General features: G+C 69.2%; 102 protein-coding genes, 1 tRNA gene and 1 pseudogene (2 of these 104 cut by a window edge). 45 read left to right on the top strand and 59 right to left on the bottom strand.

From position 1 onward, the window contains the following. The 6 genes from ASC55_RS17490 to ASC55_RS09515 all read right to left on the bottom strand — a co-directional run. Positions 1–322, bottom strand: partial view of a GNAT family N-acetyltransferase gene (locus ASC55_RS17490; RefSeq protein WP_017829584.1) — the 5' portion only. Its footprint begins 182 nt before the window's first position; the window shows 322 of its 504 coding nt (coding positions 1–322); it begins with the start codon at positions 320–322; its stop codon lies beyond the left edge, outside the window. Then, positions 319–1,509 (bottom strand): anhydro-N-acetylmuramic acid kinase, encoded by a 1,191-nt coding sequence (locus tag ASC55_RS17495; RefSeq protein WP_055874749.1) that lies wholly within the window; start codon positions 1,507–1,509, stop codon positions 319–321. The genes ASC55_RS17490 and ASC55_RS17495 overlap by 4 nt, the downstream gene beginning before the upstream one ends. Beyond that, positions 1,509–2,414 carry an N-acetylmuramic acid 6-phosphate etherase gene (murQ, locus tag ASC55_RS09500; protein ID WP_017829586.1) on the bottom strand — a complete coding sequence of 302 codons (906 nt, stop codon included), beginning with the start codon at positions 2,412–2,414 and terminating at the stop codon, positions 1,509–1,511. The genes ASC55_RS17495 and murQ overlap by 1 nt, the downstream gene beginning before the upstream one ends. Further along, a complete protein-coding gene (locus ASC55_RS09505) occupies positions 2,411–3,298 on the bottom strand; it encodes an ABC transporter permease (protein WP_017829587.1) in 888 nt (295 codons plus the stop codon). The genes murQ and ASC55_RS09505 overlap by 4 nt, the downstream gene beginning before the upstream one ends. Then, positions 3,295–4,266, bottom strand: a complete 972-nt coding sequence (locus ASC55_RS09510; protein WP_017829588.1) for an ABC transporter permease — start codon at positions 4,264–4,266, stop codon at positions 3,295–3,297. The genes ASC55_RS09505 and ASC55_RS09510 overlap by 4 nt, the downstream gene beginning before the upstream one ends. 66 nt (positions 4,267–4,332) lie before the next feature. Further along, entirely contained in the window at positions 4,333–5,880 is a 1,548-nt protein-coding gene (locus ASC55_RS09515; RefSeq protein WP_055874753.1) for an ABC transporter substrate-binding protein, read from the bottom strand. A gap of 165 nt (positions 5,881–6,045) precedes the next feature. Here ASC55_RS09515 and ASC55_RS09520 point away from each other — a divergent pair, with 165 nt between their 5' ends. The 3 genes from ASC55_RS09520 (at position 6,046) to ASC55_RS09530 (ending at position 8,407) form a co-directional block, all read left to right on the top strand. Continuing rightward, a complete protein-coding gene (locus ASC55_RS09520) occupies positions 6,046–6,948 on the top strand; it encodes a MurR/RpiR family transcriptional regulator (RefSeq protein ID WP_017829590.1) in 903 nt (300 codons plus the stop codon). Further along, entirely contained in the window at positions 6,945–8,093 is a 1,149-nt protein-coding gene (locus ASC55_RS09525) for an MFS transporter (RefSeq protein ID WP_055874756.1), read from the top strand. The genes ASC55_RS09520 and ASC55_RS09525 overlap by 4 nt, the downstream gene beginning before the upstream one ends. Before the next feature lie 119 nt (positions 8,094–8,212). Then, positions 8,213–8,407, top strand: coding sequence for a hypothetical protein (locus tag ASC55_RS09530; RefSeq protein WP_055874759.1), 195 nt, complete (start codon positions 8,213–8,215; stop codon positions 8,405–8,407). 762 nt (positions 8,408–9,169) lie between these two features. Here ASC55_RS09530 and ASC55_RS09545 read toward each other — a convergent pair. Continuing rightward, complete coding sequence (locus ASC55_RS09545; protein ID WP_055874767.1) at positions 9,170–10,072, bottom strand: ROK family protein; 903 nt, start codon at positions 10,070–10,072, stop codon at positions 9,170–9,172. Next, complete coding sequence (gene pyrE / locus ASC55_RS09550) at positions 10,069–10,629, bottom strand: orotate phosphoribosyltransferase (protein WP_017829594.1); 561 nt, start codon at positions 10,627–10,629, stop codon at positions 10,069–10,071. The genes ASC55_RS09545 and pyrE overlap by 4 nt, the downstream gene beginning before the upstream one ends. A gap of 185 nt (positions 10,630–10,814) precedes the next feature. On the opposite strand from pyrE, the gene ASC55_RS09555 reads away from it, so the two are divergent. Together ASC55_RS09555 and ASC55_RS09560 are read left to right on the top strand one after the other, a co-directional pair. After that, complete coding sequence (locus tag ASC55_RS09555) at positions 10,815–11,660, top strand: exodeoxyribonuclease III (RefSeq protein ID WP_055874769.1); 846 nt, start codon at positions 10,815–10,817, stop codon at positions 11,658–11,660. Between the two features lie 11 nt (positions 11,661–11,671). Continuing rightward, the gene (locus tag ASC55_RS09560) at positions 11,672–12,481 is read left to right on the top strand and encodes a Cof-type HAD-IIB family hydrolase (protein ID WP_055866249.1); all 810 of its coding nucleotides are present in this window, start codon (positions 11,672–11,674) and stop codon (positions 12,479–12,481) included. Between the two features lie 3 nt (positions 12,482–12,484). Here ASC55_RS09560 and ASC55_RS09565 read toward each other — a convergent pair whose 3' ends face one another. Beyond that, positions 12,485–14,524: an MSCRAMM family protein gene (locus ASC55_RS09565; protein ID WP_055874771.1), complete on the bottom strand. Its 2,040-nt coding sequence runs from the start codon at positions 14,522–14,524 to the stop codon at positions 12,485–12,487. A gap of 245 nt (positions 14,525–14,769) precedes the next feature. On the opposite strand from ASC55_RS09565, the gene ASC55_RS09570 reads away from it, so the two are divergent. The 5 genes from ASC55_RS09570 (at position 14,770) to ASC55_RS09590 (ending at position 20,006) form a co-directional block, all read left to right on the top strand. Further along, positions 14,770–16,035, top strand: a complete 1,266-nt coding sequence (locus tag ASC55_RS09570) for a sensor histidine kinase (protein WP_055874774.1) — start codon at positions 14,770–14,772, stop codon at positions 16,033–16,035. Then, complete coding sequence (locus ASC55_RS09575; protein WP_055874777.1) at positions 16,032–16,712, top strand: response regulator; 681 nt, start codon at positions 16,032–16,034, stop codon at positions 16,710–16,712. Before ASC55_RS09570 ends, ASC55_RS09575 begins: the two co-directional genes overlap by 4 nt. A gap of 54 nt (positions 16,713–16,766) precedes the next feature. Next, positions 16,767–17,939 (top strand): benzoate/H(+) symporter BenE family transporter, encoded by a 1,173-nt coding sequence (locus tag ASC55_RS09580; protein WP_055874780.1) that lies wholly within the window; start codon positions 16,767–16,769, stop codon positions 17,937–17,939. Between the two features lie 97 nt (positions 17,940–18,036). Then, positions 18,037–18,921, top strand: a complete 885-nt coding sequence (locus ASC55_RS09585) for an ABC transporter ATP-binding protein (protein ID WP_055874783.1) — start codon at positions 18,037–18,039, stop codon at positions 18,919–18,921. Then, positions 18,918–20,006, top strand: coding sequence for an ABC transporter permease (locus tag ASC55_RS09590; RefSeq protein ID WP_055874786.1), 1,089 nt, complete (start codon positions 18,918–18,920; stop codon positions 20,004–20,006). The genes ASC55_RS09585 and ASC55_RS09590 overlap by 4 nt, the downstream gene beginning before the upstream one ends. 103 nt (positions 20,007–20,109) lie before the next feature. Here ASC55_RS09590 and ASC55_RS09595 read toward each other — a convergent pair whose 3' ends face one another. Beyond that, positions 20,110–23,580 carry a proline dehydrogenase family protein gene (locus ASC55_RS09595; RefSeq protein ID WP_055874789.1) on the bottom strand — a complete coding sequence of 1,157 codons (3,471 nt, stop codon included), beginning with the start codon at positions 23,578–23,580 and terminating at the stop codon, positions 20,110–20,112. Between the two features lie 135 nt (positions 23,581–23,715). Between ASC55_RS09595 and ASC55_RS09600 the strand changes: the two genes are divergently transcribed. Further along, positions 23,716–24,624 carry a LysR substrate-binding domain-containing protein gene (locus ASC55_RS09600; RefSeq protein WP_055874792.1) on the top strand — a complete coding sequence of 303 codons (909 nt, stop codon included), beginning with the start codon at positions 23,716–23,718 and terminating at the stop codon, positions 24,622–24,624. 104 nt (positions 24,625–24,728) lie between these two features. After that, entirely contained in the window at positions 24,729–25,316 is a 588-nt protein-coding gene (locus ASC55_RS09605; protein ID WP_055866266.1) for a nitroreductase family protein, read from the top strand. Between the two features lie 88 nt (positions 25,317–25,404). On the opposite strand, the gene ASC55_RS09610 is transcribed toward ASC55_RS09605, so the two are convergent. Continuing rightward, the gene (locus ASC55_RS09610; protein WP_017829611.1) at positions 25,405–27,612 is read right to left on the bottom strand and encodes an ATP-dependent Clp protease ATP-binding subunit; all 2,208 of its coding nucleotides are present in this window, start codon (positions 27,610–27,612) and stop codon (positions 25,405–25,407) included. Continuing rightward, positions 27,590–28,903 (bottom strand): bifunctional phosphopantothenoylcysteine decarboxylase/phosphopantothenate--cysteine ligase CoaBC, encoded by a 1,314-nt coding sequence (gene coaBC / locus ASC55_RS09615; protein WP_235563211.1) that lies wholly within the window; start codon positions 28,901–28,903, stop codon positions 27,590–27,592. The genes ASC55_RS09610 and coaBC overlap by 23 nt, the downstream gene beginning before the upstream one ends. A gap of 68 nt (positions 28,904–28,971) precedes the next feature. Between coaBC and ASC55_RS09620 the strand changes: the two genes are divergently transcribed. Then, positions 28,972–29,673: an NRDE family protein gene (locus ASC55_RS09620; RefSeq protein ID WP_055874797.1), complete on the top strand. Its 702-nt coding sequence runs from the start codon at positions 28,972–28,974 to the stop codon at positions 29,671–29,673. Between the two features lie 37 nt (positions 29,674–29,710). Here ASC55_RS09620 and ASC55_RS09625 read toward each other — a convergent pair whose 3' ends face one another. Then, on the bottom strand, positions 29,711–30,685 hold the full coding sequence (locus ASC55_RS09625) for a GlxA family transcriptional regulator (RefSeq protein WP_055876080.1): 975 nt from the start codon (positions 30,683–30,685) through the stop codon (positions 29,711–29,713). A gap of 86 nt (positions 30,686–30,771) precedes the next feature. On the opposite strand from ASC55_RS09625, the gene ASC55_RS17625 reads away from it, so the two are divergent. The 3 genes from ASC55_RS17625 to ASC55_RS09635 are packed head-to-tail and all read left to right on the top strand — an operon-like array spanning position 30,772 to position 32,240. Then, positions 30,772–30,933, top strand: a complete 162-nt coding sequence (locus tag ASC55_RS17625) for a hypothetical protein (protein WP_017829615.1) — start codon at positions 30,772–30,774, stop codon at positions 30,931–30,933. A gap of 55 nt (positions 30,934–30,988) precedes the next feature. Next, entirely contained in the window at positions 30,989–31,621 is a 633-nt protein-coding gene (locus ASC55_RS09630; protein WP_055874799.1) for a LysE family translocator, read from the top strand. A 58-nt stretch (positions 31,622–31,679) separates the two neighbouring features. Then, positions 31,680–32,240, top strand: a complete 561-nt coding sequence (locus tag ASC55_RS09635) for a hypothetical protein (RefSeq protein ID WP_055874802.1) — start codon at positions 31,680–31,682, stop codon at positions 32,238–32,240. A gap of 29 nt (positions 32,241–32,269) precedes the next feature. On the opposite strand, the gene ASC55_RS09640 is transcribed toward ASC55_RS09635, so the two are convergent. Further along, complete coding sequence (locus ASC55_RS09640; protein ID WP_055874806.1) at positions 32,270–33,493, bottom strand: glycosyltransferase; 1,224 nt, start codon at positions 33,491–33,493, stop codon at positions 32,270–32,272. Positions 33,494–33,499: 6 nt separating this feature from the next. After that, entirely contained in the window at positions 33,500–34,732 is a 1,233-nt protein-coding gene (locus ASC55_RS09645) for a glycosyltransferase (protein WP_055874809.1), read from the bottom strand. Between the two features lie 125 nt (positions 34,733–34,857). Between ASC55_RS09645 and ASC55_RS09650 the strand changes: the two genes are divergently transcribed. Next, a complete protein-coding gene (locus ASC55_RS09650) occupies positions 34,858–35,445 on the top strand; it encodes a hypothetical protein (protein ID WP_055866278.1) in 588 nt (195 codons plus the stop codon). A gap of 47 nt (positions 35,446–35,492) precedes the next feature. Then, the gene (locus ASC55_RS09655) at positions 35,493–36,836 is read left to right on the top strand and encodes a DUF2252 domain-containing protein (protein WP_055874812.1); all 1,344 of its coding nucleotides are present in this window, start codon (positions 35,493–35,495) and stop codon (positions 36,834–36,836) included. A gap of 24 nt (positions 36,837–36,860) precedes the next feature. On the opposite strand, the gene ASC55_RS09660 is transcribed toward ASC55_RS09655, so the two are convergent. From ASC55_RS09660 to ASC55_RS09680, 5 genes are all read right to left on the bottom strand, one after another. Further along, positions 36,861–39,869, bottom strand: a complete 3,009-nt coding sequence (locus tag ASC55_RS09660) for an alpha-mannosidase (protein ID WP_055874816.1) — start codon at positions 39,867–39,869, stop codon at positions 36,861–36,863. A gap of 81 nt (positions 39,870–39,950) precedes the next feature. Next, the gene (locus ASC55_RS09665) at positions 39,951–41,417 is read right to left on the bottom strand and encodes a family 20 glycosylhydrolase (RefSeq protein ID WP_055874819.1); all 1,467 of its coding nucleotides are present in this window, start codon (positions 41,415–41,417) and stop codon (positions 39,951–39,953) included. Next, positions 41,414–42,331 (bottom strand): carbohydrate ABC transporter permease, encoded by a 918-nt coding sequence (locus ASC55_RS09670; RefSeq protein ID WP_055874823.1) that lies wholly within the window; start codon positions 42,329–42,331, stop codon positions 41,414–41,416. The genes ASC55_RS09665 and ASC55_RS09670 overlap by 4 nt, the downstream gene beginning before the upstream one ends. After that, entirely contained in the window at positions 42,328–43,281 is a 954-nt protein-coding gene (locus tag ASC55_RS09675) for a carbohydrate ABC transporter permease (protein WP_055866286.1), read from the bottom strand. The genes ASC55_RS09670 and ASC55_RS09675 overlap by 4 nt, the downstream gene beginning before the upstream one ends. A gap of 35 nt (positions 43,282–43,316) precedes the next feature. Continuing rightward, the gene (locus ASC55_RS09680) at positions 43,317–44,606 is read right to left on the bottom strand and encodes an ABC transporter substrate-binding protein (protein ID WP_055874825.1); all 1,290 of its coding nucleotides are present in this window, start codon (positions 44,604–44,606) and stop codon (positions 43,317–43,319) included. Positions 44,607–44,769: 163 nt separating this feature from the next. Here ASC55_RS09680 and ASC55_RS09685 point away from each other — a divergent pair, with 163 nt between their 5' ends. Beyond that, positions 44,770–46,056: a glycoside hydrolase 5 family protein gene (locus tag ASC55_RS09685; RefSeq protein WP_055874827.1), complete on the top strand. Its 1,287-nt coding sequence runs from the start codon at positions 44,770–44,772 to the stop codon at positions 46,054–46,056. Between the two features lie 10 nt (positions 46,057–46,066). On the opposite strand, the gene ASC55_RS09690 is transcribed toward ASC55_RS09685, so the two are convergent. Beyond that, positions 46,067–47,089 (bottom strand): LacI family DNA-binding transcriptional regulator, encoded by a 1,023-nt coding sequence (locus tag ASC55_RS09690; RefSeq protein WP_055874829.1) that lies wholly within the window; start codon positions 47,087–47,089, stop codon positions 46,067–46,069. Positions 47,090–47,212: 123 nt separating this feature from the next. Between ASC55_RS09690 and ASC55_RS09695 the strand changes: the two genes are divergently transcribed. Continuing rightward, positions 47,213–48,211 (top strand): EndoS/ChiA family endoglycosidase, encoded by a 999-nt coding sequence (locus tag ASC55_RS09695; protein ID WP_157559426.1) that lies wholly within the window; start codon positions 47,213–47,215, stop codon positions 48,209–48,211. A 31-nt stretch (positions 48,212–48,242) separates the two neighbouring features. Here the strand turns inward: ASC55_RS09695 and ASC55_RS09700 are convergent, their stop codons facing one another. After that, on the bottom strand, positions 48,243–49,877 hold the full coding sequence (locus ASC55_RS09700; protein WP_055874836.1) for a fucose isomerase: 1,635 nt from the start codon (positions 49,875–49,877) through the stop codon (positions 48,243–48,245). Further along, a complete protein-coding gene (locus ASC55_RS09705; RefSeq protein ID WP_055874839.1) occupies positions 49,874–51,406 on the bottom strand; it encodes an FGGY-family carbohydrate kinase in 1,533 nt (510 codons plus the stop codon). The genes ASC55_RS09700 and ASC55_RS09705 overlap by 4 nt, the downstream gene beginning before the upstream one ends. Positions 51,407–51,601: 195 nt before the next feature. Here ASC55_RS09705 and ASC55_RS09710 point away from each other — a divergent pair, with 195 nt between their 5' ends. Continuing rightward, entirely contained in the window at positions 51,602–51,892 is a 291-nt protein-coding gene (locus tag ASC55_RS09710; RefSeq protein ID WP_017829636.1) for a hypothetical protein, read from the top strand. A gap of 17 nt (positions 51,893–51,909) precedes the next feature. Here ASC55_RS09710 and ASC55_RS09715 read toward each other — a convergent pair whose 3' ends face one another. From ASC55_RS09715 to ASC55_RS09775, 13 genes are all read right to left on the bottom strand, one after another. Next, positions 51,910–52,896, bottom strand: coding sequence for a LacI family DNA-binding transcriptional regulator (locus tag ASC55_RS09715; RefSeq protein WP_017829637.1), 987 nt, complete (start codon positions 52,894–52,896; stop codon positions 51,910–51,912). 180 nt (positions 52,897–53,076) lie between these two features. Further along, complete coding sequence (locus tag ASC55_RS09720; RefSeq protein ID WP_055866303.1) at positions 53,077–53,517, bottom strand: DoxX family protein; 441 nt, start codon at positions 53,515–53,517, stop codon at positions 53,077–53,079. 105 nt (positions 53,518–53,622) lie between these two features. Then, the gene (locus tag ASC55_RS09725; protein WP_055874842.1) at positions 53,623–54,492 is read right to left on the bottom strand and encodes a dihydrodipicolinate synthase family protein; all 870 of its coding nucleotides are present in this window, start codon (positions 54,490–54,492) and stop codon (positions 53,623–53,625) included. Further along, positions 54,489–56,144, bottom strand: a complete 1,656-nt coding sequence (locus ASC55_RS09730; RefSeq protein WP_055874845.1) for a tripartite tricarboxylate transporter permease — start codon at positions 56,142–56,144, stop codon at positions 54,489–54,491. The genes ASC55_RS09725 and ASC55_RS09730 overlap by 4 nt, the downstream gene beginning before the upstream one ends. Continuing rightward, positions 56,141–56,698 (bottom strand): tripartite tricarboxylate transporter TctB family protein, encoded by a 558-nt coding sequence (locus tag ASC55_RS09735; protein ID WP_055874848.1) that lies wholly within the window; start codon positions 56,696–56,698, stop codon positions 56,141–56,143. The genes ASC55_RS09730 and ASC55_RS09735 overlap by 4 nt, the downstream gene beginning before the upstream one ends. 64 nt (positions 56,699–56,762) lie before the next feature. Beyond that, on the bottom strand, positions 56,763–57,731 hold the full coding sequence (locus tag ASC55_RS09740) for a tripartite tricarboxylate transporter substrate binding protein (protein ID WP_055866310.1): 969 nt from the start codon (positions 57,729–57,731) through the stop codon (positions 56,763–56,765). A 120-nt stretch (positions 57,732–57,851) separates the two neighbouring features. After that, a complete protein-coding gene (locus ASC55_RS09745) occupies positions 57,852–58,514 on the bottom strand; it encodes a GntR family transcriptional regulator (protein WP_055866313.1) in 663 nt (220 codons plus the stop codon). Positions 58,515–58,566: 52 nt separating this feature from the next. Then, a complete protein-coding gene (locus ASC55_RS09750; protein WP_164743761.1) occupies positions 58,567–58,980 on the bottom strand; it encodes a heat shock protein transcriptional repressor HspR in 414 nt (137 codons plus the stop codon). 40 nt (positions 58,981–59,020) lie between these two features. Continuing rightward, positions 59,021–60,004 carry a DnaJ C-terminal domain-containing protein gene (locus ASC55_RS09755; protein ID WP_017829652.1) on the bottom strand — a complete coding sequence of 328 codons (984 nt, stop codon included), beginning with the start codon at positions 60,002–60,004 and terminating at the stop codon, positions 59,021–59,023. 7 nt (positions 60,005–60,011) lie between these two features. Beyond that, positions 60,012–60,665: a nucleotide exchange factor GrpE gene (locus ASC55_RS09760; RefSeq protein WP_055866319.1), complete on the bottom strand. Its 654-nt coding sequence runs from the start codon at positions 60,663–60,665 to the stop codon at positions 60,012–60,014. Between the two features lie 2 nt (positions 60,666–60,667). Beyond that, positions 60,668–62,533: a molecular chaperone DnaK gene (dnaK, locus tag ASC55_RS09765; protein ID WP_055866321.1), complete on the bottom strand. Its 1,866-nt coding sequence runs from the start codon at positions 62,531–62,533 to the stop codon at positions 60,668–60,670. A gap of 174 nt (positions 62,534–62,707) precedes the next feature. Further along, the gene (locus ASC55_RS09770) at positions 62,708–63,991 is read right to left on the bottom strand and encodes an HNH endonuclease signature motif containing protein (RefSeq protein ID WP_055874854.1); all 1,284 of its coding nucleotides are present in this window, start codon (positions 63,989–63,991) and stop codon (positions 62,708–62,710) included. A 111-nt stretch (positions 63,992–64,102) separates the two neighbouring features. After that, positions 64,103–64,852, bottom strand: a complete 750-nt coding sequence (locus ASC55_RS09775; RefSeq protein WP_055874857.1) for a phosphotransferase — start codon at positions 64,850–64,852, stop codon at positions 64,103–64,105. An 82-nt stretch (positions 64,853–64,934) separates the two neighbouring features. Between ASC55_RS09775 and ASC55_RS09780 the strand changes: the two genes are divergently transcribed. Continuing rightward, a complete protein-coding gene (locus ASC55_RS09780) occupies positions 64,935–65,735 on the top strand; it encodes a MerR family transcriptional regulator (RefSeq protein ID WP_055874860.1) in 801 nt (266 codons plus the stop codon). A 20-nt stretch (positions 65,736–65,755) separates the two neighbouring features. Here the strand turns inward: ASC55_RS09780 and ASC55_RS09785 are convergent, their stop codons facing one another. Beyond that, entirely contained in the window at positions 65,756–66,166 is a 411-nt protein-coding gene (locus ASC55_RS09785) for a hypothetical protein (protein ID WP_055874863.1), read from the bottom strand. 180 nt (positions 66,167–66,346) lie between these two features. Between ASC55_RS09785 and ASC55_RS09790 the strand changes: the two genes are divergently transcribed. Both ASC55_RS09790 and ASC55_RS09795 read left to right on the top strand, forming a co-directional pair. Then, positions 66,347–67,327, top strand: a complete 981-nt coding sequence (locus tag ASC55_RS09790; RefSeq protein WP_055874866.1) for an NAD(P)/FAD-dependent oxidoreductase — start codon at positions 66,347–66,349, stop codon at positions 67,325–67,327. A 63-nt stretch (positions 67,328–67,390) separates the two neighbouring features. Further along, on the top strand, positions 67,391–68,053 hold the full coding sequence (locus ASC55_RS09795) for a hypothetical protein (RefSeq protein ID WP_055874869.1): 663 nt from the start codon (positions 67,391–67,393) through the stop codon (positions 68,051–68,053). Positions 68,054–68,084: 31 nt separating this feature from the next. Here ASC55_RS09795 and ASC55_RS09800 read toward each other — a convergent pair whose 3' ends face one another. Next, complete coding sequence (locus ASC55_RS09800; protein WP_017829660.1) at positions 68,085–68,546, bottom strand: DUF3817 domain-containing protein; 462 nt, start codon at positions 68,544–68,546, stop codon at positions 68,085–68,087. A 153-nt stretch (positions 68,547–68,699) separates the two neighbouring features. Between ASC55_RS09800 and ASC55_RS09805 the strand changes: the two genes are divergently transcribed. After that, positions 68,700–69,617: a helix-turn-helix domain-containing protein gene (locus tag ASC55_RS09805; RefSeq protein WP_055874872.1), complete on the top strand. Its 918-nt coding sequence runs from the start codon at positions 68,700–68,702 to the stop codon at positions 69,615–69,617. A 27-nt stretch (positions 69,618–69,644) separates the two neighbouring features. On the opposite strand, the gene ASC55_RS09810 is transcribed toward ASC55_RS09805, so the two are convergent. Next, a complete protein-coding gene (locus ASC55_RS09810) occupies positions 69,645–70,841 on the bottom strand; it encodes an MFS transporter (RefSeq protein ID WP_055874876.1) in 1,197 nt (398 codons plus the stop codon). Positions 70,842–70,955: 114 nt separating this feature from the next. On the opposite strand from ASC55_RS09810, the gene ASC55_RS09815 reads away from it, so the two are divergent. After that, positions 70,956–72,077 (top strand): hypothetical protein, encoded by a 1,122-nt coding sequence (locus tag ASC55_RS09815; RefSeq protein WP_157559427.1) that lies wholly within the window; start codon positions 70,956–70,958, stop codon positions 72,075–72,077. 188 nt (positions 72,078–72,265) lie between these two features. Beyond that, entirely contained in the window at positions 72,266–73,168 is a 903-nt protein-coding gene (locus tag ASC55_RS09820; RefSeq protein ID WP_055874880.1) for a serine protein kinase RIO, read from the top strand. On the opposite strand, the gene speB is transcribed toward ASC55_RS09820, so the two are convergent. The 4 genes from speB to ASC55_RS09840 are packed head-to-tail and all read right to left on the bottom strand — an operon-like array spanning position 73,162 to position 78,780. After that, positions 73,162–74,118: an agmatinase gene (gene speB, locus ASC55_RS09825; RefSeq protein WP_017829665.1), complete on the bottom strand. Its 957-nt coding sequence runs from the start codon at positions 74,116–74,118 to the stop codon at positions 73,162–73,164. The two genes, ASC55_RS09820 and speB, sit on opposite strands and share 7 nt — an antisense overlap. A 48-nt stretch (positions 74,119–74,166) precedes the next feature. Then, complete coding sequence (locus ASC55_RS09830) at positions 74,167–75,768, bottom strand: thiamine pyrophosphate-binding protein (protein WP_055876083.1); 1,602 nt, start codon at positions 75,766–75,768, stop codon at positions 74,167–74,169. Positions 75,769–75,778: 10 nt separating this feature from the next. Then, a complete protein-coding gene (locus ASC55_RS09835) occupies positions 75,779–77,446 on the bottom strand; it encodes an amidohydrolase (protein ID WP_055874882.1) in 1,668 nt (555 codons plus the stop codon). Next, positions 77,443–78,780: an MFS transporter gene (locus ASC55_RS09840; RefSeq protein ID WP_055874885.1), complete on the bottom strand. Its 1,338-nt coding sequence runs from the start codon at positions 78,778–78,780 to the stop codon at positions 77,443–77,445. Before ASC55_RS09840 ends, ASC55_RS09835 begins: the two co-directional genes overlap by 4 nt. A gap of 222 nt (positions 78,781–79,002) precedes the next feature. On the opposite strand from ASC55_RS09840, the gene ASC55_RS09845 reads away from it, so the two are divergent. Further along, positions 79,003–79,899 carry an Lrp/AsnC family transcriptional regulator gene (locus ASC55_RS09845; RefSeq protein WP_017829669.1) on the top strand — a complete coding sequence of 299 codons (897 nt, stop codon included), beginning with the start codon at positions 79,003–79,005 and terminating at the stop codon, positions 79,897–79,899. 3 nt (positions 79,900–79,902) lie between these two features. Here the strand turns inward: ASC55_RS09845 and ASC55_RS09850 are convergent, their stop codons facing one another. The 4 genes from ASC55_RS09850 to ASC55_RS09865 are packed head-to-tail and all read right to left on the bottom strand — an operon-like array spanning position 79,903 to position 84,130. Continuing rightward, a complete protein-coding gene (locus tag ASC55_RS09850) occupies positions 79,903–80,886 on the bottom strand; it encodes a serine hydrolase domain-containing protein (protein WP_055874888.1) in 984 nt (327 codons plus the stop codon). Between the two features lie 13 nt (positions 80,887–80,899). Beyond that, a complete protein-coding gene (locus ASC55_RS09855; RefSeq protein ID WP_017829671.1) occupies positions 80,900–81,817 on the bottom strand; it encodes a carbohydrate ABC transporter permease in 918 nt (305 codons plus the stop codon). Then, positions 81,817–82,791 (bottom strand): carbohydrate ABC transporter permease, encoded by a 975-nt coding sequence (locus ASC55_RS09860; RefSeq protein WP_055866355.1) that lies wholly within the window; start codon positions 82,789–82,791, stop codon positions 81,817–81,819. The genes ASC55_RS09855 and ASC55_RS09860 overlap by 1 nt, the downstream gene beginning before the upstream one ends. A gap of 55 nt (positions 82,792–82,846) precedes the next feature. After that, positions 82,847–84,130, bottom strand: a complete 1,284-nt coding sequence (locus tag ASC55_RS09865) for an ABC transporter substrate-binding protein (protein ID WP_055866357.1) — start codon at positions 84,128–84,130, stop codon at positions 82,847–82,849. 236 nt (positions 84,131–84,366) lie between these two features. On the opposite strand from ASC55_RS09865, the gene ASC55_RS09870 reads away from it, so the two are divergent. The 3 genes from ASC55_RS09870 to ASC55_RS09880 all read left to right on the top strand — a co-directional run bounded on the left by ASC55_RS09870 (position 84,367) and on the right by ASC55_RS09880 (position 87,899). After that, positions 84,367–85,233 carry a MurR/RpiR family transcriptional regulator gene (locus ASC55_RS09870; RefSeq protein WP_051056561.1) on the top strand — a complete coding sequence of 289 codons (867 nt, stop codon included), beginning with the start codon at positions 84,367–84,369 and terminating at the stop codon, positions 85,231–85,233. Between the two features lie 2 nt (positions 85,234–85,235). Beyond that, positions 85,236–86,411: an exo-beta-N-acetylmuramidase NamZ family protein gene (locus ASC55_RS09875; RefSeq protein ID WP_055874889.1), complete on the top strand. Its 1,176-nt coding sequence runs from the start codon at positions 85,236–85,238 to the stop codon at positions 86,409–86,411. Between the two features lie 81 nt (positions 86,412–86,492). Beyond that, entirely contained in the window at positions 86,493–87,899 is a 1,407-nt protein-coding gene (locus ASC55_RS09880; RefSeq protein ID WP_055874892.1) for an MFS transporter, read from the top strand. A 12-nt stretch (positions 87,900–87,911) separates the two neighbouring features. On the opposite strand, the gene ASC55_RS17715 is transcribed toward ASC55_RS09880, so the two are convergent. Beyond that, entirely contained in the window at positions 87,912–88,562 is a 651-nt protein-coding gene (locus ASC55_RS17715; protein WP_235563214.1) for a MarR family winged helix-turn-helix transcriptional regulator, read from the bottom strand. Between the two features lie 119 nt (positions 88,563–88,681). Between ASC55_RS17715 and ASC55_RS09890 the strand changes: the two genes are divergently transcribed. Both ASC55_RS09890 and ASC55_RS09895 read left to right on the top strand, forming a co-directional pair. Beyond that, positions 88,682–89,452, top strand: coding sequence for a hypothetical protein (locus ASC55_RS09890; RefSeq protein WP_055874896.1), 771 nt, complete (start codon positions 88,682–88,684; stop codon positions 89,450–89,452). A gap of 127 nt (positions 89,453–89,579) precedes the next feature. Next, positions 89,580–90,611, top strand: coding sequence for an FUSC family protein (locus ASC55_RS09895; RefSeq protein ID WP_055874899.1), 1,032 nt, complete (start codon positions 89,580–89,582; stop codon positions 90,609–90,611). Positions 90,612–90,629: 18 nt separating this feature from the next. Here the strand turns inward: ASC55_RS09895 and ASC55_RS09900 are convergent, their stop codons facing one another. Continuing rightward, entirely contained in the window at positions 90,630–91,139 is a 510-nt protein-coding gene (locus tag ASC55_RS09900) for a hypothetical protein (protein WP_055874900.1), read from the bottom strand. Position 91,140: 1 nt separating this feature from the next. Continuing rightward, complete coding sequence (gene dcd, locus ASC55_RS09905) at positions 91,141–91,746, bottom strand: dCTP deaminase (RefSeq protein WP_055874903.1); 606 nt, start codon at positions 91,744–91,746, stop codon at positions 91,141–91,143. Positions 91,747–91,852: 106 nt separating this feature from the next. Between dcd and ASC55_RS09910 the strand changes: the two genes are divergently transcribed. Together ASC55_RS09910 and ASC55_RS09915 are read left to right on the top strand one after the other, a co-directional pair. Further along, a complete protein-coding gene (locus tag ASC55_RS09910; protein WP_082524289.1) occupies positions 91,853–96,298 on the top strand; it encodes a glycoside hydrolase in 4,446 nt (1,481 codons plus the stop codon). Positions 96,299–96,423: 125 nt separating this feature from the next. Continuing rightward, positions 96,424–96,497: transfer RNA gene (locus ASC55_RS09915), tRNA-Gly, on the top strand. Between the two features lie 263 nt (positions 96,498–96,760). On the opposite strand, the gene ASC55_RS09920 is transcribed toward ASC55_RS09915, so the two are convergent. From ASC55_RS09920 to ASC55_RS17315, 4 genes are all read right to left on the bottom strand, one after another. Further along, entirely contained in the window at positions 96,761–97,213 is a 453-nt protein-coding gene (locus ASC55_RS09920) for a DUF6855 family protein (RefSeq protein WP_082524290.1), read from the bottom strand. A gap of 96 nt (positions 97,214–97,309) precedes the next feature. Beyond that, positions 97,310–97,666, bottom strand: a complete 357-nt coding sequence (locus tag ASC55_RS09925; RefSeq protein ID WP_157559428.1) for a hypothetical protein — start codon at positions 97,664–97,666, stop codon at positions 97,310–97,312. 44 nt (positions 97,667–97,710) lie between these two features. After that, positions 97,711–98,880, bottom strand: a complete 1,170-nt coding sequence (locus ASC55_RS09930) for a polymer-forming cytoskeletal protein (RefSeq protein WP_055874913.1) — start codon at positions 98,878–98,880, stop codon at positions 97,711–97,713. Between the two features lie 213 nt (positions 98,881–99,093). Further along, a complete protein-coding gene (locus tag ASC55_RS17315; RefSeq protein WP_082524291.1) occupies positions 99,094–99,549 on the bottom strand; it encodes an OsmC family protein in 456 nt (151 codons plus the stop codon). A gap of 136 nt (positions 99,550–99,685) precedes the next feature. Between ASC55_RS17315 and ASC55_RS09940 the strand changes: the two genes are divergently transcribed. The 3 genes from ASC55_RS09940 to ASC55_RS09950 all read left to right on the top strand — a co-directional run bounded on the left by ASC55_RS09940 (position 99,686) and on the right by ASC55_RS09950 (position 102,876). Further along, positions 99,686–99,889: a hypothetical protein gene (locus ASC55_RS09940; RefSeq protein ID WP_055874920.1), complete on the top strand. Its 204-nt coding sequence runs from the start codon at positions 99,686–99,688 to the stop codon at positions 99,887–99,889. A gap of 219 nt (positions 99,890–100,108) precedes the next feature. Beyond that, positions 100,109–101,935, top strand: coding sequence for an AMP-dependent synthetase/ligase (locus ASC55_RS09945; protein WP_055874923.1), 1,827 nt, complete (start codon positions 100,109–100,111; stop codon positions 101,933–101,935). A 17-nt stretch (positions 101,936–101,952) separates the two neighbouring features. Beyond that, complete coding sequence (locus ASC55_RS09950) at positions 101,953–102,876, top strand: DUF1295 domain-containing protein (protein ID WP_055874926.1); 924 nt, start codon at positions 101,953–101,955, stop codon at positions 102,874–102,876. Positions 102,877–102,880: 4 nt separating this feature from the next. On the opposite strand, the pseudogene ASC55_RS09955 reads toward ASC55_RS09950, so the two are convergent. After that, positions 102,881–103,615: pseudogene (locus tag ASC55_RS09955) on the bottom strand (2-oxo acid dehydrogenase subunit E2); the annotation flags it as partial. A 170-nt stretch (positions 103,616–103,785) separates the two neighbouring features. On the opposite strand from ASC55_RS09955, the gene ASC55_RS09960 reads away from it, so the two are divergent. From ASC55_RS09960 to ASC55_RS09990, 7 genes are all read left to right on the top strand, one after another. Continuing rightward, complete coding sequence (locus tag ASC55_RS09960) at positions 103,786–105,216, top strand: MFS transporter (RefSeq protein ID WP_055874930.1); 1,431 nt, start codon at positions 103,786–103,788, stop codon at positions 105,214–105,216. 40 nt (positions 105,217–105,256) lie between these two features. Continuing rightward, positions 105,257–105,757, top strand: a complete 501-nt coding sequence (locus ASC55_RS09965) for a universal stress protein (protein WP_055874933.1) — start codon at positions 105,257–105,259, stop codon at positions 105,755–105,757. Between the two features lie 162 nt (positions 105,758–105,919). Next, entirely contained in the window at positions 105,920–106,132 is a 213-nt protein-coding gene (locus ASC55_RS09970; RefSeq protein WP_055866402.1) for a heavy-metal-associated domain-containing protein, read from the top strand. After that, positions 106,129–107,094 carry a hypothetical protein gene (locus ASC55_RS09975; RefSeq protein ID WP_055874936.1) on the top strand — a complete coding sequence of 322 codons (966 nt, stop codon included), beginning with the start codon at positions 106,129–106,131 and terminating at the stop codon, positions 107,092–107,094. Before ASC55_RS09970 ends, ASC55_RS09975 begins: the two co-directional genes overlap by 4 nt. A gap of 69 nt (positions 107,095–107,163) precedes the next feature. Continuing rightward, positions 107,164–109,431 (top strand): heavy metal translocating P-type ATPase, encoded by a 2,268-nt coding sequence (locus tag ASC55_RS09980; RefSeq protein ID WP_055874939.1) that lies wholly within the window; start codon positions 107,164–107,166, stop codon positions 109,429–109,431. Positions 109,432–109,484: 53 nt separating this feature from the next. Beyond that, a complete protein-coding gene (locus ASC55_RS09985; RefSeq protein WP_055874941.1) occupies positions 109,485–109,760 on the top strand; it encodes a YHS domain-containing protein in 276 nt (91 codons plus the stop codon). A gap of 222 nt (positions 109,761–109,982) precedes the next feature. Further along, positions 109,983–111,539, top strand: coding sequence for a serine hydrolase domain-containing protein (locus tag ASC55_RS09990; protein ID WP_055874943.1), 1,557 nt, complete (start codon positions 109,983–109,985; stop codon positions 111,537–111,539). Between the two features lie 16 nt (positions 111,540–111,555). Here ASC55_RS09990 and ASC55_RS09995 read toward each other — a convergent pair whose 3' ends face one another. The 4 genes in view from ASC55_RS09995 to ASC55_RS10010 are tightly spaced (at most 38 nt apart) and all read right to left on the bottom strand, a layout consistent with a single transcriptional unit that may run on beyond the window. Beyond that, positions 111,556–111,759: a hypothetical protein gene (locus ASC55_RS09995; RefSeq protein WP_017829698.1), complete on the bottom strand. Its 204-nt coding sequence runs from the start codon at positions 111,757–111,759 to the stop codon at positions 111,556–111,558. Positions 111,760–111,797: 38 nt separating this feature from the next. After that, positions 111,798–112,412, bottom strand: a complete 615-nt coding sequence (locus ASC55_RS10000) for a hypothetical protein (protein WP_055866412.1) — start codon at positions 112,410–112,412, stop codon at positions 111,798–111,800. Continuing rightward, positions 112,409–112,993, bottom strand: coding sequence for a DUF6286 domain-containing protein (locus ASC55_RS10005; RefSeq protein ID WP_017829700.1), 585 nt, complete (start codon positions 112,991–112,993; stop codon positions 112,409–112,411). The genes ASC55_RS10000 and ASC55_RS10005 overlap by 4 nt, the downstream gene beginning before the upstream one ends. Further along, a protein-coding gene (locus ASC55_RS10010; protein WP_017829701.1) for a hypothetical protein crosses the window boundary here: on the bottom strand, positions 112,990–113,125 show its final stretch. Its footprint extends 260 nt past the window's final position; only the last 136 of its 396 coding nucleotides appear in the window; the start codon falls outside the window, past its right edge; its stop codon occupies positions 112,990–112,992. The genes ASC55_RS10005 and ASC55_RS10010 overlap by 4 nt, the downstream gene beginning before the upstream one ends.

A 113,125-nucleotide genomic window follows, 5' to 3' on the forward strand; every position in this document is an offset into this window, starting at 1 on the left:
GCAGCGCGCCGCCGATTCCCCCGCCGTGGGCACGGGGCGAGACGTACAGGGAGTGCACGGCACCGTCGATCCGGCCCTCGCCGCCTGCGGTCGCGGCGTACCGGGTGAGTCCGACGATCCCGCCGTCGCGCTCCGCGACGAGCACGACGCCCACCGGATCGGCGAGCACCCGCTGCCACAGCGCCTCGGCGCGCTCGTCGGTCATGGCATCGATCGCCCCATCGGGCAGCACGCCGCGGTAGCTCTCCCGCCAGCAGGCGAGGAACACCTCGATCACCCCGGACAGGTCGTCCGGGGTGGCGGGGCGCACCTGGAGGCTCACGATGCTGCGGCCTCCGTGAGCACGAGGGAGTCGATGGCAGCGACCGGCTCCGGCATCTGCAGAGGACCGACCCCCGGGGTGATGGTGCCCAGGATGCGCGGCTCGCGCGCACCTGTTCCCCCCGGGACGATCGCGGGAACACCGTGCATCGTGGACCAGCCGATCAGCGCGAGGAGGATCGCCTCCTTGCTGTCGGCGGCCGCGCCCAGCTCGTCGGCCAGCACGACCTCGGTCGCAGGGAGCGCGGCGCGCAGTCCGTCGAGGATCAGCGGGTTGCGGCAGCCGCCGCCCGACACGGCGAGGAAACCGATACCTGCAGCCTCCACATCACGCGCGACCGTGCGGACCGTCAGCTCGGTCAGGGTGCGCACGACATCCGCGACGGCGATCTCGCGACCCTGCGCGGCGAGGTGCTCCTGCACGTAGCCGAGGTGGAAGTGCTCCTTGCCCGTGCTCTTGGGCGGCGTGAGGGCGTAGTACGAGTCCTCCAGCAGCGCGGCCAGCAGCGCCTCGTCGACCTGACCGGTGCGGGCGATCGCGGCGTCGTCGTCATAGCCGAGCGGGTTGAGGCCGTGCTCCACGATGACCGCATCCACCAGCGCGTTCGCGGGGCCGATGTCGTAGGCGACCAGGCCGTCCTGCCGCACCACCGTCATGTTCGAGATGCCGCCCAGGTTCAGGGCCGCCGACACCCCGGCGCGCGAGCGCAGCAGCAGCTCGTCGAGGAACGACACCAGCGGGGCACCGTGCCCGCCGACCGTGATGTCGCGGATGCGGATGTCGGAGACCACGGGGGCACCGACCTTCTCCGCGATCCAGGCGGGCTGCCCGATCTGCAGGGTGCCCAGCGCGTGCGCTCCGTCGACCCAGTGGTACACGGTCTGCCCGTGCGAGCAGACCGCGTCGACGCCGCCCACCTCTGCGGCGATGTCGGCGGCGACCTCGGCGAACGCCTGTCCGATGAGGGTGTCGAGCTCGCACACCTCGGCGAGGGTGGTCTGCGCCGGTGGCAGCGCAGCGATCAGCCGCGCCCGCAGCTCAGGCGCGTAGGGCACGCTCGTGGCGGCGAGCACCGTGCCGTGCAGATCCACCCCGTGCGCGGTGAAGCCGCCATTGGTCGTGAAGTCGACGACGGCGGCATCGATCCCGTCATGCGAGGTGCCGGAGATCAGTCCGAGGACGCGCATCAGTTCTCCTCCAGTGCGGTGCGCAGCCGACCGTCGGCGGCGCCCAGTCGAGCGGTCGCCGCGGCGAGATCCTCACCGCGGCGGATCATGATCGACGCGAGCTTCACGTCGTAGGCGGCGGCCTCCAGCGCAGCCACCGCCGCGTCGCGGTCGACCTCGGCGATGGTCTGCACCATCCGGATCGCCCGTTCGCGCAGCTTGTGGTTGGTGGCCTTCACATCCACCATCAGGTTGCCGTAGGCCTTGCCGTTTCGCACCATCGAGATGGTCGAGAACATGTTGAGCACGAGCTTCTGCGCCGTGCCCGATTTGAGGCGGGTCGAACCGGAGAGCACCTCGGGGCCGACCTCGACCTCGATCCCGTGTTCCGCCGCCGCGCTGAGAGCTGTACCGACGTTGCACGAGAGGCCGATGCTGAGCGCTCCGAGCTCGCGCGCGCGGCGGACGGCGGCGATCACATACGGCGTGCGTCCGCTCGAGGCGATGCCGATCACGGTGTCGAGCGGGCCGATGCCCGCCGCGTCGATGGCCGCAGCGCCCGCTTCCGCGTCGTCCTCCGCGCCCTCGACGGGGTTCACGATCGCGCCGGGACCGCCCGCCATGATCGCGAATACCAGCTCCGGCGGAGTGCTGAACGTGGGAGGGCACTCCGAGGCGTCGAGCACGCCGATGCGGCCGGGGGTTCCCGCGCCGACGTAGACCAGGCGTCCGCCCTGCGCCATGCGGGCGGCCGTGGCCTCGATCGCCGGAACGATCTCCCCGAGTGCGCGCTGCACGGCGGCCGGCACCGTGGCATCCGCCTCGTTCATGGTCTGCGCGAGCTCCGCCACGCTCATCAGGTCGAGTTCGGCGTAGCGGGGATCGCTGGCCTCCGTCGCCAGTGCGCCGAGGTCCTCCATGGTCATCGCTTTCCTCTGTTCCGGGGGTCGAGGCTGTCGCGCAGGCCATCGCCGAGCAGGTTCAATCCCACGACGAGGAGCACCACGATCACACCGGGCGCGATCATGGTCCACGGGGCGATCGTCACGAGCGTGCGCGCCTCGAAGATCATCGAGCCGAGCGAGGGCGCGGGCGGAGGTGTGCCGAGGCCGAGGAAGCTCAGCGAGGCCTCGGTGAGCACGGCCCAGGACAGCGAGAGCGTCACCTGCACGATGATGATCGACGTGATGTTCGGCAGCACGTGCCGGAACATGGTCGCCATGCGGCTCTGACCCGTGCTCTTGGCGGCCTTGACGTACTCGACCTCGCGCAGCGACAGCACCGGCCCTCGGGTGACGCGGATGAAGATCGGCACGTAGACGATCGCGATGGCCACGGCGATGGTGAACCAGTTGCGCTCGAACACCGAGGCGAGCGACAGCGCGAGCAGCAGCGGAGGGAAGGCGAACAGCACGTTGGTGACCGCGGTGATCGCGCCGTCGGAGAAGCCGCGGTAGAAGCCGGCGATGAGCCCGCACACGGTACCGACCACGGTGGCGAAGGCCACGGCGACGACCGAGATCAGCGCCGAGTTGGCGACGCCGGCGGCGACGCGGGAGAACACGTCGCGACCGAACTGGTCGGTGCCGAACCAGTGCACGGCCGACGGCGGCTGCAGGCGGGAGGGCGGATCCTGCGCGAGCGGGTCGAACGGCAGCAGCCCGAACGCCGAGACGAGGCTCAGCACGGCGAGCAGTGCGACGATGATGAGTCCCGTGAGCCCGCTGCGGCTCCGCAGCAGGAGACGCACGCGCTCCATGGTGCGCCCGCCGCCGGGGGCGAGGGCCGGGGTCTGAGAGATGTCGGTCATGCGGCACGCACCCGAGGATCGATGACCCGGTACAGCAGGTCGGTGAGCAGGTTGACGATGACGAAGGCGAGCGCGATCACGAGCACGGTGCTCTGCACGAGCGCGTACTCCTTCTGCTGTATGCCCAGCAGCACCTGACGCCCGATGCCGGGGAGCGAGAAGATCTGCTCCACCACCACGGCACCGCCGAGGAGGTAGCCGAACTGCAGCCCGGTCATCGTGACGATGGGCACGAGCGCGTTGCCGAGCACGTGGCGCACCTGCAGGCGACGCGGGGGGACGCCCTTCGCCCTGGCGGTGCGGATGAAGTCGTTGGAGCGGATCTCGAGCACGGCCGTGCGGGTGGTGCGCATGATCGGCGCGGCGATGCCGAAGCCGAGCACGATCGAGGGCAGCAGCATCTGCTGGAGGTTCAGCAGCGGGTTCTCGAACAGCGTGGCGTAGGCCTGGCCGTTGGGGTTGAAGCCGAACGACGAGGCGAGGATCGCCAGCAGCGCCGTGCCGAGCAGGAACGCGGGGATCGAGAGACCGGCGAGGCCGACCACCTGTCCGACGCCGTCGCGGAACGAGTCGGGCTTCGAGGCGGAGAGCATTCCGAGCGGGATGCCGATGGCCAGCGCGATCACGATCGAGAAGATCGCGAGCTCGAACGTCACGGGGAGGGCGGCGGCGGTGAGATCGAGCACGCTCGTCTGCGCCCGCGACGAGAAGCCGAGGTTGCCGGTGAAGATGTTGCCCAACCACGAGAAGAACTGCACGAAGAGCGGCTGGTCGAGACCGTAGTACGACTCGAGGGCGGCGCGCTGCGACGGCGTGAGGGCGGCGGCCTCGGTGCCGAGGCCGGAACTGATCTGGTCGCCGGGGATGGCGCGCAGCATCAGGAAGACGAAGATGGCGACGCCGAGGAGCGTGCCGAGGGCTGCGAGGATGCGTCGCAGCACGCTGTTGCGGAGGATCTGTCTGAACATGCGCGTGTGTGGGTGCCTGTCGTCGGGGAGGGAGGGGACGCGGGGTGGCCGCGCCCCCTCGATCCGCTACTTGATGGAGGTGGTCCGCAGGTACTGCAGCGAGCCGTTCACCATCGGGACGAAGCCGTCGACGTTCGACGCGGTCGCCGTGTAGGTGTAGCTCGTGAACAGCCAGATCCACGCGGCGTTGTCCTCGAGGTTCTCGGAGACCTGCGCGTAGATGTCCTTGCGCTTCTCCGGGTCGGCCGTCTGGCGGCCCTCGGCGAACAGCGCGTCGAGCTCGGGCGAGGAGTAGCCGGCGACCTTGTTCAGGTTGCCCGTGCTGGTGAAGTACCGGCCGTACATGCCGTCGGGGTCGGGGCGACCGCCGTTGAGGGCGACAGCGGCGTCGAAGTCGGCCGCGATCCAGCGATCGACGTAGGCACCGGACTCGAGCACCTCGAGGTCGAGCGTGATGTTCGCGTCGGCCAGCTGCGCCTTCAGGTTCTGCGCCTCGTTGACCGAGGTCGCGTACTCGCCCTGGGAGACGATCGTCTTGATGGTGACGCCGTCCTCCTTGCCCGCCTTCTTCAGGTACTCGGCCGCCTTGTCCAGGTCGCGCTCAGGGCACGGGCGTGCGTCGGGGTCGGACTTGTACGCGGGAGACGTGATGGGACCGGTGACCTCGCCCTCGCCGAGGGCTGCGGTGTCGAGCACCTCCTGGCGGTCGATCGCGCACTGGATCGCGAGGCGCACGTTGACGTCGGTGAGGTCGCCGCGCGTGGCGTTCAGCTGCAGCGCGTGGTAGCTCAGCTGCGGGGTCGTGGCGACCTCGACATTCGCACCCTCGGCGGTCTGCGCGACCAGCGGGTCATCGAACACGGCCAGCTGCACGTTGCCGGACTGCATCGCCGAGACGATCGAGGACTCGTCGGGGATCACGCGGAACTCGACGGTGTCGAGCAGCGCGGTGTCTCCCCAGTAGTCCTCGTTCTTGGCGAGCGTGATCGACTGGCTCGCCTTGCGGTCGTCGAGGATGAAGGGACCGGTGCCGTTCGGGGTGGTGTTCAGCCCCTCTTCGGTGTCGTCCGAGGACAGCATCGCCATGTTGATCACGGCGAGGTTCGCCGGAAGCGCGGCGTCGGGAGCGCTGAGGGTGAGGGTGACGGTGTTCTCGTCGGTGGCCTCGACCGCGGTGACGGAGGCGAGAGAGCTGCGCGACACGGCGGCGGTGGCCTCGGCCGCGATCGCATCGAGCGAGTGCTTCACGTCTTCGGATCCGAACGTGCTGCCGTCGGCGAACGTGACGCCTTCCCGCAGGTGGAAGGTCAGGGTGAGGCCGTCTTCCGAGACGTCCCAGGACTCGGCGAGGCCGGGGACCACGTTGAGGTCCTCGTCGAACTCGGTCAGGGTGCCGTACAGGTTCTGCAGCACGTTGACGGCCTGGAACTGGGTCGCCTTCCAGGGGAAGAGCGTGTCTGGGTCGCTGGTGACGCCGATGACGAGGTCGCCGCCTGCAGCACCCGCTGACGGCTGAGGGTCGGATGCGGGTGCGGAACAACCTGTGATCACGAGCGCCAAAGCGACACCCGTGGCAGTGAGAGCGCCGAATGACGCCCGCCGTGCTGTGCTCATTGCTGATTCCTCCTGGCTGGGACGCGTCGCCGTGGCGTCGGGTCAGGCGCTGTTGCCTGCCGCCCCGCGAACATCGTCGGTCTTGGTTGGTACTAAAAGTACACGACAGACACTACTGATGTAACAGAAGTTCCTCTACTGTTATGAACAGCGATCGGAGACCCCATGCCCCATGAAGCCGCCCGCGACGACGCCGGCGCACACCCCGTGCTCGTCCGCATGCGTGCGATCCGCCCCGAGCTGCGTCCGAGCGAGCAGCGCATCGCCGACCTGTTCCTCGCCGATCCCGCGGGGACCGCTGGCCTGTCCGTCGCCGAACTCGCCCAGCGCTGCGACACCTCGACCACCTCGGTCGTGCGATTCTGCAAGCGCCTGGGCTACGAGCACGTGCGGGAGCTCCGCAACCACGTGCTGCGCGACGTCGAGCGCGAGACGTTCGACACGGCCGCGCTTCCCGCCGTCTCCGGCGACATCGACCGCAACGACACCCTGGCCGACATCGTCGCGAAGGTCTCGCTCGCCGAGACCCTCTCCCTCGCCGACACCGCCAAGGTGCTCGACACCGAGTCGCTGCGGGCCTCCGTCGACGCCATCACCTCATCGACCAGGGTCGACATCTTCGGTGTGGGCGCGAGCTCCATCGTCGGCCTCGACCTGCAACGCAAGCTCACCCGCATCGGGCGCACCGCTCTGGACTGGTCGGACCCGCATGCCGCGTGGACGTCGGCGGCGACCCTCGGGCCCGGCAACGTCGCGATCGCGGTGTCGCACACCGGCGCCACCACCGACACGATCGAGTTCCTGCTGCTCGCCCGTCAGGCCGGAGCCACCACCATCGCGATCACGAACCACGCGGGCGCTCCCCTGGCCGATCAAGCCGACATCGTGCTGACGACCGCCGCCCGCGAGACCGGCTTTCGCTCGGGCGCACTGGGCAGCCGGATCGCTCAGCTCATGGTGGTCGACTGCATCTTCATCGGCGTCGCCCAGTCGAACTACGACCGTTCGATGGAGGCGCTGCGCGACACCTTCGCCGCCGTGCACCGCGTGCGGACGGCGGGGGCGTGACCGACGACACCCGACGCGCGCGAGCGGGGCTGTTCACCGCATTCGCGGGCCTCGGGGTCACGGCTGCCTTCGTTCCCGCGATCCTCCCCTCCGCCGAGCGTGCGATGACCGCCGACCTCAGCGCCGCCGTGCCCGCACTCTTCGCCGGGCTCCTGGTCGGGGTCCTGGCGTCGGGCCCGCTGCTGACGCGATGGCCGCCGCGCACCGCGCTGATGCTCGGCAGCGCACTCCAGGCCGCCGCCGTCGTCGTGGTGGCACTGTCCGGCACTCCCGCGGTCTTCATCGTCGCGGCCGCGATCGCCGGGGTCGGGTTCGGACTGGTCGAGGCCTCCGGATCCGTGGCCGCGAAGTCCCTGGCCACCGGCAGCGCGACGGGACTGCTCAGCGCCCTGCTCGGCACGGTCGCCGTCTGCGCGGCCGTCACCCCGCTGCTCGTCGCCGTGGGGTCGCCTGCACGTGCGCTGCTCGGCATCCTGGCGATCGTGCCGCTTCTCACGGTCGCGATCCTCTCCGGAGCGGCAGCCCCTTCCTCCCGCGCCGAGGTTCCCGCGCAGCGCGACGTGCGCGGGCTGCTCGTCCTCCTGCCGTTCGCCGTGGCACTGCCGCTGTACGTGGGCGTCGAGACCGTGCTGTCCGGTTGGTCGGCGGTGATCCCGGAGCGGATCCTCGCGGTCGATCCCGGCCTCGCCGCACTGGGAACCTCGGCGTTCTGGACCCTCATGGCGATCGGCCGCTTCGGCGCAGCGGGTCTGCGGCGACTGTCCGTATCGCCGATCGTGATCCTCGCCGGCGCCACGAGCGTCGCCGCCCTCCTGATGGCCGCCGCGGGGATGCTGGTGGACTCCGCTCCCGTGGGCGCGCTCGTCGCACTGGCCGCCGTGGTCGTGCTCCTCGCTCCCAGCTACGGCCTCATCCTGGGACTCGCCCTCGACCGCCTCGATCCCGCTCGCAGCGCCGCGGTGACCGGCGCGCTCGTCGCCTGCGGTGCGGTCGGCGGCACGTTCGTGCCGACCCTGATCCTGCTGATCGGCCGAGACCCAGCATCGAGCACGACCTTCCTAGTGTCCGCTGCTCTGTGCGCGCTCGTGCCGGCGCTGGTGCTGGTCGCCGCGCGGTCGCCGCAGCGGGCCTCGACGGCGAACTGACACCTCGTCCACACCTCGCACCGCCGACGACCTCTTCACAGATGCTGGAATACCGGCGCGCACACCGGTGAGGGCGGCGTAACGTCGTCGACACACCCATCCGAGCAAGGAGAGTACGCGTGTCCACGGAGGTCCTCGCGATCATCATCAGCGCCGTCGGCGTCGTGGTGACGCTCGGCACGAGCATGTTCGTCGGCGCCGCCTGGATGGTCCGCCGCATCGACGCGGTCGCCGCCGACGTCACCGACCTCAAGATCTCCGTCGCACGACTCGAAGGGCCACCACGGCACCTGCTCACGACGGGACGGGGATGAGACCGTGACCACCGAGACCCTCACCATCGTCATCAGCGCGATCGGCATCGTGCTCACCCTCGGCACCAGCCTCTTCGCCGCCGGCGCCTGGATGATCCGCCGCATCGATGACCGCATCGACGCCGTCGACGAGAAACTCAGCACCCGCATCGANACCCTCGGCACCAGCCTCTTCGCCGCCGGCGCCTGGATGATCCGCCGCATCGATGACCGCATCGACGCCGTCGACGAGAAACTCAGCACCCGCATCGACGCCGTCGCCGCCGACGTAACCGACCTCAAGATCTCCGTGGCGCGGCTCGAAGGGCCACCACGGCACCTGCTCACGACGGGACGGGGATGAGACCGTGACCACCGAAACCCTCACCATCGTCGTCAGCGCGATCGGCATCGTGCTCACCCTCGGCACCAGCCTCTTCGCCGCCGGCGCCTGGATGATCCGCCGCATCGATGACCGCATCGACGCCGTCGACGAGAAACTCAGCACCCGCATCGACNATGAGACCGTGACCACCGAGACCCTCACCATCGTCGTCAGCGCGATCGGCATCGTGCTCACCCTCGGCACCAGCCTCTTCGCCGCCGGCGCCTGGATGATCCGCCGCATCGATGACCGCATCGACGCCGTCGACGAGAAACTCAGCACCCGCATCGATGCTGTCGCCGCCGACGTCACCGACCTGAAGATCTCCGTGGCGCGGCTCGAAGGACCACCCCGGCACCTGCTCACCGCGCGCCGCTGAGCAGCGCGCGTGGAAGCGCCTACCGGAGCACGAGGGCGGCGGCACCGATGAGCGGCCCCTCGTCGCCCAGCCCCGATCGCACGACCCGGGTTCGGCGCGAGTACTCATGCGCGGCGCTCGCGGTGAGAGCCTGCTGCACGAGGTCGATGTAGTCCGCCGACACCCGTGAGAATCCGCCGCCGATGGCCACCACGTCGAGGTCGACGAGGGTGGCGGCATCTGCGAGAGCCTCGCCCACCTCGCGGGCCGAACGCTCGATCGCCGCCCGTGCGACCGGGTCGCCTGCGGCCGAATCACGAGCCAGATCCTCGCCGGTCGCTCCTGTCCAGCCCTGCTGCTGCGCCCAGGCGGCGCTCGCGGGCCCCGAGGCGATCTCCTCGAGGGTCAGGCCACCGTGACGACGCACCTGACCGAGATGGCCGGCGTTGCCGGTGGCACCGGGGATGTAGGCGCCGTTGGCGACGAACCCGCCGCCGACACCGGTGGAGACGACGATCGACAGCGAGGCGCCGGCGCCCTGCGTGGCACCGAGCCACGACTCGGCGAGCGCGAGTGCACCGCCGTCGTGACCGAGCACCGTGGGCACGTCGCGTCCGAGGACGGTGGATGCCGCAGCACGCACGGCCTCTTCGAGGCCGAAGCCGCGGGCGAGGGGCATGTTCACCGGCATGATCGCGCCGGCTGTGCGGTCGATGGGTCCGGCGCTGCCGACTCCCGCTCCGACGAGCTCGGCGTCTGCGGGAAGAGCCGCGAGGGCGTGCTCGACGATGGCGACGACCGAGGCGGTGAGCGACGCGAGCGTGGCTTCGCGACCGGTCGCCTGCCGGCTCCTGCTGCCCTCGACGAGCAGACCGTCCTCCGCGACGAGCGCGGCCTCCATCTTCGTGCCGCCCACATCGACGGCGAGCGCGTAGCGCGTCACTGGGGGTCGAGCCCGAGGTCGTCGAGGTCGAAGGCCGCGCGCCATTCCAGGCCCTCGGCTTCGATCGCGGCCTGTGCGCCGGTCTTGCGGTCGACGATCACGGCGACCGCGACGATCTCGGCGCCTTCCTTGCGCAGGGCTTCGACGGCCTTGAGCGCGGACTGGCCGGTGGTCGAGGTGTCTTCGAGCACCACGACGCGCTTGCCCTTGACATCTGCGCCTTCGATCTGACGGCCACGCCCGTGGTCCTTGGGCTCCTTGCGCACGACGAAGGCGTCGAGCGGGGTGTCGGTGGCGACCGACGCATGCAGCACCGCGTTCGCGATCGGGTCCGCACCGAGGGTGAGGCCGCCGACCGCCACGACATCGAGGTCGCCGATCAGGTCGAGCATGATGCGACCGATCGCGGGAGCGGCACGGTGGTCCAGGGTGAGCTTTCGCATGTCGACGTAGTACGTCGCCTGCTTGCCGCTGGAGAGGGTGAAGTCGCCGTGGAACACCGCCTCCGCTTTGATGAGGTCGAGAAGTGTCTGGCGGTCTGCGTCGAGTGCGGTCACGGCATCCAGTGTAGGAGGCAAGCCGGCGTCGACGGGATCCGAGACTTCGGATGCATGAGGCCCGACCGGATGCATGAGAACCGGGGCCGCACCGCTCATGCGCCCGTCCAGCACTCATGCAGATGTCGGCGAGGGACGTCCGTTCGGCGGTGATCCGTGTAGGAGGTGGGCCCTAGGCTTGAGGCATGCGCTTGGCCACCTGGAACGTCAACTCCATCCGCACCCGCGTCACCCGCACCGTCGAGTTCGCCGTCCGAGAGGACATCGACGTGCTGGCGATGCAGGAGATCAAGTGCAAGCCCGAGCAGTTCCCCTACGCTCCGTTCGAAGAGGCCGGCTACCACGTCGAGGTGCACGGGCTGAATCAGTGGAACGGCGTCGCGATCGCGAGCCGGCTGCCGGTCACCGATGTGCGCACGTCGTTCGACGGGATGCCGGGCTTCGCGAAGGGGCATGAGGGGCCGGATGCGCCGCTCGAGGCCCGCGCGCTCGGCGTGATGGTCGAGGGGGTGCGGGTGTGGAGCCTGTACGTGCCGAACGGCCGTGCACTCGATGACCCGCACTACCTCTACAAGCTGCACTGGCTGGAGCAGCTGAAGAAGTCCACGGCCGCCGAGCTGTCGGTGAACCCCGACCTTCCGCTCGCTCTGGTGGGCGACTTCAACATCATCCCGTTCGATGTCGACAACGGCGACCCCGACATCGTGATCGGTCGGTCGACCCACGTCTCCCCGCAGGAGCGGGACGCGTTCTTCGCGTTCCAAGACGCCGGCGTCACCGACGTCGTGCGCCCGCTCATCCCCGAGGGCTTCACCTACTGGGACTACCAGCGTCTGAAGTTCCCCCGCAACGAGGGTGTCCGCATCGACTTCGTGCTGGGTTCGCGCACTCTCGCAGAAGCGGTGAAGGGCGCGTCCATCCACCGCGACGAGCGCAAGGGCGAGCAGCCCAGCGACCACGTCCCGGTGGTCGTCGATCTCGATTTCGGTGGCGCCGATGACGACGACGACCTCCCGATGATCTTCTCCTGAGTGCCGGTCTCATGAGCGTGCGGCTGATCGCCACCGATCTCGACGGCACCCTTCTCGACTCGACGCCCGCCGTCACCGCACGCACCCGTGCGGCCCTCGACGCGGCACGGGAGCGCGGAATCCACGTCGTTCCGGTCACGGCGCGTCAGCCGATCGGCCTGCGTGCCATCGCGGCGGATGCGGGCTTCGACGGCTGGGCTCTGTGCAGCAACGGCGCCTACGCCGTGCGCCTCGACGACGGGCGGATGCTGTTCGCCGAAGAGCTTCCGCCCGAGACGATCCGCTCCCTGGCCGAGGCCCTCCGCGCGAGCATCCCCGACCTGCTGTTCGCGAGCGTGCGCGACGCCGGCGAGACGTTCGTGGCCCAGCACGGCTATGCCGCGATCGCCGCTCTCGCCGACCACAAGCGCGACCCCGCCACCATGGGCGGCGTTCCGTTGGATCAGGTGCTCGCCGCTCCCAGCCTGAAGTTCGTGATCCGGCACCCCGAGCTCGCCCCGGCCGCCCTGTTCGACACGGTGCGCTCGCTCGGGCTCACCGGCTTCGAGGTCACGCTCTCGGGTGCGCCGTTCGTCGAGGTCATGGCCGAAGGCGTCACCAAGGCCACGGGTCTCGCCCGCCTCTGCGAGCACCTCGGCATCGACCGCGCCGACGTCGTGGCCTTCGGTGACGCGCTCAACGACGTCGAGATGCTCCGCTGGGCAGGGCACGGGGTCGCCATGGCCGACGCCGAGCCGCTCGTGCACGACGCGGCCGACGAGACGACCGCGTCGAACGACGAAGACGGTGTGGCGCAGGTGATCGAGCGGCTGCTCGGCTGAGGATCAGCTTTCGACGCGACGACGACGCACGAGCATCCCGCCCATCACCGACAGGATGACGCCGATCGCGACGACGGCCACCGGGGCGTCGAGACCGGTGCTGGCAAGCCCCGCGCCCGGCGCCGCTGCGCTGCCGCCCGCCTGCCCGCCGGTGCCCGTACCCGTGCCCGCAGCTGCGGTGACGGTGAGCGCCGTACGAGCGATCACTGTGGTCCCCGACAGCGCCACCAGGGTGTGCGCGCCCGCCGGCGCGGCCGCCGGGATGCGGAGGGTGCCCTGGAGCGCTCCGTCCGCGTCAGCCGTCAGCGTGCCGAGCGCGATCGGGTCGGAGTGCAGCTCGAACGCGATCGTCGCTCCCGGCGCGAAACCGGTGCCCGAGATCGTGATGTCCTTGCCGGCGCGGATCGAGCCCGCGGCGAGCGCGAGGGTGGGCTTCGGCTGAGGCTCGGGATTCGTGACCGCGACGAGGGTGAAGTCGATCCCCGTGACGGGGACACCCACGGTCGCCACGACGGGCGTCGCCAGCGCCGAGGTGGCGACACCGTCATAGAACTGAGGCTGCGCGATCGTGGTGCCGTCGTCGTGGAACAGAGCAGATGCCTTGAGGATGAACGATCCTTCGGGGAGCGCCAGGGAGTAGGCACCGGTCTGAGGGTCGGCGAAGGTCGTGCCGACGATCTGGTTTCCGGACCAGGCCTCGACGATGACCTCGCGCTCGACGGCGGTGTCGAGGGCGACGGTGCCGGTCACGATGGCAGCTGCGTCGAGCTGCGCATCGATTCCCCCGACGTTCACTCCCGACGACACGGTGACGGGCGTCGCGGATGCCTTCGTAAAGGCGTCCGCCCAGTACTCCGCCCGCAGGTCGGAGTCGAAAGGCTCGAAGAGCACGCGGTACTCGCCAGGGGCGACGGCGACCTGATAGGTGCCGTCGTTCGAGACGCCGGAGAAGTACGCGTGGCGGTCGTCGTCCACGCTGGTGATGGTGACCCTGCCGAGTGCGCGGGTCCCGTCGCTGCTCTTGGTCACCGATCCGCTGATGTATCCCACCGTCTCGAGCGCCGCGTCGATTCCGGTGGTCGTCTGCGACTCGGTGACGACGACGATCTTCGCAGCGTCGAAGCTGTACGCGTTCTCCCAGTACTCCGCAGAAAGCCCGGGGCCCGGCTCAGCGAACTGCACACGATAGGAACCCGCGGCGAGTCCGTCGACGTGGTATCCGCCCGTGAGATCGGTGCGGGCGAAGGCGGCGATCTCGCCGTTCATGTCGAGAGCGTTGACCGTGACGTTCGCGAGCGCCTCGCCGTTGTCGGTGCGCGTGACGACGCCGGCGATCGATCCTCCCGCCGCGAGGGAGGCATCGATCCCGGAGGTCGTCGTGTGCTCGGCGATCACGATCGGCTCGGCTTGCGAGTATTCGGAGGCGTTCCTCCAGTATCCGCGCTTCAGGTCGGTCCCCTCCGCGTGGAATCCGATGACATAGGAGCCGCCGGGAAGACTGCCGAGCGTGTATCGCCCGGCCCCGTCGGTGAGGGTCGAGGTCCAGTACCCGTCCGTGCCGTCCGCGGTCACACGGGCCCCGCTGACGGGCGTGCCGTCATCGGCACGCGTGACAGTGCCGCTGATCGATGAGGTCGGAGTGGGTGCGAGCGCGGCATCGACACCAGGATGCGCGGAGCCGTCGACGACGGCGACGCGCTGCGCGCCCAGAGAGTCCCTGGCGTCGTCCCAGTACTCGGTGGCGTAGTCGCCCGCCGGATCGAAGAATCGCACGAGGTAGCTGCCGTCGGCCAGGCCGCTGAACGTGTAGGTGCCGCTCGCGTTGGTGACGACGGTGTGCCATCCGGTATCGCTATCGCGCTGCGCCCGCACCTCGATGCCGGCCAGGGTTGTTCCGCCTACGGTCGATGTCACCGTCCCGGAGATCGAACCGGTGACGACCGGGTCGTCTTCCGCGGCGGCCGGCGTCACGCCGCCCAGAGCGAGCGCGAGTGCCGCCGCTGCGCCGAGTACCGCCCGAATCAATGCGCGTCGTCGCGCCATGTTCCCACCCTCCGAAGAAGGACGATCTCGCGAAGGATGTCGCGGTCGACCTCGAGCCCGAGCCGATCGCCCGGTAACGCTCACATCGAATCTAGAGGCTCGGTGCAGAGGAAAGGAATAGTCGATACACAGGAGTTACTCGTGCTCGGGTGAGGAAACACCCCGTCCTCAGCACTCGATCCCTCCATCCCCGATCCCCCGCACGGGGGATGCGACGCCGACACACCCCGCCCTACGGTGGAGGGATGCCTGCTGTCCCGTTCCTCCGCACGCCGACCGAGCGCGAACGGCGCGGCGACATCGTCCTCGCCGTGGTCATGTTCGTGGGAGCCGTGCTGAGCGCCGGGCTCTCCTCGATCGCCCAGGTGTACGGCGACGAACAGGCTCCGTTGTGGACCGCACTCGTGTACGCGGTCGTCGTGACCGCTCCGCTCGCGGTCCGCCGCCGCTGGCCCGGCACGGTCGCCATCATCGTGGTCGTCGCGTACTTCATCGCGGTGACGATCCGCGTCCCCGAGATCTACGTCGGCAACATCGCGATGTTCATCGCGATCTACACGGCGGGGGCGTGGATGAACGATCGTCGCCGCGCGGTCATCGTCCGCATCGGGATCATCGTGAGCATGTTCGTGTGGCTGCTGATCACGATGTACCGCGACGCGATCCTCGAAGCCGACAAGGCGGACGTCATCGCCGGAGCCATGTCTCCCTACGTGGCCTTCATGCTCATCCAGTTGCTGCTGAACGTGCTCTACTTCGGCGGGGCCTACTACTTCGGCGAGCGGTCATGGGCTGCGGCGACGCAGCTCGCGGTGCTCGAGCAGCGCACGGCCGAGCTCGAGCGCGAACGCGAGGTCACCGCGGCGCAGGCGGTCGCCCTCGACCGGGTGCGCATCGCCAGGGAGCTGCACGACGTGGTCGCCCACCACGTGTCGGTCATGGGCGTGCAGGCGGGAGCCGCGCGCCTGGTGCTCGACCGGGACCCGGCAGAGTCCGCGCGCATCCTCACCGGGATCGAGGGGTCGGCGCGTGACGCCATCCACGAGCTGCGCCAGCTACTGGAGACCCTGCGGACCCCCGGAGGAGAGACGACGGATGCCGCCTCGACCCTGGCCCTCGACGACATCCCCGAACTCGTCGACGCCTCGACCGAGGCGGGGCTACCGACGGCGTACACGGTGATCGGCGACCCGACGCCCGTGCCTTCGCTCGTCGCCGTGAATCTGTATCGCATCGCCCAGGAGTCGCTCACGAACGCCCGCCGCCATGCCGGGCCCGATGCGACCGCCGACGTCCGCGTGCGCTACGACGATGACGGCGTCGAGGTCGAGATCGTCAACACCGGGCGCCCTGTCGCCCAGGTGCGCCCAGGACTCGGACAGCTCGGGATGCGCGAGCGTGCCGCGGCGTCCGGCGGCACCCTCGAGGTGACCCCCCGTCCGTTCGGCGGGCTGCGCGTGCGCGCCCGTGTGCCCCTGCCCTTTACGAGCGAATCGAGCGTGAACCGATGACCGCCACGATCCGCGTGCTGCTCGTCGACGATCACGCACTGCTGCGCGCCGGCTTCCGCACGATCCTCGACACGCAGACCGACATCGCCGTGGTCGGGGAGGCATCCTCCGGGGCCGAGGCGGTGGCGCAGGCCGCGGCCCTGCATCCCGACGTCATCATGATGGACGTGCAGATGCCCGACATGGACGGCATCGAGGCCACCAGACGCATCGTCGCCGACCCGGGCGTCGACGCGGCCATCGCGATCGTCACCACGTTCGACCGCGACGACTACCTGTACCGGGCTCTGGACGCGGGGGCCGGCGGGTTCCTGCTCAAGAACGCCGGCGCCGAGGATCTGATCGCGGCGGTGCGGGCACTGGCCGCGGGCGACGGCATGCTCGCCCCCGAGGTGACCCGCCGCGTGTTGGCGCGCTTCGCCGCGACACCCGCTCCCGCCGCCGCATCGGCCACGAGCGGCGCCCTCCCGAAAGTCGCGCTCGCCGAGCCCCTCACCGATCGTGAGGCCGAGGTGCTCACGCTGCTCGCCGATGCCCGCAGCAACGCCGAGATCGCGCAGGCGCTGTTCATCGGCGAGGCGACCGTGAAGACGCACGTCTCGCGCGTCCTGCAGAAACTGGGCGCCCGGGATCGCGTGCAGGCGGTGGTGCTGGCTCATCGCATGGGGCTCGCGTAGCGCGGCGCACCCGGGCTCCGCGCCGACCTCCCGGTCCGCGATAACCTCGGAGCCATGTCCGACGCCGCACCCCTGTCCCGCCCGATCCTCGCGGGGGTGGTGACGGCACTGGTCGGCTTCACCAGCTCGTTCGCGGTCGTGCTGACCGGGCTCGATGCCGTCGGCGCGAACGCGGCGCAGGCGGCGAGCGGACTCCTCGCCGTCAGCCTCACGATGGGCCTGGCCTGCGTGGTGCTCGCCTGGCGGCATCGGATGCCGATCACGGTCGCCTGGTCGACGCCCGGCGCCGCCCTCCTGGTGGCGACCGGCGCTGTCGAAGGCGGGTGGTCGGCAGCGGTCGGCGCCTTCCTGATCACCGCGGCCCTCATCCTGCTCACCGCGCTCTGGCCGGCGCTCGGTGCGCTGATCGCCCGCATCCCGCCCTCGATCGCGCAGGCGATGCTCGCCGGCGTCCTGCTGCCGCTGTGTCTCGCACCGATCACCGGTATCGTCGCGAACCCCTGGGGCGTGGTGCCGGTCGTGCTCACCTGGCTGCTTTTCGCCCGTCTCGCACCGCGCTGGGCGGTGCCGCTCGCGTTCGTCGCCGCGTCCGTCGTGGTCGCCGTGTCGCTGATCGGAGAAGGCGCACCGTTCGACCCCGCGCTGCTCCTCCCGCGCCTCGAGTTCACGGCACCGACGTTCACGGTCGGCGCTCTCGTCGGCCTCGCGCTGCCGCTGTTCATCGTGACGATGGCCTCCCAGAACGTGCCGGGCATCGCGATCATGCGCAGCTTCGGGTACGAGGTGCCGTGGCGTCCGGCCATGCTGGTGACCGGGATCGGCACGGCATTGGGGGCGACGGCAGGCGGACACGCCATCAACCTCGCCGCGATCAGCGCCGCACTCGCCGCGTCGCCGGACGCCGATCCCGACCCGAGGCGGCGGTGGGTCGCCGGGGTCTCGACCGGGGCGTCGTACCTCGTGCTCGCCGTGTTCTCCGCCGCGTTCGCCGCCCTCGTGGTGCTCGCGCCCGCCGCCGTGATCCCCGCCGTCGCGGGGCTGGCTCTGTTCGCCGCGTTCGGCGCGGCGGTGCAGCAGGCGATCGACGATCCGAACGAGCGGATCCCCGCCGTGGTGACCTTCCTGGTGGCCGCATCCGGGATCGCCGTCCTCGGTGTCAGCGCCGCGTTCTGGGCCCTCGTGGCAGGACTCCTGGTGCGCACGGTGCTGCACACCCGACGCCGCTGATCCTCCCCTCCCCCTGACGGGTGATCCCCTCGCGTCCGTCGCAGGGGGGATGCCCCGCGATGCCTGCGCTCCGTAGCGTGAGGGTATGACCACAGGAATGCTCGAACTCTCCGGCATCACCAAGAGCTACGGCTCTCGGCGCGTGCTCGATGACGTGTCCTTCACCGTCGCCCCCGGGCGGCTGACGGGCTTCGTCGGCGGCAACGGCGCCGGCAAGACCACCACCATGCGCATCGTCCTCGGCCTGCTGTCGTCGGACGGCGGCACGGTCGACCTGGACGGCGCCGCCCTCACCGCCGAGGACCGCCGCCGCTTCGGCTACATGCCCGAGGAGCGCGGGCTCTACCCGAAGATGAAGGTCCTCGAGCAGATCGTCTATCTCGCCCGCCTGCACGGCTTCAGCAAGCAGGAGGCCACGGAGCGGGCGAGTGCCCTGCTCACCGAGCTCGGTCTCGGCGAGCGGCTGAACGACACGATCGAGTCGCTCTCGCTCGGCAACCAGCAACGCGCGCAGATCGCCGCCTCTCTCGTGCACGACCCCGAGGTGCTCATCCTCGACGAGCCGTTCTCGGGCCTCGACCCGCTCGCGGTCGACGTGGTCGCGGGAGTCCTGCAGGCCAGTGCCGCCAAGGGCGCCTCCATCCTGTTCTCCTCCCACCAGCTCGACGTGGTCGAGCGCCTGTGCGACGACCTCGTCATCCTCGCCGGCGGCACGATCCGTGCGTCCGGTTCCCGCGAGGCGCTGCGTTCCGAGCACGCCAGGGACCGCTACGAGCTCGTCTCCGCGGGCGACGCCGGATGGCTGCGCACCGAGCCCGGAGTGACGGTCGTCGACTTCGAAGGCGGCTACGCGCTGTTCGACGCGGACGGCCCCGAGACGGCGCAGCGCGTGCTGCAGTCCGCCGTGCAGCGCGGCGATGTCGCGAGCTTCGCCCCCAAGCATCCGTCCCTCGCACAGATCTTCAAGGAGGTCATCCAGTGAGCGCCCCCACCCCCGTCCGCGCCTCCAACGGCATCTGGCTCGTCGCCGAGCGCGAGATCGGATCGAAGCTGCGTAGCAAGGCGTTCCTGATCTCCACCGGCATCCTGCTGGTCCTCGCGCTCGCCGGCATCCTGTTCGGCGGTTTCGCGAGCAAGAACACCGACACCACGCCGATCGCCGCGACGGCGGAGACCGCGTCCGCCGTCTCCGCCATCCCGAACGTCGAGGTCACCACGGTCGCCGACCAGGCCGAAGCCGAGAAGCTCGTGCGCGACGACAAGGTCGATGCCGCAGTGCTGCCGGGCGACAGCCCCTCCGGCTACACGGTCATCGCCCTGCAGGATGCCCCTGGTTCGATCATGTCCGCGCTGTCGATCTCTCCCGAGGTCGTCATCCTGGAGCCGGCCACCACCAACCCGCTGCTGCGGTACTTCATCGCGATCGCGTTCGGCCTGGTGTTCATGATGGCCGCGGCGACGTTCGGCGGCACGATCGCGCAGAGCGTCGTGGAAGAGAAGCAGACCCGCGTGGTCGAGGTGCTGCTGTCGGCGATCCCGGCGCGCACACTGCTCGCGGGCAAGGTCATCGGCAACACGGTGCTGGCGATGGGGCAGATCCTCGCCCTGGCAGCCGTGGCCACGATCGGGCTGATCGTCACCGGTCAGCGCGAGGTGCTCACCACGCTGGGCGCGCCGATCATCTGGTTCGCCGTGTTCTTCCTGTTCGGCTTCATCCTGCTCGCGGCGATGTTCGCGGCCGCGGCCTCCATGGTCTCTCGCCAGGAGGACATCGGCTCCACGACCACCCCGATCACGATGCTGATCATGGCGCCGTACATCCTGGTGATCGTGTTCAACGACAACCCGCTGGTGCTGACGATCATGTCGTACGTGCCGTTCTCGGCCCCGGTCGGCATGCCGATGCGCCTCTTCGTCGGGGAGGCCCAGTGGTGGGAGCCGCTGCTGAGCCTGGTCATCCTGCTCGCGAGCTGCGTGGCCGCGATCGTCATCGGCGCGAAGATCTACGAGAACTCGCTGCTGCGCATGGGCTCCCGGGTCAAGCTCTCCGAGGCGCTGCGCGGCTGACGCCGGGGACGCCGAAACCCACACCGCACGCCGAAACCCACCGTCGCAGACGTCTGCGACGGTGGGTTTCGTTGTGGCCGATGGGTCTCGGCTGCCCCGCGGGTCAGATCACGCCGTCGGCGAGGGTCGTCGGGTTGCCGAAACGGTGGTTCGTGATCGACACGGCCTGCTCGTGCAGGAACGGCAGCATCTCGACGCGACCGGCACCGGTCACGGCGTGCGACCAGACCGCCACGTCGGGGCTTCCGTCGAGCGCTTCGTGGAGAGCGGCGGCGTCGCCACCGACCAGACGCACGCGGTGCCAGGAGTTCGCCGCCTTCGCGTAGCGCTTTGTCCATGCCGCATCCGACTCGTGCTTCACGCTCACGCCGTGCGCACGCAGCGCCTTCTCGATGCGCGAGGGCAACGCCTGCGCCGACACCGTGAACGGGCTGCCGCTGCGCAGGGCGGCGGCGAGCACGCGGATGCCGTCGACGAGCGGGGAGTTCTCGGCGATGCGCACGTCGACCGCGACCGGACGGTAGCGGAAGAGGTTGCGCTCGACCCCGAGGCCGGACTTGTCGCTCACCGCGCCGAACTCATCGACCCAGGCGCGCTCGTCGGACGCCGCGGCACGGTGCAGCCATTCGGCCTCTGCCGCGTCGACCTCGGCTCCGGCCGCATCCAGCAGCGCAGCGACCACGGGCACGACGGCCGCACTCGGCGCCGCAGCCGGAAGGTCGGCCGGGGCCCACTCGCCCAGTCCGAAGAGGTAGTTCGGCCCACCGGCCTTCGCACCCGCTCCGACAGCCGAGCGCTTCCAGCCGCCGAACGGCTGACGCTGCACGATCGCCCCGGTGATGCCGCGGTTCACGTACAGGTTGCCGGCCTCGACGCGATCGAGCCAGGTGGCGACCTCCTCGGAGTCGAGCGAGTGGATGCCGGCGGTCAGGCCGTAGTCGACCGCGTTCTGCAGGCGCAGGGCCTCATCCAGGTCCTTCGCGTGCATGATGCCGAGCACCGGGCCGAAGAACTCGGTCAGGTGGAAGTACGAGCCCTCGCGCACGCCGGTCTTGACGCCGGGCGTCCACTGCTTCCCGTCTTCGTCGAGCTTGCGCGGCTCGACCAGCCAGCGCTCGCCCTTCTCGAGCTTCGTGAGCGCCGTGAGCAGCTTGCCGTTCGCGGGCTCGATGATCGGACCCATCTGCGTGGCCGGGTCATCGGGCAGGCCGACGCGCATCGAGGTCACGGCATCCACCAGCTGACGCTCGAACCGCTTCGAGTCGGCGACCGATCCGACGAGGATCGCCAGCGACGCGGCGGAGCACTTCTGCCCCGCGTGGCCGAACGCGCTGCGCGCCACATCGGCGGCCGCGAGGTCGAGGTCGGCGGAGGGGGTGACGATGATCGCGTTCTTGCCACTGGTCTCGGCCAGCAGTGGCAGGTCGGAGCGGAACGAGCGGAACAGCTGTGCCGTCTCGTACGCGCCCGTGAGGATCACGCGGTCCACCGCGGGGCCGGCGACCAGGCGCTTTCCGAGGTCGCGCGAGGCCAGGTCGACGAGGGCCAGCAGGTCGCGCGGCACACCGGCGGCCCACAGCGCCTCGACCATGACGGCGCCGCAGCGCTGGGTGAGCTTGGCCGGCTTGATGATGACGGCGGAGCCGGAGGCCAGCCCCGCGAGCACGCCGCCGGCGGGGATCGCGACCGGGAAGTTCCACGGCGGGGTGACCACGGTCACCTTCGACGGCACGAACTCCGCACCCGAGACGGTCTCGAGATCCTTCGCGCGCTCGGCGTAGTAGTGCGCGAAGTCGATGGCCTCGCTGATCTCGGGGTCGGCCTCGGCGATGGTCTTGCCCGCCTCGTTCGCCATGATCTCGATGAGCTGACCGCGGCGCGCGGCGAGCTCGTCTCCGGCGCGGTGCAAGACGGCGGCGCGGTCGGCGGCCGGAAACGCGGCCCACTTCTCGGCGGCGGCGGTCGCTGCGGCGAAGATGCCGTCGAGCTCGGCATCCGTGTCGACCTTGGCGAGCGCGATGGTGTCGAGACCGAGCGTCGAGCCGACCGAGCGGCTCAGGATCTCACGGCCCCAGGCGCGGTTCGCGGCGATGGCGGGGTCGGTGTCAGCCTGGTTCTCGAAGCCGGTGGTGGTTCCGGAGGGAGCCTCGACGGTACGGTCCTGCACGCGGTGGGGGCCGGGGACGAATCCCGCCTCATCGGTCGCGAGCGCGGCCAGCGAGCGCTCGAAGCGCTCCCGTTCGCGGGTGAGCAGGGTCGGGTTCGAGGCCAGCTCGAACACCGCGGACATGAAGTTCTCGGGGCTGGCGTTCTCCTCGAGGCGGCGCACGAGGTACGCGATCGCGACGTCGAACTCGGCCGGGTTCACCACCGGTGTGTACAGCAGCAGGCGTCCGACATCCTTGCGGACCGCCTCGGCCTGACCCGTCGCCATGCCCAGCAGCATCTCGTACTCGACGAGGGGGTCGGCGCCGGTCGGGTCGGCCACACCGCGCGCCTGCGCGAGCAGCCAGGTGTAGGCGATGTCGAACAGGTTGTGACCCGCGACGCCGATGCGCACGGCGTCGAGCCGCTCGGGCGTCATCGCCCAGTCCAGCACGCGCTTGTAGTTCGTGTCGGAGTCCTGCTTGGTGCCGTAGGTCGCGAGCGGCCAGCCGTGCACCTTCGAGTCGACCTCTTCCATCGCGAGGTTCGCGCCCTTGACCACGCGCACCTTGATCGGGGCTCCGCCCTTCGCACGGCGGGCGGCGGCCCACTCCTGCAGGTGCTGCATGGCGCCGAGGGCGTCGGGGAGGTAGGCCTGCAGCACGATGCCGGCTTCGAGGTCCTCCAGGCCGGGCTGGTCGAGGATGCTCGTGAAGGCCGCGATCGTCAGGTCGAGGTCGCGGTACTCCTCCATGTCGAGGTTGATGAACTTCGCCTTGCCCTGGGCTTCGGCTCGGGCGGCGAGCTCGTAGAGCGGAGTGAGCTTCTCGACGACATCGGCCACCGCCTCGTCGAACGACCACATCGACAGCTGGCTCACGACGCTGGACACCTTGATCGAGACGTAGTCGACGTCGTCGCGGGCGAGGAAGTCGCGGGTGCCCTGCAGACGGTGCCCCGCTTCGCGCTCGCCGAGCACGGCCTCGCCGAGGAGGTTGAGGTTCAGGCGGTTGCCGCTCTTGCGCAGCTTCGCGATCGCGGGGCCGAGCTTGGAGGGCGTGGCATCCAGCACGAGGTGCCCGACCATGGCGCGCAGCACGCGACGCGAGATCGGCACGACGACGCCGGGGATCTTCGGCGCCCAGAAGCCGCCGGTCTTGATCGCGGCCCGCAGGTAGCCGGGCAGCAGCGCCGGGGTGATGTCGCTCAGCTCGGCGAGCTTGCGGCCGGCGACGCGCAGGTCTTCCGGACGCATCACGCCGTCGACGAAGCCGACCGTGAACGCGAGTCCGTTCGGGTCCTTGAGCACTTCGGACAGGCGCTGGGCGGCCGGCTCGACGGGGTGGGTCTCGCTCTCGACGAGCCAGCGCTGCACCAGGGCGGCGACGTCTTCGGTACGGGGAGTGGTGGTGTCGGCGGCGACAGGCATCGGTGGGACCTTCCAAGAGAGCGCACACCGGGATTTCGTGTGCGGGCTGGATCATTGTCCTGCCGCTCGGTAGGCTCCGTCTATCAACCGATTTGCGTGGATTCTGTTCACTCAAGCTGAACGAAGGATGCCGCCGTGCTGGATGTGAATCGACTCCGGATGCTGGTGGAGCTCTCGCGCCGCGGAACGCTGTCGGCCGTCGCCGACGCCCTGTCGTACAGCAAGGCCTCGGTGTCGCAGCAGCTGAGCGCGCTGGAGCGCGATGTGGGCGTGCCGCTGCTGCGCCGGGTGGGGCGCGGAGTGCAGTTCACCCCGCAGGGGAACGTGCTCGTGGCCGAGGCCATCGGCATCCTCGATCAGCTCGAGCACGCCGAGGTCGCCGTCGCCGAATCGCTCACCGAAGTGACCGGCACCGTGCGCATCGCGGTGTTCCAGTCGACGGCGCACTCCCTGCTTCCCCGCGCGCTCGAAGCCCTCAAGGACCGGCACCCCGCGCTGCGGGTCGAAGTCACCGAGTGCGACCCGGAGACCGGACTGGTCGGGGTGTCCAGCCGCGACTTCGACCTGATCCTCGCCGAGCAGTACCCGGGCCGCACACGTCCGATCCACGCCGACCTCGACCGGGTGGTGCTCGCACACGACGCGATCGCGCTCGCCCGACGCCCCGGAACCCCCGCGCACGCCGACGCCTTCGCTGCACTGTGGTCGACGCGGGAGGAGCCCTGGGTGCTCGAGCCCGCCGGCACCGCCTCGCGCGCCTGGGCCGAGCAGCTGTGCCGCACAGCGGGGTTCGAACCCGACGTGCGGTTCGAGATCGCCGACCTCACCGCGCACGTGCGGCTGATCCACGCCGGGCTCGCGGTCGGGCTGCTGCCGGAACTCGTGTGGGCGGGCGACACTCCGACCGTCGATCTGGCGCCGCTCCCCCACGAGCCCCGCCGCGAGATCTTCTCCTCTGCGCGGCGGGTGTCGGCCGACGCCCCCTCCATCCACGCGGTGCGCAGCGCGCTGGCCGACGCGGCATCCCACAACCTGCCCGTCTGAGCAGACGCAGAGGCACCCAGCGGGAATATGCATGCACATGCATCTGTTCACCCCCGTGTACCCGGACGAAGGAGTCCGATCCACTCCTTTCGAAAGGCAATTCTGTGAGCACTCCCGTCATCGACCGCACCGCACCGACCGAGCACCCCGTCCTCGACGTTCTCGCCGGTCGCTGGAGCCCCCGCGCCTTCGATGCGCAGAACTCGATCGACGAGGCCAAGCTCGCCACCGCCCTCGAGGCCGCCCGCTGGAGCCCTTCGGCCAACAACTCGCAGCCCTGGCGCTTCATCGTCGCCCGCCGTGGCACGGCACTGCACGCGCAGGTCGTCGACGCCCTGATGGGCTTCAACCAGGCATGGGCGGGCAACGCCGCCGTGCTCGTGGTCGCGATCGCCGAGACGGCCGACGCCTCCGGCACCCCGATCACCCACGCCCTCTACGACCTCGGCCAGGCCGTTGCGCACTTCTCGGTGCAGGCCCACCACGACGGACTGGTGGTTCACCAGATGAGCGGCTTCGACCCGGAGGTCGTCCGCGAGTTCGCCGACCTCGAAGAGCGCTTCGTGCCCTTCACCGTCTTCGCCGTCGGCGAGTTCGGCGACATCGAAGCCCTTCCTGAGGTGCTGCAGGAGCGCGAGGTCGCCCCGCGCGTGCGTCGCCCCATCGCCGAGACGGTCATCCTCAGCGCCTGAGCGCAGACCGCACGAACAAGAGCGCCGCCCCGGTTTCATCCGGGGCGGCGCTCTTGTGCACGGGGGTGATGCTCAGTCTTCGAGCAGCTCAGTCCTCGAGCAGCTCGGCCTCGATCACGTCGTCGTCGGCCGCGGGTTCGGGCGTCGTCGAGGTGAGCACGAGGCCCATCCCATCGGCGGCCACATCCACCCGCACCGTGTCGCCGTCATGCACGCCGCCCGAGAGCAGCGCGGTGGCCAGCTTGTTCTGCACCTCGCTCTGGATGAGGCGGCGCAGCGGTCGGGCGCCGAACATCGGGTCGTACCCGCGCTCGGCGAGCCACGACCGGGCGTCCGGGGTGACTGCGAGCGTGAGCCGGCGATCCTTCAGACGCTTGTGCAGCTGATCGATCGACAGCTCGACGATCTGGGCGAGGTCGTCTTCGCTCAGAGCCGAGAACATCACGATGTCGTCGAGACGGTTCAGGAACTCCGGACGGAACGCCTGTCGCACGAGAGCCATGACCTGGTCGCGCTTCTCATCGGGTGCGAGCACCGGGTCGATGAGGATCGGCGATCCCAGGTTCGATGTCAGGATCAGGATCACGTTCGAGAAGTCGACCGTGCGGCCCTGCCCGTCGGTCAGTCGACCGTCGTCGAGCACCTGCAGCAGCACGTCGAACACCTCGGGGTGCGCCTTCTCGACCTCGTCGAGCAGGATCACGCTGTACGGACGACGCCGCACGGCCTCGGTCAGCTGACCGCCCTGCTCGTAGCCGACGTACCCGGGAGGGGCACCGACGAGCCGCGAGACCGAGTGCTTCTCGCCGTACTCCGACATGTCGATGCGCACCATGGCGTGCTCGTCGTCGAAGAGGAACTCGGCCAGGGCCTTGGCCAGCTCGGTCTTTCCCACACCGGTCGGTCCGAGGAACAGGAACGAACCGGTCGGGCGACCGGGGTCGCTGATGCCCGCGCGCGAGCGTCGAACCGCGTCCGACACCGCCTTGACGGCATCCTTCTGACCGATCAGGCGCTTGCCGAGCTCGTTCTCCAGGTGCAGCAGCTTCTCGCTCTCGCCCTGCAGCAGACGCCCGACGGGGATGCCGGTCCACGCCGCGATCACGGCGGCGATGTCCTCATCGGTCACCTGCTCGTTGACCATGCGGGGTTCGGCGGGGGTTGCCGCCTCGGCTTGCTCGGCCTCGGCGATGTCGCGCTCCAGCCGCTTGATGGTCTCGTACTCCAGCTTCGAGGCCTTCGTGTAGTCGGCGTTGCGCATCGCGAGATCGCGCTGGGTGATCGCGTCGTCGAGCTGCTTCTTCAGCTCACCGACCCTGTTGAGCCCCTGACGCTCGCGCGCCCAGCGGGCCTCGAGCTCGGCGAGCTGCCGCTCCATGCCCACGAGCTGCTCACGCAGAGTGCTCAGGCGCTCCTTGGAGGCGGCGTCCTTCTCCCGCTTCAGCGCGAGTTCTTCGAGCTTCATCCGGTCGACCTGGCGCTTGAGCTGGTCGATCTCGACCGGCGACGAGTCGATCTCCATCTTGAGCCGCGACATCGACTCGTCGATCAGGTCGATCGCCTTGTCTGGAAGCTGGCGCGCAGGAAGGTACCGGCTCGACAGTGCGGCCGCGGCCACCAGGGCGCTGTCGGAGATCGTGACGCCGTGATGCGCCTCGTACCGCCCCTTGAGGCCGCGGAGGATCGCGATCGTGTCCTCGACCGTCGGCTCGCCGACGTACACCTGCTGGAAGCGGCGCTCGAGAGCGGCGTCCTTCTCGATGAATTCGCGATACTCGTTGAGCGTGGTCGCACCGATCAGGCGCAGCTCGCCACGGGCCAGCATGGGCTTGAGCATGTTCGACGCAGCCACGGAGCCCTCGCCGCCGCCCGCACCCATGAGCACGTGCAGCTCGTCGATGAACGTGATGACCTGACCGTCGGACTCGGTGATCTCTTTGAGCACCTGCTTCAGCCGCTCTTCGAACTGCCCGCGGTACATGGCGCCGGCCACGAGTGCGGAGATGTCGAGCGTGACCAGCTCCTTGTCCTTGAGGGACTCGGCGACGTCGCCCGCGACGATGCGCTGGGCGAGTCCTTCGACGACGGCGGTCTTGCCGACGCCCGGCTCACCGATCAGCACGGGGTTGTTCTTCGTGCGGCGGGTGAGCACCTGGCTGACGCGACGGATCTCGCTGTCGCGTCCGATCACGGGGTCGAGCTTGCCCTCGCGGGCACGGTCGGTGAGGTTGATGCCGAACTGCTCGAGGGCGGACTGCTGCTCTTGATTCTGGTTACCGGTCTGCGGGGTGGTCATGCGCTCCTCCTGGAGATGCTCCTTCTGGTCGTCTCCCGCCTGCCGGATCGGAAGACGGGATCAAAGTTGAGTGTTGTTGACTCAAGTTTAGCACGCGCTGCTCTGCGATGACATCCCAGATCGCGACGGCGACCGCCCGCTTGGACCCCGAAGCCGCACCCGCCTCGACGCCCCCTGGCCCGAGGATGTGCACCGCGTTCTCGACGGACTCGAAGCCGCGCTCCCACCCGACCTCGTTCACCACGAGGACGTCGACGCCCTTGCGCTGCTGCTTGCCGCGTGCACGGGCGAGCATCTCGGCCTGATCCTCAGGAGTCTCCGCGGCGAAGCCGACGACGAGCTGCCCCGGGCGCCGCGCCGCGGCCAGAGACGCCACGATGTCCTCGTTCTCGATCAGTTCGATGGCCGGCACCCCGCCGCCCTCTTTCGTGAGCTTGCGCTCCGACACCTGCACCGGTCGGTAGTCGGCGACCGCCGCCGCCATCACGACGACGTCGGCGACCTCGGACTCACGCGTCATCGCCTCGGCGAGGTCAGCGGCAGCGCCGACGGGCACGATGCGGATCGACGGATGCCGCGCCTCGGCGAGCACGTCGCCGGAGATATGGGCCGACACCAGGGTGACCTCGGCCCCACGGGCAGCGGCCTCGGCGGCGAGCGCCACCCCCTGCCTTCCGCTGGAGCGATTACCGAGGAAGCGCACCGGATCGATCGGTTCACGCGTGCCGCCGACCGAGACCACGACGCGCACCCCGGCGAGGTCGCCAGGAATCAGCAGGGCCTGCGCGGCGGCGAAGATCTCCTCCGGCTCCGACATCCTGCCGGGACCGCTGTCGCCGCCGGCGAGCTCGCCGTCGGCGGGTCCAACCAGATGTACCCCGCGCTCTCGCAGGGTGGCGATGTTCGCCTGCGTCGCCCGGTTCCGCCACATCTCCGCGTGCATCGCCGGGGCGAGCAGCACCGGGGCCTCGGTGGCGAGCACCGTCGTTCCCAGGAGGTCGTCGGCGAGGCCCGCGGTGATCTTCGCGATCGAGTTCGCGGTCGCCGGGGCGACGATCACGAGTTCGGCGGCCTGGCCGAGGGCGACGTGCCGCACCTTCGCCACGTCGTCGTGCACGCTCGTGGTCACCGGGTGCCGGCTGATCGCCTCCCACGTGGGCAGACCCACGAAGCGCAGCGCATCCTCGGTGGGCACCACGGTCACGTCGTGCCCGCCCTTCGTGAGCAGGCGCACGAGGTGCACCGTCTTGTACGCGGCGATGCCGCCTGTGACTCCGACGACGATGTTCACGTCTCGATTCTGCCCCAGCATCCGCCGTCGTGGGCCGACGCCGGCATCCTCGACCTAGACTTGGCACCGTGTGCACGGTCGTGATCGATGTCGAGAATGCCGGTTCCGCACGACTTCTCGCGGTCCGGGACGAAGACCCGCTGCGGGCGTGGGACTCGCTCGGAGCCTGGTGGCCCGAGGAGCACCCCGGCGTGATCGGGATCCGCGACCGTCGGGCCGGTGGGGCCTGGCTCGCCGTGAACCCCGCCGAACGTCGCCTCGCCGTACTGCTGAACCGCGCGGATGTGGAGGGCCTCCCCGAGACGCACGTCGTCTCGCGCGGAGCCCTCGCGCTGGAGTCGGTCAGCGGCCGCTCCCCCGTCGCACCGCTGTCGATGCATGGCTTCAATCTGCTCGAAGTGCGGCCGGAGGGCGCCAGGGTGCTGTCGTGGGACGGCGTCGACCTGCGTGAGACGCCCATCGATCCGGGCACGCACATGATCGCTCACGACGACCTCGACGATGTGACGACCCCGAGGATCGAGGCCTGGCTGCCGGAGTTCCGCGCCCTCGGGCCGACCGCTGACAGCGCGGACTGGACGGCCGAGTGGACCGCGCTGCTCGCATCCTCGACCGCCCTGGCCCCGGAGGACGACCGGGCGATCATCCGCGACAACCGTCCGCACGGCTACCCGACGCAGTCACTGCTCTACTGCGTCGCCACGGTCACCGGCGACGGTGTCGAGGTGCGCGACGTCACCCTCCCGACCCCGGCGCACTGGACCGAGTAGCCGGCGCGACCGGCTACTCGTCAGGCCCGACCCGGACTCAGGCTGCGGGCACCGCCGACTCCTCGGCGCAGGAGAACCGCGCGCGGTAGGCCGTCGGTGTGAGGCCGAGCACCCTGGCGAAGTTCTGCCGGAGCACGGCCGCCGAGCCGAATCCGCACTCGTCGGCGATGTGCTCGAGCGGGAGGTCGGTGCGCTCCAGCATCCGCTGCGCGTGGATGATGCGCTGACGCGCGAGCCAGGCCGCGGGCGTGGCACCGTACTCGGCCTTGAAGCGGCGGGCGAAGGTGCGCGGCGACATCAACGCCCTGGCCGCAAGCTGGTCGACGCCGAGGTCGTCGCGGAGGTTCGCGACCGCCCAGTCGGCGACGGCGGCGAGCGAGTCGGTCGGTACCACCGGGATCGGACGGTCGATGAACTGCGCCTGGCCACCGTCGCGCTGGGGCGGCACGACCATCCGGCGGGCGATGCGGTTGGTGAGCTCGGCGCCCACCTCCTGCCGGAGCAGGTGCAGGCAGGCGTCGATCCCTGCGGCCGTTCCCGCGCTCGTGATGATCTTGCCGTCCTGCACGAACAGCACGTCGGGGTCGATGTCGATCTCCGGGTACATGTCGGCCATGACGTGCGCGTACATCCAGTGCGTGGTGGCGCGCCGACCGTCGAGCACTCCTGCCGCGGCGAGGATGAACGAGCCGCTGCAGACGCTCATCACCCAGGCGCCGCGGTCGACCGCGTGCCTGGCGACGTCGAGCAGGAGCGGATCGATGTCGCCCCACCGCTCGCGAGGAAGGGGACAGAACACCACGAGGTCGGCTTCGTACGCGAAGGCCAGGTCGTGCTCGACGTTGACCGAGAAGCCGATCTTCGAGGTCACGACCCCGGCACGGGGAGCGACGATGCGGAAGTCGAAATTCGGCACGCCGTCATCGGCGCGGTCCAGGCCGAACGCCTCGCAGGCGACGCCGAACTCGAAGGGTGCGAATCCGTCTTGGATGACGCAGGCGACCGTCTTCATGCTCACACTCCCGTTGGCGGTTTTCTGACGTTGATAGTCAATCCTGCCACTCGTGGCGGTTCGACATCGAACGTAGCGTTTCTGCCATGGTACTCCTCATCGCACTCCTCATCCTCGCCGCGTGGGCCACCGTCGCCACCGTCATCGAGCTGCGCCGCGACGGCTACCGACGCACCCCCACCGATTGGACGCGCGTCGCCGGCCGCGACATCGACCAGCAGGCCGAATCGGGCCACGTCTACCGCTGATCACCGCGGCACAGCACCCGGACGCTCCGGGTGCTGTGCGGTGTATCGTCGGCTCATGATCCCGCTCGACAACCTCGTCGCGTTCGCCGTCGCCTCCGTCGTGATCATCGCGATCCCCGGACCGAGCGTGCTGTTCGTGATCGGTCGGTCCCTCTCGCTCGGTCGCCGCGCAGGTGTGCTCAGCGTCGTGGGCAACGCCCTCGGCACCGTGCCCGCCGTGCTCGCCGTGGCCTTCGGAGTCGGTGCGATCGTCGCCTCGTCGGTGGTCGCGTTCACGGCGATCAAGATCATCGGCGCCGGGTACCTCGTGTGGCTCGGGGTGCAGGCGATCCGCCACCGCCATGCCCACACGACGGACGCGGACCGCACACCGGCCTCGACGGGAAGGCTGTTGCGCCAGGGGTTCATCGTCGGGATCACCAACCCCAAGACCATCGCCTTCTTCGTCGCGGTGCTCCCGCAGTTCGTCTCCCCGTCGACCGGCCCGGTGTGGGCCCAGCTGCTGCTGCTCGGACTCCTCTTCCAAGCGCTCGCGCTCGTCTGCGACAGCGTGTGGGCCCTCGCCGCCGGAACCGCGCGCACCTGGTTCGCCCGCTCGCCCCGCCGCATGTCCACGCTGTCCGGCACCGGCGGCGTGATGATGATCGGGCTCGGGGGCACGCTCGCCCTCAGCGGCGCCAAGAGCTGAGACCGCACCGGCGCTCGTCGCCGTGCACGACACAGCACCCGGGGCTACGCTCGTCGTCATGAGCGAGCCTCAGCAGCCTCCCGTTCCGCCCGCCGTGCATCTGCCCGCCGCGCCGCAGTACCCGGCGGTCCCGCACCCCACCGCTCCGCCATATTCGACCGCCGCGCAGCACCCCGCCCCAGCTGCCGGAGCCCCGGCTCCTCCCACGGCACACCCGACCGCGTACCCGACGCCCGCGCCCGGTTCCCCGGCCTCCCCGCCCGCGAGCCCGCTGTTCCCCGGTCACCTCGCGTACCGGCCTCAGGCCCGTGAGGGCAACCCGCTCGGCGTCACGGCCTTCGTGATCGCGGTGGCCACTCTCGCCGTCAACCTGTTCAGTGCCGTCGCCCGGCCGCTGGTCTACAGCGGCGACGGAGGGTTCGAGTTCATGCTCGCCCTCGACAACGGCATCGGCATCCTCAGCTTCTTCACCTACGTCGTGGCGCTGGTGCTGGCACTGGTGGCGGTGCGCCGTTCCTCCGCGCGACTGCTCGCCGGGATCGCCATCGGGGTGGCCGGAGCCGGTGCCATCGGGCTCGCATTCACCGGTCTCACGATCGCCCTGTACCAGTACTACTGAGCCGGCGCCCGCTCCGGGAAGCCGCCGGGTCAGCCGCCGGCGAGCACCCGCTCGTAGACCTCGACCATCGCCGCCGTGCGCGATGACTGCCGGAACGCCTCGGCGACCCCCGGAAGGGGCGTCGGAGCCGTGCCGTCGGCGATGTCGGATGCGGCCCGCCGCAGGGTCTCGGCGAGCGCGGCGGTCCGCCGGTCTTCACCGGCCGCATCAGGAACAGCCCAGAGCCCGCCCCCCAGCTCGGCGGCGATGTCGGGGTCGCAGATCACCGACGGCGTCCCCAGCGTGGCGGCTTCGAACGGGGTCATCCCCTGGGTCTCGAAGCCGATCGACGTCTGCACCAGCGCGTCGGCGGCGGCGATCCGCGCCAGGGTCTGCGGGTAGGTGAGCCGTCCGGCGAAGTGCACGCCGTCGCGTCCGCGGACGATCTTCTCGGCGGCCGCACGCTGGGCCCCGCCACCGATGATCTCCAGGTCGGCGTCGACCCCCGAGGCGACGAACGCCTCGAGGAACGGCAGCAGCCGCTTCTCGGGGCTCATCCGACCGAGCCAGACGAACCGTGGACGCCCGGGGGCACGCTCGGCGGGGCCCTGTGCCAGCGTCTGCGCGCGCAGGTCGTCGTCGATGCCGTTCCAGATCACGTCGACGTGAGGGAAGACGTCGTGCTGCTCGAGGCGTCGGGCGAAGTGCGTCGACGGCGCCGTGACGGCGGAGGCCCCGGCGGCCAGGCCGCGCAGGAACGCCCACCCGTCGCTGCCGCGCACCCGGTCGCGACCGCTGCTCGTGGCGACGCCGCGCATCGCGATGCCGCGCCACATGTTCAATGCGGCGAGCACCGGACGGTGCAGCGGAGTGACGGCCGCGATGCCGACATCGACCCGGTTGTGCATCGTGTGCACGACGGGGATGCCGTGACGCTGCGCGTAGCGGTGCCCGATGAACGCGCCCCAGAAGTCGGCCTGGACATGCACCAGTTCCACGGGCGGCCGGCGGGTCATGGCCTTGTCGAGGAAACGGTCGGTCGCGCGACCCGGCCAGCTCATCGAGTACTCGCGGTCGCTCGTGATCGGCATCGAGGGCAGATCGACGTACGCCCCGCCGTGCGAGCCGGACGAGGAGCGCGACCCGTGCATCTTCGGAGCGACGACCGTGACGGTGTGTCCGGCGCGCTCGAGGAACTCGCGCTGGAGTCGCATCGACACCTGCGCTCCGCCGAGGGAGTCGAGGTGCTGATCGCCGAAGAAGACGATGTGCATGGCGGGCTACTCCGGCAGCGGCTCGTCGCGGTACAGCGCCTCGAACGTGTCGAGGGTGCGGTTGATGTCGTGGATCGCGACGCCGTCGAGCGAGGCACGCTGCATCCGCTCGTACTCCGCAGGCTCCGCGGTGAGCACGTCGGCCAGACGTGCGGCGAGCTCATCGACGTTCCCGGGCTCGAACAGGTACCCGTTCTCGCCGTCGTGCACGAGGTGCGGGAGGGCGACGGCATCCGCGGCGACGATCGGCAGGGCCGAGGCCATCGCCTCCATGGTCGCGATCGACTGCAGCTCGGCGATCGAGGCGATCACGAACAGGCTCGCTCGCGAGAGCAGCGCGCGAAGCTCCTCATCGCTCGTGCGGCCATGGAAGGTGACGCGATCGGCCAGGCCGAGCTGCGCCGTCAGATGCTCCAGCTGCTTGCGCTGATCGCCGCCGCCGACGATGTCGAACGTCGTGGCGAGTGCCGGGTCGAGCTTCGTCATCGCCTTGAGGATGACCTCGACCTGCTTCTCGGCGGTGAGCCTGCCGACGAAGATGATCCTGTTCTTCTCGCGCGGGGCGATCACCGGCGTGTACTGCGTGCGGTCGATGCCGCAGCTGACCGGGATGACGCCCTCCACCTCGACGGTCTTCTCGAGGAAGTCGGCGGCGCGGCGCGTGGGCGTGGTGATGGCGCGGGTCATGTCGAACGTGCGCTTCGCATCCGCCCAGGCGAACTTGAGCACCAGGTCGTCGATGAACTTCGGCATCGTCGTGTGGTCGAGGATGTTCTCGGCCATCACGTGGTTGGTCGCGATGACCGGGATGCCGCGTTCGTTCGCGATGTACGCGAGCCCGCGACCGATCACGATGTGCGACTGGATGTGCACGACATCCGGCTGCACCTGGTCGAGAACCTTGCGTGCATAGTGCTTCGAGCGCCACGGCCACACGAACCGCAGCCAGTCGTGCGGAGCCCAGCGCAGCGACGGCAGCCGGTGCAGGGTCATCGGCTCGCCCTCGATCACCTCGGTGTGCGGCTGCGTACGCCGATACGCCTGGTTGGGTGCCACGACGTGCACGTCGTGGCCGCGCTGCACCAGGCCGGCGGCGAGACGCTCGGCGAAGCGGGCGGCGCCGTTGATGTCGGGCGAGAAGGTGTCGCAGCCGATCACGATCTTCAACGGTCGGGGCGAGGATTCGGCGGCGGGGCCGCTCGACGGATCGATCGGATCGTCGGAGGAGGTCACAGACATGCTGCCTTACGATGTGGCGGCCAAGGAAGAGCCCTGGTCGGGCGCTGGCCACTCTACCCGAGGGGCCTGATCGCACGGCCGAGGCGTACCGGGCATCGCCCAGGCGCAGCCGATACCGTGGAGCCATGCGACTGACTGCCGAGGCCGATCCCCAGCTGTGGATTCCCGTGACGGACTCGCTCGGCTGGAAGGGGCGCCGCCACCGCAAGGCAGCGATCCGGATGCTGCTCGGCCAGGTGAACGCGGCCGTCGGTGCGACCGAGCGGCCGGGCTCGAAGTTCGGCGCGTGGGCGATGAGCCAGGCGGCGCCGATGCTCATGAAGCGCGCGGACGGCCGCGTGCTGGTGTGGACGTGGAAGGCGGAGCCCGAACTGATCGTGGCGATGGCGACCGCGCAGGTGCTCACCCCGGACGTGCGCATCGCACGCGCATCCATGCCGATGGACTACGACGACACCGAGTCGTTCCCCACCCGGCTCGGGGTGGGCGAGAAACTGCTGGTCCCGATGCCGCCCTCGCCGGCGTCACCGCCCTTCGCGACCTACACCTGGGACACGGGAACGCACCTGGTCACCCTGACGGCGGTGTGCAGCGACAAGGAACGCTTCGGCACGCTGATCGGTGCACTCGACGACCTGGCGCGCAGCCTCCGCATCGCCGACGACCTCGCGGGTGGGGAATCGCCCGACGTGCTGCGACTCGATCCCGCCTGAGCGTGCAGACCCGGGCTCCGTGCCCGCGGTCCTGCCACAATGTCCTCATGCTCCCCGCCTGGACACGCCCGCTGTCGCATCGCGAACTCCTCGAACGCGGCGAGGAGGCCCGAAAGCGCGCGCCACGACGCGCCCTCGCCGAACTCGCGAGCGGCACGCGCGATCCCCTCGGCATCCTGGCCGCACAGAACAGCTCCCGCATCCCCGAGCTGCTCCCCCTGCGAGCCGAACGCATGTCGACGAGTCCCTTCGCGTTCTATCGCGGTACCGCGGCCCTGATGGCCGCCGACCTCGCGGATGCGCCGCACAGCGGCATCCTCGTCGCCTCCTGCGGCGACGCCCACGTGTCGAACTTCGGGTTCTACGCCTCGGCCGAACGACGACTGATGTTCGACCTCAACGACTTCGATGAAGCCGCATGGGCGCCGTGGGAGTGGGATGTGAAGAGGCTCGTCGCGAGCATCGTCGTCGGAGGCAGGGCGAGCGGCCGCTCCGATGAGGTCATCGACACCGCCGTCCTCACCGCCGTCTCCGGCTACGCCCGCGGCATCGCACGCGCGACCGAGCTGAGCCCGACCGCCCGCTACTTCACGCACTTCGACGTCGCCTCGTCACGGACCATGCTCGACAAGGCCTCGCAGAAGGCGATCCGCCGGGCGGTGAAGCAGGCGGAGCGACGCACCGGCGAGCGTGCGGTGCGCCGGCTCACGGTGGAGGATGCCGACGGCCGCCGTCGCTTCGTGCCCGACGAACCGACCACCACCGCGGTCGGCCCCGCACTCCTCGACGCCGTGCACGATCTGCTGTCGCAGTATCGCCGCACCACGAGCCCCGACGTCGCCCTGCTGTTCGACCACTTCACCGTGAGCGACGTCGCACGCCGCGTGGTCGGCGTCGGCAGCGTGGGCACGCGCTGCTACCTGGTGCTCTTCCAGGATGGAGAGGGGGCCACGATCCTGATGCAGCCGAAGCAGGCGTCGCAGAGCGTGCTGGTGGAGTACGGCCGCATCCCCCAGCCGACCGCGCTGCAGGAGGTGATCGACGCCGACGGCGAAGGAGCGCGCGTCGTCGCGATGCAGCGCATCCTGCAGGCCCTCTCCGACCCGTTCCTCGGGCACATGCGCAACACGAACGCCGACTTCTACGTGCGGCAGTTCCACGACATGAAGGGCAGCATCGACGTCGAAGACCTCGACGACGGGCCGTTCATCACGTACGGGCAGGCGTGCGCCGCGACCATCGCCCGCGCCCACAGCCAGTCGCTGACAGCCACCGAGGTCGCCGGCTACATCGGCAACGGGCGGGTGCTCGGGCAGGCGCTGCTCGAGTGGGCCCGCGCCTACGCCGCGGTGTCGCTCGCCGACTACGAGGCCTTCCGCGCGTCCCTCTGACGACTCCCGACCAGGACGCCCCTCTCAGCGCACGATGCGCAGCGTCCGCACCTCGAACGGACGCAGCTTCAACTCTCCACCGGTCCGGGCGTCGTCGATGTCGTCTTCGATCAGGCTCACCTCGCGCACCTCGCGGTGGTCGAACCCGACCGAGAGCTCGCCGATCGCACGGCGCCCGAGCGCCTCGTACACGCGAACGATCACGTCGCCCGAGCCGTCGTCGGCGAGCTTGACCGCCGACACCACGAGCCCCTCGCCCTGCGCCGACACCAGCGGCTCCACCTCGCGCGCACCGTGCAGGACGGACGGGAGGGAGTTGATCCGGATGCCCTCGGCCGTCGCGATCGCCGCATCCGCACCGATCACGAAGCCGACCTCGATCGCGTGACGGCCGTGATCCGTGTCGGGGTCGGGGAAGCGTGGAGCGCGCAGCAGCGAGAGCCGCACGGTCGTCGCGACCGCGTCGTCCGACACCTCACGCGAGGTGTCGTAGCCGTAGATCGAGTCGTTCACGAGCGCGACGCCGAAGTCCTGCTCGCGCACCAGCACGAAGCGGTGCATCGAGGTCTCGAACTTCGCGGCCTCCCAGCTCGTGTTCGTGTGCGTGACGCGCGACTGGTAGCCGAACTGGGTCTCGGCGTCGGTGTGCGCGGCCTGGATGTCGAGCGGGAAGGCGAGCTTGAGCAGCTTCTCGGTCTCGTGCCAGTCGATCTCGTTGCGCAGCAGCACGGTACGCGACTCCGGCTGGAGGATGATCGTCTGCTCGATGGTCGACTCCGAGAACGGACGCACGACCACGATCCGGGCGGAGCCGCCGACCATCGAAGCCTCGATCGACGAGACGGCCGTGAGGTCGTCGACGCTGCCCAGGTAGTACCGGTCGATGTCCCACGCATCCCACATGTTCGGGAAGTCCTGGTGCAGCTGGAACAGGTTCGCGGCCTTGCCCGGCGCGACGGCGTCACGTCCGGTGGCCTTGTCGACGGCCGAGACGATCAGACCTTCGCCCGACACCAGCACCGAGACGAGTTCGTTCTCCAGGCGCCAGCCGCCGTCTTCCTCGGTGAGCGAGACCGCAGCGGCGGTCGACTCGGAGACGAACGCCGCGCCGAGCGCGCGACCGCTCCCCACCGACGTCGGCTCGAACCGCAGCTCGCGATCACCCTCGCCGGCGAGCGAACGGCGGGCGGCAACCGCGATGTCGCGAGCATCCGACAGCACATCCGACAGCACCGCGACAGCTTCACGATGCACCCACGCGATCGAGGTGCCGGGAAGGATGTCGTGGAACTCGTGCAGCAGCACGGCCTGCCACAGCCGGTCGAACTCGGCCTGCGGATACGCGGCTCCGGTGCGCACGGCATCGGTCGCCGCCCACAGCTCGGCCTCGATCAGCGCGTGCTCCGCCCACCGGTGCAGCGCCTTGGTAGCGTGCTGGCTGGTGAGCGTTCCGCGGTGCAGCTCGAGGTACAGCTCGCCGACCCACACCGCCGGGTTCGGCAGCTCGGCCTTGGCGGCGTCGAAGAAGTCGTCCGGGTGCTCCCACACGACCTGCGCGCTGCCCTCAAGGTCGCGCAGGCGCTCGGCCTTGCCCGTCATCTCGCGGGTCGTTCCACCGCCGCCGTCACCCCAGCCGACCGGGGCGATCGACCGCGAGCTGAGGCGGTTCTCCTTGAACTGGCGCGCGGCCTTCGCGACCTCCATGCCGCTGAGCTGCGAGTTGTAGGTGTCCATCGAGGGGAAGTGCGTGAACACCTGCGAACCGTCGATGCCCTCCCACAGGAAGGAGTGGTGCGGGAAGACGTTCTGCTGGTTCCAGGAGATCTTCTGCGTGAAGAACCACTCGAACCCGGCGCGGCGCATCAGCTGCGGCAGGGCCGGCGAGTACCCGAAGCTGTCCGGCAGCCAGACGCCCTTCGAGCGGATGCCGAATTCGCGCTCGAAGAACCGCTGTCCGTGCGAGAACTGCCGCACGAGCGACTCCCCCGTCGGCATCACGGTGTCGGACTCGACCCACATGCCGCCGAGCGGCAGGAAGCGCCCCGCGGCGACCGCGGCCTTGACGCGCTCCCACACCTCGGGGCGGTGCTCCTTGATCCACGCGTACTGCTGCGCGCTCGACATGCCGTACTGGAACTGCGGATGCTCGTCGATGAGCGTCGTCATCGACGACGTGGTGCGCGCGACCTTGCGGATCGTCTCCCGCACCGGCCACAGCCACGCCGAGTCGATGTGCGCGTGTCCGACGGCCGAGATGCGGTGCGCACTCGCCTCGGCGGGCGCGGCGAGCACGTCGGCGAGGCGGGCGCGGGCGGCGGGCGCGGTCGCCACGATGCGCTGCAGGTCGAGCACATCGAGCGCGTCGTCCATGGCCTGCAGGATGCGCATGCGCCGTGGCGAGGTCGCCGGCAGCTCGGCCTGCAGCTCGAACAGTACCTCCAGGTCGAGGGAGAGGTCGAAGACCTCCTCCTCGAACACCGCCAGATCCATCCGGCGCGTGCGGTAGAGCGGCTCCTTCGAGGAGGTGAGGATGTCGCCCTCCTGCGTCGGCAGGAAGGGGTGGTAGTCCAGCAGCACCGGGTTGGATGCCGCTTCGAGGTACAGCTCGACGGGCTCTTCGCCCGCGGCGGCCTCGGCGATCGGCACCCACTGGTTGCGCGGATTGATGCTCTTCACGGGGACCGGGTCGGAATCCGCGGCACCCCGGCGATAGGCCAGCGCCTCGCACTGGAAGCCGGTCATGTTCACGTCGAAGCCGAGATCGATGAGGGCCTCGACACGACGCCCCGCCCACTCGGCGGGCACACGGCCGGTGAGCTTGAACCAGGTGGTGCCCCAGGCCGGCCCCCAAGGAGCGCCGACCGCACCGGGCTCGAAGTCGAGCGCGAGTCCCTCGGCAGGAGCGATGGGCTCCCCTGGCAGCTCGCGGATCTCGACGCCCAGCGGCACGGAAGCGGAGTGGATCGCGGGGCGGATGCGCTCCTCGAGCACGCGCTTGACGCGGCCGACGGTGAGCGAGGTGTCGTCATGCATGGGTGGGTCTCCGGGCTCGACGGTGGGTGGGGGACGGGGTTCTGAACAGGGATGACTCGGATCGGTGCAGACGGCTCGACGCTACCGGGCGCACGGCGCCGGGGCGGTCGCGACACCGATCGCCGCGTCGATCTCGCAGAACTGATCGTGCGAGAGTGCGCTGATGCCGTTCCATGCGCGCTCGGCCATCGCCCGCAGCGGCCTGCGGACGCCGTCGGCGACCTCTTCGGGGGTCTGCGCCGAAGCATCGTCGGACCAGACGGAGAACGAGGCCCCGAGGAGCCGAGCGGGGTAGGGCATCGGGATCTCCTGCCGGGTGCCGTCCGGGAGCGCGGGGAACAGACCCGGGTGCCACTCGGACTCCCAGATGCGCGCGCTCGTCGGATACGTGTAGCCCGCCTTCTCTCCGAGGACGTAGTACAACAGCGCGTCGTGGAAGTTCACGAGGGGGTTCCCCGCGTCGACGGCGGCGGCGAGCGGCCGCATGTCGACGTGCCAGTTCGTCCACCAGGTCAGCACGAGCTCCGGATCGAGGGCGACGGTGTCGCTGCGGAGCATCCCGTCATTCCAGACGCGCGCGGCGAGGCCGCGTGCACGGAGGTGCGCCGACAGGGCGTTCACGAACGCGGTCAGCAGGTCGAAGCCGGTGGCGCGGGGCCCGTGCTTCTCCCTGGCGGCGGCGGCCAGCGCGGGATACTCCTCGATGCGCGCGAAGTCGACGAATTCGTCGCCGCCGAGGTGCCAGCGCGTGCTGCGCGGGAACAGCGCGGCGACGTCGTCGATCAGCGCCGCAGCGAAGTCGATCGCCGCGGCGCTGGTGATGTCCAGCGCATGATCGGTCGGCAGGCCGCCGGCGTCCGGCAGCCGGAGATACGGATGCGCGGCGAGGGCGTGGCGGAGGTGGCCCGGCATGTCGAGGGAGGGCACGAGGTCGATGTGCAGGTCGGCGGCGGTGTCGGCCACGACCAGGGCCTCGGCACGGGTGACATGAGCGCTCGAGACGATCTCGGGGAAGGCCTCCGAGCCGATCCGGAAGCCCTCGTTCTCGGACACGTGCCATTGGAAGGTCGTGACGCCGACGTCGGCGAGCGCGTGCAGCAGGTCGACGATCCACGGCGCGGGGAAGTGCTTGCGGGCGGCGTCGAGGTGGAACCCGCGCTCCGTGACCACGGGCGCGGAGCAGACCCGGCCGTGCGGCACGAGGCCCTGCGCCCGCAGGTTGTGCAGCAGCTGACGTGTCGCCCGGAACGCCCCGGCCGCGGTGCCTGCGGACACCGCGATGTCCTCGCCGACCGTGATCTCGAACGATTCGTCGGCCCTGTCGTCTCGCCGCACACGCACGACAGAGCCTTCGCCGTCCGGGATGCCAAGGGCTGCGAGCTCCCGGGTCAACCGCTCCGCCTCCCGAGCGAGCATCGGGTCATCGGCCGTGACCCTGACCGTGGAGGGTCTCCATGCGCCGCTCGACAGCTCCGCCGTCGTCGGCTGCGGGATCGCGAGCCAGGGATGCGGGCTGTCGGCGCGGCCGGTGTCGTGCAGTGCAGTCACCCCTTGACGCTTCCCTCTTCGACGCCCTTGAAGAACTGCCGCTGCAGTACCGCGAACAGCAGGATGATCGGCACCAGCGCGATCATCGTCCCCGCCGCGATCACGCGCGGATTCGCGGCGAAGTTCGAGCTCAGATACTGCATGCCGACGGTCAGCGTGTAGTTCGCGGGATCCGACAGCACGACCAGAGGCCAGAGGAAGTCGTCCCAGGCGCCGATGAAGGCGAACAGCGCGACGACCGAGACCATGCCGCGGACGTTCGGCCACACGATGTGGCGCAGACGCTGCATCGTGTTGGCGCCGTCGATGGTCGCCGCATCCAGGGTGTCAGGGGGGATCATGCGGCAGGCGGCCATCATCAGCAGCACGTTGATCGCCGCGATGGCTCCGGGGAGGAACACGCCCCACAGGGTGTTCGCGAGGCCGAGCGACTTGACCGTGAGGTACTGGCTCGTCAGCGTGACCTCGCCGGGCAGGAGCAGCGTCGAGAAGAAGATCGCGAGCACGATCCACTTGCCGCGGAACTTCATGGTGCCCAGCGCATAGCCGCCGATCGTGGCGAAGACCACGTTGGTGAGCACGGTGCCGACGCCCACGAGGAGCGAGTGCCACGCGTAGTCGAGCACCGGGATCGTGCGGAACACCTCGGCGTAGTTGTCGAGGGTCGGCGCGTTCGGGATCAGCGACGGCGGAAAGTCGTAGATGTTCTCGGCGGCGCCCTTGAACGAGGTCGACATCTGCCACAGGAACGGGAAGACCATGATGGCGAGCACGCCGATGAGCAGCGCGTACTTGCCGATCAGACCGCCGAGCGACGGCTTCATGATGTCGGCGGAACCGCGCGTGCGGTAGGGCCGATCGCGCCGCTCCTTCGGGGTGCTCTCCTGAGTGACCATCGCTCGCGTCGTCGTCATCGCCTGGCCTCCTCTGCCGCCGCGAGTCTGGCGAGCTTCGCGTCCTTGGCCGCGCGCCGTCCGGCGAGGGCTTCCTTGATCGTGTCGCTGTTGTTCGCGACGCCCACGATCGCCAGGGGCACCAGGGTGAGCAGGAACAGCACGAGCGAGATGGCCGATGCGTAGCCGACCTGACCGTTGAGACCCTTGCCCATCGATTGGATGAGCATGACCATGCTCATCGCTTGTCCGCCGGGGCCGCCGGAGCCGCCCGAGAGCACGTACAGCTCGGTGAACACCCGCATCGCTCCCACGCACACCAGCACCGAGACGAGCATCATCGGACCGCGCACACCCGGAACGGTGACGGACCAGAAGCGGCGCCAGCGTCCGGCTCCGTCCATCGCCGCGGCCTCATGCAGCTCACGTCCAACGTTTCCGAGCGCGGCGAGGTACACGACCATGTAGTACCCGAGCCCCTTCCAGACCGTGAGTCCGATGGCGCAGCCGATCAGGAGCCACCGATCGGAGAGGAACTCGACGGGCCGATCGATCAGCCCGAAGAAGCTCAGCGCCGAGTTGATCGTGCCGCTTCCGGAGAACAGGAACTCCCACACGATCGCCACCACGACCGCCGATGCGATCACGGGGAAGTAGAACGTGGTGCGGAAGAAGCCGATCGCCGGGATTTTGCTGTGCACGAGGAGCGCGAGCAGCAGCGGGAGGAACGTCAGCAGCGGCACGCAGACCACGACGTAGACGAGCGACGTCGTCAGCGCATAGCCGAACCGGTCGTCGCCGAGCATCTTCTCGAAGTTGTCGAGTCCCACGAACTGCGCGGGACGAAGGGGGCGGGCATCCGTGAACGCGAGGGCGATCGTGTTCAGGAACGGCCAGAGGGCGAACACGAACACCCAGATCACACCGGGGAGCACGAGCAGGTACGGCGTGTACCAGCGCTGTCGTCTCATGAGGCATCCACCCCCTTCATCTCCGCGTCATCGGCTCAGCCGACGACGTTCTGCTCCGCGTACTCGACCGCCTTGTCCAGGGCCTCCTGCGCCGTGATGTCGCCCTTGACCGCGAGAGCGATCTGCTGCTTGGCGTAGGTCTCCATGGCCTCGGTGAACTGCGGGGCGCCGAGCATCCGCGCGTCGTTCATCTGCGAGGCGGCGAGGTCGTTGGCCGTGGCCTGCATCTCGTTCTGGGCGGTCTCGGCGAACACCGACGGGTCCTCGTTCGCGGCCTTGGTGCCGGGGAAGAACCCGGTGGCGAGCTTCACGAACTCGATCTGGTTGTCGGTGTTCGTGAGGAACTCGGCGAAGGCCACAGCGGTGGCGGCGTTGTCGGAGTTCGCCGAGACGCTGATGCCCTGCACGAACAGCGGCGGGTTGCCGAAGCCGTTGGTCACGTCGACGTCGGGGAGCAGGGTCGGGGCGTTGACCGCGATGTCCTTGTCGATGTAGTTCGGGCCTGCGGTCGCCCAGGCCACCGTGCCCTTGTTGAAGTTGTTGATGTTGGCGTTCGCGGTGCCGGCGTTCTGCAGCGCCTCCGGCGAGATCGCGCCGGCCTTGTAGAGCTGCGCATAGCGCTCGACGATCGCGACGGCCTCGGGAGTGTTGAAGACGAACTTCCCGTCCTTGTACACATCCTGCGTGCCTCCGCCGTCGGACACCATGATCTGGAGCGATTTAGGGCTCGGCACGTCGGAGATGGTCTGGATGCCGGCGGCGGCGAGCTGCTCGGCCGCATCCATCGTCTCCTCGAACGTCTGCGGAGTCGCGGTGACGCCTCCCTGCGCGAGCAGCGCCGTGTTCCAGTAGTTGAGCTCGGTGCCGAGGTACCACGGGAAGCCGAACGACCCGTCGATGCCGTCGTAGGTGTAGGCCTCGACACCGCCGTCGACGTAGTCGCCGATGACCTTCGAGGCGCTGCCCAGGTCGAGCAGCTGGTCCGCCGAGGCCAACGAGTAGGCATACTCGGGCGGGAGGTTGATGACGTCGGGCAGCTCGCCGGACTCGGCCTGCTGCAGGATCTTGTCCTCATACCCGTCGGCGGGCTGGTCGATCCACTTCACCGTGGTGCCGGGGTTCTCCTTCTCGAAGGCATCGATGACGCCCTCGAAGTACGGGGTGAACTTGTCGTTCTTGAGCGACCAGGTCTGGAAGGAGATCTCTCCCCCCACCTCCCCGTCCGCGGCCGATCCGCCGGAGGTCGGGGCTCCGCCCGTGCAGGCCGTGAGCGCGAATGCTGTGGCCACCGCGATGCCTGCGGCGACACTGGTGCGGATCTTCATGGACATTCTCCTTCGAAGTGATCCAGGCTGCGGCGTCTCGTTCGAGTCGCTGTGACAACCCCTACTAAAACGATATAGTGACCATAGCATGCCATAACGGCGCGCTCGGGGTCCAGCCCCGCCGCACGCCGCTCCCCCACCGTCGGTCCCGGAAAGGACAGCGATGACCACCTCCGCCGCCCCGCTGCGCTTCGGCGCCAACTACACCCCGCGCTCCCAGTGGATGCACGCGTGGATGTCGCTGGATCTCGACGAGGTGCGCCGCGACTTCGCCGCCCTCGCCGACCTGGGCCTCGACCACCTGCGCATCTTCCCCCTGTGGACCGTTCTGCAGCCGAACCGCACGCTGATCCGCGACGAGGCCGTCGACGACGTGCGGGCCGTGGTCGATGTCGCTGCCGAGTTCGGGCTGGATGCGAGCGTCGACGTGATCCAGGGGCACCTGTCGAGCTTCGACTTCATCCCGTCGTGGCTGTTCACGTGGCATGACAAGAACATGTTCACGCACCCGGATGCACTCAGCGGCCAAGCCGAACTCGTCACCCGCCTCGGCGAGAGACTCGGAGGCGCCTCCAACTTCCTGGGCTTCACGCTCGGCAACGAGACCAACCAGTTCTCGGCGCAGACGCATCCCTCCCCGTGGCCGGTCACCGAGGCGGAGGCCGCGAACTGGATCACGACGCTCCTGGACGCCGCGCACGCCGCGGCCCCCGCGCAGCAGCACGTGCACAGCGAATACGACGCCGCCTGGTACATGGACGGACACGGCTTCACCCCCGCACTGGCCTCGCGTCTGGGCGACATCACGACCGTGCACTCGTGGATCTTCAACGGCACCGCACAGAGGTACGGCGGGCGGTCGGTGGCGTCCGACCGCCACGCCGAGTACATGATCGAGCTCGCCCGCGGATTCGCCACCGACCCCGCGAAGCCCATCTGGCTGCAGGAGGTCGGCGCCCCGTCGAACTGCCTGACGCCCGCGCAGACCCCCGACTTCCTCGAGGCGACCCTGCGCTCGGTCGCCCGCACCGAGAACCTCTGGGGCGTGACCTGGTGGTGCTCGCACGACGTGAGCCGCAGTCTCGCCGACTTCCCCGAGCTCGAGTACACGCTCGGGCTCGTGGATCAGAACGGCGAGGCCAAGCCGATCGGCCGCCGTTTCGCCGAGCTCATCCCCGAACTGCGCGAGCGCAGACCCGCCCCCGCCCGCCCCGTCGGCATCGTCGTGGAGGCCGATGAGAACGACACGCCCGTCAGCCGCGGCGCGATGAGCCCCGGCGGCACGATCTTCCAGGCCTGGGTCGACGCCTGCGAAGCGGGCGCGGACCCCGCCATCGTCACGTCGAGCGACGCTGCCCGGCCCGAGGTGCTCGCCGCGCGCGGGATCACCGAACTGATCAGACCTGTCGTCGAGCGCACCGAGTATGCCTCACGGAACACCGTCGTCTGAGCTTTCCCCCTCAGCGCGGCGCGGCCGTGCTCTCGCGAACCGTGAGCTGCGGGACTGCGGCCACCCGATCGGGGAGCATCTCGGCGGCGTCGATCTGTTCGAGCAGGAACTCCGCCGCATCCGCCCCGAGCCCGAACGTGTCGCGGGTGATGCAGGTGATCGAAGGGTGCACGAGTCCGGCGACGACGGAATCGTCGAACGAGGCGATGGAGACATCGGACGGCACGGCCAGCCCCATCTCCTGAGCCACGCGCAATCCGGCGATCGCCATCACGTCGTTGTCGAACACGACGGCGGTGGGCCGGTCCGCACGGCTCAGCAGACGACGCATGGTGGCGGAGGCTGCGGCCGGCGAGAAGTCGGTGGCGATGGTCTCGCCCGTGACGCCGCGGCCGCTCAGCCCGTGGAGCACATCGGTGCGCAGACGCGTGTGCTGGAACTCGGCGGGCCCGGCGACGTAGGCGATCGAACGGTGCCCCAAGGCCACGAGGTAGTCGAAGAGCGAGTGGGCGACCTGACTGTCATCCAGCCAGATCGTCGCGGGGTGCCCGTCCTCCGAGGCGTCACTGCCGATCACGACCGCCGGGAGCGGCAGGTCGCGCAGGACGGGGAGGCGGGGATCGTCGTCTCGCGGGTCGATCACGATCACTCCGTCGACCTGATTCGCACTGCGCCAGCGTCGGTAGGTCGCCACCTCCTCTTCGATCGAGGAGACGAGCACCATCTGCATCGCGATGCGTCTGGCGGCGAGAGCGGACTGCGCTCCGGCGATCAGATCGGTGAAGAAGGCTTCGGTGCCGAGGGTGTCGGCTGGGCGGTTGACCGCGAATCCGACGACGCCGGCGCGGGCTCCCACGAGTGCCCTGGCGGCGGAGCTGGGGAGCCATTGGTGCTCCTCGGCGATGTCGAGGATGCGCTGCCGGGTCTGCTCGCTGACGCCCGGACGGCCGTTGAGCGCGAAGGACACGGCTCCCGGCGACACCCCTGCCAGCCGGGCGATGTCCGTGATGGTCACGCGCTTCGCTTTGGACATGCCCCAACTGTAGCGATACAGGTCTGAGGCGGTTCTTGGACTGTGCACAACAGCCCAACGCTGCTACCGTGCTACTAAATCGCTTAATCACTGCGATCCGACGACGAAGTCTGGAGTGTGAAGATGAAGAAGTCATGGTCCGCCGCAGCAGCCGCAGGGCTCGCCGCGTCATTGCTGGTGGCCGTCGCGCCCGCGTCCGCTACCGCAACCGGAGACACCGCCTCGACGGACGGCGCATCCGCCGCCTCGTGCGCAGCCGACCCGCAGTACTTCGCCTACTACCGCACGTGGCGTGACGCGAACGCCTCCTGGCCGGGCAGCGAGAACGACCCGGAGAACCCGGCGGACAACACGCAGCGGATGGACGATCTCCCCGACGGCGTGGACGTCGCCTTCGTGTTCAACGCCTATGTGAGCGACGATTCCGGGTTCTGGGACGTGCTGAAGAACGAGTACGTGCCGAACCTGCATGCGCAGGGCACTCGGGTCGTCCGCACGGTCGACATCGGCGTGATCCTCGACGCACCCGCGGCCGACACCCCGGCCGCCTATGCCGCGGCAGCTGACGAGATCCTCGCCGAATACGTCACCGACGACGGCCTCGACGGACTCGACGTCGACATGGAGCGCTCTCTCACGGCCGCCCAGGTCGCTCGGGTGACTGGCGTCTTCCGGGCCCTGTCAGAGCACCTCGGACCGCAGTCCGGCACCGACCGGCTCTTCATCTACGACACGAACCAGGAAGGCACCCACCCGCTCACGGCCGGGATCGCCCCCTACGTCTCCTACGTCCTCGTGCAGTCCTACGGCCGCTCGGTCTCCGGGCTGCAATCGACATGGGAGAGCTACGCACCCTACTTCGACGCGTGTCAGTACCTGATCGGGTTCTCGTTCTACGAGGAGCGCGGACAGGACTGGGGCGACACGACGGAGCCTTTCGACGCCTCCCGCGCCGCCCGCTACGCCGACTGGCAGCCCACGGGCGCGACCAAGGCCGGCATCTTCTCCTACGCCGTGGACCGCGACGGCAAGGTCCCCGGCGACGACACCATCACCGAGTCCGACTTCTCGTGGAGCACTCGGCTCATCGAGCGGCAGGATGCCGCAGCGGTTTCTCACTGAGACGGCCCGAGCCGAGAGGCTCACCGGCGGGTCAGACCGTCACATCTCCCACCAGGTTTACCTTGATGCCCATCCCGGCGAACATCGCGGCCTTCGCGATCAGGGCCTTGTCCGCCGTCTCCGCATCCGGGGCGTAGACCAGCTGCGCATGGTTGGCCTTGTGGCGGGCCATGAACTGGTCGCGCGAGATGCCGTGCAGCACCACGTGGGCGATCGGCCATTCCGGGTTGGTGGCGTCCTTGCGGCGCTGCGTCTCCTCCTCCGGCAGCTCCACGACCGACGCCCGGAAGATGTCGGCCTGCAGGATGCCCTCGGCGATGAAGACGCGCGACAGCACGATCTCGCCGGGCTTCGAGACACCGTTGATCGTGGCACCGCCCGCAGGGAAGAACACGTGGCCCTGACGCCAGCCCTCGGCGTTCTGCCACCCGCCCAGGTGCGAGGCGGGCACCGAGCCGGAGATCTCATAGACCCAGACGAACCGACCGTCGTAGTCCTCGCCCCAGCGCACGTCGTGCAGGGTGTTGTCGGGCACGAGACCCATCGCGCGCCACACCCGGTCGGTGACGAGCGCGTCGACCGCGACGCCCTCGTCGGCTTCGTTGAAGTGCGGGAAGGCGCGGCCCTCGTGCAGCACGCGCGAGCCGTCGCGCGAGGTCACCGGCGGGCGTTCGGTGGAGTTCAGGATGCCCTCGGCGAGGTCGGATGCCGGCACCAGGTCCTTCAGCCCCTGCTGGTACTGGATGCCGACCGCGTCGAGCCCGAAGTCGTCGGCGATGCGGAGCGCAGCGATGTACATCTTCAACTGCCACTGCACCTGCTCGCGCGTGAGCTCGGTGGCGGCGTCCTCGCCGTACCGGAAGGTCATGCCCGCCTCGATCAGCCAGTCGTAGGCGGCATCCGCCTCGTCCTCGGTGACGTTCAGCATCTCGGCGTACAGCGCCGACTGCGACAGGCGCTCCTTGTAGATGCCGGTCTGGTTGAGCGGCTCGTCGTCGAAGATCGCGTTGTACATGCCCATGCAACCCTCGTCGAAGACGCCGATGATGGCCTTCTCGGCGAGCATCTCTGCCGCGAGCGCCTCACCCAGCTGCTTCTCGGGGCTGTCCGGCAGCGCGGGCAGCGCCCGCACGTGCGAGGCGTCGTGCGTGATGGCGCCGGTCTCGGTCCACTCCCTGATCCCGTCGGTGAACCACTCGTCGGTGAAGTCGACCGACCAGGTCGTCGCGTACGGCTTGTCCATCTTGGTGAGCCCCGCGTTCAGACCGAGCAGCCCGACGAGGCCGGGCCAGTCCCCCGCGAAGTTCGCGACCGTGAGGATGGGCCCCTCATGCGACCGGAGACCGGCGAGCACGTGGTGGGAGTACTGCCAGTTGGCGATCGCGACGATCAGAGGAGCATCGACGGGGATGCCCTTGAACACCTCGAGGCCCATGCGCTGGCTCGAGATGAAGCCGTGCCCGGTCTGCGGGTCCACCCCGAACGGACGGATGACCTCCCAGCCGAGCGCGTTCAGCACTCCGGCGACGCCGCTCTCGAGCTCGACCTGGGTCGGCCAGCCGGCGACGTTCGCCGACTCGCGCAGGTCGCCGGACGTGATGATGTACGCGGTCTTCGGCGCGGTGGCGGGGCGGGGAGCCGCGGTCGGCAGGGTGTACGTGGTCATGATGCCTCCGGGGCGATGGGGGTGGTGGTCGGGGTGGTCGGGGCGGCACCGCGCTGCGCGGCGGCGAGTTCGTGCACGACGGATCTCGATCCCTCATAGAGGCGCACGTAGCGTTCGAACAGGGAGTCGTAGAGCGGCCGCAGCGCCTCATCCGGGCTGATGCGCTCCGAGATCGGGTTCCAGGCGGTGATCGTCGGCTCCTCGCCTTGTGCAGCGGTCGCGGTCGCCGCGAGGAAGGCCGCGCCGTAGCTCGCGCCGATCGTCGTCGCAGGCACCTCCTGCACGAGGCCGGTGACGTCGGAGACGATCTGCAGCCACAACCGTCCCTGCGTTCCGCCGCCGACCGCGACGATGCGGCGGATGTCGGCACCTGCCGCCCGCATGGTCTCGACGTTGTGCCGCACCCCCAGGGCGGTCGCCTCCAGCGCCGCGCGGTACAGGTCGCCGCGCGTGTGCGCGAGGGTGAGGCCCGCGATCACGCCCCGAGCGTCCGGATCCTGGATCGGCGTGCGCTCGCCCGCGAAGTAGGGCAGGACGAGGAGGCCGTTCGCGCCGGCACCCGACGCGGCAGCCTCGGCGAGCAGTTCGGGATAGTCGGCACCGGTCAGGCCTTTGAGCCATGCGGTGAGAGCGCCGGACGTCGAGAGGCCGCCGGCGAGGTTGCGGGTGCCGGCGAAGGCCCCGGCCGTGGTCCACATCGACGGCGTCCGCAGGGTCTCTTCGCCGGTGGCCACGAGGAACATGGTCGTGCCGTACATCAGCATCAGGTCGCCGACCTCGTGCGCGCCGACGCTGACAGCTTCGGTCCAGGCATCGATCGTCCCGGCGATCACGGGCGCGCCCACGGGGATCCCGGTGAGGGCTGCCGCCTCGGCCGTGACCTCTCCGGCGATCTCGCCCGCCCAGTGCAGCCGCGGCCGCTCGATCTCCCCTGCGTATCGCGCCCACCACGGGTCATGCCAGCACTCGCCCTCGATGTCGTAGAGGGGAGAGACCTGACTGGCGGACTGGTGATCGAGCACGTACGCACCGGTGAGCCGACGCGCGAGCCAGGACGCGGGCATGTACATCCGCCTAGCGCGCTCCCACGCCTCGGGCTCCTCCTCCTCGATCCAGGCGATCTTCGGCCCGCCCGCCTGCGAGGTCAGGGTCGATCCGCCGATGCGCGTGATCTCGTCGACGCCGAGCTCGGCGGTCATGCGCTCGATCTGCGCGGTCGAGCGGGTGTCGACGCCGTAGAGGATGGCCGGGCGCACGGGTTCGTCGCGTTCGTCGGCGAGCAGGATGCAGGGCCCCATGCCGCTGACGCCCACACCGACGATCTCGGCATCGGGGACTCCGGCGAGCAGTTCGCGCGCGATCGCGACGAACTCGTCCCACCAGATCGCGGCGTCCATCTCGACCCAGCCCGTGCGAGGGCGTTCGACGTCGTGCGCTCTGGTCGCCGTCGCCAGGATGCCGCCGTCGGCACCGACCAGCACGCCCTTGCTGCTGGACGTGCCGATGTCCACCCCCAGGGTGCAGCGCATGGAGTCCTCCTCGTGCCGGGACGACGGAGTCCTCGGTCTGATCGCCACTGTACGCGAAATCGATTTCATGCCGCAAGGCGCGAGTAGTCCTGCACCGCTCGCGCCAGAGAGTGATCTGCCCACCGAGAGCGGCTTTCTGGCTGACCAGCACCGGAATACCGTGACATTCTGGGCACCCCGAATCAGACTGGAGGCATGCGCTTGGACGACCCGCAGGTATGGACGCTGATCGGCGTGTTCACGACGATGATGCTCGGCGGCATGACCCTCATGACGATGCAGTTCAGCCGCGTGATCCGCGCCGAGATCGGTGGTCTGCGCGGCGAGCTGCGAGGTGAGATCGGCGGGTTGCGCGGCGATCTGAGCGGGCGGCTGGAGAGTCTCGAGGGCCGGCTCACCGGCCGCATAGATGCCCTGGAGCACAAGGTCGACAGTCTCGACAAAGAGGTGGCGAACCTCGCGACGCGGTTCTGGCGCTCACAGTAGTCCGCCCGACCGCCCGCTCAGCTCCGCGTCGCGCTCGCGGGCTGGAGCTCGTTGCGCAGCACGACCGTCCGCGCCGGCTGCGTGTCACCCTTGATGCGATCCAGCAGCATCCGCGCCGCGGTCACGCCCATGTGCCGCGCCGGCAGTCGCACCACGGTCACGGCCGTCGGCGAGAGCGTCGTGAACGGCAGGGAGCCGATCACCGCCACACCGACATCCGGCGGAGTGCGCCCGTGCTCCGTGAGCACCTGGATGGCGCCGACCCCGATCAGGTTGTTGCCGGCCACCACCGCATCCGGCGGCTCGGGCAGCGCGAGCAGCTCCTCCATCGCCGACCGGCCACCGTCGACGCGGAAGGTCGTGAAGCGCTCGAGCCCGTCGAGGTCGAGGTCGGGGTGGGCCGTGGTGAGCGCGGAGCGCCACCCCGCGGCGCGCTCGGCGGCGGTGTCGATGTGCGCAGGGCCGCCGATGTAGGCGATGCGACGGTGGCCCGCATCGATCAGGCTCCGCGTGGCCGACGTACCCGCCGCGCGATTGGCCATCGTGACGCCGTCGATGTCGTAGGCCGTGCTGCGGTCGACGGCCACGACGGGCCGGCCGGTGGCGAGGATGCCGTCGAGGTCGGAGTGCTCGTCGGCTGTCGCGATGATGACGCCGGACATGTTCTCGGCGATCGCGATGCGGAGATACGTCGCCTCCTTCTCCACCTGCGCGTCGGAGTTGCAGAGCACGACGGAGTATCCGGCTTCGGAGGCGACGTCCTCGACCCCGCGCGCCATCTCGGTGAAGTACGGGTTCTCGATGTCGGGGATCACGAGGGCGATGACCTCGGAACTCTGTCGACGCAGCGAGCGGGCGGCGCGGTTGGGGGTGAAGTCGAGCGTCGCCGCGGCCGCACGGACGGCCGCCACCTTCTCGTCGGAGACGCTCGTGCCGTTGAAGACGCGCGAGACCGTCGCGGGTGAGACCCCCGCGAGCTCGGCGACGTCGTAGATCGTTGCCATGCGCTCCCTGCTCCCCCGCGGACTCCTGCTCCCGCCGAGCGCGGCGGGTGCTGCAACAGTATCGCGCGGTGGCCGAGGATCAGCGCCTCGGTGAAATCGATGCCGCGCACATCTTCACCCGCCCACGCGACGGATGCCGCGACCCCTCGGTCGCGGCATCCGTCGTGTTGCTGAGGTTCTTCAGCTCAGCCAGGCCGGCGCGCGTCCTCGCAGGAACGCTCCGTCGAGGGAGAACCGCCCCGCACCCGTGAGCGCGAGGGCGAGAGCTGCCGCGCCGAGGACCGCGACGAACTCGTAGCCGCCGTCACCGACCCAGAGACCGGCGGGAAGGTGCACGGCGACGAGGGCGACGATCATGTCGATCGCGAGCAGGATGGCGACCGGACGGGTGAGGAGCCCGAGGATCAGCAGGATGCCGCCGATGAGCTCGACGAAGGCGACGACCGGACCGGCGATCTCCGGCAGAGGTACTCCCATGCCCGCGAAGCTGCCGATCGTCCCGGGAAGCGTGAACTCGAAGATCTTCTGTGCGCCGTGTGCGGCGAAGATCGCACCGACGACCACGCGGAGGACCAGGAGTCCCAGCGAGGGTGCGGCGGATGGGGCTTTGGTGTTCGTCATGAGGAGTTCTTCCTTCGTGGCAGGACACCCGCGCGCCAGGCGCGGAGCAGGGTCGTTCCCTGCTTCCACGCTAGGAAGGCGACATTTCCATCTCCTGTGACCGGGTCACCGGTGCGCGGCGACCACCTCGGCGACGGCGGTGCGCTCGGCGGCGCTCGGCTCGGCGATAGCCATGCGGCAGTGCGTGTCGACGACGTCGAGCACGCGGTACGCCTCCTTCATGCGCGCCATGTCGCCCCCGATGAGCGCGACGACGTCGTCGACGGCGGCCTGGGCGGCGACGATGGCCGCCGCGTCTCCCGCTCGGCCCGCGTCGGCGAGCGCGCGGAAGGGCTTCGGTGTGACCGATGACACCCCGGAGACGACGCCCTGCGCGCCCACCTCGACGGCGGCGATCAGGTCGCGATCGGCGCCGGTGTAGAGGTCGAAGTCGGCGGGCACGACGGCCCGGTACGCGGCGATGTCGTCGAGCGAGAGCTCGCTGATCTTGGCACCGACGACGTTGGGCAGTTCGGCGAGCCGCACCAGAAGCTCCGGCGAGACCGGGTTCCCGCTGCGAGCCGGGTAGATGTACACGTACAGTCGACCGTCGCCGACGGCATCCGACACCGCGCGGTAGTAGTCGAAGATCGCGTCGTCGGTGGCGCGCAGGTAGTACGGCGTCAGCGCGGCGAACTCCACGGCGCCCAGTTCGCGGGCGATGCGGGTCAGCCGCACAGCCTCGAACGTGCTGGGGCGGCCGACGTGCACGACGACGCGCATGCGCCCCTGCAACTCGGCCAGCGCCGCTTCGACGATGGCCGCGAACTCCTCGGCATCCACCGCGGGGAACTCCCCCGTCGTGCCGAGCACGAATGCTCCCTCGTTCTCCGAGTCGGCGACGAATCGGAAGATCGCACGCGAACCCTCGATGTCGAGGGTGCCGTCGCGGTGGAACGCGGTGGGCACGGCGGTCAGGATGTCGTAGCGGGTCACTTCTCGGTCTCCTCGGAGTTCTTGCGGGGCTTGCGGGAACGACGCCGCGGGGCGTCGACGTTGCGGACGGTGGAGGTGAGCAGGTCCGGCTGCGCGGCGAGCTCGTCGTGCGCCTTCTCGATCTGCTGGATGCTGTCGTCGTGCAGGATCGAGTCCGCGAGCGAGGCGCGCTCGGAACGGGGACGACGGGCGGCACGGATCGCCGGCATCACGATCGACAGCACGGCCAGGGCGAGGAGCACGAGCGCGATGGGGCTGACGACCTCGAAGAACGGACGCGTGGGCAGGATCGCCAGCGTCCGGGCGAGGTTCTCCTCGGCGAGGGGTCCGAGCAGGAGCCCGAGCACCACGGGGCCCGCCGGCACCTGCATGCGCTTGAGCATCACTCCGATCACACCGAAGACGAGCATCGTGACGACCGTGGAGAGGCTGTTCGAGGTGGCGTACGTGCCGATGATGCAGAAGATCAGGATGCCACTCCACAGATACGGCTGCGGCACGTCGAGCAGCTTGACCATGCCTTTCATGCGGATCAGGCTCAGCACGAGCGACAGGATCGTCGCGATCAGCATGATTCCCACGATCGACACGACCAGGTCGGGGCGGTTCGTGAACAGCGTCGGCCCAGGCGTGATGCCCCAGATGATCATCGAACCGATCATCACGGCCATCACGGAGTCGCCGGGGATGCCCAGCGCCATGGTCGTGGTGAGCGAGCCGCCGAGCGTGGCGCTCGAGGCGGTGTCGGAGGCAGCGACGCCCTCGATCGATCCCTTGCCGAACATCTCGGGGTGCTTCGACGCCTTGCGCGCCCGCTCCCACCCGATGAGTCCCGCGATGTCGCCGCCGGCCGCGGGGATGAGCCCGACGCCGAGTCCGACCGCACCGCCGACCGCCGTGGCCCGACCGCTCTGCTTCAGCTCTGCCCGGTTCGGCCACCAGCGGCCGAGGCTCGAGATGGGCCGCACGTGCGACTTCCGGTGCGTGAGCAGCTGGTCGAAGAGTTCGGCGATGCCGAAGAGTCCGATGATCACGGCGATGAAGTTCACGCCCTCGACGAGTTCGAGCACTCCGAAGGTGAAGCGCTGATCGGCCGTCGCAGCATACGTGCCGACGCTGCCGAGCATGAGGCCGAAGAGCCCGGCGAGGATGCCCTTGAGCATCGACTTCGACGAGATGCCGATCATGATCGAGATGCCGAAGACCACCAGGGCGAACAGTTCCGGGGATTTGAAGTAGTCGCGGGCGAAGCTGGCGATCGGCACGGCTGCGACTGCGAAGAGCACGAGCGAGGCGAGGATGCCGACGGCCGAGACGATCGCGGAGATCGTCAGGGCGAGACCGGCCCGCCCCTGCTTGGCCATGGGATAGCCGTCGAGCGTCGTCGCGATAGACGCGGGAGTGCCGGGAGTGTTGATGAGGATCGAGGGCACCCGATCGCCGAAGTTCGCGGCGACGTAGATCGTCAGCAGGACCGCGAGACCCTGCACGGGCTCGAGGGTCATCGTGAAGCCGGCGGCGAGCGCGACAGCCATGGTCGCGGTGATGCCGGGGAAGGCTCCGACCATGAAGCCGAGCACGAGGCCGACGAGCATGTAGAGCAGAATCGAGATGTCGAGGAGCGAGTTCAGCCCCTCCATGAGCGCGTTCACAGGGGGATCCTCAGGAGCATCCCGAACACGACGTAGACGAACGCCGTGACGGAGGCGGAGTAGATGATCAGGCTCAGCCAGCGGCGGTGGCCGTAGAGGAGCATGAGGGAGGCCATCAGCAGAGCTGCGGCGATCGGGAAGACCTCGATGCGGTAGCCGAAGAGGATGACCGAGCCCAGCGACCACAGCGCGATGAAGGCGCCGGTGATCGCGAGCGTGGCGATGACGCGGAGGTAGCCGCCGGGCTGGATGCGTTCGAGGTCTTCGCGGGTGGGTGCCGGGCGGGTGATCGCGACGGCGAGCAGCGCGATGGCGACGACGACTCCGGTGACCCCGATCACGAGCGGCCAGAAGCGGGCGTCGATCTGCCCGGGGGCTGCCTCACGGCGCAGCGGGATCTGCGTCGAGAGGAAGAGGTATCCGGCGGTGAACGCCAGGGCGACGACGGCGAACACGATCTCGAGGGTTCGCGACGCGGGCGCGCCCTCGTACTCGTCACCGGCGGATTCGTCGCGGCCCGCCGGTTCTGCAGCGGTGTCGGGGGTGGACATCATGCTCCTTCTCCTTCGTCGAAGGGGAACGGCTGCGGGGCCGGTCTGCACCGGCCCCGCAGTGTTCTCAGCCCAGGAGATCCTTGAAGAGGTCGAACTGCTCGTCGACGAACGTCGTCCATTCGGCGGAGTCGCGGTACACGACGAGGTTTCCGGCATCGGCCTGGAACTTCTGGTATCCGTCGGACTCGACGGCTTCCTTGACCGCGGCCTCGAGCGTCGACTTCACGTCGTCGGGCAGACCCTTGGGGGCATAGATACCGCCCCAGCCACCGAAGACCACGTCTTCGCCGATGGCCTCTTCGACCGTCTCGACGTCTTCCGCGTCGGGGTGACGCTCGTCGTTCATGACGGCGAGGATGCGCACGGCCTCGCCCTGCGCCAGGGCCTCGCCGAGGCCGGAGACGGCCGCGACGGTCTCACCGGATGCGGCTGCAGCGACGGCTGTCGCTCCGCCGTCGTAGGGGACCGGGGTGAAGTCGGCGTCGGTCGCGGCACCGAGTCCGAGGGTCGCCGCCTCCCAGATGGAGCCGGCACCGGAGTTGGCGACCGTGACGGCGCCGGACTTCGCCTGGGCGACGAGGTCTTCGAGCGTCTCGATGCCGCTGTTCGCGCCGACCGTGACGACCCCGGGGGCGAGCATGATCTGGCCGAGCAGGTCGAAGTCGTCCGGCAGCACGTTCGCGCTCTGCGTGGTGTTGAGCATCGCGATCTCGACGGGCGCGAATCCGATGACGTAGCCGTCGGCATCCTGAGCGCCCACGTACTCCATCGCGAGGGCGCCGGCGGCACCGGGCATGTTCTCCGGGATGACGCTGACGCCGAGGATCTTCTCGAGCTCCGTGGCGAGCGCGCGCGACGAGAGGTCGGATCCTCCGCCGGGGTTGGCCTGGATGATGAGTCGGATGTCGTTCTCGGGGAACGCCGATCCGGCTTCCTCGCCCTCTTCGACCTTGGTGCAGGCCGAGACGATGAGAGCGGTGGCTGCGAGGGCGGCGATCGCGGCAGCCGCCCGGGTGATGCGCTTGCGGGGCATCTTTGCTCCTCTACGTGGGTCGACCTTGTTGTCGACTCCCCGACCGTAGCAGTGTTGACTGTTAACAGTCAACACTGACAAACGTGCGCCCCTCCCCCGACGAGCAGAGGCCCGCCCCGCTCAGGCGCGGGTGGCGATCTCGCTCAGCATGCGCTCGCGGGCGCCGTCGAGGTGCTCCGACAGCACCTTCGCCGCCTGCGTCGGCGTACCGCTTCGCATCACGTCCATGAGCTTCACGTGGTCGCCGGACGACTCGTGCAGATCTTCATCGTGGTTGATCGTGACCTCGAGGAGCGCCGTGAACGTCGGGAGGTACTGGTTCCACGCCCCCTCGAGGCGTGGATGGTCGGCGAGCGCGTAGATCTGCGAGTGGAACTCGAGGTCGGCCGCCACGAAAGCGGCGTGGTCACCGGCATCCGCGGCCTCGCCCATGCGTCCGACCGCCGCAGCCATCGCCGCCCAGCGCGCATCGTCGTCGACACGCATGGCGCGCGAGAGGGCGAGCTGTTCGAGGGCACCGCGCAGGCTGTACAGCTGATCGACGTCGTCGTGCGTGAGCCCCACGATGTAGACCCCGCGCGGACGCTGCACCTCGACGAGCTTCTCGAAACTCAACTGGGTGAGGGCATCGCGCACCGGTCCGCGGCTGACCGAGAACTCCTCGGCGAGCGCCTCTTCGGTGATGCGCGCGCCGGGGGCGAGCTCGCCGCGCACGATGCGCTGGCGGAGCACGCGCGCCACCTGGGCGCCGAGGGATTCTCCGCGCGTGACGGTCTGCGTCATGGTGACCTCCTGTTAACAGTTGACAGGATACACACCGCGGCGGTGCCTGGGCCTAGGCGCTCCCGCGCGGGTCCCAGAGCACGACCTCCGTCGAGCGACGCAGGCGCCGTCCGGTCGGCATGGGTACGACTCCGGCGGAACCCGCGGCGAACACGCGCACTCCGGGGCGGCTCTCGCGCTCGGTGCGCAACGCACTCTCGAGCACGGCGATGCGGTTGTGCAGCGCCCTGTTCTCGTCTTCGAGGTCGAGCAGACGGGCGATCGCGGGGAGGCTCACGCCCTCGGAAGAGAGCTGGGCGACCTCGCGCAGCTGCTCGATGTTCCGGGGGGAGTACCGGCGCGAACCGCCGGAAGTGCGTCCGGGGACGACGAGCCCGATGCGGTCGTACTGCCGCAGCGTCTGGGGATGAAGGCCGGAGAGCTCGGCGGCGGCCGCGATCGCGAACACCGGGGTGTCAGCATTCATCATGAACGCCTCCGCCCCCGGTGCCCGCTTCGACGATCGGTCATCGCCGCGCCTTCGCCATCAGCTCGGCCCGCGGGTTCTCGTCGGGCTCGAGTTCCTGGAACTTCTCCAGAGCCGCACGCGCGGCGTCGTCGAGGTGCGTCGGCACCGCGACCTGGAGCTCGGCGAGCAGGTCGCCCGTGCCCTTCGAGGTCGCAACCCCTCGGCCCTTGACCCGCAGCACCCGCCCGGAGGGAGTGCCGGGTGCGACGCGGAGCTTGACCACGTCGCCGCCGAGGGTCGGGACCTCGATGGTCGCACCGAGAGTCGCCTCGGTGAACGTCACAGGCACCACGACGCGCAGGTTGAGACCGTCGCGCGTGAAGACCGGGTGCGGGCGCACCGCGATCTGCACGACGATGTCGCCGCTCTCTCCCCCATCGGGCGAAGGACGACCGCGACCGCGGAGACGGATCTTCTGTCCGTCGGCGACGCCCGCCGGGATCTTCACCTTGAAGGGCTTGCCGTCTTCGCCCTGCAGGGAGATGGTCTCGCCCTGCACAGCGGTGACGAAGTCGAGCGTGGTGCGGGCCGTGACATCGGCTCCGCGCTGCGGGCCGCCGAAGCCGCGGTATCCGCCGCTCGGCTGCCCGAAGCGTCCGTTGCCGAAGCTCGCACCCTGCCCTTGGTTGAACATCGCGAAGATGTCCTCGAAGTCCGCCGTCTGTCCGCGGCCCTGCTGTCCGAACCGGCTGAACACGTCTTCGAAGCCGCCGGCACCCGCACCGCTCGCCGTGAAGCGAGCGCCGGATCCCATGGCGCGGATCTCGTCGTATTCCTTGCGCTGTTCGGTGTCGGAGAGCACCGAGTAGGCCTCGCTGATCTCCTTGAACTTCGCTTCGGCTTTGGCATCACCCTGATTGGAGTCCGGGTGGTACTTCCGCGCGAGCTTGCGATACGTCTTCTTCAGATCCGCATCACTGACGTCCTTGGAGACCCCGAGGGTCTTGTAGAAGTCCTTGTCGAACCAATCCTGGCTGGCCATCGATCACCTACTCCGCAGGGACAGCGACGACGACCTTCGCGGGGCGCAGCTCGACGTCTCCGAGGCGGTAGCCCACCTCGACGACCTCGAGGATCGTGGTCTTCTCGGCGCCGGGGGTCGGCTGCTGGAAGATGGCCTCGTGGCGCTGCGGGTCGAATTCCTCGCCCTTCGCGCCATACGCGACCACTCCGAGACGCTCCACGACCGTGCGCACCTTGTCGGCGATCACGGCGAAGGGCGTGCCCTCCACCAGATCACCGTGCTGAGCCGCGCGGTCGAGGTCATCGAGCACGGGGACCAGGCCCTTGGCGGCCTCGCCCTTCGCTCGCTCGATCTCGACCTGACGCTGCTCTTCGGTGCGGCGACGGTAGTTCGCGTATTCGGCCTGGAGGCGCTTGAGGTCGTTCAGCAGCGTGGACTCGAGGTCGGCGAGCACGGCGTCTTCCGCCGCGGCCTCACCGGTCTGCGTGGCACCGAGGATGTCGTCGACCGTGAGGTCATCGGCGCCGTCGTCAGGAGTCTCGTCCGACCCCTCGGCGGCCTTCGCCTCGGTGGAGTCCGGGTTCTGCGGCACGGGGCCGGATGCCTGAGCATCCGACCCCTCGCTGCGACCTTCGGCGGACTCAGGAAACTGGTTCTCGTCGAAGTTCTTGTCCGTCATGATTACTTCTTCTCGTCCTCGTCGTCGACGACCTCGGCGTCGATGACGTCTTCCTCGGAGGAGGGAGCGTCACCGGCCGGGGCCTCGCCGTCAGCCGAAGCGCCGGCAGCGGCATCCGCCTGCGAGGAGGCGTAGATGGCCTCGCCGAGCTTGGACTGCGACTGGTTGAGCTTGTCGAACGCGGTCTTCACGGCCTCGTCGTCTTCGCCGGCCAGCGCCGTCTTGAGCGCGTCGACGTCGGCCTTGACCTCGGTCTTCACGTCTTCGGGCAGCTTGTCGTCGTTCTCGGTGATCAGCTTGTCGATCGAGTACGCGAGCGTCTCGGCCTGGTTGCGGACCTCTGCGGCCTCGCGGCGCGCCTTGTCCTCAGCGGCGTGCTCCTCGGCCTCGCGCACCATGCGCTCGATGTCTTCCTTCGACAGCGACGAGCCGCCGGAGATGACGATCGACTTCTCGGTGCCGGTGCCCTTGTCCTTGGCGGACACGTGCACGATGCCGTTGGCGTCGATGTCGAAGGTGACCTCGATCTGCGGGATGCCGCGGGGAGCCGGAGCGATACCCGTCAGCTCGAACGTGCCGAGCGGCTTGTTGTCGCGCGTGAAGTCACGCTCGCCCTGGAAGACCTGGATCGCGACGGACGGCTGGTTGTCGTCTGCCGTGGTGAAGGTCTCGCTGCGCTTGGTCGGGATGGCCGTGTTGCGCTCGATGAGCTTGGTCATCATGCCGCCCTTGGTCTCGATACCGAGGCTCAGCGGGGTGACGTCGATGAGGAGAACGTCCTTGCGCTCACCCTTGAGGACACCGGCCTGGAGCGCGGCGCCGACGGCGACGACCTCATCCGGGTTGACGCCCTTGTTCGCGTCCTTGCCGGTCTCGCGCTTGACGAGTTCGGCGACCGCAGGCATACGCGTGGATCCACCGACGAGCACGATGTGGTCGATCTCGGACACCTTGATGCCGGCTTCGCGGATGACGTCCTCGAACGGCTTCTTGGTGCGGTCGAGAAGGTCCTTCGTGAGGTCCTCGAACTTCGCGCGGGTGATGGTCTCGGAAAGCGACACCGGGCCCGACTCGGTCAGCGACAGGTAGGGCAGGTTGATGCTCGTCGACGTCGAGGAGGAGAGCTCCTTCTTCGCCTGCTCCGCAGCCTCCTTGAGACGCTGCAGGGCGATCTTGTCACCCGAGACGTCGACGCCCGTGGTCTCCTTGAACTGCTTGATCAGGTAGTCGACGAGACGCTGGTCCCAGTCGTCTCCACCGAGACGGTTGTCACCGGCGGTCGAGCGCACCTGGATCGTGGAGAAGTCGTCGTCCTTGCCCACCTCGAGCAGCGAGACGTCGAACGTTCCGCCACCCAGGTCGAAGACCAGGATGAGCTCGTCTTCCTTGCCCTTGTCGAGGCCGTAGGCGAGCGCGGCCGCGGTCGGCTCGTTGATGATGCGCAGCACGTTGAGGCCCGAGATCTCGCCGGCCTCCTTGGTGGCCTGACGCTCGGCGTCGTTGAAGTACGCGGGGACGGTGATGACCGCGTCGGTCACCGTGTCACCCAGGTACGCCTCGGCGTCGCGCTTGAGCTTCATGAGGATGCGCGCGGAGATCTCCTGCGGCGTCCACTTCTTGCCGTCGACGTCGAAGCTCCAGTCGGTGCCCATGTGGCGCTTGACGGAAGCGATCGTCCGATCGACGTTGGTGACGGCCTGGCGCTTCGCGGTCTCACCGACGAGCACCTCCCCGTCCTTGGTGAAGGCCACGACCGAGGGGGTCGTGCGGAAGCCCTCGGCGTTGGCGATGACCTTGGGCTCGCCACCCTCGAGGACGCTGACGACGGAGTTGGTGGTTCCGAGGTCGATACCGACAGCACGTGCCATGTGTTCTCTCCTTTGTTGGAAGTTCGTTGTGGTTCGGAAAATCTGCGGCGATCAGGAAAACCTGAGTCGCGATGACTCAAGTGTACCCAGGGGTCGAGAAGGAGTCAAATGAACTTGATATGAATTGGCTCAACTTTGAGATTCGGCGCTGTTCCGGGTGCACGGCGGCGTCACTCAGAACGGGGCGACCTCGGGATCCTCGGTGAAGGTGACGGTGTTCTGGGGAGGCGGCCGGTCGATGTAGACCTTGCCGGTCGGGCTCGTCCAGGCGTAGAGCCCACCGCCCAGGGGCTCGACCGTCCACGGCGAATGGTGCTTGAGCACATGATGGCGTCGACACAGATGGCCGAGGTTCGACTCGTCGGTGGAACCACCGAGCACGGCATCGCGATGATGATCGATGTCGCAATCGGTGGACGGATGCCCGCAGGTGGGGAATCTGCAGCGCTGATCCCTGGCGCGAAGATGTCGCCTCAGATCCGAACCCGGCCGATAGCGGTCGACCGCGAGGACCGTCCCGGTGATGGGGTGGGTGAGGATACGGTCCCATCCGGATGCCGCACCGGCGAACCAGCGGGCGGTAACGGGGTCGATCGGGGTGCGGCCGTTCAGCTCGGCCGGTGTCGCGTCGCCCGCGATCAGGGTCATGACGGGAACAGTGATCGACACCGTTCCGCGGATCGCCGCGAGGGGCCCCTCCGAGCCGTCGTGCCCGACCGGGGCACCGGCGAGGAGCAGGTCGAGGGCGAGATCGGCGCGGAGCTGCGCGATGGTGCGCCGATCGGGCTCCGGGGACTCGGGCTTCCGGGATTCGGGCTCCTGCATCGCCTCGGCCATCTGCGTCAGGCGATCGAGGACACCGTGGACGAGCGCCGAGGGACCGAGCACCCCGAGCTGTGTCATCCCGTCGCCGACGTCTTTCACCCACACGGCTCTCTTCTCCCGCGCGTCGAGATGCCGCTCCTCGATCGACCGCGCCTGGAACCGCTCGGCCACCCGCCGAGCCATGCGGCCGACGCGGGCGGGAGACTCGGTCTCGGCGAAGACGATCATCTGCGTCGCGTAGGCATCGCGGCTCGCCGCATCGTCGAGATGCTCGCCCGCTTCGCACACGACGCGGGCGTGCGCCGCGCTGATACGACCGGCGCCCTGCGCTTCCCAGACCATCGGGAAGCGCTCTACGACCCACGCCGCATCCGCCATCCGCCGCTGCACCGTCCGATCGCTCACCCGCAGGGCTGTGGCGAACTCCGCGGCGACGGTGCGCGCAGACATCTCCCCCTGATCGGGATGCTCCGCCTGCTCAGCGACTTCGAGTGCGAGCCGCGAGCCCACGGCCAGGATGCCGTCGCGTGCGGCCTGCAGACTGCTGATGGTGCGCTCGACCTCGACGAGCATCTCGGTGAGCGCAGCGAGCGCAGCCACCTGCTCGCGAGTCGCATCCGCCAGTGCCGTCATGCCTTCAGTGAACCTGGGGCCACCGACATTCAAAGGCCCAGATCAGGGCCTAAAAATGATATACCGGAATGTGCGCGCACCACGCACGGCGCACCGCCCACGCGGCCGACCTCAGACCCCGCCGAGCGACCGTGCCCACCGCGCCCGATGTTCTCGCACGAATGCCAGCGCCTTCGCCCAGTGGTCGCCGTGGCCGTTCGCATACATCGACGCCCACGGCTCGTCGCCGGTCGCGTGCGCCCCTTCGAGCAGTGCGAGCATCGCCGCCGTCCGCTCCTCCATCGCCTGAGGCAGATCACGTCGCATGACGTCGTCCGCGCGGTATCCGTCGACGATGTCGGCGAGATCCCGAGCCGCACTCTCCGGATCGCGTTCACCGCCGGACAGCGCGAACGCCTGGGCCGCGTAGGCGAGGTCCCACAGGCGGGTGCTCGGGGCTGCGGCGTCCCAGTCGATGAAGACCCAGCGGTCGCCGGTGATGAGGTTCCAGGGGGCGAGGTCGTTGTGACAGACGAGCTCGGCGGCGGGCGCGGGGATCGCTGTCCGCCACACGGCATCGGCCTCCGGCGCATAGTGGGCGCTGGCGTCATGGATCTCGCGGATCATCGAACCGACTCGTCGCAGCTCGTCGGCGTCCAGTGGCATTCTCTCGATCGCCGGCGTGCCCGGCACGAATTCGACGACCTGCCGGCCCTGCTCATCCCGCCCTCGCGGCTCCGGCACATCGACGCCCGCTGCCCGCAATGCCCGCACGAAGCGGGTGACGCTCGGGGTCGCCTCCGACCACGACTTTCGCACCGTCTCGCCGAGCCGCACCACGGTGCCGCTCGCGTTCCCGCCCGCCAGTACCTCTTCGCTCATCCCTCGACGCTAGCGCGCCGAGGCCTCCACCTCCCGACGCGATACTTGACTCTGACACAGTGGCAGACGGGAGAACTGAGACATGTTGTCCATCGGAGCGTTCGCGCAGATCGGCCAGGTGACCCACCGGATGCTCCGGCATTGGGACACGGCCGGCCTGCTCGAGCCCGCCCACGTGGACGAGTTCACCGGATACCGCTCCTACGATCCCTCGCAGCTGGAACGGCTGCACCGGATCGTCGCCCTGCGCCAGCTGGGTTTCGGTCTCGATGACGTCTCGGCGATCCTCGAACGCGGCGTCGATGCCGAACACATCGCCGCCCTGCTGAGGATCCGTCGCGCAGAAGTCGAGCAGGAGCATCGGATCGCCGCGGAGAGACTCGTCGACGTGGAGAGGCGCCTCCACCTCATCGAGAGAGAGAAGCACATGTCCCAGATCGAGATCATCGACAAGCCCCTCCCCGCCGTGCGCCTCGCTGCCATCCGCACGGTCGTTGCCGACCAGCCGGCCGTCGCCGGAGTGGTCGGGCCCGCCTTCGACGCCGTGGCCGAGATCATCGGCGACACGCACTCCCTGGCCACCCCGATCGCCCAGTACGAGACTCTCGACGACGGGCTGCAGGTCATCGCGGGCTACACGTACAGCGGCCCCGCGCGCGAGGGCTTCGAGATCGTCGAGCTCCCCGCGGCGACGGAGGCCGTGTGCGGCATCCATCTCGGATCGATGGAGCACATCGCCGAGAGCTGGCACGCGATCCACACCGAGATCTTCGCGCGGGGCCTGGTGCACGACGGCCCGTGTCGCGAGCTGTATGTGCGCGCGGTCTCCGAGGACCAGTCCGATTGGGTCACCGAGCTGCAGCAGCCCGTCCGTCGCAGCTGAGCGCACCGAGCCCTTCGCGCTCAGGCGGCGCTCTCGACGGTCGGCGCTGGCGAGAGGAGCCGTCGCGCGACGCCGCGCGCGAGCATCAGGACGACGATCAGCAGGGTCACCAGGAAGAACCCGCCGAGTTGGACGGCATCTCCGAACACGACGTCCACCAGCTCCAGCACGAGGAACTTGCTGCCGGGGAGGATCAGCAGCAGCACGACGACACCGACCGCTCGCCTGGCCGCCGTGCCGTCGGATCGGATGTGGGCGATCGCCCTCCCCTTCACCCAGACGACGGCCTCGAGGACGATCTTCAGGAGGATCGCCGTCAGAAGCGACAGCAGGAACGTCTCGGAGATGACCGCGGGGAACAGCTGACTGAACGTGCCGAGCACGATCAGGTACATCAGGACGTCGACGAGGTCGATGGCACGGAGCCGCATAGGGGGATCCTAGCGAGCACGGGTCCCTGGCCTCGGGCGCCCGAGACACCGTCGAACCGACCGAGACAGCGTCGAACAGTGGCAAAATGAGAGTAAGGCGAGCCTTAGCGGCCGCCCGGCGGTGTCGCCCCGGCAGACGCCGCGCGATGGATCCGCCCCTTTCTCGGAAGGACCGTGCGGATGACATCACCGATGGCGGACATGAACGAGCGTGCCGACTACGACGTGCTCATCGTGGGCGGCGGACCGGCCGGTCTCTCCGCCGCCCTCAACCTCGGCCGCGCGCTCGCACGCGTGCTGGTGATCGACGCCGATCGTCCGCGCAATGCGGCGACGCTGCGATCGCACGGGTTCCTGACCCGCGACGGCATCCCGCCGCACGAGCTGCGGCGCCTCGCCAGAGAAGAGCTCGCGGCCTATCCGAACGTGGAGGTGCGATCGCGGACGCGCGTCACCGCCCTCCGGCAGACGGACGGAGAGGGGACGGGACCGCACGGCGATCGACGCGCGTTCGCGGCGGATATCGGCCGGCAGGATACCGAGACCACCGTCACGGCCAGGGCGGTGCTGCTGGCCACCGGGCTGCGTGAGACGCTCCCCGATGTCCGGAACCTGCGCGGGTACTACGGCATGAGCCTGTTCAGCTGCGCCACCTGCGATGCGTGGGAGCTGCAGGGCCGCCGCCTCGCCCTGATCGGTGAGACGCCCGACATCGCCGACCGCGCGCGACTCATCGGACGCTGGACCGAGAGCCTCACCGTGTTCACGCACGGGGCGGACGTCGTGACCGCGGACGAGGAGGCGGAGCTCGCCGCCTCCGGCATCGACGTGCGTCGCGAGACGATCGTCGAGCTCGTGGGTGAGCGGGGAAGTCTCGACGCCATCCGTTTGGCCGACGGCACATCAGTCGCGGTCGACGGCGGTTTCGTGCGCCCCGAGTGGGAGAACGCGCTGACGTTCCTCGACGGGATCGCGCCCACGCTTGATCACGCCGGGCATCTGCGCACGGACCGCTCCGGTCGCACCGATGTACCGGGGCTCTACGCCGCGGGCGACGCCGCGACACCCGGTCCGCAGCAGCTCATCGTCGCGGCGGGTGCCGGCGCTCGGGTCGCGACGGTCATCGTGCACGACTCGATCGGGGTCGTCAGCGCCCACTGATCAGTCGGCCCGGGTGGAACCGTGGACCGGAGACGATGACGGTCCGGGACTAGGCTGACCGGCATGACGCGCACCTCCTCCTCGATCCCCCTGCGCCTGGCCAGCACCGCGATCGCCGCTGTGGCCGTGCTGTCACTGAGCGGATGCCTGTACGCGCAGATCCCCGTGGGGTCGCCCACCGACGTCCCCTCGTCGAGTCCGGAGACCGATGCGCCGAGCGACGAGTCGTCCGGCTCGACCCTGACCTTCGCCGAAGGCCTCGATCTCGCGAGCGACACCTACATCGAATGGGGCGACGGGCTCGTGGTCGACGAGGGCTGGAAGATCGTCACGCCCGACGACGGCAACGGCGCCTGGACGTACGGCACGGTCGACGGCACCTGCACGGCGCGGTTCTGGCAGGGGTACACGACCGACGTTCCCGTGGTCGCCGGAGACGACAGCGCCTCGTCCGACGCGATCCTCGGTGTGCTGCTGCAGACTCCGACCAGCGAGGTCACCCCGCTCGCCACGACCGGCGAGTTCAGCTACATGGCGGGCGGCAACGGAGGCGTCGAGACGCGCCAGGTCGTCGGCGTGGACGGCAGCCGCACCTGGCTCATGGCCGCGCGTGCGTTCACGCAGACCGGGGTGGGCCTGTCGGTGGTCGTGGACTGCACCGCCGCGGATGCTGAGGCGACGCTGGCTGCGATCAACGAGGAGAACGCGGTCGTCGTCACGCCCTGAACCCGGCGCAGGGATTCGACCCCGCCGGGCGTCACTTGCCGCCGGGAGGACCCACCAGCAGCAGGATGACGTACAGCGCGACGATGCCGACGACCAGAAGCAGCGCGAGAACCCACGGCCGCTGCAGGAACCACCGCATCAGCCGGTCGTACCAGCGGCGATCGCGCGGGTCGTCGGTCGCCTCGAGACGCCAGGCCCCGGTGAGCCGCCCGGTGCGGTGCAGCCAGATCTCGGTCGGGATCGTCGCGTACGGGATGACGGCGCTGGCGACGGCGAGAACACCCACACCGACATGCCAGCGCTGGTTCAGCGCGACCAGGATCGCCGTCGCCGCGTAGCTCAGGAAGATGAACCCGTGGATGCCTCCGCCCACGGTCACCACGACCCCGGGGGCGCCGACGGCGCGGGCGATGATCGCGGCGATCAGGATCGTCCAGGTGATCGCCTCCGCGATCGCGAGAACTCGGAACAGTCGGTCGGGGGTGCGGAACACGGTACTCCTCGGGTGGTGTCCCTCCACCGTATCCGGCGGTCACCCCCTTCGAATCAACCGAATGGTTGAGTCCGCCAGCACGACGCGACCCGTTTCGCACATCGACGGGGCCGACGGCGGAATAGCACGCCGCGCGACGACGTTGCCGAAGGCATGGTGACAGTGGATGCGGACGCGCTCTCGAACGTGCTCGGTGCGGTCGACCTGCGCGTCGGCATCGGCCGTCGCACCTCGGTAGCTGCGGGAGCGCTGCTACCGATCCCCGCCGACTCCGTCACCCTGGTCTACATCGCCGAGGGCGCTGTGCAGGGGCATCCTCCACTCGGAGACGGCTGCCGCCTCGACGTCGATCCCGACTCGCAGCGACTCAGGGTCGACACGAAGGCCCGCCATGACCTGCTCGTGGCGGGCGACGCGTTCCTGACCCTCGGCCGTTCGCCGTTCGTGCTCGAAGCGCAGGACGACACGAGCCTGATGATCGCCGACATCGAGCTCGCCGATGCGGCCTCGCCGCTGCCCGCCCTGCTGCCGCCGTTCCTCACCGTCACCGGGTTCGACGCCGTCGAGCCCGCCGCCGCCGCCCTGGCGCTGAACATGGGGGTGCTCGGCGACACGGTGATGCCCGCCCGCCAGGGCGACCCCATCATCTGCCGCATGATGGCAACGACCGTGCTGCTGTCGGTCATCCGCGCCTGGGCTGCGAACGGCTGTGCCCCGACGGGCTGGCCCTCGCTGTCGAACGACCCGTTCCTCGACCGCGTCGTCGACGCCATCCGCGAGGAACCGGGCCGGGACTGGACGGTGGAGCGCCTCGCCGGCATCGGCGCCATGTCGCGCTCGACCTTCGCCGAACGGTTCCGCAGCACCGTCGGCCGCTCCCCCGCCGACTACGTCACCGAGGTGCGCGTCGACGCGGCCAAACGGATGCTCGAGGCTGGGCGAAGCGTCTCGGACATCTCCCGCGAGCTGGGCTACGCCTCCGACGAGGGGTTCAGCCGGGCCTTCCGCCGCCGCACCGGGCAGACCCCCTCGTCGTGGCGTCTGGCGAACCGCACGCCGATCTCGGCCTGAGGATCTCGGCCCGAGGATCTCTGCCTTTCAGGCCCTGCTGCTGACGCGGTTGGACGCGCCGAACAGCACCGCGCCGGCGAGCAGCGCGATCGACCCGATCACGTAGACCAGCTCGACGTTCAGGGTGTCCACGAGCAGTCCGCCGATGCCGGCCGCGAGGGTGATCGCCCCCTGGAACCCCACGACGACGAGACTGCCGCCGGCTTCGAGCCGATCCGGCATCCGGTGTCCGACCCACGTGTTCGCCACGATCAGCCAGGACGAGAAGAAGAAGCCCCACACCAGCACGACGATGCCGACACCCACGATCGACCCGGAGAACAGGATCATCGACATCACGGACACGGCGATCACGAGCGGCGCGAACACCGCGAAGAAGGCGAACGTGCGGTCGATCACGAGCCCGATCGTGATGTTGCCGAGGAGGCCGCCGACGCCGAACAGCGCGAGCAGCACGACGATGGTCGAGGCGTCGACCTCGGGGATCCGCTCCAGCGCGAGCCGCACGTACGTGTAGGCGAGGAAGTGCCCGAGCACGACGAGCACGTGGCCGACCATGCCGAGACCGATGCCGGGGCGGCGCAGCGTGTCGACGAGCAGGCGCAGGCTCGACGCCCGCTCCGCCGGCACCGACGGCAGCGCGAACCGCAGCACCACCGCGAGCACGACCATCAGCACGCCCGCGATGGCGAAGACCATCCGCCAGTCGACGAGTTCGCTCAGCATGACGCCCAACGGCACACCGGCCACAGTCGCCAGCGACACTCCCGCCGAGGTGAACATGACACCGCGTCCGAGATTCTCCGGTCCCGCCAGGCGCGCAGCGACCGTGATCGACATCGCCCAGAAGGCGCTGATGGCGGCACCCAGCAGGAACCGCGCCAGCAGCACGATGATCAGGTTCGGCGCGATCGCCACGATCAGGTTCGACACGGCGGCGGCGAGCGCCATCCACACCAGCAGCGACCGCCGATCCAGCCGCGGGAACATGAGTCCGACGGTCGGCGCGACGATGAGTCCGACCAGCGCCGTCACGGTCACGGTCTGTCCTGCCTGACCCGGAGTGACCCCCAGCCCGTCGGCCATCTCGGTGAGCACGCCGTTGGGGAGGAACTCGGCCGTGACCAGCAGGAAGCCCATCAGCATCAGCACGATGAGTCCGCCGTAGCGGATGCGGGAGGCCGCGGAGGGCGGCATGGTGGGAACGGGCGCTGTCGTGGTCATGGTTCCACGTTCGCAGCACCCGGAGGCCGTCGCCCGACCGGTCGTCCGCGGCATCCGACCATTCGTCCGACGCGCTCCCGGTCGGTTCCCAGCCCGAGCTTGCAGAGTGTCAGCATGCGGGATCGGAGACGGAGACGGGCGCGCCTGTGGTGCGGTGCCGCCGCCGTCGCGGCGATCATGCTCACCTCCGGATGCACCGGGCAGCGCGCCGCGGGTCCGGACGACTGGGCCCTCGAGCCGATCTCGTTCCAGAGCTCCTTCGTCGGTTCCGGACCGGAGGCCACCCCCGCCGGTCCCCCGACCGACCTGTCGTACGGGATGCACGTGCTGTCGGCCGACGGCGCAGGCGGGTTCTGGGCCACATCTTCCGGATCGTGGCTGCACGTCGGCGCCGATGGCGAGACGCTCGCGAGGTTCGACACCGATCCCGGCGCCCCGGCCTCGCGGATCGGGGCGATGGCTCCGCTCTCGGCCACCGAGCTCGTCGTGCTGCAGGGCGACCGCGCCCACGTGATGCCGATGATCTCGGTGCTCGACACCACCACCATGACGATGAGGGACCTGCCGGGCGATGTCGTGGGAGACCAGGGCGACTTCGACTACGGGGACTTCGAGTTCGGCGATGTGGCCGTGCACGACGGCGACGCCATCGTGGTGCGCTACCAGCCGCGCCCTCCCGACGCCTACCTGGACTACGAGGTGCTGCGCGTGGATCTCGAGAGCGGGACACGGACCCTGCTGCACAGCGGCCCGGTCGCACTCGACGAGGCGCCGAGCGCTCGACCCGGCATCCCACCGATTGGCATCGACGTCGACGGCGCGGGACGGGTGTATCTGGCGACCCCCTCCGCACGGATCGTCCTCGCGGCCGACGGCACCGAGCTGAGTCGGGATCGGCAGGTCGCTGAGCACCCCCTCGTCGCCGTCGCTCCCGACGGCACGGCGCTGTGGTGGGGCGGAGAGCCGGAGCAGAGCGACGTGCAGGGCGTGATCGTCGGCGGCTCCCCCGATGCGCGGACGGCGGTCGAACGCCGCCTGCACTGCGCCGAGACCTCGAACGGTGACATCCTCCGCCGCGACGACGCCCTCCGTCTCGGCGACGCCGCCGGACAGCATCCGCTGCCGTTCCTGTGCGGCGCGAACGCCGCCGCGTGGACGGGTGGGTCGTGGGTGGTCGCGACCGGCGGCGAGGGCGACGGAGTGCTCATCCGCCTCATCCCGCCCGTCGGAGGCTGACCCCCACCTCTGGACAGGGGTGCGTCGACGCCCTAGGCTCGACGACGCACCGGGACCGGCCCGGGAAGCCCGAGCGGAAGGAGCCGAGGACATGAACACCGTCTTTGTCGCGCTCTCCGCCGACCACCTTCCCTTCGAGGCCACCCGCTCCTGATCCTGGTGTGGCCTCCTGCTCCCGGAGCCACATCTTGTCTGATCCCTTCGCTTCCTCGGAAGCCGCGTCCTTCGACGCACCCTCGTTTGACACACCCTCGTTCGACGCCGCCGCATTCGATTCCCTCGAAACCGAGCTCGCCTTCGCCGACGTCGACCCCGGCGAGGGCCAGCGCTGGTCCACGTGGCCGGCGATCACCCCGTCCGAGCGCGGCCCCGAGCCGTGGCCGGCATGGGTGGTGACCTCGGCCGGCGCACTCGACACCGAGCGCGGAATCCTCAAGACCGGCAAGGAGGCCGACGTGTTCCTGCTCGAACGCGCCGTGCCGGGCGACCCGAGCCGGCACACCCTCCTCGCAGCGAAGCGCTATCGCAGCACGGAGCATCGCAGCTTCCACCGGTCATCCGTCTACACAGAGGGGCGCAGCATCCGGAACACCCGCGACGCGCGCGCCCTCGCCAAGAAGTCGGACCACGGCCGGGAGGTGGCCGCCGCGCAGTGGTCGTTCGCCGAGTTCGAGGCGCTGTGCCGGATGTGGGAGCTCGGGGCCCCGGTGCCGTATCCCGTGCAGGTCAACGGCACCGAGGTGCTGATGGAGTTCCTCGGTGACGCCGACGGCACGGCCGCACCCCGCCTCGCCCAGGCCCGCGGCGACCGCACCGAACTGCAGGGGTACTACGCGCAGGTCGTCGACCTGATGCGCATCTTCGCGGCGGCGGGGTTCGCCCACGGCGACCTCTCGGCCTACAACCTGCTCGTGCACGAGGGGCGGGTGCGCGTGATCGACCTGCCGCAGATCGTCGACATCATCGCGAATCCGCAGGGGCTCGATCTGCTGCATCGCGACTGCGTGAGCATCTGCGACTGGTTCACCCGGCGCCGTGTCGAATGCGACGCCGAGGAGCTGTTCGCCGAGCTCCTCGCCGCGCTTTACTGAGAGTCAGACCCCACGCGGGCTGCCAGCAGGCACACGAGCTCGTAGACCACGTGGCTCGCGGCGATGCCGGTCATCTGCGCGTGGTCGTAGGCGGGCGAGACCTCGACCACATCCGCGCCGACGATGTTCTGCGAGGACAGGGCGCGCAGGATGCGCAGCAGTTCGCGGCTGGTCAGCCCGCCCGCCTCGGGGGTGCCGGTGCCGGGCGCGTGGGCGGGGTCGAGCACGTCGATGTCGATCGACACGTACAGCGGCTTGTCGCCGATGCGCTGCAGGATGCGGGCGATACCGGCCTCGACGCCGTGCTCCTCGATGTACTCGCTCGACACGATGGAGAAGCCGAGGCGCTCGTCGTCTTCGAGGTCCTGCTTCGAGTACAGGGGACCGCGGGTGCCGACGTGGCAGCTCGCGGTGAGGTCGATCAGCCCCTCCTCGCTCGCGCGACGGAAGGGTGTGCCGTGCGTGATGGGCGCCCCGAAGTAGGTGTCCCACGTGTCGAGGTGGGCATCGAAATGCAGCACAGCGACCGGACCGTGCTTCGCGGCGACAGCCCTCAGCAGCGGCAGCGCGACCGTGTGGTCGCCACCGATCGTGACGATGCGCTGCACCTGCTCGCCGAGGGCCAGTGCCGCGCGCTCGACCTCGCTCACGGCCTCGGTGAGGTCGAACGGGTTGACCGGGATGTCACCGGCATCCACCACCTGCGCGATCGCGAACGGCGACACGTCCTGCGCAGGGTTGTACGGGCGCAGCAGTCGCGACGACTCGCGCACATGCGACGGACCGAACCGCGTGCCCGGCCGGTAGCTCACGCCGGAGTCGAAGGGGATGCCGACGACGGCGATGTCGGCGCGCGGCACGTCTTCGATCCGCGGCAGGCGCGCGAAGGTGGCGATGCCGGAGTAGCGGGGGTTCACGGACGCGTCGATGGGGCCCACGTTCTCGGTCATTGCTCGTTCCTGTTCGTCGGGGTGAGGGAGAGTTCCAGCGGCTGGAGGTCAGAGGGCGTTCTGCGGGAGGTGCACCAGCTGCACTCCCCCGTCGGCGATCGCGGCGCGGACGCTGGAGGCGATGTCATCGCGGTTCTCCACCCGCCGCCCGGTCGCGCCGAAGGCCGTGGCGAGGGCCGCCCAGTCGGGCTGCACCAGGTCGACGCCGATCGGGGTCATCCCCCTGTCGAGCTCGTTCTGCCGGATCTCGGCGTAGCCGCCGTTGTCGACGCACACGATCGTGAGGTCGAGACGCTGCTCGATCGCCGTGACCAGCTCGTTCACGCAGAACATCAGCGCGCCGTCGCCGATCACGGTCACGACCGGATGCTCGGTCTGCGCGACCCGTGCGCCGATCGCCGCGGGCAGGCCGTAGCCGAGGGTCGCGTAGGTGGGGGTGTAGAGCAGGGAGTGCGGATGCGCCGACGCCAGCACGCTGCCCAGCGCCATATAGACGATCTGGGACGAGTCGCCGGCGACGATCGCGTCGTCGGGCAGGGCGTCGGCGATGATCTCGGCCAGCGCGACCGTCTCGGGGGCGGTCTCCCGCATCTCGGCGGCGATCGCGGCGCGTTCTGCGGTCAGCTCACGCGGCGGGCGGGTCTCTGCGGGGAGGACCGCGAGCAGTGCTTCCAGAACCGCGGCCGCGTCGCCGGCGATCCCGACCGTCGCTGCGAGGTTCTTGTCGCGCTGCGCCGGCGAGATGTCGATGCGGATCACGGATCCTCGCGCCTCGAGTCGCGGTGCCCAGAGCTCGGCCTCACCGAGCTTCGAGCCGACCACGAGCAGCACGTCCGCGTCCTCCGCGACCGTGCGCGCCGCGGCCAGACGCAGGTTCGAGCCGAGGGCGAGCGGATGCCGCTCATCCACCACGCCCTTGCCGTTCAGTGTCGTCAGCACCGGCGCGCCGAGGCGCTCGGCGACGACCGTGACCTCGTGCGCGGCATCCACCGCTCCGCCACCCGCCACGATCACCGGGGTCTTCGCTCCGGCCAACAGGCGTGCGGCCTCGGCCAGCGCCTGCGGATCGCCGGAGATCCGCGCGGGGACCGGACGCGGCCGTCGCGCCTCGGCGGGAACCCCGGCCGGCGCCTCCAGCACGTCGAGGGGGATCTCGATGTGCACGGGACGAGGGCGACCGGTGCGGAACAGGGCGAACGCATCGTGCACGGCATCGACCGCCTCGGCGGCGCTGGTCACGCGGCGCGACCACTCGGCGATCGCGCCCACCATGGCCGTGGCATCCTTCGTCTCGTGCAGCGTGCCCACGTCGGCGAACTCCGCGCCGAGCGGCACACCGGGCGAGAGGACGATGAGCGGTCGCGACTCGCAGAACGCCGTGCCGATCGCGCTCATCGCGTTCTGCAGACCGGGGCCTGAGGTCGTGATGACGACGCCGGGGAGACCCGTCTGCTGCGCCCAGCCGTCGGCACCGTAGCCGGATCCCTGCTCGTGGCGGTTCGTCACCGCGCGGATGCCGAGGTCGGCGAGCGGCCGGTAGAGCTCGAGGTTGTGGGTGCCGGGAATGCCGAAGATCGCGGTCACGCCGTAGGCGCGGATCGTCTCCAGCACCGCACGGCCGGCGGTGTCGGTGTACTGCTCGGAGTTCATCGGATCATCCTCACACCCGGTGACGGCGAACACCGTCGACCCAGGTCTCGCGCACCGTGATCGCCGAGATCTCCTCGGCGGGAACAGCAAGCGGATCGCCGGAGAGCACCGCGAAGTCGGCGTACTTGCCGACCTCGAGCGAGCCCAGGTCGTCTTCGCGCCCGATCGACACGGCGCCCTCGATCGTGTGGGCGCGCAGGGCTGCGAGCGCGGAGACGCGCAGATCGTCGGGGCCGAGCTTGTGCCCGCGGCGGGTGACGCGGGTGACGGCGGTCTGGATGGCCTCGAGCGGGATGGGCTCGGCGACCGGCGCATCGGAGGAGATCGTGAAGGGCACGCCCGCACGCTCGAACTCACCCAGCGGGTTGAAGCGCTCGCCCGGAGTGCCGATGGCCTCCTCGACGCCCTCGCCCCAGTTGAAGTAGTGCTGGGTCTGGTTGACCGGGCGGATGCCCGAGGCGGCCATCCGCCCGATCTGCTCGGGGGTCGGCAGCCCGCAGTGCTCGATGCGGTGCCGGGCGTCCGCATCCGGATGCTCGGCGAGCGCGGCCTCGATCGCCGACACGACCATCTCGATCGCGGTGGGCGACTGCGCGTGCGTGGCGGTCTGGAGACCGGCGGCGTGCGCCTTGCGGATGAGGCCGGCGTACTCCGCGGGCTCGTGGTACAGCTGGCCGGTGCGGCACGGGTCGCCCACGTAGCCGTCGGGGAAGTACGCGGTCCAGCCGCCGAGCGTGCCGTCGGCGTAGAACTTGATGCCCGCGAAGCTCAGGTGGGCGTTGCCGAATTGGCCGACGAGTCCCATCTCGAGGGCCTCGTCGAGCAGGTGCGAGAGCAGGTACATCGACACGCGCAGTTCGAGGCGTCCGGCCTCGGCCAGGCGCAGGTACATGTCGAACTCCCGACGCGTGACCTGGGCGTCGCCGATCGAGGTGACCCCGCCTGCGAGGAAGCGCTGCGTCGCCGCATCCAGCTGGCGCAGGTGCTCCTCCGGCTCATCGGCCAAGTGGAAGTTCGGACCGTGGTGACCGATCTTCACGCCGTGCACACCCGTGAGGATGTTGCACGCGGCATCCGAGAGCTCTCCGGTCAGCTCGCCCTCCGCGTCGCGGAAGAACTCGCCGCCGTCGGGGTTCGGGGTGTCCCGGTCGACGCCGTTGACGGTGAGGGTGTGCGAGTTCACGACGCCGCCGTGACCCGACGCGTTCATGAGGTACACCTCGCGATCGGCCGCGACCTCGTCGAGCTCGAAACGGGTGGGGTGCCGCTTCTCGGCGAGGTTGCGCTGTTCGTAGCCGTAGCCGCGCACGGGGCGCCCCTCGGGGAGGGCGGCGGCCGCCGCCTTCAGCAGGGCCACGATCTCGGGGATGCTGCCGGCCTTCTCCGGCCCGCAGTCGACCCAGCTCATCATCTGCCCGAACATGAGCGGATGCGCATGGGCGTCGACGAAGCCCGGGACGACGACGGCGTCGCCGAGGTCGATGCGCTCCGGAGAGAGCCCACCCCGTTCGGCCGCCGCCTCGCACTCGGCGGGGGTGCCGATCGCGAGGATCCGCCCACGGTCGGTCAGCATCGCCGTGGCCGTCGTGGCGGCGGCATCCGCCGTGTGGATCGTGTGCGCGGTCAGAAGGACGGGTGCCGTCTGGGCCGAGCGGTCGAAGGGGGTGAGCTTTCTCATGGCAGCCTGTTCGCGGTCGTGTCGGTGCGGGCGGTGAAGGAGGCGGTGACGGGGGCCTCGTCGGAGTGCTGCGGTGCGAGGCGCGTGCAGATGCCGGCGATGACGGCCATGCCGATGAACATCGCGATCACCGACCAGATGCTTCCGGTCCAGGCGATGAGCTGCGTCGCGAACCAGGGCGAGAAGCCGGCCCAGACCGCTGCGCCGACGCCGTAGGACAGCGCGATCGAGGTGTAGCGGGCCTGTGGGCGGAACATCTGCGAGAGCAGAGCAGCGATCGGCGCGTACGTCGCGCTCATCGCGATGCGCACCAGCGAGGCGAACAGGAAGATGAGCGGTTCCACGCGCCCCGGCAGGATCAGCAGGAACGGCACGAAGGTCAGCACCGAGGTGATCAGACCGATGTACATGACGTTCTTGCGGCCCCACTTGTCGCCCAGCCAGGCGACGGGGAGGGTCACCACGAACTCCACGAAGGAGGCGATCGTCATGGCGTCCAGGATCACCTGCTCGCTGATGGCGACCGTGTCACCGGTGGCGTACGCCGTGGCGAAGGTGGTGGCCAGGTAGTAGCCGCCGGTCGAGATGGGCAGGATGCCGATGCCGAGGAGGATCGGACGCCAGTTGGTGCGCAGCGCGAAGGCCAACGGCATCGACTGCTTGCGGCCCTCGACCTTCGCCTCGAAGACGGGCGTCTCCTCGACGCGGTAACGCACCCAGAAGCCGACGCCGACCAGCACGATCGACAGCAGGAACGGGATGCGCCAGCCGCCGTTGATGATGAAGTCGTCGCCCATGCGGGTCATGATCGCGAAGATGCCCGAGGCGAGCAGCGCGCCGGCCGGGTTGCCGAGCTGCGTGAAGCCGCCGTAGAAGGTCTTGGACTTCTCGGGGGCGTGCTCGACGCTCATGAGCACCGCACCGCCCCACTCGCCGCCGACGGCGAGCCCCTGCACCGCACGGAGCAGGATCAGCAGGATCGGGGCGAGGATGCCGATGTTCTCGTAGGTCGGCAGGCAGCCGACGAGAACCGTGGCCGCGCCCATCATCACCAGCGTGATGACCAGCGACGTGCGCCGACCGAGCTTGTCGCCGATGTGGCCGAAGATGATGCCACCCAGCGGGCGGACGAGGAAGGCGACGGCGAAGGTCGCGAAGGCCGCTGCGGTCTCGGCCAGCCGGTCGCCGCTCGGGAAGAACAGCGGACCGAAGACGAGCGCCGCGGCGGTCGCGTAGACGTAGAAGTCGTACCACTCGATGGTGGTACCGACGAAGGCGGCGATGCCGGCGCGTCGCGCCCGGCTGTGGGTGCCGCTGGTGGGGGTAGTGGTCATGGGGTGCCCGCTCCTTTGCGGAAGATGTCGGATAGCGAAGGATGCTACGGACGTGCGGCCCGGCCAGCAAGCACAGAACTCCAGCGATAACGCGGATTCACTGAATATATGATCGCGCATTCGTGCAATGCGCGCCTACCCGGTCGCCGAGAAGGCTCCTACACTGGCTTTACGCACCACGAAGCGTGCGATCGCGGGAAACTGACCGAATCGAGCGGAACCATGGATTTCGACGCCGAACTCATCCGCGCGCTGCAGGAAGACGGTCGCGCCAGCATCCTCTCGCTGGCACAGCGACTCGGGCAGTCTCGGGCCGCCGTCGCCGCGCGGCTGCGCACGATGCTCGCCGACCGTACGGTGCGGGTCGTCGCCGCCGTCGACCCGGTCTTTCTCGGTCAGCACGTGCTCGCCCACGTCTCCATCCGCACCGACGGCTCGGTCGAGCTCGTGGCAGAGCACCTGCGCGACATGAGCGAGACCGTGCTGGTGTCGGCCGTCGGCGGGGCGCACGACGTGGTCACCGAGGTGCGCGTGGGCTCGATGTCGGAGCTGCACGACCTGCTGGCCCTGATCCGTGCGATCGACGGCGTGCTCGACATCAGCACGATCATCTACTCGACCGTGATCAAGGGCTTCTTCGTCTCGGAGTACCACGGCGGTGTCACCCTCGACACGATCGATGAGGCGCTGATCGAACAGCTGCAGGCCGACGGACGCAAGAGCTTCCGCGCACTGGGCGAGGAGGTGCGCCTGTCGCCCTCGGCCGTCGCGACCAGGGTGCAGCGGCTGATCGACGCCGGGGTGATCAAGATCAGCGCGGTCGAGGCGCGCGGGCTCGCGCACCGGCAGCTGTCGATGGGGGTGGGCATGACGCTCGGCGACGATGACGAGGCCGTGATCGACGAACTGCGAAGGGGGCGCGGTGTGGACTTCGCCGCCCGCACGCTCGGCCGCTTCGACGCCGTGGCCACGCTGGTCGAGCCCTCGGCGGGGGCGCTGTACGCCAGCCTCGAGCGGCTGCGCGCACTGCCGGGGGTGACGCGCATCGAGGCCTGGCTGCACCTCGCCGTGTTGAAGGAGGACTACGCGCGCACGCTGCGTCCACTGCGCACGGACTGAGGTTCAGGACGCGAGCGGTGCGAGGAAGGCGCGACGGACGGCGGCGATGTCGGCGTCTTCACGCGATGGATGCACGCGGTTGACGAGCAGCACACCGAAGCCGCCGGAACCGGTGTGGACGGCGAAGCATGTGCCCGTGAATCCGGTATGCCCCACCGCGTCGATGCCGGACATCCACGACTCGTCCCGTACCCGCAACCCGATCGCCTGGCCGTAACCGGCATCGGCACGCACGGTCGGCACGCGGAGTGCGCGCGTGGAGTCCGTGGACAGCACGCGCTCCCGCGGCCCCTGCCCGTCCTCACGGATCATCCGCGCCAATGCGGCGACGTCGTGCACCGACCCGAACAGCCCGGCGTGACCCGCCGGGCGTTCGAGCGCGTGCGCCAGCTCGTCATGCACGTCTCCGCGCACCGGACCGCGGTGCGGCTGATCCTCCGTCGCCACGGCCTCGCGCGGATCGGGCGACGATGTCAACGACCCCGCGCCGATGGCCGTCGCCACCTCCGCCCACAGCTCGGCGAGGGGTCTCCCCGCGACGCGCTCCAGGTACTCCCCTGCGGCGATGAACCCGACGTCGGAGTAGAGGTGACCACCACCGGGTTCAGATCCGAGCGGTCGCTGCAGCACCCGCGCGCGCAACTCATCGCCGCGGATCCCGTCCCGCCACTCGCGTCCCTCGGCCGGCAGCCCTGAGCTGTGCGTGAGGAGGTGGCGGAGGGTGATGCGTCCAGCGCCCTCACCCGAACCGGCATCCAGGACCGGCGCGACGGGCGCGTCGAGGTCGACCCTGCCCTGGTCGACGAGCCGCAGTGCGGCGACCGCGGTGAAGACCTTCGTGAGCGACGCGAGATCGAACAGGTGCCGCTCGTTCAGAGGCGTCCGATCGTCGTGGGCCGGGGTGCCGAGGATCAGCAGATCGTCGACTCCCCGCCCCGGCGTCGTGCGCAGGGAGGCCCACGCCGACCCCGGCGCCCCGTTCACCACGGCCGCTCTCCCGTCACTTGCTCATGCCGGAGGTGAGTCCGTTGATGATCTGCTTGGTCGCGAGCAGGAACAGCACGATGAGCGGGATCGTCGCGATCGTGAGCCCGGCGAACAGCTGCGGCCAGTCGGTGGAGTACTCGCCGAAGAAGCGGGTGAGTCCGACGGGAAGGGTGTACGAGTCCCGGTCGCGCAGCAGGATCAGCGGGTAGAAGAAGTCGTTCCACACCGGCACGAAGCGGAAGACGATCACGGTCGCGAGCGCCGGACGCACGAGCGGCAGCAGGATCTGCACGAAGGTGCGGAACGGACCGGCGCCGTCGATGCGCGCCGCCTCTTCGAGTTCGATCGGCAACGCGCGGAAGAAGACCGTCAGCACGAACGTCGTGAACGGAATGCCGAGGGCTCCGTAGACGAGGATCAGGCTGAACACGTTGCTCGTCATCTTGAGCGAGTCGAGCAGGTAGAACAGCGGCAGGATCGCCAGGTGCACCGGCAGCATGAGCCCGGACAGGAAGACCGCCTCGATGCCACGGAAGAACTTCGCCCGAGCCCTCGCGAACGCGTACGCGGCGAGCACCGAGACGACGGTCGTGACGATGACCGAGCCGACGGTGACGGTGATCGAGTTGAGGAAGTAGGTGTCGAACGACGCGGTGATCCACGCGCTCTGGAAGCTCGTGAACGTCGGAGGGACCGGGAGTCCGAGCGGCTCGGTCGCGATCTGCTGCTGAGTGCGCAACGAGTTGTTGACCATCAGCAGCAGCGGGCCGATGGCGACGAGCGCGTAGCCCCAGAGGAACACGTTCGCGAACAACCGCCCGATGAACGGGGCATCGGCGGTGCGGCTGGAGCGGCGGCGGGGGGCGGAGGAACGACCGGAGACGATCGCTTCGGTGGTGGGCTCCGGACGGGTGTCGAGGGCAGTGCTCATCAGAACAGCTTTCGTTCAGCGCGACGCATCGTCGAGGTGATCACGACCGAGATCACCATGATGAAGATGAACAGGACGGTCGCGAGCGCGGAGGAGACGCCGATCGAGTTCGGGTTCCCCGATTCGAAGGCGGTCCGGTAGAAGAGGAGCATCATGACGTCGGTCGACCCGGCGGGCGCCCCGTTCGAGCCGGCGAGCGCGAACGGAATGGCCATCGCCTCCATGCTGCCGATGAAGGTGAGCACCGTGATGATGCCGATCGTGGGCGTGAGCATGGGCAGCGTGATGTAGCGGAAACGCTTCGCCGCGGTCGCCCCGTCGAGCGAGGCGGCCTCTTCGATCTCCTCCGGGATCCCGCCGAGAGCGGCGCCGTACAGCAGGATCGGGAAGCCGATCCACTGCCAGGCACTCACGAGCACGATCACCCAGATCGCGAGCTGCGGGTCGCCGAGCCAGGGAAGGGCGAGGCTCTCGAGGCCCACACCGCGGAGGATCGCATTCACCGGGCCGAACAGCGGCGAGAGCATGAGCGACCACAGGTAGCCGATGACCATGGGGCTCACCAGGTAGGGCAGCGCGAAGATCGTCTGGAAGAAGCGCTTGGTGCGCTTGCGGCGGTGCAGCAGGGTGGCGATACCGAGGCCGAGCGAGTTCTGGAAGACCAGCGCACCCGCGAACAGCAGCAGGTTGTGCCCGAACGCGTTCCACAGCTCGGAGGCGTAGGGCTCCTTCGTGAGGAGGGTGATGTAGTTCGCGACCCCTGCGAAACCGCCCTGCTTCGTGCCCTGCCAGTCGAAGAACGAATAGCTGAGCGCAGCGAGCATCGGATAGAGGATGAGCACGGCGAACAGCACGGCGGCCGGCAGCACGAACAGGGTGGCCGTCGGGGTGGATAGGGCGATGCCTGCGCGTGTGCGTCGCTTCGTGCCCTCGCGCTTCGCGGGGTCGCGCCGGACGGGGATGGTCAGTGCCATGGTGTGTCTTTCGCTCCGCGAGGGGGCGCCGGATCGACGCCCCCTCGTGTTCGGATCAGGAACCAGGGGTGAACCAGGTGGAGACCCCGGACTGCAGGTCGGCACCGAGCTGCTCCGGCGTCTTGTCGCCGAGGAACATCGCCTGGATGTCCGGGCCCAGGACCGCGGTTCCGGTCGGGTCGCCGTAGCGGAAGTCGACGAGCAGCAGGTACGGCGCCGGGTTGGCGGTGTACTGCTCGTTCATCTCCTGCATGAGCGGGTCGGAGTACTTCACTCCGGGGAGGGCGGAGAACTGGTCCACCTCATCGGCGACGAGCTGACCGAATTCCGAGGTCGTCATCCAGTTCAGCAGCTCTGCCGCCGCCTCCTGGTTCTCGCTGGAGGCGTTGATGCCGAAGCTGCCGTCGGCGTAGCCCGGGGTGACCGCATGGTCCAGAGCGCTGCCGGGGGCCGGGGGCACCTCGTACACGCCCCATTCCGTGTCGGGCGCGGAGTTCTGGAACGTCGGCAGATCGAACGATCCACCGGGCCACTGTGCCGCCTGCCCCGAGGTGAACTGCAGCACGGCGTCGGCGACGGCGATCGCGTTGACGTTCTTGTCGAGGTACTTCTGCATGTCCTTGACGATCTGCAGCGACGACACGTACGTCGGGTCGGTGAAGTCGATGTCGCCGGCGAGCACCTTCTCCTCGAACTCGGATCCGCCGTAGTTCGCCGAGCCCATGATGTCGTGGAACATCGGCAGCACCCAGTCCTCGCGGGCACCGAGTGCCATCGGGGTCACGCCCTCTTTCAGCAAAGTCTCCTGCAGGTCGATGAACTCGTCCCAGTCGGTGGGCTCCTCGAGACCCATCTCGTCGAACATGGTCTTGTTGTAGAACATCTGCATCGTCTGGTACGCGAACGGGACCCCATAGGTCTTCCCGTCGTCCTTGCCCTGAGCTGCCCGCAGCACGGTCGGATCGAACTGATCGAGTCCGTCGACGATGTCGTCGATCGGCACGATCTGCTCCGACTGGATCGCCGGCTGGATGCCGCCGTACGCGCGGAGCATGGCGATGTCCGGTCCATCGCTCCCCTCGAGACCGGTCGCCAGGATCTGGTTGTACTCGGTCGGCTGGAAGCCTTCGAACTGGATCGTGACCCCGGGGTGGGACTCTTCGTACTTGTCGAAGACGGCCTCCCACTTGGGCGAGGAGGAAGCCTGCCACGACCAGATCGTGAGCGTGACATCGCTCTCGGCTTCACCGCTGGACGCGGCGGGGGCACAGCCCGCGACAGCGAGCCCAGCGACGAGAATGCCTGCTGTGGATGCGAGGCGGACGGGGCGGTTTCGCATGATGTTCCTCTCGGACGGTGGCAGCTGCCTGGCACGTCGTGGGCTGCCGTTACTTCGGGGGGAACGCCCTTCGAAGTGCCCTCGGTGCTGAGGACACGTCGCGTGACGTCGATGTCATGCGGCATTCCCGTGGTTGGGGAGATGCCGACATGCCCACTTTGGGCAATCTCTTACAGAAATGCAAGCAAATCTGAAAATTTCTTCCGAAGTGGGTTTCGGCCTGACATCATGGGCACGTGCCGAACAGTGTCGTGACAGCCATCCATCAGCGTCTCTCCGAGTTGACCCCGACCGAGCGCCGTATCGCCGAGTACGTCCTCGCCGAGCCCCAGGCCGTCGTGGAGAGCTCCATCACCCGGTTGGCCGAGGAGTGCGAGGTCTCCGTCGCCAGCGTCGCCCGCTTCACCCGCAGCGTCGGCTTCGGCGGTTACCCGGACATGCGATTGGCGCTCGCGACCGAGCTCAGCCGCAGCGCCTCCGACCAGGAGAGGTTCCAGGTGTCTGCGGGCGACGTCAGCCGCTACGACGACGTCGCGACGACCGTGCGCAAGATCGCCTTCGCGGAGGCCGCCGCGATCGAACGCACCGCCCGCCAGATCGATCTCGACGAACTCGAACGCTGCGTCGCCGAGGTCCGAGACGCGCGACGCATCGACATCTACGGTGCCGCCTCCAGCGGACTCGCCGCCCAGGATCTGGAGCAGAAGCTGCACCGCGCAGGACTCGTCGCCCAGGCCCGCACCGACCACCATCTCGCGCTGACGGGCGCCGCGCTGCTGGACGGGCGGGATGTGGCGATCGCCATCTCCCATTCCGGACGCACGCTCGAGATCGTGCAGGCGGCGCAGGTCGCGGGGAGAGCCGGGGCGACCACGATCGCCATCACGAACAACCCGAAGTCGCCTCTGGCCAGAGCGTGCGACCTGGTGCTCGTCACCGCGGTGTCGGAATCGACGTTCCGCTCCGGCGCGATGGCGAGCCGCATCGCGCAGCTCGCGATCCTCGACTTCCTCTACACCCGCATTGCGCAGGCCGACTACGACACCATCTCGGCGAACCTGCAGCGCACCCTCGACGCCGTCACCACTCACAGAATCGACTGACCATGCACCTCGGTATCGACCGGCTCCTCCGGCACGACCTGCCCCCGCGCCTGCTGACCACGCTGCGCACCGCGCGGATCGGGATGCTCACCAACGACCTGGCGCTGACGTCGCAGCTCACGCGTGGGCGGGCCGCGCTCGCGGCGAAGGGGTGGTCGCTGAACCTGCTCTTCGGCCCGGAACACGGGATGGACGGACGGGCGAAGGAGGGAGCGCTCATCGACGACGTGCGAGACCGCGTCACGGGCGTTCCCGTGCGCAGCCTGTACGGCCCCTCCGTGCGCCCCTCCGCGGAAGACCTCGCCGACCTCGACGTCGTCCTGGTGGATCTCCCGGATGTCGGCGCACGCTTCTACACCTACATCTGGACCATGAGCCACATGCTCGAAGCCTGCGCGCATGCGGGGGTCGCCGTCATCGTGCTCGACCGCCCCAATCCGCTCGGCGGTCTCCTCGAACAGGCAGAGGGTCCGATGCTCGACGAGGCGGCGCAATCGCTGGTCGGGCGCTGGTCGATGCCGATCCGTCACGGACTCACCATCGGAGAACTCGCTCGGCACTGGGTGCGCACCCGCGGCATCGATGTCGAGCTCGACGTCGTCGAGCTCGACGACTGGCGACGCGGGGACACCGCGATCGGTCGCGAAGAGCTCCGCTGGATGCCGCCGTCGCCGAACCTGCCGAGCGCGGCGACAGCCCTGCTCTACCCCGGGACGTGCCTCGCCGAGGGCGTGAACGTCTCCGAAGGGCGCAGCACCGCGGTGCCGTTCCGTGTGATCGGGGCACCCTTCATCGACGCCGAGGACTATGCGCAGGCGGTGGTCGACCTCGATCTCCCCGGGGTGACCGCCTCCCCTTACGGATTCACCCCCCTCGTGCGCGACCATGCCGGCGCGCAGTGCGAGGGTGTGATCCTGCACGTGACCGATGCCGCGGCCCTGCGGCCGGTGCACACCGGGGTGCGCCTCCTGGCACTCCTGGCGGAGATGTACCCGGAGTCCCTCGCCGAACGGTCGCTGATCCCGATGCCGGGAGAGTCGAACTGGTCGCCGCTGGAGAAGCTCTTCGGCGTGCGCGGCGCATTCCGCCAGATCGCCGACGGGAACTGGAACGACCCGGCGACACTCGCAGTACCGGACTGGCCCGTGGCCGTCGAGGCGGATCTGCTCTACGCCTGAGCCTCACTGCGGCTCCGATCTCTGCCCCCTGGCGCGGCGCGCCGTCACCGGGCGTTCACCGCGGCCCGCCAGACTTCCCCCATGAGCGAACCCGAACCTCGCCAGGGCGTTCCCGAGCCCGTGGCGACCGCGAACAGCGGCGCCGTGGCCGTCGTCGGCCTGGATCTGCGCGGCGACACACCCGCGCCGAAGAAGCAGGTGTACTCCTGGGCGCTGTGGGACTGGGCGACGCAGCCCTTCAACACCGTCATCCTGACGTTCGTGTTCACGGCGCTGTATCTCGTCGGCGAGGGCTTCCTGCCACCAGAGGTCGCGTCGCTCGATGTGGACGACCCGGTCCGACTCGCCGCCGAGGCGGATCTCGCGGCCGGTCTCGGCCTGGGGTCGACGATCGCTGCCTTCGGCATCCTGCTGCTGGCCCCCGTGCTGGGTCAGCGCGCGGACGCCGCCGGGCGCCAGAAGCTGTGGCTCGGAATCGGAACCGGCGCACTGGTCATGTGCATGCTGGGCCTGTGGTTCGTCGAACCCACACCGAGCCTGTTCTGGCTGGGAGTCGCCCTGATCTCGGCCGCGACGGTGTTCCAGGAGATCGCGGCGGTGAACTCCAACGCGATGCTCATCGGCATCGCGAACCCGAAGAACGTCGGTCGCATCTCGGGCCTCGGCTGGGGCTTCGGCTACCTCGGCGGCATCATCGCTCTCGTGATCGTGGTCGTGCTCGACACCTTCGACTGGTTCGGCATGTCGACCGACAACGGCCTGGCCTACCGGCTGATCGCGGTCGGATGCGCGGTTTGGGCGATCATCTTCAGCATCCCGATCTTCCTCAACGTGCCGGAGCCCTCACTCGGACGCCCCGAGCGCAGAGTCGGATTCTTCGCTTCGTACCCGCTGCTGGTGAAGGACGTCGCTGGCCTGTACCGCGACCCGGAGACCCGGCCCACCTTCTGGTATCTGCTGGCGAGCGCCGTGTTCCGTGACGGCCTCGGTGGCGTGTTCGCCTTCGGTGCGATCATCGGCACCGCGGTGTTCAAGTTCGAGACGCAGGAGATCATCATCTTCGGCATCGCCGCGAACCTGATCGCGGGGGTCTCGACGATCGCCGCCGGACGACTCGACGACTACCTGGGGCCGAAGCGGATCATCCTCGCCTCGATCGGGTCGATGATCGTCGCCGGCCTCGCGGTCTTCTTCTTGAGGGAAGCGGGCGCCATCGTGTTCTGGATCGGCGGACTCATCCTCTGCGCGTTCGTCGGCCCCGCGCAGGCGGCGGCACGGTCGTTCCTGGCCAGGGTCACCCCGGCCGGCCGCGAGGGCGAGATCTTCGGCCTGTACGCCACGACCGGTCGGGCCGCGAGCTGGATGGCCTCCGGCGCCTGGACCCTGTTGATCGTGCTGACGGCCCAGACCGCGTTCGGCATCCTGGGCATCGTGATCGTCCTGATCGCCGGTTTCCTGCTCTTGCTCCCGGTGAAGGCGCCGCGCTGATCCGAGTCCGGGTCAGCGCTGCCAGTTGTCGGCGAGCTTGTTCAGCAGCCGGGCGAGCTCGACGCGCTCCTCTTCCGTGAAGGAGGTGAGCGCCGTCGCCAGCATCTCGCGACGTTCGCCGCGCATGCCCCTGGCGAGGCGACGCCCCTCGTCCGTCAGCGCGATACGTGTGCGCCGCGCGTCGTCGGGGTCGGCCTCGCGGCGCACGTAACCGCGTTCGACGCCCTGCTGCACGAGCCGTGACGCGCGGGGCTGATCGACCCCGATCGCGGCACCGAGGTCGCTCACGCTCAGCGGCGCGGATGCCGCGGCCAGCGCCTCCAGCATCCGCATGCGGGCGGGGCCGCCGAGGCGACCCGAGGGGTCGGCCATCCACGGCGGCATCCCGGGGTGACCGCGATGGTGCTCGAAGTGGTCGCGAGGATCTTCCCCCGGCGCGACGCCGTGGGGCCCTCCGTGCCATCCGCGCGGTCCGCCATGACCACGGCCGCCCTGGCCCCGCTCGCCCGCGCCCCGCTCCCCCGGTCGGCGTCCTCGCAGACGGGACAGCGCCTGCGCGATGGCCTCGGCGGAGTCCGGCTGTCCGGAGTCCGGCTGTGCGGAATCCCGCTGGGCCGCGTCCGGTGCGGCGTCGTTCGCGGCATCGTTCGATTCGGTGGTCACGGATCGATTTTACATGCGACTTGACATGCATTGCGAGTCCATGTGACACTACATGTACATGCACTGTGACATACACATGCACACTGACAACAAAGTCACCCCGACACGAAGGACTTCCCATGAACACCTCTGAATCACAGAACCCCGAGAACACCTCCCGCCCCTTCGGCTACTGGCTGAAGGCCGCCGACCGCCTCATGGCGGCCGAGTTCGCCACCGCGTTCGACAGCGAGCACGCGAGTCGCCGCGACTGGCGCCTGCTCAACATCGTCGACGGCACCGTCGCATCCGACCGCCCGCTGAACGGCCACAAGCTGCATCGACTCGTCGAGCGCGGCTGGGTCTCCCCCGAGGGAGAGGGCTGGACGCTCACCGACGACGGCCGCGCGGCGAAGGAACGCCTCGGCGCCCTCGTCGACGAGATCCGCACCACGGTCACCGAGGCCGTGCCCCCCGAGGACATGGCCACCACGCTGGCCTCACTCGAGAAGATCGCCCGTGCGTTCGGCTGGGACGAGGAGACTCCTCTTCCCCGTGCACGCCGGCATGGCTTCGGCGGCCCCCGCCACGGTCGCGGCTTTCCCCGCGGCTTCGGACGCCCGTTCGGACGAGGCTTCGGCCGCGGCCCCGAGCGCGAGGCCGTGCACGGCTTCGGACACGACCGTGAGCACGGCTTCGGCCCCGGACACGGCTTCGGCCCGCACGAGGACGCCGAGAACGGATGCCGCCACGGCGAGCCCGGCGCCGGTCACCGCGGTCACGGCCGCGGACACGGACACGGACACGGCGGACACGGACACGGACACGGCGCGCACCGTGCAGAGCGGATCGCTCAGCACGCGTTCGAGCGTGGCTTCGACGCGGGATTCACCCGCGGCCGCGACGCCTGACATCCGCACCACCCTCGAAACGCCTCTCCCGACATCCGGGTGGGGCGTTTCGTGTATCGAGCGACCGCCCGGCCGAGATGGAGGCCCAGCCGCGATGGAGGCCCGGGCTCGGACGTAGGCTGGATCGGTGGCGGATTCGCGGGGCAGAGTGTGGACGGGCGTTCTGCGCGTCGAACCGCACCGCGGTGACCACCGGGTCGCGCTCCGCGCCGCGATCAGCGTCGCGGTCCCCCTCCTCGTGCTCTGGATGCTGGGGCGCCTCGACCTCAGCATCTATGCGAGCTTCGGCGCCTTCGCCGCGCTCTACGGGCGCCATGACGTGTTCCGCGATCGCTTGCGGATGCAGGCCACCGCCGGCGGGGTGATCCTCGCCTCGATGCTCGTCGGCACCGCCCTGTCGGTCCTCGCCGCTCCCGCCCCGGTCAGCATCCTCGTCGTCGCGGTCATCGCATCCGCCGTCACCCTGCTCGCCTACACGATGCGGTGGCACCCTCCGGGGCCTCTGTTCCCGGTGTTCGCGGTCGGGGCATGCGCCACGATCCCGGCGACGACCGCCTCCTTCGGCGACGTGCTGCTGGTCGGCGGTCCGAGCGTGCTGTTCGGACTGGCCATCACCGCCCTCATCGGCGTCTTCACGCGCAGCACTGCCGATGCGTCGTCGAGGTCCCGGCAACCCGTGGGCCCCATAGCCGGAGAGATGGCGGCATCGGTCGGAGTGGCGATCGTGGGAGCAGGCTTCGCCGGCCTGCTGATCATGGACTCCCACTGGTACTGGGCAGCCGTCGGCGCGGTCGCCGCCGTGAGCGGACCGCAGCTGAACGCCCGGGTGATCCGCGGCATCCAGCGCCTCGTCGGCACCCTTCTCGGCGTGCTTGTCGCGGCGGCGATCCTCGCGATCGATCTGCCGCCGCTCGCCGTCATCGCGCTCGTGGTCGTGCTGCAGGCCGCCGCCGAGCTGTTCGTCGGCCGCAACTACGGCATCGCGATGGTGTTCATCACCCCGCTCGCGCTGCTCATGGTGCACCTCGCCGCACCCACTCCCGTCGACATACTCCTTCAGGACCGCGCGATCGAGACCGTGATCGGCATGGCCATCGGCACTCTCGTCGCCGTGGCATCGGCGGCGCTTCGGCGTCGGCCGGGACGCACACGCGCCTGAGTTCGCCTGCGCCGAGGTTCAGGAACGCAGCGCGAAGGTGATCGCCGTCGTGACGGCCTCGTCGGCACCCGCGAAGGGGAAGGTCGTCGTGTTCAGCAGGTACACCCCGACGATGATCGCGGCGACGAGGAGCACGAACAGGAACGCGAAGATCACGACGGTGAGCACGCGATAGCCGCCGGATGTCGGCGCCTCGGGCGCGACCGACGGCTGGGACCAGTCGTCCGCCACTGCGGCGGGCGGCTCTCCTTCGAGGATGGCGGGGGTCGGGCGTGCACGGTCGGAACCGCGACGCGTCGCGGGTGGCGGCGGGACGACCGCATCGACGGACGACACATCCGAGGGGATGTCCGACGCAGGCTCCGCCAGCAATCCCTCCGGGATCGGGATCTCGGGCGGCGGAGGCGGGATGACGACGTCGGCGGGCGGGATCAGCGGCTCATCCGGCATGGCCTCCCGCGCGTCGGGAAGGTCCGCCCCCTCGGGGACGACGGGCTCTTCCGGCGGTGTGCCGCTGACGTCACTCATCTCAGCCTCCGACTGCTCCGATGTCGGTGCTGCCGACATCCGTTCGATGGAAGTTCTGGAACGACCGCGAGGCCGTCGGTCCGCGCTGCCCCTGGTACCGGTTGCCATAGGGGCCGGAGCCATACGGGTTCTCGGCGGGAGACGTGAGCCGGAAGAAGCACAGCTGCCCGATCTTCATCCCCGGCCACAGCTTGATGGGCAGGGTCGCGACGTTCGCGAGCTCGAGCGTCACATGCCCCGTGAAGCCCGGGTCGATGAACCCTGCGGTGGAGTGCGTGATGAGCCCGAGGCGCCCCAGGGACGACTTGCCCTCGAGGCGCGCCGCGATGTCGTCGGACAGCGTGACCTGCTCGAACGTGGCACCGAGTGCGAACTCCCCGGGGTGCAGGATGAAGGGCTCGTCGGGGTCGACCTCGATCAGGCGCGTGAGCTCGGGCTGGTCGACCGAGGGATCGATGAACGGGTACTTGTGGTTGTCGAACAACCGGAAGTACCGGTCCAGGCGCACGTCGATGCTCGACGGCTGGATCATCCCGTCTTCGCGAGGCTCGAGGCCGATGCGGCCGGATGCGAGTTCTGCCTTGATGTCGCGGTCGCTGAGAAGCACGGCACCAGCCTAGTTGTCGCGAGCGGGAACTTGTCCGGCCGATCAAGATCCGCTAGATTGTGTTGACGTCGACATGTTAACGTCAACACAATCTGAATGGACAACGATGTCTGCAAGAACAGCGACCACATCCCGGCGCGCACTCGCCATGGCCGCGGTGCTCGCCGCGACCGCGAGCGGTCTCGCCGCCTTCCCGCAGGCGGCCACGGCTGCGGAATCCGATGTCACCCTGACCCCCAATCCCGCCTATGCGGGCGCCCCCTTCAAGGGGTGGGGTTCGAGTCTGGTGTGGATGGCGAACGCGACCGGCTCGTACCCGGCAGAGCTGCGCGATGAGCTCATCGACAAGGTCTTCGGCGACGAGGGCCTGAACCTCAACATCGCGCGCTACAACATCGGCGGCGGCAACGCGACCGATGTGCCCGACTACCTGCGCCCCGGCGGAGCGGTCCCAGGGTGGTGGAACCCGGATGCTCCGCTCACCGACGACGACGGCGCGATCACGTCGAGCTTCGCCGACCGGGACCGCTTCCGCGCCGCGTGGACGGGCGAGAACGCGAGCGACTACGACTTCTCGGCCGATGCCGCACAGCTCGCCTGGGTCTCGGCCATCAAGGACCAGGTCGACACCTGGGAGGCCTTCAGTAACTCCCCGCCCTACTTCATGACCGAGAGCGGCTTCGTCAGCGGCGGTACCGACCCCTGGGCCGACCAGATCCGCCGCGACTCCCTCGACACTTTCGCGACGTACCTCAAGACCGTCGTCGAGCACGTCGAAGACACCCAGGGCATCTCGTTCGACACGATCGACCCGCTGAACGAGCCGAACACCAACTACTGGGGCACCACGATCGGTGGCGACGGCTGGCCCACGAGCGCGAGCAGGCAGGAGGGTGCCCACGCCGGCCCCGCGCTGCAGGCTGACGTGATCAAGGCGCTCGCCGCTGAGCTGGCCGCCTCCGACACCACGACCGACGCCGTGATCTCCGGCCCCGACGAGACGAATCCGCAGCGATTCGTGGAGGACTGGAACGGATGGGACACCGCGGCACGTGACGCCGTCGCCCAGCTGAACGTGCACACCTACTCCACGGGAGGCCGCCACCTGGCTCGTGACATCGCGAAGAGCGCGGCCAAGCCGCTGTGGATGAGTGAGGTCGAGGGCAACTGGGGCGGCGACAGCTGGAACCCGGATGCCATCGAGAACGGGCTCGGCATCGCCCAGCTCGTCAGCTCCGACCTGCGCGAGCTCGAGCCGGAGGCCTGGGTGCTGTGGCAGCCGGTCGAAGACCTCTACAACATGGAGAAGGTCGAGAAGAAGAACTGGGGCTCGGTGTTCATCGACTTCGACTGCAACGCCGAGGGCGACTCCGCCCGTCGCCTGGCCGACGGCGACGCGGACGCGGGATGCCACGTCCGCACGAACGCGAAGTACAACACCCTGCGCAACTTCACGCACTACATCGAACCCGGCGACCAGCTGGTGCGGGTCGCCGACAACGACACCACGGCGGCCATCGACGGTGACGGCTCCGGCGCCACGCTCGTGCACACGAACGAGAGCGACCAGGCCCGCACGATCACGATCGACCTGTCCCTGTTCGGCGACATCGATCAGGGCGCCACGGTGACCCCCGTCGTGACGACGGAGTCTCCGGCATCCGACCCGACGGCGAACGCTCTGCGCACCGGGACAGCGGTCGCGGTCGGCGCAGACGGGACCGCCGTTCTCACGGTTCCCGCGAAGTCGGTGACCACCTTCGTCGTCTCCGGCGTCGAAGGCATCGCCACCGAGGCACCGGCGCTCCGCGACGGTGAGACGTACACGATCACCGGCGTCCAGAGCGGGCATGCACTGACCGCCTCCGATGACGGCGCCCTCCTCGGCAGCGCCAGGGATCCCGAACTGATCCCCGTGCAGACCTGGACGGCCTCGCTCATCGACGACCAGCCGGGCACCTCGCGCGACCGCTTCGCCCTGCGTGCGGCCGACGGACGTGCGCTGGTCGCCGACGGCGACTCCACGGCCCTGCGCGTGCTCGACGACGCCTCCGCAGCGACAGACCCGTCTGCGCTGTGGATGATGACCTCGACCGACGGCGCGGAGTTCAGCCTGCTGAACGCCGGACGCGGTGCCGTGCTGGATGTCGGAGGCTCCTCGACCTCGGTCGGTGCGAGCGTCGGGGTGTGGCAGTCGAACTGGGGCGCCAACCAGCTGTGGCGGCTCGAGTCGGCACGCGACGACATCGCCCCGTACGCGAGCTTCCGCCCAGGACAGGAATGGCTCGACTCCGACGGCGAGGTGATCCAGGCGCACGGCGGTCAGGTCGTGCCGTCGAAGGATGCCGACGGTCGCACCATCTACTACCTCTACGGCGAAGACCGCACGAACGGGTACCACTCGGCCCCCGGCGTGCACGTCTACAGCTCGTACGATCTATACAACTGGGATGACCGCGGAGTGGCGCTGCGGGCGCTGTCGTCGAAGGACCAGTTCGAGGACGATCCCTACTTCGAGGCGCTGTACGGCGACTACTCCGCCGCCCAGAAGGACGCCGTCTACCGCGATCTCGGCACCGTGCCCGTCGACGGCGTGACCCCGCCGATCATCGAACGACCGAAGGTGATCTTCAACGAGAAGACCGGCAAGTGGGTGATGTGGGCGCACATGGACGGCCCGTCGGCGACGTCGTCCGCGCAGTACGCCAAGGCCAACGCCGGGGTCGCGGTGGCGGACTCGCCGTTCGGCCCCTTCAAGTACATCGACAGCTACCGGCTGCACTACGCACCCGCCGATGCCGAACCGACCAACCACGCCCCGAACAACCGTGGCATGGCGCGCGACATGAACCTGTTCGTCGACGACGACGGCACCGGCTACATCATCTATTCGAGCGAGGAGAACGCGACCATGTTCATCTCCAAGCTCAACGACGACTACACCGACCTGGCGACTCCCGCCGATGAGGCCGTGCTCGGTGTGGACTACAACCGCATCTTCGTGAACCAGTCGAGGGAATCCCCGGCGATCTTCAAGCACGACGAGCGGTACTTCCTGATCACCTCGGGCACCACGGGATGGAGCCCGAACCCCTCACGGTGGGCGAGCTCCAGCGACATCATGGGCGCGTGGACCGAGATGGGAGACCCGTTCCCCTGGTGGGCGCAGAGCAACTCCTGGAACTCGCAGCCCAGCTCGGTGATCCCGGTGGATCGCGAGCACGGCAAGTACATCTACATGGGCGACCGATGGAACGGCGGCGGCGACCTCAAGAACGCGCAGATGGTGTGGCTGCCGATCAACATGGGCGAAGGCGGCGACTCGCTGGCGGTCGAGGTGCACGACGAGTGGACGCTCGACCAGCTCGACCAGTGGTCGGCGTGGGATGTCTCGGCCGTGCCCGAGACGGTGCAGGTCGGGGGCGCACTCGACACACCGGTGGTCAACGTCACCCAGAACGGCATGATGACCGAGCAGCCCGTGACCTGGAGCATCGCCGGCTCGTTCGACGCACCGGGGATCGTCACCGCGACGGGCACCCTCCCCGAGTTCGGCGGACGCACGTTCACCCGCACGATCGCGGTCGTTCCCGAGGGGCTGCGCTACGCGGTCAACGCCGGTGGACAGCAGACCGCGGACTGGTTGGCCCTGCGGGACGCCGCCGAGGACGAGGGCGACCTGCTCAACAGCCGTGCCGATCAGGCGTATGCCGAGGATGCCGCGAGCGGCGCGTCGTGGGGATACGTCAGCGAGGGCAGCAAGAGCGCGGGCACCGTCGACGGAACGATGTTCTCGACCATGCGATACGCGGTCGACGATCGCGACATCGCCTACCGGTTCGGCGACCTCGAGCCCGGTCGGTACAGCGTGCATGTCGGCTACGCGGACCCCTGGGACCAGTGGGACGACCGCGGCGCGAAGGTGAGCGTGAACGGCGCCGTCGTCGAGCAGGACCATGACTACGGCGCGGCCGACGAGGTGCGCAGCTACGGCGACATCGCCGTGGGCGACGAGGGTCAGATCGAACTCGTGCTGCAGCCGACTCGCGACGCCGACGTGCAGGTGAGCTGGATCATGGTGACGCTCGACGAGGCGACGACGCCGGAGCCTGCGCGGGTCACGCTCTCCGCGGATGCCGTCACGGCCGGTCAGCAGATCACGATCGACGTCGCCGGGCTGGAGCCCGATGAGGTGGTGTCGTTCGCGCTGCACTCCGACCCGATCGACATGGGAACCGTCACGGCGGATGGATCCGGAGCCGGGACGCTCTCCTGGCGCGTGCCGACCGATGTGGCCGCAGGACAGCACCACGTCGTGATGACGCGCGCCGACGGCACCGAGGTGCGGGCTCCCCTGACGGTGCGCGCCGCACAGCCGGGGACCGGCGGAGTCGGCGGAGGGACCACCACCGGAACCGGCTCCGGCGCCGCCGGCGGCCTGGCCTCCACCGGACTCGACACCGCCGGGCTCACCTCGGCGCTGGCCCTCGCGGCGCTGCTGCTCGCGGCCGGCGGCCTGGCGTTCGCCCGACGACGGGGCGTCCGCCGCTGATCGACGCGATCATGGGGTGCCATCGCAGATCACCGTCTGCGGTGGCACTCCGACGCGTCCCGTGCTTTGGCCATCGGGCGGCGTACAGGTAGGCTGGCCTTCGCTCGCTCCTCGGATGCGAGTACGGGGCTGTAGTTCAATGGTAGAACTTCTGCTTCCCAAGCAGATAGCGCGGGTTCGATTCCCGTCAGCCCCTCCACACAGAGCTTCCCTCACGGAGAAGCCCCGCCATCCAGACCCATAGCGCCGACGGCGGGGTTTGGACACCCCCTTACCATCTGCTCCGCGCGGGTCTAGCGTTGCTGGCCGCAGTCGGTACTGCTTGCCCGGGGAGGGCGTGCAGGAGCGCTGCGTAGCCGGCGGTCCGCTGTGGTGCGAAGGGGCAGCGCGGCGGGCCGCTGGTGATCCGGGTTCGCCGAAGCAGGAAACCGTCGCCGACGACGGGTTGCACCGGCGGCGGCCCTATGCGCGCGCGATCGCCCTGACGCGATTGTTGCGAGGATTGTGCTCGAGTTCGACGAGTCCGAGGGCTTCGAGGAGGGGCGGCAGGTACATGCCGAAACGGCCTCGATACCCCTTCCGCTGGCCGTACCAGCCACCCACGGGGTTGTCCTCAGAACGACCCCATGCCTCGACCGAGTCCGGCGCCGGCTCCTTCTTCTCGTCGGCGGCGCCCAGCGTCACCCAGTCGCCGCGTCGGAGCAGTTCTGCGTGGAGGTCATCGATCGCGCGCGCGAGGTACGTGAGCCTGGTCGACCCCACCTGGCAGACCAAGAGGGCCGGATCGGTGTCGTCATCCCGAAAGATCGTGTACTCGGACGACAGAGGCGCGGTCTTCAGGACCCAGGGGTCCGTCGGAGTCCCTGCGCCGGACCAGTGCTGCTCGTTCATGCTCTCCTCGGCGCTGTCGACCATGCGCTCACGATACTCCCGAAGGCCCGCGGGGCGTGCCGGTTGCCCGGTTCACGCTGCCAGCGGTGGCGGGGCCCGCTCGGCGATCAGGGGTGTGATCTACCGCCGGTCCTGGGAAGACCGTGAGGCAGGCAGTGGTGCACGCGGGAGCCAGGCGGCGACGCCGAGCAGAGCCATCACGAGGATGAGCTGAGCGATGCCCGTGGCGAGGTAGAGCACCTGAAGCCAGGACGTCCCTCTGATCATCCCCGTCTCGACGTAGATCCAGAGGATCATTCCGAAACCCGCGACTGCGGACCAGAACAGTCCCGCCTCCCTCCGAGCCAGCAGCAGCCCCATCGCGATCACCTGAGTGCCCCCGACGACGACGAGCAGGATGACACCCGGCCCTATGAAGTTCGAGAACGGACCGGTCGCGAGGAAGGACGAGGGCATCCCGAGCCCCGCGGTGGCCATGAGGCCTCTGACGTCTCCCTGCACGATTCGACCGCCGTGGCGGATCACGAGTCGGACGCCGGAGACGTGTCCTCCGTCGGGCCGGGCCGTTCCGACCGCTCCTGGGCCGAGTCCCTCGACGCGGCCCACGGCCTCTGGCGATGGATCTCCAAGAGCTGGGCGCCCAGGCCGAAGCACACCATCGCGAGCCACACCACGATGTTGAGCCAGGGAACCTGCAGCGCCGCGATCAGGATGAGACCGCCGAGCAGGGATTCGACCACGGGCCGCCGCCTGTCTCGGAAGACCAGCCGGCCGACGTAGTGCGCGACGTAGGGGAATGCGGCGAGCGTCATCGCCAGCCACACCACGGCACCGATGAGCGCGAGCGGAGCGCCGACGACGGTGACGAGAAGGAAGAGGAGCACGAGGGGAACGGTGATCGCTGCGACGAAGCCCACGAGCAGCGCCTTCCACGGCGAGGGGAGCAGATGGCCCGTCACGCGGTCCAGCCAGCGCGGGAACGCCAGACCCGCCACGAGCGTGACGAGACTGAAGGCCACCAGGGCATAGAGCAGGCCCAGGAACCACCCGAAGACGACAGCCCACGGGGAGATCTCCACTCGCGGCGATTCGGTCGGGGCGATGCGTTGCACGGTACCGGCGACCGCCCCTTCCGCGATCCGCGCCTCCCGGTCACTGTGATAGGTCAGGCTTCCGCCGACCGCTCCATCGACGGTGAGGGTTCCGACACTGAGCATCAGATCCCGGCCCACGGTGCCGGCGACGCGCATGTCGCCCGCGGCGCCCACGAGATCATCGCCGAAGGAGCCGGTCTCGGTGACCGTCACGTCGGCTGCGAGGATCGTCCCGCTGCGGGACACCTCGCCGCTGATCGTGACCGCCTGGCCCGAGAGCCGCACATTTCCATCGACCGTCCCGGTGATCGTGATGGTCTGCGCCGCGGCGATGACGTCTCCGGTGACGTCCCCGCTGATCGTGACGCTCTGACCGGCAGCGTAGACGTCACCGTTCACGACTCCGGAGACGTCGACCGTCACGCCGGAATAGAACTGCGGCCCGTCTTGGTCGCCGGCAGCCGCGCGCACGCCCGCATCCGCTGCTGTCGCCGGCGCCCGAGGAGAGGCGACAGCGCCTGCCCCGGTTCCGATGACGAGCACTCCGAGCGTGAGAGCAAGGGCGATTCGCCTCACCGTGCGAGAACTGTTGCGCATGTCATGACCTCTCAGTGACCCACACCCGGACGCCGCCTGACGCCGCCGCAGGACGAACAAGCACCGACGCTCCCATCGGTATCGCCCGCCCCGAAGAGCCGCGCTCAGTGTGCTCCGAAGCCGGACGGTGGTCATAGGGCCAGAGGTCCCGCGGGTCCCTCAGGTGGGGTCGCCGAGGGCGCGCACGATCTCGCGGAACTCGTCCGGGCTCCGTCAGTGCCCCGACGGCTCGGTGGCGGCGACGACGGTCCCGTCGAGCTCACACACGACGGCCAGCGTGTTGTACACGGTCCCGTAGCGGCGCAGATTCTCATGCAGCAGTTCGATGCGACGCGGGGACTCGTCCGTCACCAGCGAGAGCTCGTACCAGAGTCGCGTGAAGGACGGTGGCCGGTCTTGGCGATGTGCCGTGACCACCACATCGGCGCGTTCATACCGAAACGGAAGGAGTGCGGAGCATCTCTCGACATTCTTCAGCAGGCACGCTGCCAGAGCGGAGGCGAGCAGATCCGCAGGCCCCGGGAGAGCTACCCGCTGCGGGCGGCCCCAACTGGCATCGAAGGCGATCCGCTGTGTCCCCGCCTCGATGACGGCCGCCCCTGCTTCTGTAACGCTCGCATGAACCGTGTAGGCCGTCGTAGGCCGGTCTGCCGGACCCGTCATAGTCATGCGTCCAGCTTGGGCGGCTCACAGCCGGAACGAGGGGCGAACGTCCTACGGACATGGACACACTCGGAGAATCCGAGTGCGCATGAACAGGACCTTCGGCCCGACGATCCGAGCGAATCCGCCCGACGATTGCTCCATGGGTGAAGAACGGAGCACGATCAAAGTCGTCGAGAAGGCGGGCCAGTGGGGGTTCTTCTTCCTCCTTGCCTACGTGGGCGCTGCCATCTACTTCATCTCACGCTCCGGCGGGGCGTTCTGGGATGTCATCCTCGGCCTTCTCCAGGCAGCCGTCTGGCCCGTCTACCTGACCTTCCACGCGCTCGAAGCGCTGGGGGTATGAGGCCTGCCCACGACGCCCATCGTCGGCGGACAGTGGATCGAGCCGTATCCTCTGGAAGTGACATCCATGAAGCCCCCGGACCCCGGGGGCTTTGTCGTCGGGTCGATGACTTCGCGCCCGGCAGGACATCCCATCCGAATCGTCATCGGTTCCGAACAAGAGCGGATGGGGGATGCTCGCGCGCCCTCCGAGCCGCCCGCACGACCGAGAGGAGCCCCGATGCTCGAGTCATCGACCCCGCCGCTTGCCGCCCTCGACGGCTACCGCAACGTCACCGACCTGCTCGTGGCGCGGGCCGCCGCCGCCCCCGGTCACGTGGCATTCGAGGTCGAAGACCCGTCGACCGGCTCGTGGCGACCGATCACGACGCGTGGTTTCGAAGAGGAGGTGCGCGCTCTGGCGAAGGGCTTCATGGCCCAGGGCATCCAGGCAGGCGACCCGATCGCGATCATGGCGCCCACGCGCTACGAGTGGGCCGTCGCCGACCTCGCGGCCTGGTTCGCCGGTGCCGTCGTCGTGCCGATCTACGAGACCTCCTCGCCGTCGCAGGTGAACGCCATCGTCGCGGATGCCGGTGTGCGTCTGGCGATCGGTGGCACCTCGGAGCACACGGCGCTCCTACAGGAGGCGCTCGCGAAGACGAACGCCGTCACGCTCGGCGCGTGGACGATGGATGCCGAGACGACCGGCGCCCTTGCCGATCTGGTCGCGGGCGGTGTCGGCGTCACCGACGAGGAACTCGAGGCCCGCAGAACGACCGCCACCCAGGACGATCCTGCGACGATCGTCTACACCTCGGGCACCACGGGCGAGCCCAAGGGCGTCGTGCTCACCCACCGGAACTTCCTCGGCCAGGTGCTCAACATCGCCGCCGCGTACAGCGAGATCGTGAACGAAGACGGCAACACCGTCATCTTCCTGCCCCTCGCTCATGTGCTGGCGCGCGGGCTTCAGCTGATCTGCCTGGCCAGCGGCATGCGCATCGCGCACCTGTCCGACCCGTCGACGGTCGTCGCCACCCTCGATACTCTGCGTCCCACGTTCCTGGTCGTCGTGCCGCGGGTGCTGCAGAAGATCCAGGCGGCCGCCGCGGGCAAAGCCGCCGACAAGGGCCTCGCGGGAGTCTGGGCGAAGGCCGAGGCCACGGCCATCGCGTGGGGCCGCCGCGCCGAGCGGATCGACGCCGGCAGGCGCATCGCCAGGAACCGCGGCCTCCGCGTGCGCCACCGCGTCTTCGACGCCCTCTTCTACCGGCGTCTTCGCACCGTGATGGGTGGGAGGGTCGGGTACATCCTGTCGGGCGGAGCGGCCCTCGACACCGAGCTCTCGCTCTTCTTCCGCGGCATCGGGGTCCCCGTCATCGAGGGCTACGGCCTCACCGAGACGACGGCGCCGCTCACCGGCAACCTGCCCGGTCGCATCGCCTCGGGCAGCGTCGGCTCGCCCCTGCCGGGACTCACCGTTCGCATCAGCGATGAGGGCGAAGTTCTGGCCCGCGGCCTCGGCGTCTTCAGCGGCTATCGCAACCCGGCCCACGACGAGGGCGCCTTCGTCGACGGCTTCTTCCGCACCGGCGATCTCGGGCGACTCGACGAGCAGGGCAGGTTGATCCTCGAAGGCCGGCTCAAGGACGTGATCGTGACGTCGAACGGCAAGACGATCGTGCCAACCCGCTGGGAGAGCGCGGTCGAAGCGAATCCGCTCGTCTCGCACGCGGTGATGGTCGGCGAGGGCAAGCCGTACCTCTCCGCGCTGCTCGTCCTCGACCCGGAGCAGGCCAGGGCGTGGGCCGCCGCGGAAGGCACCAGCATCCCCCTGGCCGCGCCGTCCGACATCCGTGCGGTGAACGACCCGGCGCTGCGCGCCCACCTGCAGCGCGCCGTCGACGCCGCCAATGCCCTCGTGGCGCGCAGCGAGCAGGTCCGCCGGTTCAGCGTGGTCTTCGCCGACCTCGACGACCGCGGGCTCGTCACACCGACCATGAAACTCAAGCGGAACGTCGTGCTGGATCGCGCAGCCGTCACCGTCGAAGACCTGTACCTCTGAGAAACAGAAAGCACGCCATGTCCTCCCCCGCACCCACAGCCCCCAAGTCCTCCCGCTCCTCACTCATCGCGATCATCGCCGCGCTCGTGATCGGCGCGCTCGTCGCGCTCGCCGGCAGCCAGAACAGTGCGACGCTAGGCGGCATCCCGCTGTTCGCCCTGGCCGTCGCCGCGGCCTTCGCGATCCAGGTCATCGCTTTCATCCCCGCGATGATCCTGCAGACCGAGCGGTTCTTCGATCTCACCGGCAGCCTCACCTTCCTCGTGATCTCCGCCGCACTCGTCCTCCTGTCGCCCCTGCCCGACGCGCGTAGCTGGATCCTCGCGGCGATGGTGATGCTGTGGGCCGCCCGCCTCGGATCCTTCCTGGCCCTGCGCGTGCACAAGGCCGGATCAGACGGCCGTTTCGACGAGATCAAGAGCTCCCCGCTGCGCTTTCTTCAGGTGTGGGTGATCCAGGGCGCGTGGGTGTCGCTGACCGCGGCCGCCGCCTGGATCGCGATCAGCACGGATGCCGGTGCCCGCGCCCCCATCGGGTGGCTGACCGTCGTGGGCATCATCGTGTGGGTCATCGGCATGGCGATCGAGATCGTCGCCGACGCGCAGAAGTCGGCGTTCCGCGCAGACCCGCAGAACCGGGACGAATTCATCCGCACCGGCCTGTGGTCGCGGTCGCGCCACCCCAACTACTTCGGCGAGATCGTCATCTGGGTGGGCGTGTTCGTCACCGCCGCTCCGGTGCTGGCCGGATGGCAGTGGGTCGCACTCCTCTCGCCGCTGTTCGTGATCCTGCTGCTCACCCGGGTCAGCGGCATCCCGCTGCTGGAGGCGCGCGCCGAGAAGAAGTGGGGCGATCGCGCCGACTACATCGCCTACCGCGAGAACACGCCCTCCCTGATCCCGCGGCTCACGCGGCCGGCCGTGCGCGAGAAGGCCGCATAGACCCTCAGCGCACCTCGATACCGAGGTCCCGCGTGAAGGCGCCCTCCTCGAGCCGCGCCTTCACTGTGGCGAGGAACCGCGCGGCATCAGCGCCATCGATGATGCGGTGGTCGTAAGAGAGCGCCAGATAGACCATGGAGCGCACGGCGATCGCCTCCACGCCCTCCGCGGATTCGACCACTGCGCGCTTCACGACCATTCCCGTGCCGAGGATCGCAGATTGGGGCTGGAAGACGATCGGGGTGTCGAACAGCGCGCCCCGCGACCCCGTGTTGGTGAGGGTGAACGTGCCGCCGGCGAGCTCGTCCGGCTGCAGCCGATTGCTGCGCGTACGCTCCGCGAGGTCGGCGATCTGCGCGGTGAGACCGGCGATGTCGAGGTCTGCGGCGTTGCGGATCACCGGCGCCAAGAGGCCCCTTTCCGTGTCGACCGCGATGCTCAGGTTCTCCCGATCCGGGTAGACGACGTCATCTCCATCGACGATGGCGTTGATGATCGGGTGGGTGCGCAGCGCTTCGGCCGCAGCGATCGCGAAGAACGGCAGGAACGTGAGGCGGTGGCCGGTCGTGCGAAGGAACTCGGCCTTGACCCGATCCCGAAGGTGAGCGACGCGACTCACATCGACCTCGACGACGCTCGTGACCTGCGCCATCGACGTCATCGACGCGACCGCCCGCTGGGCGATCACTCGCCGTAGCCGCGTCATCGGCACCGTGGTGCCGCGCAAGGGTGATGGCTCGTTCCGCTTACGTGGGACGGATTCACTCATGTGTTCTGCCTCCTTCGTGGCGCAGGGCTCTTCGCCGCTCGTGCGGCAGTCGAGGTCGACAAGATTGATACCCCCACCCCCTATGGGTATAGGCTACACCGCGACCCGCCACTCGGCGCCGCTTCATAGGAGGAACGACAATGTCCACACCCCGACCCCTGTCACCAGCGAAGCGGTGGCTCGGCCTCGTGCTGATAGCCACCGCACAGTTCGTCGTCATCATGGACACCTCGATCATCGGTGTCGCCCTGCCTGATATCCAGCGGGACCTCGGCTTCACGCCGGAGTCCCTGTCGTGGGTGTTCAACGCGTACGTGGTCGCCTTCGGGGGACTGCTGCTCTTGGGAGGCCGACTGTCCGACGCCTTCGGCGCTCGAAAGATCTTCGTGCTCGGCTGGCTCATCCTGATCGCCGGTTCGATCCTGGCGGGAGCGGCCGGGAGCGTCGGTGTCGAGATCGCCGGTCGCGCGATCCAAGGCGCCGGATCAGCGCTGATCGCGCCGGCCGCCCTGACCCTTCTGATGATGCTGTTCGGCGGCACATCTGATCTACCCAAGGCATTCGCCGTCTACGGCGCCGCAGCGCCCATCGGCGGCACTGCCGGCGTCTTCCTCGGCGGAGTCCTGACCGAGTACGCGAGCTGGCCATGGGTGTTCTACGTGACCGTGCCGATCGCGCTCTTCGTGCTCGCATTCTCCGCGACGACACTCCCCCGCACCGTCCGAAAGGCGACGGGGTCGATCGATGTCGCCGGAGCCGTCACGGTCACGGTGGGACTGGCCGCCGTGGTCTACGCCGTCGTCAACGCCCCGGAAGTCGGCTGGCTCACCTGGTCCACTCTGGGCATGCTGGCGGCCGGCATCATGCTCCTGGTCATCTTCTTCCTGATCCAGGCGCGCAGCCGCACCCCGCTGCTTCGTCTCGGCCTGCTCCGCGCCCCTCTCCTGGGCGCCGCGAACGGTGCACAGCTCATGCTCGGCGCCGCGTGGGTGTCGATGTGGTTCTTCCTGAACCTCTACCTGCAGCAGGTCCTCGGTGCGAGCGCCTTCGCCGCCGGCGCCGCACTGCTGCCGATGACCGGCCTGGTCGTGATCGTCATGATCGCGCTGGCGCCGCGACTCCAGGAGCGGTTCGGGGCGAAGTCGCTGATCGTCAGCGGCCTCCTGCTTCTGGCAGCAGGACTGGCCTGGCTCGCGTTCGTACGGCCCGACGGCAACTATGTGGTGGACGTTCTTCCCGCATCGCTGCTCGCCGCCCTCGGCATGTCGCTCGCGTTCGTGCCGTCGCTGGGCACGGCCATCAACGCGGCCCCACCCGCCGAGACCGGCGTCGCGTCCGGACTGGTGAGCACCAGCTACCAGATCGGATCCGCGCTCGGGCTCGCCGTGCTCACGGCGATCGTCTACGGGATCGCCGGCGCGGAGGCCTCGAAGGTGGAGCTCACCCAGGGGTACTCCGCGGCCTTCGTCGGTGCGGCGATCCTCGCTCTCCTCGGAGCGATCATCACGGCGATCACCATGACGAAGCCACGGGCGTCCGCCGCGGTTCCCGTCGAGTCGTACTCGATATAGCCGCAGCCCTCCCGACCACCGATCAGCAAGGAACGAACCGATGCCCTCTCCCACACTGCTCATCGCCTACGACGGATCACCGAACGCGCAGAGCGCGGTGCACACCGTTGCCGGCCTGTTCCCCGGCGCCACCGCGCTGCTCTTCTATGCTCGTCAACCCCTCGAGGGCTTCGCCGCTCATCTGGAAGGCCATCCAGCCTTGGAGAAGCTGCAGGACCTTGACGCTGCGGCACTCGACGCGTCAGAGCGGATCGCTGCCGACGGCGCGCAGCTGGCCCTCGACCTCGGACTGAAGGCGGAGGCTCTCATCTCCTCGACGATGGCCACCGCCTCCGAGGCGATCGTCGAGGCCGCCGAGGTGCGGGGTGTCGATCTGATCGTCCTCGGGTCCCGCGGCCTGCGGGGGTTCACCGCGACCGTGCTGGGAAGCACCTCCGCGAATGTGCTCCACCATGCCACCCGTCCGACCCTCGTGATCCCCTCGGACGACGTGGCCGCAGCCCGCCGCACCAACCGAGGGGCCACCCCGCCCCGTAGGTGAGCACCGACCGGATCTGCGCCGGATCTGTCACGCCTCAGGGGTGACAGATCCGGCCCTCCCCCGCGCGGAGGAGAACCGGGCCGGTTGAAGGAATACCCCACCGGGGTATACGGTTATGACGAGTACCCCATACGGGTACTGACCACGAGAAGAGGAAACGCGATGACCACGAACGAGTTCCAGGTGACCGGCATGACCTGCGGACACTGCGAGATGTCGATCCGCGAAGAGGTCTCCGAAGTCCCGGGTGTCGAAGACATCCAGGTGAGCGCACAGACGGGCACGCTCGTCGTCACCGGCTCCGGTTCCCTCGACGATGCGCAGATTCTGGCTGCCGTCGCGGAGGCGGGGTACTCGGCGGTGCGGACGGTATGAACGCCGGGGCGCGCCTCACGATCTACGGGATCGGCGTGGTGGTGGCGTTCGGTGGGGCCTTCGGCCTCGCCAGCGCCATCGTTCCCCCGAGCGTTGTCAGCGAGTGGAAGGAAGGTACGGAGATGAACAGTCACGACGGCGGCCACGATGCTGCCACGACGGCCGCGGAGGAGTCCGCGAATGTCGCTGCGGACAGCCTGAAAGGCCTCTCGCTCGGCCTGGAAGGATACGTCCTGTCGCCGGTCGAGGCGCCGGGAGCCGTCGCAACCTCCGGCGAGCTGCAGTTCCAGATCCTCGACGCCGCAGGCACCCCGGTCACGGACTACACGACCGCGCATGACAAGGACCTGCACCTGATCGTGGTGCGCTCGGACGGGAGCCTGTTCCGTCACGTCCACCCGACGCTGGATGAGAGCACGGGCATGTGGTCACTGCCGTGGGAATGGACGGAAGCCGGGACCTATCGCGTCTTCGCGGACTTCACCCCCGCCGGCACGGATGCCCCTTCGCTCACTCTCACGCGCACGGTCCAGGTGGCGGGCGAGTTCACCCCGGTGGCGCCGCAGCCGACGCAGACCGCACAGGTCGGCGACTTCACGGTCTCGCTCGACGGCGACCTCACGGCGGGAACAGCGAAAGACCTCACCCTCACCGTGACGCGAGACGGCAAGCCCGTCACCGCTCTGGAGCCCTACCTGGGGGCTTTCGGCCATCTCGTCGCATTGCGCGACGGCGACCTCGCCTACCTGCACGTGCACGCCAAGGGGGAAGAGCCTGAGGTCGGCGAGACCTCAGGGCCCGAGATCGAGTTCGCCGCCGAGGCGCCGACCGCCGGCCGGTACTTCCTGTACCTCGACTTCCAGGTCGACGGACAGGTGCACACCGCCGAGTTCGTGGTCGACGCCGCTTCGGGGGATGACGCGGCCGTGTCCGACGGCGACTCCCACGACGACGGGCACTGAGCGACGAGCATCGCCCTGCGGCAGCTCCGCGCTGCTGCCCGCACACACAGCCGACAGAAGGAAAAGCACATGAGTACATCAGCACCTCCGAGCATGGGGTCAGGCGTCGAGTTGGAGATCGGCGGGATGACCTGCGCGTCGTGCGCGATGCGGATCGAGAAGAAGCTGAACAAGCTCGAGGGTGTCGTGGCGACCGTGAACTACGCGACCGAGAAGGCGAAGATCACGGTACCTGACGGCTACGACCCTGCGGTGCTGATCGCCGAGGTGGAGAAGACGGGGTACTCCGCGGCCCTGCCCGCCCCGAAGGGGAAGAGGAACGACCAGGCGGCCGCCGGTGACGCCGATGACGCGGATCCTGAATTGCGGTCGCTGCGCAACCGACTGATCGGCGCGATCGTGCTGACCGTGCCCGTGATCGCGATGGCGATGATCCCCGCGCTGCAGTTCACGTACTGGCAGTGGGCCTCGCTCGCGCTGGCTGCTCCTGTGATCCTCTGGGCGGCATGGCCCTTCCATAAGGCCGCATGGACCAACCTGAAGCACGGCGCCGCCACGATGGACACGCTCATCTCGATGGGCACCTCGGCCGCGTTCCTGTGGTCGTTGTACGCACTGTTCTTCGGCACAGCGGGCACGCCAGGCATGACGCACCCGTTCGAGTTCGCGCTGGCCCCGTCCGACGGGGCGGCGAACATCTACCTCGAGGTGGGCGCAGGGGTGACCATGTTCATCCTCGCCGGGCGGTACTTCGAGAAGCGGTCGAAGAAGCAGGCCGGCGCGGCCCTGCGCGCGCTTCTCGAACTCGGCGCGAAAGAGGTCGCCGTCCTGCGTGGCGGTGTGGAGACGAAGATCCCCGTCGAGGATCTCCAGGTGGGCGACGAGTTCATCGTGCGCCCCGGGGAGAAGATCGCCACCGACGGCGTGGTCGTCTCCGGCACCTCGGCCGTGGACGCATCCATGCTCACCGGAGAGGCCGTCCCGGTCGAGGTCGCCGAGGGCGACGCCGTCACCGGTGCCACGACGAACGTCGGCGGCCGACTCGTGATCCGTGCGACGCGAATCGGGTCGGACACGCAACTGGCACAGATGGCGCAGCTGGTCGAGGACGCCCAGACCGGGAAGGCCGAGGTGCAGCGCCTCGCCGACCGGATCTCCGGGGTGTTCGTGCCGATCGTGATCGTGATCGCCTTCGTGGCGCTCGGCGGCTGGCTCGGGGCAGGATTCCCCGTGACCGCGGCGTTCACGGCGGCGGTCGCCGTGCTCGTGATCGCCTGCCCGTGCGCGCTCGGTCTGGCGACCCCCACGGCGCTTCTGGTCGGCACTGGTCGCGGCGCGCAGATGGGCGTGCTCATCAAGGGCCCAGAGGTTCTGGAGTCCACCCGCAAGGTCGACACCGTCGTGCTCGACAAGACCGGCACCGTCACCACCGGCAAGATGACACTCGTCGGCGTGTTCACAGAGGACCGCACAGATCGTGCAGAACTGCTGCGGCTGGCCGGCGCCCTGGAGGATGCCTCGGAGCACCCCATCGCACAGGCGATCGCCAAGGGGGCGACCCAGGAGGTCGGTTCTCTGCCGACCCCCTCGGACTTCGCGAACATCGAGGGCAAGGGAGTACAGGGGATCGTCGACGGCCACGCCGTGCTCGTCGGCCGCGATTCGCTCCTCGCCGAGTGGTCGCAGCAGCTGAGCCGTGAACTCGCGTCGACGAAGGCCCGCGCCGAGAGCGAGGGAAAGACCGTCGTCGCCGTGGGGTGGGACGGTCAGGCCCGAGGCATCCTCGTCGTGGCCGACACCGTGAAGCCGAGCAGCGCCGAAGCGATCGCTCAGTTCAAGGCGATCGGGTTGACCCCGATCCTGCTCACCGGAGACAACGAGGCCGTGGCCCGGCAGATCGCGGCCGAGGTGGGTATCGAGGAGGTCATCGCCGAAGTCCTCCCGAAGGACAAGGTCGATGTCGTCACCCGATTGCAGCGCGAAGGCAAGGTGGTCGCGATGATCGGCGACGGCGTCAACGACGCCCCCGCGCTCGCACAGGCCGATCTCGGACTCGCGATGGGTACCGGCGCGGATGTCGCGATCGAAGCATCCGACATCACCCTGGTGCGCGGCGATCTGCGCAGCGCGGTCGACGCGATCCGGCTGTCGCGAAAGACACTCGGAACGATCAAGACCAACCTGTTCTGGGCCTTCGCCTACAACGTCGCGGCGATCCCCGTCGCCGCACTCGGAATGCTCAACCCCATGCTCGCCGGCGCGGCGATGGCGCTTTCCAGCGTCTTCGTCGTCGGCAACAGCCTGCGCCTGCGCGGGTTCAAGAGCATCGCCAAGTGATGACACGCACCATCTCCCTCCGCCAGAAGCACTCGAGAAAGGAACCATCCCGCATGACGAACAACACCGAGGCCGCTCCCAGCTGTTGCAGCACCAGCGCCATCAACCCCGCCGCCACAGGCAACGGCCGCGAGAACCTGTTGACCGGCAGTGCAGGCGACGACCTCACCACCTGCCCGGTCATGGTCGGCAACCCGGTCAGCAAGAAGGCCGCGGAGGCCGCCGGCCTCTACCGTGACCACGAGGACGAGCGATACTACTTCTGCTGCGCCGGGTGCGGTCCGGCCTTCGACTCGGACCCCGCCAAGTACGCCGCCCAGATGGCGTGAGCCCGACGCGGGGTTCGCGGCGCCTCTGCGTGCGCCGTGAACCCCGCGGCGTCGTGGAGAGAAGCGCCGCCGAGGCACCGGCCCCACAGCGCGCAGCCGCCTTCGTGACCCCGCACACATCCGGTCGCGACACTCGGTTCCCGCGGACATGACTTCGTGCGCCGGGCACGACAGGCTGGAGACGAACCGGCGTTCCTGCCACCCCAGAACAAGGGAGTCTCCATGTCCAGCGAAACCCTCGTGGTGCCGCTCATCGATCAGCTCGATGCCTTCTTCGGCCAGTACACGGCGGCGGGCCAGTCGCCGGGGCTCGTGTACGGACTCGTCGGGGCCGACGGCCTCGAGCACACCCGGGGGTTCGGGACCGCCGACGACCAGGGTAACGCCCCCGACGCCGACACGGTCTTCCCGATCGCGTCGATGACCAAGAGCTTCGTAGCGCTCGGCGCGCTGCTCGCCCGGGACCGCGGACTCCTCGACCTTGACGCCCCCATCACCGACTTCTATCCGCAGTGGCACGGCACCGTGGGCGATGAGCCGGCTGTCGTCCCGACCCTGCGGCAGCTGCTCAGCATGGGCGGCGGTCTCACCGAGGACAACTCGTGGGTCGACCCGTTCCTGGGCCTGTCCGAAGCGGAGCTCGTCGAGCGGATCCGACCGGGCTTCAACTACAGCAACCATCCCGGCAGCGCCTTCGAGTACTCGAACATCGGCTTCACGATGGCGGGGCTCGCGGTGGGCAAGGCCGTCGGTCGGCGCGTGGAGGACTGGGTCACCGACGAGATCCTGCGGCCGCTCGGGATGAACAGCACGTGGTTCGACAACCGTGCCCCGGAGGGCGGCACTCTCCGGGCGGTCGGCTACTCGCTGAACACCGAGGGCGAATGGGCGGGGTTCCCTCCGGCCGTGTCCGACGCCATGGCCGCGGCAGGAGGCATGCAGTCGACGATCACCGACCTGAGCGTCTGGGTGCGCTTCCTCGCCGCGGCCACCCGACCAGCCACGGCCAGTGCGGACGATGGCGACGCGGTCGTCAGCCGGGCCTCACGGCGCGAGCTGCAGCGCATTCATCAGGTCGACACCCCCTCCCTCCAGGCGCGACCCGATGGCACCTGGAAGTTCGTCACGGGCGGCTACGCGCTCGGCCTCTTCGTGCGTGAAGACCTGCACCGCGGCCGGATCGTCACCCACAGCGGCGGTCTTCCCGGGTTCATCCTGAACATGGTGTGGCACGCCGATTCCGGTACCGGTGTCGTCGTGCTCACCAACAGCCACCGGGGCAACCCCGTGGCTCTGTCGGAGGATGCGCTGTTCCGCGCCCTCGCCATGCACGACACCCCCGCCCGGACCGTGCGGCCGTGGCCGGAGACGCGGCGACTGATGGCGGCAGCAGACGCGCTGGTCCGCTCCTGGGATGACGATGCGGTCGCCGAGATCTTCGCCGACAACATCGACTTCGATCGTCCGCTTCCTCAGCGCCGCGCCTCGATCGACGAGCTCATCGCCCAGGTGGGTCCGCTGCGCCAGGATGCCGGAGCACCGGAGATCGTCTCCTCGGCGACTCCGGCCGACATCACGTGGTCGATCCCCGCCGAGCGGGGCGAGCTGATCTGCATGATCCACCTCACCCCGGTGCGGCCAGCGCAGATCCAGGAGTTCGAGGTGATCGCGGTCGACCGCGGCGTGCCGCGCGCGGCCCGGCCCACCGACGTCTCCGCCCGACGTCGCACCTACGCCCGCCCGACGGTGAGCCCGCTGCCGAACACGCACGTCGTCTGAGGCGACGGCGCCTCGGTCAGCCGCGAAGTGCCTTGCGCGCCTTCTTGGCCGCCTTCTCGGCGGCCTTGTGGCGCTGCTTCCTGGCCTTCGGGTCGTTCCACATCCGCACCAGCTGATGCCTCACCGACTCGCCCTTGTTGATCTGCACGGTCGCTGACCGGCTGCCGAGGACGTACGCGACGAAGGCGACGCCGACGACGAGGAGGATCTTGTTGCGCATGATGCCTGCTTTCTGCGGAGGTGGGGCGACCCGCGCGCTCAGGAGAGTCGACGCTGGTCGTGCGCGAGGCGGGCCCGAAGGCTCGTGTGGACCGAGACGAACGTCTCGGTGTCGCGGCCGGTCAGGACCGCGAGGTTGGCGAGCAGTCGGTCGACATGGTCGACGAGCTCGCGCGGATCGGTGTTCTGCCGCGGGGTGACCGACACGTGCAGCACCGGACGGCGGCGCACGTCGTTGGCCGTGACCTGCGCCGAGAGGACCTCGTCCCGAGTGGTGAGGGAGTTCTTCACCGCATCCGAGACGAACGATTCGTTGACGGTCACGCGGCCCAGAGGGTTCTGTGCTCCCGTCGAGCGGAGCACGGTCTTCGAGCGGCGACCCGCGATGCTCGTGAGCGCGAGGATCAGCAGGACGATGACGACCACGATCGCCACGACAGCGCCGATGCCGATCCATGACAGGCCGCCACCGGCGATCGCGGTCGCGGCGATCGCCTGGTCGAGCCAGGACTGCGCGTCCTCGCCACCTGCGGCCCAGATGTCCGACGCCGTCGGCCAGCTCATGATGGCGATGCCGAGGGCGCCGAGCCCGAGGAACAGCACCCCGATGATCAGGAGCAGGGTGCGATTCAACGCACGATTGGTGTTGTTCACAGTTCGTCCTCCTTCTCGGCGGGTCGCTCGATGCGCACCCGGGTGCGGACCCGGTGGGCCAGCCGGTAGGTCTGCAGCTCCGCCTCGGCGGCCGAGGCCACGTCGGCCTTGTCGAGCGGGATGCCGATGCCGGGGCGCACGGTCACGTCGACGGTGCGATGACCGACGCCGACGGTGATGCTGTCGCGGGCGAGGCCGGTCTCCTCTGCGAGGTGCTGGGCCAGCGCGCTGGCGATCACACCGTTGTCCACGACCACGGCCCGTCCACCCCCGTCCAGGACGTGCTTCGAGAGCCGCCCCGGGGTGATGGCCAGCACGATGAAGATCACGCCGATGAGGGCGAGGACGACGCTGCCGGCGATCACGAGCCCGGCGGGCTGCGCGGTGGGAAGCCCGATGAGCCACCCTCCGGCTGCGGCGGGACCGATCAGGAGCGCGGGCTGCGCGGCGAGGCTCAACACGATCTCGAGCCCGATGTATGCGAGGGCCAGGATCAGCAGGACCACCGCGACGAACATCGCGACGGTCCGCGGCGAGTGCGTCTCGCGCCGGATGACGCGGCGCAGAACCGGGGTGCTCATTGCACTCGTCTCCTTTCCGGGATGGTGGCACCGGTGACGGTGAGGTTGATGCGGATGACGTTGCGTCCGAGGATCGTGCTCAGGTGCTGCTGCAACTGCTCCTGCAGATCCCGCGCCCGCTCGAGAACAGGC

It is taken from the genome of Microbacterium sp. Root322 (assembly GCF_001425645.1).
GTDB classification, from domain to species: domain Bacteria; phylum Actinomycetota; class Actinomycetes; order Actinomycetales; family Microbacteriaceae; genus Microbacterium; species Microbacterium maritypicum.

Excerpts from the sequence above, each read along its gene's own strand:
- ASC55_RS17495 (WP_055874749.1), bottom strand. The coding sequence starts at position 1,509 with ATGCGCGTCCTCGGACTGATCTCCGGCACCTCGCATGACGGGATCGAT.
- murQ (WP_017829586.1), bottom strand. The coding sequence starts at position 2,414 with ATGACCATGGAGGACCTCGGCGCACTGGCGACGGAGGCCAGCGATCCC.
- ASC55_RS09505 (WP_017829587.1), bottom strand. The coding sequence starts at position 3,298 with ATGACCGACATCTCTCAGACCCCGGCCCTCGCCCCCGGCGGCGGGCGC.
- ASC55_RS09510 (WP_017829588.1), bottom strand. The coding sequence starts at position 4,266 with ATGTTCAGACAGATCCTCCGCAACAGCGTGCTGCGACGCATCCTCGCA.
- ASC55_RS09515 (WP_055874753.1), bottom strand. The coding sequence starts at position 5,880 with ATGAGCACAGCACGGCGGGCGTCATTCGGCGCTCTCACTGCCACGGGT.
- ASC55_RS09520 (WP_017829590.1), top strand. The coding sequence starts at position 6,046 with ATGCCCCATGAAGCCGCCCGCGACGACGCCGGCGCACACCCCGTGCTC.
- ASC55_RS09555 (WP_055874769.1), top strand. The coding sequence starts at position 10,815 with ATGCGCTTGGCCACCTGGAACGTCAACTCCATCCGCACCCGCGTCACC.
- ASC55_RS09560 (WP_055866249.1), top strand. The coding sequence starts at position 11,672 with ATGAGCGTGCGGCTGATCGCCACCGATCTCGACGGCACCCTTCTCGAC.
- ASC55_RS09565 (WP_055874771.1), bottom strand. The coding sequence starts at position 14,524 with ATGGCGCGACGACGCGCATTGATTCGGGCGGTACTCGGCGCAGCGGCG.
- ASC55_RS09570 (WP_055874774.1), top strand. The coding sequence starts at position 14,770 with ATGCCTGCTGTCCCGTTCCTCCGCACGCCGACCGAGCGCGAACGGCGC.
- ASC55_RS09575 (WP_055874777.1), top strand. The coding sequence starts at position 16,032 with ATGACCGCCACGATCCGCGTGCTGCTCGTCGACGATCACGCACTGCTG.
- ASC55_RS09580 (WP_055874780.1), top strand. The coding sequence starts at position 16,767 with ATGTCCGACGCCGCACCCCTGTCCCGCCCGATCCTCGCGGGGGTGGTG.
- ASC55_RS09585 (WP_055874783.1), top strand. The coding sequence starts at position 18,037 with ATGCTCGAACTCTCCGGCATCACCAAGAGCTACGGCTCTCGGCGCGTG.
- ASC55_RS09595 (WP_055874789.1), bottom strand. The coding sequence starts at position 23,580 with ATGCCTGTCGCCGCCGACACCACCACTCCCCGTACCGAAGACGTCGCC.
- ASC55_RS09610 (WP_017829611.1), bottom strand. The coding sequence starts at position 27,612 with ATGACCACCCCGCAGACCGGTAACCAGAATCAAGAGCAGCAGTCCGCC.
- ASC55_RS09625 (WP_055876080.1), bottom strand. The coding sequence starts at position 30,685 with ATGAAGACGGTCGCCTGCGTCATCCAAGACGGATTCGCACCCTTCGAG.
- ASC55_RS17625 (WP_017829615.1), top strand. The coding sequence starts at position 30,772 with ATGGTACTCCTCATCGCACTCCTCATCCTCGCCGCGTGGGCCACCGTC.
- ASC55_RS09630 (WP_055874799.1), top strand. The coding sequence starts at position 30,989 with ATGATCCCGCTCGACAACCTCGTCGCGTTCGCCGTCGCCTCCGTCGTG.
- ASC55_RS09635 (WP_055874802.1), top strand. The coding sequence starts at position 31,680 with ATGAGCGAGCCTCAGCAGCCTCCCGTTCCGCCCGCCGTGCATCTGCCC.
- ASC55_RS09640 (WP_055874806.1), bottom strand. The coding sequence starts at position 33,493 with ATGCACATCGTCTTCTTCGGCGATCAGCACCTCGACTCCCTCGGCGGA.
- ASC55_RS09645 (WP_055874809.1), bottom strand. The coding sequence starts at position 34,732 with ATGTCTGTGACCTCCTCCGACGATCCGATCGATCCGTCGAGCGGCCCC.
- ASC55_RS09650 (WP_055866278.1), top strand. The coding sequence starts at position 34,858 with ATGCGACTGACTGCCGAGGCCGATCCCCAGCTGTGGATTCCCGTGACG.
- ASC55_RS09655 (WP_055874812.1), top strand. The coding sequence starts at position 35,493 with ATGCTCCCCGCCTGGACACGCCCGCTGTCGCATCGCGAACTCCTCGAA.
- ASC55_RS09660 (WP_055874816.1), bottom strand. The coding sequence starts at position 39,869 with ATGCATGACGACACCTCGCTCACCGTCGGCCGCGTCAAGCGCGTGCTC.
- ASC55_RS09670 (WP_055874823.1), bottom strand. The coding sequence starts at position 42,331 with ATGACGACGACGCGAGCGATGGTCACTCAGGAGAGCACCCCGAAGGAG.
- ASC55_RS09675 (WP_055866286.1), bottom strand. The coding sequence starts at position 43,281 with ATGAGACGACAGCGCTGGTACACGCCGTACCTGCTCGTGCTCCCCGGT.
- ASC55_RS09680 (WP_055874825.1), bottom strand. The coding sequence starts at position 44,606 with ATGAAGATCCGCACCAGTGTCGCCGCAGGCATCGCGGTGGCCACAGCA.
- ASC55_RS09685 (WP_055874827.1), top strand. The coding sequence starts at position 44,770 with ATGACCACCTCCGCCGCCCCGCTGCGCTTCGGCGCCAACTACACCCCG.
- ASC55_RS09690 (WP_055874829.1), bottom strand. The coding sequence starts at position 47,089 with ATGTCCAAAGCGAAGCGCGTGACCATCACGGACATCGCCCGGCTGGCA.
- ASC55_RS09695 (WP_157559426.1), top strand. The coding sequence starts at position 47,213 with ATGAAGAAGTCATGGTCCGCCGCAGCAGCCGCAGGGCTCGCCGCGTCA.
- ASC55_RS09700 (WP_055874836.1), bottom strand. The coding sequence starts at position 49,877 with ATGACCACGTACACCCTGCCGACCGCGGCTCCCCGCCCCGCCACCGCG.
- ASC55_RS09705 (WP_055874839.1), bottom strand. The coding sequence starts at position 51,406 with ATGCGCTGCACCCTGGGGGTGGACATCGGCACGTCCAGCAGCAAGGGC.
- ASC55_RS09710 (WP_017829636.1), top strand. The coding sequence starts at position 51,602 with ATGCGCTTGGACGACCCGCAGGTATGGACGCTGATCGGCGTGTTCACG.
- ASC55_RS09715 (WP_017829637.1), bottom strand. The coding sequence starts at position 52,896 with ATGGCAACGATCTACGACGTCGCCGAGCTCGCGGGGGTCTCACCCGCG.
- ASC55_RS09720 (WP_055866303.1), bottom strand. The coding sequence starts at position 53,517 with ATGACGAACACCAAAGCCCCATCCGCCGCACCCTCGCTGGGACTCCTG.
- ASC55_RS09735 (WP_055874848.1), bottom strand. The coding sequence starts at position 56,698 with ATGATGTCCACCCCCGACACCGCTGCAGAACCGGCGGGCCGCGACGAA.
- ASC55_RS09740 (WP_055866310.1), bottom strand. The coding sequence starts at position 57,731 with ATGCCCCGCAAGCGCATCACCCGGGCGGCTGCCGCGATCGCCGCCCTC.
- ASC55_RS09745 (WP_055866313.1), bottom strand. The coding sequence starts at position 58,514 with ATGACGCAGACCGTCACGCGCGGAGAATCCCTCGGCGCCCAGGTGGCG.
- ASC55_RS09750 (WP_164743761.1), bottom strand. The coding sequence starts at position 58,980 with ATGAATGCTGACACCCCGGTGTTCGCGATCGCGGCCGCCGCCGAGCTC.
- ASC55_RS09755 (WP_017829652.1), bottom strand. The coding sequence starts at position 60,004 with ATGGCCAGCCAGGATTGGTTCGACAAGGACTTCTACAAGACCCTCGGG.
- ASC55_RS09760 (WP_055866319.1), bottom strand. The coding sequence starts at position 60,665 with ATGACGGACAAGAACTTCGACGAGAACCAGTTTCCTGAGTCCGCCGAA.
- dnaK (WP_055866321.1), bottom strand. The coding sequence starts at position 62,533 with ATGGCACGTGCTGTCGGTATCGACCTCGGAACCACCAACTCCGTCGTC.
- ASC55_RS09770 (WP_055874854.1), bottom strand. The coding sequence starts at position 63,991 with ATGACGGCACTGGCGGATGCGACTCGCGAGCAGGTGGCTGCGCTCGCT.
- ASC55_RS09775 (WP_055874857.1), bottom strand. The coding sequence starts at position 64,852 with ATGAGCGAAGAGGTACTGGCGGGCGGGAACGCGAGCGGCACCGTGGTG.
- ASC55_RS09780 (WP_055874860.1), top strand. The coding sequence starts at position 64,935 with ATGTTGTCCATCGGAGCGTTCGCGCAGATCGGCCAGGTGACCCACCGG.
- ASC55_RS09785 (WP_055874863.1), bottom strand. The coding sequence starts at position 66,166 with ATGCGGCTCCGTGCCATCGACCTCGTCGACGTCCTGATGTACCTGATC.
- ASC55_RS09790 (WP_055874866.1), top strand. The coding sequence starts at position 66,347 with ATGACATCACCGATGGCGGACATGAACGAGCGTGCCGACTACGACGTG.
- ASC55_RS09795 (WP_055874869.1), top strand. The coding sequence starts at position 67,391 with ATGACGCGCACCTCCTCCTCGATCCCCCTGCGCCTGGCCAGCACCGCG.
- ASC55_RS09805 (WP_055874872.1), top strand. The coding sequence starts at position 68,700 with ATGGTGACAGTGGATGCGGACGCGCTCTCGAACGTGCTCGGTGCGGTC.
- ASC55_RS09810 (WP_055874876.1), bottom strand. The coding sequence starts at position 70,841 with ATGACCACGACAGCGCCCGTTCCCACCATGCCGCCCTCCGCGGCCTCC.
- ASC55_RS09815 (WP_157559427.1), top strand. The coding sequence starts at position 70,956 with ATGCGGGATCGGAGACGGAGACGGGCGCGCCTGTGGTGCGGTGCCGCC.
- speB (WP_017829665.1), bottom strand. The coding sequence starts at position 74,118 with ATGACCGAGAACGTGGGCCCCATCGACGCGTCCGTGAACCCCCGCTAC.
- ASC55_RS09830 (WP_055876083.1), bottom strand. The coding sequence starts at position 75,768 with ATGAACTCCGAGCAGTACACCGACACCGCCGGCCGTGCGGTGCTGGAG.
- ASC55_RS09835 (WP_055874882.1), bottom strand. The coding sequence starts at position 77,446 with ATGAGAAAGCTCACCCCCTTCGACCGCTCGGCCCAGACGGCACCCGTC.
- ASC55_RS09840 (WP_055874885.1), bottom strand. The coding sequence starts at position 78,780 with ATGACCACTACCCCCACCAGCGGCACCCACAGCCGGGCGCGACGCGCC.
- ASC55_RS09845 (WP_017829669.1), top strand. The coding sequence starts at position 79,003 with ATGGATTTCGACGCCGAACTCATCCGCGCGCTGCAGGAAGACGGTCGC.
- ASC55_RS09855 (WP_017829671.1), bottom strand. The coding sequence starts at position 81,817 with ATGAGCACTGCCCTCGACACCCGTCCGGAGCCCACCACCGAAGCGATC.
- ASC55_RS09860 (WP_055866355.1), bottom strand. The coding sequence starts at position 82,791 with ATGGCACTGACCATCCCCGTCCGGCGCGACCCCGCGAAGCGCGAGGGC.
- ASC55_RS09865 (WP_055866357.1), bottom strand. The coding sequence starts at position 84,130 with ATGCGAAACCGCCCCGTCCGCCTCGCATCCACAGCAGGCATTCTCGTC.
- ASC55_RS09875 (WP_055874889.1), top strand. The coding sequence starts at position 85,236 with ATGCACCTCGGTATCGACCGGCTCCTCCGGCACGACCTGCCCCCGCGC.
- ASC55_RS09880 (WP_055874892.1), top strand. The coding sequence starts at position 86,493 with ATGAGCGAACCCGAACCTCGCCAGGGCGTTCCCGAGCCCGTGGCGACC.
- ASC55_RS09890 (WP_055874896.1), top strand. The coding sequence starts at position 88,682 with ATGAACACCTCTGAATCACAGAACCCCGAGAACACCTCCCGCCCCTTC.
- ASC55_RS09900 (WP_055874900.1), bottom strand. The coding sequence starts at position 91,139 with ATGAGTGACGTCAGCGGCACACCGCCGGAAGAGCCCGTCGTCCCCGAG.
- ASC55_RS09910 (WP_082524289.1), top strand. The coding sequence starts at position 91,853 with ATGTCTGCAAGAACAGCGACCACATCCCGGCGCGCACTCGCCATGGCC.
- ASC55_RS09920 (WP_082524290.1), bottom strand. The coding sequence starts at position 97,213 with ATGGTCGACAGCGCCGAGGAGAGCATGAACGAGCAGCACTGGTCCGGC.
- ASC55_RS09925 (WP_157559428.1), bottom strand. The coding sequence starts at position 97,666 with ATGGCCACCGCGGGGCTCGGGATGCCCTCGTCCTTCCTCGCGACCGGT.
- ASC55_RS09930 (WP_055874913.1), bottom strand. The coding sequence starts at position 98,880 with ATGCGCAACAGTTCTCGCACGGTGAGGCGAATCGCCCTTGCTCTCACG.
- ASC55_RS17315 (WP_082524291.1), bottom strand. The coding sequence starts at position 99,549 with ATGACTATGACGGGTCCGGCAGACCGGCCTACGACGGCCTACACGGTT.
- ASC55_RS09940 (WP_055874920.1), top strand. The coding sequence starts at position 99,686 with ATGGGTGAAGAACGGAGCACGATCAAAGTCGTCGAGAAGGCGGGCCAG.
- ASC55_RS09945 (WP_055874923.1), top strand. The coding sequence starts at position 100,109 with ATGCTCGAGTCATCGACCCCGCCGCTTGCCGCCCTCGACGGCTACCGC.
- ASC55_RS09950 (WP_055874926.1), top strand. The coding sequence starts at position 101,953 with ATGTCCTCCCCCGCACCCACAGCCCCCAAGTCCTCCCGCTCCTCACTC.
- ASC55_RS09960 (WP_055874930.1), top strand. The coding sequence starts at position 103,786 with ATGTCCACACCCCGACCCCTGTCACCAGCGAAGCGGTGGCTCGGCCTC.
- ASC55_RS09965 (WP_055874933.1), top strand. The coding sequence starts at position 105,257 with ATGCCCTCTCCCACACTGCTCATCGCCTACGACGGATCACCGAACGCG.
- ASC55_RS09970 (WP_055866402.1), top strand. The coding sequence starts at position 105,920 with ATGACCACGAACGAGTTCCAGGTGACCGGCATGACCTGCGGACACTGC.
- ASC55_RS09975 (WP_055874936.1), top strand. The coding sequence starts at position 106,129 with ATGAACGCCGGGGCGCGCCTCACGATCTACGGGATCGGCGTGGTGGTG.
- ASC55_RS09980 (WP_055874939.1), top strand. The coding sequence starts at position 107,164 with ATGAGTACATCAGCACCTCCGAGCATGGGGTCAGGCGTCGAGTTGGAG.
- ASC55_RS09985 (WP_055874941.1), top strand. The coding sequence starts at position 109,485 with ATGACGAACAACACCGAGGCCGCTCCCAGCTGTTGCAGCACCAGCGCC.
- ASC55_RS09990 (WP_055874943.1), top strand. The coding sequence starts at position 109,983 with ATGTCCAGCGAAACCCTCGTGGTGCCGCTCATCGATCAGCTCGATGCC.
- ASC55_RS09995 (WP_017829698.1), bottom strand. The coding sequence starts at position 111,759 with ATGCGCAACAAGATCCTCCTCGTCGTCGGCGTCGCCTTCGTCGCGTAC.
- ASC55_RS10005 (WP_017829700.1), bottom strand. The coding sequence starts at position 112,993 with ATGAGCACCCCGGTTCTGCGCCGCGTCATCCGGCGCGAGACGCACTCG.